This window comes from Tissierella pigra, assembly GCF_018917845.1.
Classification (GTDB): domain Bacteria; phylum Bacillota; class Clostridia; order Tissierellales; family Tissierellaceae; genus Tissierella; species Tissierella pigra.
Window position 1 is genome coordinate 3,226,919 of the sequence record NZ_JAHLPJ010000001.1, and the last position, 115,343, is coordinate 3,342,261.

Here is a 115,343-nt window from a genome sequence, read left to right on the forward strand (position 1 = left end):
TTAAAAGCTCCTACAGCATATCCTTTTTTCTGTGCATCTAACAATAATTCTTTTCCCGTAACTAACATTAATACAACCTCCATTTTCATTATAATAAATAGGTAAATTCCACCTCTTTATTACCTAAATTAAAAACTCTCCATAAACAAGTTTCCAGAAAAGCTTCCTCAATAAATATTTCAATGAACTTTTCTTATTATATACTATTATATCAAATTTCTAAAGTATTACAGCTACAAATTCAAACTATTTACTTAGATATTATGGTTCCGCTTTCTCCTTTTAATGACTGCCTAGCTTGGAATAGTGAGCATATATGGGATTTTCCACCAGTTTTCGCAAACTGTAGAGCGGCTTCTATCTTTGGACCCATGCTTCCCTTAGCAAAATGTCCTTCTTCTATATAGTTCATAAGTTCAGATACCTGAATTTTTTCTATGGATTTTTGTTCAGGTTTTCCATAATTAATATAAGCATTATCTACATCTGTTAAAATCATAAATATATCTGCGTTTATTTCCTCTGCTAATTTACAGCTGCTTAAATCCTTATCTATTACAGATTCTATTCCAGAATATGTTCCATTTTCTTCTCTAATTACTGGAATACCTCCTCCACCTCCTGCGATTACAATAACATCATCATCCACTAATTTTTTTATTACTTCCTTTTCTAAAATTCCTATAGGCTTAGGTGAAGCTACTACCCTTCTAAATCCTCTTCCTGAATCTTCTTTTAATAGCCATCCCTTTTCTTCTTTCAAAATTAAAGCCTCTTCCTCTGTATAAAATGCACCTATAGGTTTACTTGGGTCTTTAAACTTTTCATCATCCTTTGATACTTCCACTCTAGTGGCTAAAGTTATAACTTCTTTATTTATCCCCAATTTGTTTAGTTCATTTTTTAATGATTGTTGAATCATATATCCAATGAATCCTTGAGTTTCAGCAGTTAGTACATCTAATGGCATTTGAGGTACGACTTCCTTAGCCTCCTCATTTTGTCTAAGGAGATTACCTACCTGTGGTCCATTTCCATGACTGATTATTAGCTGATAACCTTCTTCTACGAGCTTTGCAAGTACTTCACAGCTTTTTCTTACATTTTCCAATTGAGTTTCATAGTTTGGTTCCTGCTTAGGTTGAAGTATAGCATTTCCTCCTAAGGCAATCACTACTCTTTTTTCCATAATATCCTTCCTCCTTATTCCAAAATAACTCCGATTTCCAGTATCACCAGAAATCGGAGTTATTTTTTATCTTTTGTTTAGACCTAGTATTTCTCTTGCTTCATCTGGAGTAGCTATTTCTCGTCCTAATTCTTTTGCAATTCTTACAACTCTTTCTACTAATTCTCCATTAGATTTAGCCAATACTCCCTTGTCTATAAATACATTATCTTCAAAACCTACTCTAACATGACCACCCATAGCTATTGCTATAGCTGCCATAGGGAATTCATGTCTGCCAATACCTGCTACTGTCCAAGTAGAGCCTTGTGGTATACTCTCTACCATAAATACTAAATCTCTTGCACTTGCTGCCATTTGTACTCCTAATACAAAGTCAAAGTGCATTGGTTCTTTTATAAATCCTTGTTTAGCATATTTAATGGCATAGTCAATCATACCCTTATCAAATACTTCAACCTCTGGTTTAACTCCTCTTTCAATCATAAGTCTACCAAAGTTTTTTATAGTGTTTTCAGTATTTACAAATATTTCATCTCCACCAAAGTTACAAGTACCACAGTCTAAGGTTGCCATTTCTGGCCCTAGTTCTGTTGGTTGAAGTCTTTCTTCATCAGTCATACCAACTGCTCCACCTGTGGAAGGTTGGATTATAACATCTGGGCATCTTCTTAATATTTCATCCATACAAGCCTTAAATCTATTTTTATCTTGAGTAGGTGTTCCATCATCTTCCCTAACATGAAGGTGAATTATACTAGCCCCTGCTTTATAAGCTGATTCTGCTTCTCTACCTATTTCTTCTACAGTATAAGGAACTGCTGGATTATTTTCCTTAGTTACCTCGGCACCACAAATAGCAGCTGTAATGATTAATTTTTCCATAAAAACGCCCCCCTTATTATTAGTGAATAGTTAATAGTGAATAGTGAATAACTAATATAAGCAGAGTACCAAAATTGTGGTTTTCAATTTTGTGTGCATCGCTTAGTTTGTTTATCTAGTGAATAGTTATGGGAGCTTCCAATAAATTGGAAGCAATTAATTAGACCCCAAAGCTTCGCTTTAAACTATTCACTTTTCACTTTTCATTATTCACTGTTTTCTTTATTTTCTTATTTTATCTTTAGGTACTACACAAGTTCCTTCTGCTCTGCATACTACCAATGGTTCCTCTAATAAATCACAAGCAGAGTCGCTTATATCTGTTCTTGGTACTATTACTTTTCTAGCTTCAAATACCATCTTTCTAGAAGTATTTCCTACTTTTACAATTTCTCCTACTGCTTCAATATAATCTCCTGCATATACTGGTGCTGTAAACTCTACTTTATCATAAGCTACAAACAGCCCCTCATCTCCATCATGTCTAATAAGTAACTCCGTAGCAACATCTCCAAATAATGCCAACATTCTAGCACCGTCTACTAAGTTTCCACCATAATGAGCATCCTGTGTACTCATTCTAAGTCTAATCATAGCTTTTTCCATAGTGAACCCCCTTGAGAAATTTTATTTAAGCTTATTATATCATATTGATAATCAGTTCACAATTCAGATTTAGAATTCTTAATAAATAGTAATATTCAACATTAAACTTTAATAATATTGTAACTATTTAATATTACATGTTATGATAAAATATAATTAATAGTATTTAATTGGAGGTGAATCTATTTTTGAATGATTTAATTATATTAAAAAATTTGAGAAAAGTCTATAAAATGGGAGACGAAAAAATTATTGCTTTAGATGACGTAAGTCTATCCATAAAAAAAGAGGAATTTATATGTCTTTTAGGTACATCTGGCTCAGGTAAATCTACATTATTAAATATGATGGCTGGACTAGAAAAACCTACTAAGGGTGAAATAACCATAGGGAAATATAAAATACACAAAATGAACGAAAGAGATATAACCAAGTTTCGTCAAAAATATGTAGGCTTCGTATTTCAGTCCTATAATTTAATTCCAACTTTATCAGCTTTAGAAAACGTAAGTTTAGGTCTTACATTTCAAGGAGTACCTAAATCGGAAAGAGAAAAATTAGCAGAAAAAATCTTAGTAGACGTTGGTTTAGAGAAAAGACTTCATCACAAGCCCTCTGAAATGAGTGGGGGACAACAGCAAAGAGTAAGTATTGCAAGAGCCTTTGTAGGCAAACCTGACATAGTATTTGCAGACGAGCCTACAGGAAATCTAGATACTAAAACTACACTGGAAATCATGGATTTAATCACTGGTATGGCCTATGACCTTAAACAAACCTTAATAATAGTAACCCATGATGTAGAGATCTCAGACTATGCCCATAGAGTAGTTAGTCTTAGGGATGGACATATAGAAAAAATCATAGAAAATGAAAACATAATAAAGGGGGCAGCAAATTAGATGAAAAGATTTTTAAGTATTTTTTTAGCAGCAATCTTGGTTATATTACAAGTTCCAAGTATGGGATTTGCCTATAGAGGTGACCCTAATATAATAATTTCCAATTCAACTACTTACCAAGGTAAGCCCGGTGAAAGTATATCCATATCTGTAGACCTTAAAAATACGGGCTATGGCTATGCCACAGATGTTACTGGTAACCTTAGTGGAGACTCTACTGGAATGGTATATGTAGATGGTTCTTCCTTTGATAGTATACGAAGTATGAGAGATCGTGAAAGTGGAACTTTATCATATAGAGTAAAAATAGACCCAGATGCAGAAGGAAAAAATTATTCTTTACCAATTGAAATCACTTACTATGGTGAATCTGATTATCGTGATGTGCCTTCTAAAGATAAGGAAGGCAATATCATAAAAGATGAAGAAACTGGCGAAATCATCTATGAAAAAGAAGAACTAGCACCAAAGCAATACACTACAAAAGGAACTATAAATATACGTGTTACTCAAGATAAAACTTCATCTCAGCTTATAGTAGACAAAGTAGATATAATGCCTTCATCGACTGTCCAAGCAGGGGAAGTTATTGCAGTAGGATTCAACTTAGCAAATAACGGTAATGCTACAGCAGAAGACATTAAAGTATCTTTAGGTGGACTATCTGGAGAAGGATTTGCCTTAGCCAATGGAGTTAATAGTAAAACTATACAATCTATAAATTCTGGAGGTAAAAAATATGTGTATTTTGAATTAAAATCATCAAAAAAAATATCCTCTGGAAATCATGAGCTAAAACTAATCTTATCTTATAAAGATAAAAAAGGTGAAACCATAACTGATGAAAGTAATTTCTTTATAACAGTTGCTGGAAATCAAGGTCAATCATCTAATTTAATAATTGAGAAACTAAATTATCCAACAGGTTCAATTGGACAAAACAAAGAAATAACTGTAGGCTTTAGTATTAGAAACCAAGGTCAATCAGATGCAAAAGATATAATCGTGGAAGCTAAAAGTACAGATCCATCAGGAGTAGTGCCTAAATCTGTAAGTATAGTAAAATTAAATTCACTGGCTCCACAGGATTCTCAAGACTTAGAGTTTAAATTTTTAAGTACAAAGGCAGCTGAAACTAAAAACTATCCTATAGAAATCACAGTTAGATATACAGACGATTTAGGAAAAGAAGATACTGTAAATCAATTTGTTGGAGTATTTGTAGTAGCTCCAGAAAAAGGTGATCCAACTAAAGGAAAACCAAAATTAATCATAGACAAATATAGTTTTGACCCACAGCTAGTTAAGGCAGGAGAAAACTTTGAAATGACTCTTTCCTTCTATAATACATCTAGTAAAAAAACTGTTAAAAATATAAAAATATTTTTAACAGCAGAAGCAGCTGGAAGTAATGATAATCAGAAAGCTGGCAGTTCTGCATTTACACCAGTAGATAGTTCCAATACATTCTATATTGACTCCATAGCCCCTAAAGGCAGAGTAGAAAAAACCATTACTATGTTTACAGTTCCCGATGCTGTGGCAAAAACTCATATTATAACAGCTAACTTTGAATATGAAGATAACGATGGTACAGAATTAAAAGATGTTGAGTTAATAGGAGTACCTGTAGTACAACAATCAAGACTTGAAACTGGCGAACTAGGTGTTTATCCTGAAGCATCAGTAGGTCAGCCTTTACCTGTGTCTTTAGAATTTTATAATACAGGTAAAGTTACATTATATAATATGATGGTTAAATTAGAAGGAGATTTCCAAACAGAAAATGGAAGCTATTATGTAGGTAATTTTGATAGTGGTGGCAGTGAATATTTTGAAGGAACGGTAATTCCAAATGCACCAGGAGAGTTAACTGGAGCAGTAGTTTTCACATATGAGGACTCCACAGGTCAACCTCAAGAATTAAGAAAAGAATTTACACTAAATGTAACGGATATGCCTCCAGCAGAGGAGTTTCCCGGAGAATTCCCACCAGAAGATAATATGAATCAAGGTGGAATTAAAGGAATCCTTACTTCAAAATGGCTATGGTCTATTTTAGCCATAGTGGCAGCATCTGTTGGCGGATATTTCTTTTATAAGAAAAAGAAAAAACAAAAGGAAGAAGCATTAGATGAGTAATATAGATTTATTCGTAATGGGATTTAAAAATCTGTGGAGAAGAAAACTAAGAACCTTTCTTACAGTCCTTGGAGTAATCATAGGTGCAAGTTCTATTATAGTAATGCTTAGTCTAGGATTTGGAATGAGTAAAGCCTTTGAAGAACAAATTGCCCAGTGGGGTAGTTTAACTACCGTCAATGTTCGTAAAAGTTGGGAGGCTCCCCAACCTGGGAAAAAAGAAATGCCTTTAGATGATAAAGCCGTAGCATCCTTTAAGACTTTGACTAATGTAGTAGCCGTAAGCCCTACACTTCAAGTTTATGGTTCTATTATAAATGGAAGATATGTTGCATCAGGTTCCATTAAAGGAATAGACCCTGATTCCATGGAAGACTTTGGATTCGAAGCTGCTGAAGGTAGACTTTTAAACAATAAGGATACCCTTACTGTAGTATTTGGAGGTCAAATGCAGAATAATTTCTACGAACCTAAGGCAAGAACCTATAGAGAACCAAAAATCAATCTTATGAAGGATAGAATGACTCTAACACTAGATCCTAACTATGGCTGGTCTACTCCAGGAGAGCAAAAGGTAAATTATAAGGAATATAAAATTAAAGTAGCCGGAGTTTTAACAGAGGGAAACTGGGAAACCAACTATGGAATATATATGCCTCTTAAAGATTTACAACAACTTATAAAAGAAAAAGAAAAATCAGAAAATCAAAAACCACAACCAGGTAAAAAGAATAGTGGATATGATCAAATAAACGTTAAAGTAAATGACATGAAAAATGTCCAAGAAGTGCAAACAACCATTAAGGACATGGGCTATGAGGCTTATAGTTTAAATGATGAACTAGAATCTATGAAAAAACAAGCCGCAGTAATTCAAGCAGTTCTAGGTGGAATTGGGGCAGTATCATTACTAGTTGCAGCCATAGGTATTACAAACACCATGGTAATGAGTATTTATGAAAGAACTAAGGAAATAGGTATAATGAAAGTAATAGGTGCCTCCTTAAAGGATATAAAGAGATTATTCTTATTTGAGTCAGCCTTAATTGGACTTACAGGCGGAGTATTTGGAGTAGGGTTTTCCTATTTAATATCCTTCGTTATAAATAAGCTTAGTGTGAAATTTGGTGCAGCCATTGGCTCTGGTTCCACTAAAATATCCATAATACCCCTATGGTTAATACTTGCATCTATGGTGTTTTCGGCTCTTATAGGAATAGTATCAGGATACTTCCCTGCAAGACGTGCCATGAATCTATCAGCATTAGAAGCGATCAGAACGGAATAAAAACAGTGAATAACTAAGAGTGAAAAGTGAATAGTTTAAAAGATAAAAAAACTAATAATTGGAATTGCCTTCCAATTATTAGTTTTTTAATTATTGGGGAACTTAAAGTTCCCCAAGGTTTATTATCTTAATTGTATAGTATCTGCTACAAAATAGAATCCATCATAAGTTCCTGCTATAAGAATCTTATCTCCTCTTCCCAAATGTGATAGAGAAATGGCTTTAAGTGATCTATCTGCTATAATAGCATCTTTTTTAACACGTACTGTTATTTCATCACCATATTTTGAATCATCTAAATCTGTGTTTTCTATAATCAAAATTATCTCCATATTTCTAGTGTTGATATAATCAATTTTACCTAGTAAAGTAGATTCCAGTCCTTTAGAGTCTGCTGATATTTCAATGATTTCATCACCTTCTGTAACAGCTTCTATATAATATCCTGTTTTTAAATCTATTGGACTTGTAACTGTCTTATCTACTCTAATATACACATCTTTACTTAAAGCATACTTTTCTTCTTTTTTAGTATCTTGGTTTAATACTGTTATTTCTATGCTTTGATGAAGCCTAGTACTTTGTTCTACAATTTGACCTTTTATATTTTTCTTAACTACTTCAGCATCTATATCTTTTACTATGTTGTATTCAGCTTCAACATAAGCATCGTCTTTTACTTTTAAATCCTCTGCTTTTGCTTTTCTATTGTTTCTAGTTATATAAGATTTATCGTTTATTATAAACTCATATACATTATCCTTATCATCCACTATGGTAATATCATATTCTCCATCTTTACTATCTTTTACCTTAGTTATTTCCTTTATAGTACCTTCTACTTTCTTGATTTTGCTTATAGCCTCAATATCGTAGATTACATTGTTGCTACTTTTTACTTCTATTAAATCTCCTTCATTTAAGTCCTTTAAACTTGCAGATTTATCATTTAAATATATTTGTGCATTTTTATCTACATTAAATTCCTTAGAAAGAGTCTTGCTTCCTTCTGTATATTCTAAAGTCATCCTTAGACCACTAGCATTTATGGATTTAATCTTACCAGATACACTTTCCTCTATGGATTTAGCTTTAAGACTTACTATTTGATTTGTATTTCTCTTTAATTCTAGTTCTACTTCTTGTCCTTCAGCTAAAGAAGCATAAGAAACACTTTTACCATCTACAGTTATTACAGATGTATTGGATAATCTATAAGTAGCCTGTCCCTTTACTTTATCTGTAATTGTTACAAGCTTCTCTGCTCCTCCTTCAGTAAGTAGCTTTATCTGTCCACTTACGCTGTCTGTTTCTGTTGAGTCTGGTGTCTCTGGTGAAGTAGGGTTAGTTGGAGTAGTTGATATTCCATTATTCTCCATATAATCATATGCAGTTGACATCATCTTTGCCATTACATCTCTTGTTAAAGAAGAATTTGGCTTGAAAGTACCATCTCCATTTCCCTTAGCATCATAAACTCCTGCATCAAGTAATACCTGTACATATTTAGCTTGACGTGCTTCAATACTAAGTACATCTTTAAATGGCAAAGCTACAATTAATTTACTTTGAGCTTCATCTTCTAAACCCATGGCTTTTACTAAATACTCACTTATATCTACTTTTTTAATAGGTTTTTTTACAAGACCTTTTTTACTTACATCTCTTAATTGCGATTCAGTAATTATACCTCTATGTAGACAAACAGCTAGTCCTTCTTTTGCCCATGATTCTATCTTCAATTCCTTTAATAAATCATCATAACCATCTAAAGCTTTAGTTCTTTCTGCTTCACTAGGATTAGAAAGTCTGGCAACTAAACTCATAGCTGCATCAAAGTTTAAACTTCCTTGAGGAGAAAATGTTGTACTGGTAGTTCCTGAAATATAGCCTAACTTTGCCATATTCTCCACATAACTATAAGCCCAATGGCTGGCAGGAACATCTTTAAATCTTGGTGCTGCACCATAACTTGGAATCCCTGATATTAATATTGCTGAAGCTAAAATAGTGGTCATGCCTTTTCTCAATTTTACACTTTTCATTTTCATAACCTCCTTTATTTACAGTAATTCCGATTTTTGATTTAGTAATTACTATTCACAGTGGATAATAATATTTAGATCAAAAATCGGAACTATTAGTTATTCATTATCTTTCATAGTTGCTTTAATAAACTCTCTAAATAATGGATGTGCCTTCGTTGGTCTTGATTTGAACTCTGGATGGAATTGAACTGCTACAAACCATGGATGATTTTTCAATTCTATTATCTCTACTAATCTTTCATCAGGAGATGTACCAGATATAACTAAACCATTTTCAATAAGCATATCTCTATATTCATTGTTGAATTCATATCTATGTCTATGTCTTTCATATATAATTTCATCATTATATATTTCAAAAACCTTGCTATCTTCCTTAATTTTACAAGGATATAATCCTAATCTAGATGTACCTCCTAATGTATCTATATCCTTTTGTTCTGGCATTAAATCAATAACTGGATAATCTGTTTGTGAATTTAATTCTGAACTATGTGCATCCTTTAGATTCGCCACATTCCTAGCAAATTCTACAACTGCCAACTGCATACCTAAACATATACCTAAATAAGGGACTTTGTTTTCTCTAGCATATCTTATAGCAGAAATCTTTCCATCTACTCCTCTATCTCCAAAACCACCAGGAACTAAAACTCCATCTACATCAGATAAAAGTTCTTCTACATTGTCATCATTTATTTCTTCTGCATGAATCCATCTTATACTTACACTTATATTGTTGGCAATAGCACCATGACATAAGGATTCTGATACAGATAAGTAAGCATCCTTCAGTTCAACATACTTACCCACTAGACCAATAGTCACATGACCTTGAGGATTATTTACTCTTTCAACGATTTTATTCCACTCTGTTAAATCTAGTTCATCACATTGTAAATTCAAATGATTTATAACTAATTGTGGAAGTCCTTCCTTTTCAAGCATTAAAGGAATTTCATATATAGTATCGGCATCACTATTCTCTATTACTTCTGATGGGTCTAGGTCACAGAATAAGGCTATTTTATCCCTTAAATCCTTAGCAATAGGAACTTCGGTTCTACAGATTAAAACATCAGGTTGAATTCCAAGACCTCTTAATTCCTTTACACTATGTTGTGTAGGCTTAGTCTTTAGTTCTCCAGCTTTAGATAAATATGGAACTAAAGTCACATGTAGATACATTACATTTTCCTTACCTACATCATATTTAATCTGTCTAATAGCCTCTAAGAAAGGTAAAGACTCTATATCTCCTACTGTACCACCTATTTCAGTGATCACAACATCTACATCTCTTTCCTTAGATGCTCTTATGATTCTTTCTTTGATTTCATTTGTTATATGGGGAATTACTTGAACTGTTCTTCCATCATACTCCCCTTTTCTTTCCTTATTAAGTACAGACCAATAAATTTTACCAGAAGTTACTGAACTATTTTTACTTAAATTTACATCAATAAATCTTTCATAGTGACCTAAATCTAAGTCTGTCTCCGCTCCGTCATCTGTAACAAATACTTCTCCATGTTGATATGGACTCATTGTTCCTGGATCCACATTTATATAAGGATCAAATTTTTGAATAGTAACTCTAAGTCCTCTGCTTTTTAAAAGTTGTCCCAAGCTAGCAGCAGTAATTCCCTTTCCTAAAGATGAAACTACACCACCAGTAACAAATATATATTTAGTTGGCACTTTACCAAAACCTCCTCAAAATATTTCATATAGTCAATTTAAAAATTTCGTTTACTATAGTCTATCCTAATAGTTTATCTTATATAAAAAAATAAGTCAATTATTTGGAAGGTTTTTTGAATAAAAAATAGAGAACCTTAGGTTCTCTATTTTATTGTTGAGGTATACAAATTACTTGACCTATTTGTAAATTATTAGGATTTATCCCTGGATTTACACGCATTATTGCATCAACTGTAGTACGGTATCTTTGTGCAAGGATATAAAGAGTATCCCCTGATCTAATAGTATAAGCAAAAGTTCCTGCTGGACAATGTCCCGGTGTCGGTCCTCCAGAACAATTTACTCCCAATGCAGTCCAAGTATTTATTCCTACTATTCCATCTGGTGTAAGTCCTCTACTTCTTTGGAAAGCCACAACAGCTGAATGAGTATTCGGACCAAATATACCATCTATAGCACCTGGATTAAATCCATGACCTAATAAAAGTTGTTGAAGTCTTACTACATCAGCCCCTCTGCTTCCTTGTCTTAAAGTAGGACAACTTCCTGGTGTCGGTGGTGGAGTAGGTCCTGATGTTGGTATACAAATTACTTGACCAATAAATAATCTATCTGGATTTACACCTGGGTTAGCTTGCATTAGAGCATCTACAGTTATACCGTAGGTTTGAGCTATTCTATAAAATGTATCTCCCGCCTTAATAGTATAAGGCATTCCATTTGGACAAAACATATTATTACCTCCCTTAATTGAATTATAACTCAATATAGTATATTCAAATAAAATCCATTGGTTCATCATAGATTTAATTTTATATAAGACAACATAAAAATACTCTATTTGGTAAAGCTAACAAATAAACTTATATAAGGTTGTGGATATTATGAAAAATTTACAAGATTATAATATATCTTACTCTTTAGATGAAAATATAAATTTAATGAAGGAAATATTTAAAGACGATAATACTTTAAAAATAAAAAAACTTCAAAACCAATTTAATCCCAATATGGTTTGCTGTATATTTTTTATTAATGGAATGGTTGATGAAAATATAATCAGTGAATATATAATAAAACCTATTATTACAAATAGGATTTCATCTAATTTAAACCAAATGGACACTTTCCAAGATCAAATTATTATGTCATGCTCCTCTGAAAAAACTAAAGATATATCTAAATTAGTTGATGCAGTTCTAATGGGACATACTGCTCTATTTTTAGAATGCGAGAACAATTGTCTTATTATAAAAAGTCAAGGTTGGCAAACCCGTAATATTGAAGAACCTACTGTAGAGAAATCTCTTCGTGGTCCAAGGGAAGGGTTTAATGAATGTTTAATGGTTAATTTGTCTATGATTAGAAGGAAAATCAAATCAAATAAATTAAAATTTAATTTTATGACCATTGGAGATATAACCAATACAGATATTTGTATAGCTTATATAGAGGGGTTAGCAGAGGAGAAAATTTTAGAGAACTTATACAGTCAATTAAATGCCATTAAAATTGATGGAATCCTTGATGTAAAATATATTCAAGAGTATATTGACAAAGAACCTTTTTCCATATTTGAAACCACTGGAAGTACGGAAAAACCAGATGTAGTAGCGTCAAGGCTTTTAGAAGGAAGAATTGCACTTTTAGTTGATGGTTCTCCTGTAGTAATGACTCTGCCTCACATTTTCATAGAGCTTTTCCAATCTGCTGATAATTATAGTTTAAATTATTATTTTGCATCTATAAATAGGATTCTTCGTATATTCGGGTTCCTTTCTACCATAAGTATTCCTCCTATATATCTAGCACTAGTAACCCAACATCAAGAGTTTATCCCTACTCCACTTATGATGAGTATTTATGCTTCTAGAATATCTACTCCATTGCCTACAATTTTAGAGCTTATTGGGCTGCTAATCGTATTTGAGGAACTTCGGGAGGCAGGAGCACGAATGCCCTCATTTATTGGGCAAGCATTATCTATAGTAGGGGCATTAGTTCTAGGAACTGCAGCTGTAGATGCTAGGTTTGTCAGTGCTCCAATAATTATTGTAGTTGGAATGTCTGGGATTGCTGGTTTAATAACTCCGAATCTAAACAGTGCTTCAAATGTTATAAAAATAGTCTTGATTTTTCTTTCTTCTATATTAGGCCTATATGGATATATTATAGGAATGACATTTCTCCTTATTCATTTGCTTAAACTTGACTCCTTTGGTATACCATATATGTCAAATTTAACTACATTTAATATGCAAAGTTTAAAAGATACAGCCGTAAGATCTCCTGCATGGTATATGAGGCTTAGACCTAGATATATGACAAATAACCATATTTGTAGTAATGGAGGTAAAAACCATGAATAAATCTTTTATTTTTATACTAATTATATTTATGATTTTAAGCTTTGTTACAGGTTGTGGAAATTATATAGAAATTGAACAGCTCTCTCCTGTGGCTGGAATAGCCATAGATAAAAGTCCTATTGGCTACAAATTAACCGCTGAAATCATAGATGTAGATGAATCTACTAAAGAGCCAAAGTTTGTTTCATTAAGATTAAGTACAGACGGAAAATCAATTTTTGATTGCGTTAGAAATATGATTAATCTTACGGCAAAGAAATTATACTTTGGACATACGTCAGTAATCATAGTGAGCAAAGATGTAGCTAAGGATAGTATTATACCTATCTTAGATTTTATATTTAGAGACTCAGAGACTAGAATCAATATGTATATGGTAGTTTCTGATGAATATACTGCCAATGAAATACTTCATCTCAAATCTGTCTCTACTGATATTCGTTCCTTTGAAATAGACACCATGATTGTTTCTAATGACCAACTATCTAAAGTTCCCAATACTTCTGTTTATCAATTAACTAATCATATAGGAACTCCAGGATTATATCCTGTAATTCCTACTGTTAGTATGGAAGTAAATGAAGGATTAGAAACCATCGTACTATCTGGTGGTGCTATTTTCAAACAAGATACATTAGAGGGATTTTTAGGACTAGATGATATTAAGTGTCTTCGTTTTATTAGAAATGAAATTAAAGGTGGACTTTTTATTTTTGATATTTCAAATACTACTATCTCCTTAGAGATATTTAAAAATAAAACAAAAGTTAGACCAAAGATAGTAAATAATCAACTGGTCATGGAAATTAAAATAAAAACCATAGTAAGCATAGGAGAAACAAATGGGCAAATAGATACTCTTCATGAAAATAGTATTAATAGAATTAAAACTATAGCTGAAACATCACTGGAAGATGATATTCTTCAATTTATTAAAACTATACAAACTGATTATGGGTTAGATATATTTGGATTTGGCAATATAGTAAAACAGAGAATGCCTGATTTATGGAAGGAAATTGAAACTAATTGGGATAGTATTTTTAAAGAATTAGATATAGATGTAGATGCAGATATTCATATTAGAGGTAGTGGAAACCTATTTAAAAATATAACAGAAAAACAGTAACCCTAAGAGGTGGTAAAATTGATGGAAAATAAAAAAATTAGTAGCTCACAGTATAAATCATTGATGGTTATATTTATATTTGGAACTTCTCTAATATTCGTTGGAAATATCCATGGAGAAGAAGATATTTGGATTTCTATTTTAATAGCAATAGCAATGTCTATGCCTCTTGCACTTATATATGGCAAAATAGCAAAGTTATTCCCTAAAATGGGGCTCTTTGATATTTTTATAAAGACATATGGTAAAGTTTTAGGTAAGTTTTTTATTTTGGCTTATAGCTTTCATTTTTTTCATCTAGCCACTATGATTTTAAGATCTATGACAGAATATATTCAAGTAGCCTCTTTACCTGATACTTCTCAATATACTACAGGGATTCTTATTGGGATTCTTATTATTTATACTATAAATGCTGGTCTTTCTGCTTTTTCTACATGGGCGAAACTAATTCTACCTATTGTTATACTTTTGATTATTACTACAATCATTTTAGGATTCAATCAATTTGATTATTCCTATCTTATGCCCATACTGTATAATGGATTAAAGCCAGTCATGGTTAATAGTTATTTATTTATTACTTTCCCCTTTGCTGAAACTATAGTATTCTTAGTATTTTCGGCCTATGCTGATGACAATAATGATTTTACTAAGGTATATATCCATAGTATTCTCATAGGTGGCTTTTTTCTATTAATTAATGTCTTTAGAAATATTTTATTATTAGGTTTTCCAAACGTAAATAATGTACTTTTTAGATCTGACTTTGCTACCTCCATAATAACGATTTCTAATTTTATTCAAAGAATCGAAATCATTGTTTCCTCAAATCTAACATTGACTAGCTTTGCAAAGGCTACAACTTATTTATATGCCGCATCCCTTGGGTTTATAAAGCTCTTTAACATAAAAAAACATAAAAGATTTCTCATTATCCTATGTATTATAATGGTAATCTTATCTAGATTTATTTTTAAAAGTACTATGGATATGGCAAGATTTATTAGCTTTTATCAGTACTATGTTATACCATTTCAATTCATAATTCCTTTACTTACTTTAACTATAGGTGTTATAAAAAAAAGAAATCTTAAAAACAACTCCGATTTTTAAAACTAACTTTAAAAATCGGAGTTGTTTTATTATTTCTTTAAAGTTCTATTCCTTTTGAAAAATAAATATAATTACTTAAGTATTACTTTAAATATTTAAAAGGGGGCTTTAATATGAAGAGAAGTTTTATAGTAATAATGAGCCTGTTACTTGTAATAGCCTTATTAATCACTGGCTGTGTACCTAAAGGTGGAGATGAAGTAAAGGAACCTACAGATACACCAAGTACAGATTCATCTGCTACACCACCTAGTGAAAGTAAAAAAGAAGCAAAGATTTTAAGGACAAACAATGGCAGTGAACCAGGTTCATTGGACCCTGCGTTGGCTCAAGGAACCCATGAATCTTGGGTATTAGACCATACATTTGAAGGGTTAATGAAAATTGATCCAGACTTAAAAGTTGTTCCTGGTATGGCAGAGGAATATATGATCTCAGATGACAGTTTGACTTATACCTTCACTCTCCGTGATGATATTAAATGGTCAAATGGTGACTCTGTTACTGCCCATGACTTTGAATTTGCATGGAAAAGAGCCTTAGACCCCGAATTAGCTTCAGACTATGCACATCAACTTTATTATATTAAAGGTGGCGAAGCTTACAATACTGGGGAAGGAACAGTTGATGATGTATTAGTTAAAGCTTTAGATGACAAAACACTTGAAGTAACTCTTGAAGCACCTACTGCATACTTCTTAGAATTAACAGCATTTTATACACTTTATCCTGTAAATAAAAAAGTTGTAGAGTCTGATCCTGATTGGGCAAAGAATGCCAGTACTCATGTGTCCAATGGACCATTTACTTTAACTGAATGGGAGCATAATGCTACTATTAAAATTAGAAAAAATGAAAACTATTATGATTCAGCCAGTGTCAAATTAGATGGAGTAGATTTTGATATTATTGATGATGAAAATACTACATGGCAAAAATACGAAGGCGGAGATTATGATTTCTTAACTCCATTGCCACAGGCTGTAGTAGCTCAAATGAAGGATAATAATAACCCTGAATTAATCATAGGTGCTGAGGTTGGTACTTATTACTATAATTTAAACTCTAAAGTCAAACCATTTAACAATATTAAGGTTCGAAGAGGGCTATCTATGACTTTAGATCGTCAAACTATAGTTAATAAAATTGCTCAAGGCGGTCAAATTGCTGCTGAAGGTGTTGTTCCTTTTGGACTACCTGATGAAAACGGTAAAGAATATCGTGATGCTGTAGGAAAACTAGTAGAATATAATGTGGAAGAAGGTAAAAAGTTATTCCTAGAAGGTTTAGCTGAAGAAGGTATGAAAATCGAAGACTTTAAAAATATAGTCATTCTATATAATACTTCTGAGGCTCATAAAAAAATTGCTCAAGCAGCACAGGAAATGTGGAGAGTTAATTTAGGCATTGAAATTCAGCTGGAAAACGTTGATTTCCAAGTTAAACTTGATAGAGAAAAAGCTGGAGACTACCATATATCACGTGCTGGTTGGATCGGAGACTATATGGACCCTATTACATTTATTGAACTATGGGAAAGCAACTCCTCTTTCAACGATGCAAAATATAATAGCCCTGAATACGACCAATTGGTGAAAATAGCCAAAACCAGCCCTGATCCTAACGAGCGTTTTGATGCAATGAGAAAAGCAGAACAGATTGTTATGGAAGATATGCCTATAGTGCCTGTTTATTTCTATACACAACCATATGCACAAAAATCCTATGTAACAGGTGTATATAAGCCATTGGTAAACTATCCAAAGCTGACTTATGCTGATATAAATAAATAAAGGTAGAGGCGAGCCTAGCTCGCCCTACTATATAAGGAGGGAAAATTTTGAAAAAGTACCTTTTCAAAAGAATTATTATGTCTGCCATTACTCTTTGGGCTATTATAACTATTACCTTTTTTTTAATGCACTCCATTCCTGGTAACCCTTTCAGAAAGGAAGGTAAAATGCCTCAGGTAGTTTATGAAAATCTACAGAAAAAATATGGTTTAGATAAACCACTTCCAGAACAATATATTATCTATCTAAAAAATCTTTTAAAAGGAGATTTTGGAGACTCTATGAAATCAAAGGTTGAAACTGTAAATGACATGATTCGTAGAGGCTTTCCAGTTTCAGCTTATTTAGGTTTAGAAGCCCTATTTATTGCATTAATATTTGGACCAGCTTTAGGCGCATTAGCTGCATTATATCAAAATAAGTTTCCAGACTATATCTCTATGATAATAGCCATTATAGGTATTTCTGTCCCTAGCTTTATAATGGGTACAATACTTATTCAATTTGTAGCTAAAAATGTTAGTTGGATTCCTATTGGAGGTTGGGGAGAATTTAAACATACTTTCCTTCCAGCAGTGGCTTTGTCTTTAATGCCTTTGGCTTATATGGCAAGGCTTATGCGTTCCAGTATGTTAGAAATTTTAGGTCAAGACTATATCAAAACTGCAAAATCTAAAGGATTATCTAAATCTATAGTTATATTGAAACATGCCATAAGAAATGCAGTTCTTCCAATAATATCTGTCCTTGGAACATTGATCTCTAACCTTTTAGTAGGTAGTTTTGTTATAGAAAAAATCTTTGGAATACCTGGCCTCGGAAAATTCTTCGTTCAATCAATTAATAACAGAGATTATACACTTATAATGGGGACAACTATTTTCTATGCAATTATATTGATAGTTTTGCTTCTCTTAGTAGATATAGCATATATATTTATTGACCCACGTATAAGGCTTACCAAGGAGGGACGCTAATGGATAATCAAATCAATTTATCAAAAGATATGTTTCGCCCTGTACCTCATGAAGATAGAAACCCAGAGAAAATCAGACGTCCCAGTATAAAATATTGGTCTGATGTTTGGCGTAGACTGAGACAAAATAAACTTTCCATGGTAGGTCTTACTATAATACTTCTTATGATTTTAATGTCCATTATAGGACCGCTTATTAACGGTTATAGTTATTTTGAACAAGATTATAGTAAAATCAATCTACATCCCAATGCCATTCATTGGTTCGGTACTGACGAACTTGGCAGGGATCAGTTTACAAGAATTTGGTTTGGAGCTAGATACTCCCTAATAATAGGAATCCTTGCTGCAACAATTGATTTTATCATTGGTATTTTATACGGAGGACTTTCTGGTATAGCAACAAGAAAAGTTGACAATATTATGATGAGAATTGCAGAAGTAATATATAGTATCCCTTATTTACTTATAGTAATTCTCTTATCAGTAGTCTTCTCCAGTGAAGGCTCTGGCACTTCCTTATTTGTATTAATACTTGCCATGACTCTTACAGACTGGGTACCTATGGCAATTTTAGTAAGGGGTCAAGTCCTTCAGCTTAAAGAGTCAGAATACTCCTTAGCTGCTGAATCCTTGGGAGCAACCAAGCCATGGATACTTAGAAAACATATAATTCCAAATACATTGGGACCTATTCTAGTAAATATTACCCTTACTATTCCTAGAGCCATATTTGCTGAAGCCACATTAAGCTTCTTAGGACTTGGGCTTCAAGCACCAAAATCAAGCCTTGGTTCTTTAGCGAATGATGGATTAGCAGGACTTGCCGTAGGTAACGGATACCAAATAATTATACCAGCCATATTTATTTCCCTTATTATGTTTGGATTTAATGTGCTTGGTGATGGGCTTCGTGATGCACTAGACCCAAGACTACGTAAATAGAGAGGTGGAGAAATGAAAACACTACTGGAAGTTAAAAACCTATCAGTATCCTTTAAAACTTTCTTTGGAGAAGTGGAAGCAGTCAGAAATATTAGTTTTGATGTAGGAAGCTCAGAAACTGTAGCCATAGTTGGAGAATCTGGATGTGGAAAATCTGTTACGGCAAATTCCATAATGCAACTGCTTCCTATGCCACCTGCTTTTTTTAAAAATGGACAAATAATATTCAATGGAAAAAACCTACTGGATAAATCTGATAAAGAAATGGAGGTTGTTCGTGGCAATGAAATATCCATGATATTTCAGGACCCTATGACTTCTTTAAATCCAACTATGAAAATAGGAAAACAAATTGTAGAAGGATTAATAAGACACCAAAGATTATCAAAATCAGAAGCAAAGAAAAAGGCAGTAGAAATGTTGAACTTAGTAGCAGTTCCTGAACCAGAAAAAAGAGTCAATCAATATCCTCATGAGTTTTCTGGTGGTATGAGGCAACGTGTAATGATAGCTTTAGCAATGGTATCTACTCCAAGGCTGCTTATAGCTGATGAACCAACTACAGCCCTTGATGTTACAGTACAGGCACAAATCTTAGAGCTTATGAAGGAAATTCAAAATAAATTGGAGATGGCAATTATTTTAATAACCCATGATTTGGGAGTCGTCGCAGATATGAGCGACAAGGTAATAGTCATGTATGCAGGACAAATCTTGGAAGAAGGTTTAACTGATGAAATATTTAAAGCTCCTTGTCATCCTTACACAATAAAACTGCTTGCATCTGTTCCAAGCTTAAATATGTCAAGAAACGAGCCACTTCACTCCATAGACGGAACACCTCCAGATCTTTATATACCACCTAAAGGTTGCTCCTTCTATGATAGATGTGAAAATGCCATGAAAATATGTAAAGATTATATGCCTGAGTTTCATAGTCGCAGTGCAACCCATAGAAGTCGTTGCTGGTTAAATCATCCTATGGCAAAAGACTCTGAAAGGGGTGAATCCTAATGACAGTACCTTTAATATCTGCAAAAAATATAAAAAAATATTTTGATGTAGGAGAAGGAAAGCTTAAAGCTGTAGATGGGCTTACTTTTGATATATACCCTGGTGAAACCTTTGGATTAGTTGGAGAATCTGGATGTGGAAAGTCTACTGCTGGTCGTACTATTATAAGGCTATATGACCCTACAGATGGAGAATTAATATTTAATGGAAGAAATATATATGACCTTTCCATAAACGAAATGAGGGAAGTAAGAAAGAACTTCCAAATGATATTTCAAGACCCTTATGCTTCCCTAAATCCTAGAATGACTGTGGAAGATATAGTAGCAGAACCTTTAGATATTCACAAATCATACACAAATAAAGAGGAACGTAGAGAAAGAGTAATAGAGTTACTTAAACTAGTAGGATTAAACGAAGAACATTCCATGCGTTTTCCCCATGAATTCTCTGGAGGACAAAGGCAAAGAATAGGAATTGCAAGAGCCTTAGCATTAAATCCAAAGTTTATCGTATGCGACGAGCCTATATCAGCCTTAGACGTATCTATTCAAGCACAGGTAGTTAATCTTTTGAAAGAATTACAGATAAAATTTGGTCTTACTTACCTTTTTATAGCCCACGATTTATCCATGGTAAGATATATTTCAGATAGAGTTGGAGTAATGTATTTAGGTCATATGATGGAATTGTCCCATTCAGAAGAACTATATAAAAATCCACTACATCCTTATACAAAAGCTCTACTATCAGCTATACCAATACCAGACCCTGATATACAAAGAAATAGAAAAAGAATAATGCTTCACGGAGACGTACCAAGTCCAATTAATATCAAAGAAGGCTGTAGATTTGTAGATAGGTGTACCTATTCTTTAGATATATGCAGAAAACAAACACCAAAGTTTGAAGAAAGAATAAAAGGACATTTTGTAGCCTGCCATAATTTATAGTGAATAACTAATAGTGAATAGTGAATAGTTTGGATGACCAAAGGTCATCCTTAGTTAAAGAGCTAATAGTGAAAAGATTAATCTTTTCACTATTAGCTCTTTTATTTTAAACTATTCACTATTCACTATCTTTTAAATATCATTCCCAATTCCTTTACCTTAAAGACTATACAAAGTCCAAAGTAAAGTGCTGCCCCCACTACTACAGAACCTAGTAACAATACCATTTGTATTAGTTTCGTAGTTCCTATAATTGCTCCTAGTTTATAGTATATTAAATATACTACTATTCCCATACATAAGGAGGCAGCTAGAGTTTTTGCAAAACATAGAAGGTATTTGAATAACCCAATAGGTCCTATTTTCTTTCTTAGGGATACAAATAGCATAATTGTAGTTATTGTAGCTGATATGCTAGTTGCTAAAGCTAATCCTGCATGACCCATAGGTTCTATTAAGACTAAGTTTAACACTAAGTTTATAATTACTGCTATGATTCCATTTATCATAGGTGTTTTTGTATCCTGTAATGAATAGTATACTCTATTTAACATCAATCTAAGGGATGCACCTATAAGCCCTATGGAGTAAAATATAAGAGCTTGACTTGTCATATAAGTTGCCAGTTCATCAAAGGCATTTCTTTGGAAAAATAAGTATACCATGGGCTCTGCTAATATAAGTAATCCAATAGTTGCAGGAACTGTTACAATTAGTATAATATTTACTCCCTGCCCCAATATTTCTTTTACCTTTTCATCATTATTTTGTGAAAAGGCTTGAGAAAGCATTGGAAATATTACTGTAGTTATTGCCATTATAAATACTGCTATAACCATATCATTAATCTTTGAGGCATAGTTTAAGGCAGATATACTTCCTTCTATTAATCCTGATGCCAAGGTCTTATCTATAATTACATTTATTTGCTGTACTGCTGAACCAATAAGAACTGGTCCTATAAGTACCATTGCTCTCTTCAAATATTTATCTCTCATATTCACGTTTGGACTATATCTATACCCCATATGATGAACTGCTGGTATTAAAATTAAAAGCTGTAAAAAAGCCGCTATTACAGAAACTATCATTAAGGTTATAATACTTCCTTCATTTGCAAAGAAAAATAAATAAATCAAAAATACAAAATTATATGGTAATCCAGATATGGCAGGAGGACCAAAAACTTGACTACTATTCAGCAACCCTGAAAATACATAGTTAATACCCAGAAATATAGCTATGGGAAGTCCTATTCTATTTAATTTTACAGCTAACTCAAATTGTTCTCCTTGAAATCCATTGGCTAATACTTTAATTATCCATGGAGAAAATATATATCCAAGTATTACTATAAATATGGTAAGTATAAATACTATATTTAATATATTATTCAAATATTTTAATTTACCTCTTCTCCCATACTTCTCGCCAATTTCGGAGAATATAGGTATTAAAGTAGTGTTTAAAGCTGCCCCTAAGGTTGTCATTATAATGACAGTGGCAGTAATGGCTACAAAATAAGTATCTGTTTCCATACCAGATCCAAACTTATTAGCAATCATAACTTCCCTAATAAAACCTAAGCCCTTAGATATTAGTGTAAATATAGAAATCATCAAAGCATTTCCAGCAATTTCTCGTTTTTTACTCATAGCCTGTCACCTTTTTATAATTTAATAATATTCCTTCAAAGGAACTTGCTTCTACTGGTTTGGATAAATAATGTCCTTGACCATAATCACATCGTCCCTCTAAAAGGATATTTTTTTGTTCTTCTGTTTCTATACCTTCTGCTGTTATTTTAAGACCTAATGTATGAGCCAACTCTATAATGGATTTGACTATTACTTCTTCTTCACTATGCCTTTTCATGGTTCTAATAAACTCCCTATCCATCTTTACATTGTGAACTGGCAGCCTTTTTAATTGAGCCAAAGATGAATATCCAGTTCCAAAATCATCTAAAGATATTCCTATCCCTGACTTTTCAAGTTTTGTCAATACATTTATGGAATTATCTATATTATCCATAAAAGAGGTTTCTGTAATTTCCAATATAATTTCATTAGGTTTTATATTGTATCTCTTTAAAAGTCCTTCTATTTCATCACTTATATTCCTATTTACTAAAGATTTACTTGAAATATTTAAGGATAACTTTAGATTAGAATATCCTTTTTCATTCCAAATCATCTTTTGTTTAAATCCAATTTGCAAAACTAAAGAAGTTATATCAAATATCTGTCCTGTTTCTTCTATTAATGGTATATAATCCATTGGAGGAATATATCCTCTTTCTGGATGAAACCACCTAATAAGAGCCTCTGCTCCATAAATAGTATTTCTTTCTATATCTATAATAGGCTGATAATGAAGACTAAACTGCTCCTTTTCTATGGCTTTTCTTATTTGATTTACCATAAAGGTATTTTCAAGTATTCTTTTGCCCATTTTATTTTCATAAAAAGTATATCCATTCTTTCCCTTATTCTTCATATGCTGCATTGCCATATTGGAGGATCTAGTCATCTGTGAGAAACTACTTCCATCTCTAGGATATATTGCTATACCTACACTGGCTGACACAATAAATTCTTCTCGATTAATACACCAAGGTTTTTGAATTTCCTTCAATATTCGCTCTGTCTTTAGCTGTACATCTTTATGGTCTTTTATATCATATAAAATAATGGCATATTCATCTTCACTTAATTTATACAGATAATTATCCACCCCTTTAAATTCTTCCAGTACAGATGATATATGTATTAATAGCTCATCACCTAAATCATGTCCCAATGCGTCGTTTATCTGTTTAAAATCGTCTATATCTATAGATAAAAGTGATAGCTTTATATCTTTTTCTTTTGCTTCTTCTATCAATCTTTCCCCTTCAATTTTAAACATACTTTTATTTGGAAGACCAGTCATACTATCAAAATATGCCAAGTGTTTTAGTTTTTTTACGAGATTTTTTTGTTCTGTTATATCTGTACCAAAGGAAATTATTTCAACTACATTCTTATTTTCATCATAGACAGGGCAATCTGTCCATATAAACTCAAGTATTCTGCCTTCCTTAGAAGTCCATATATCTCCTATACTGTTTTTAAGAGATTTACCTGTTTTTATGTATTTAATAAGATTTTCAACTTTAGGTTTTTCCTCTTCCTGTAGAAACAAATCTATCCAAGATTCTCCTATTAGCTCATCTTCTTTATATCCTGTTATCTCTTCTCCATAAGGATTAAAGCTTGTAATCCTTCCTTCTAAATCCCAAGTAAATATTACAAGAGTAGAATTTTTTAATATACTATCGGATAAGGTCTTTTCTTTATTTAATTTTCCTTCCATATCTGCAAGGTCTTTTTTAGCTACAGATAATTTGTCCATATTTTTATGTAAAACAAAGCTTATATCCTTTATCTTATTTAGTCTTTTATAAATTGAAAAATATATTATAATAGCAGTTATAATTATAAAGCCTAGGCTATTGTAAAACTGTACAGAGTTGTATGTTTCCAGATTATTATTCTTATATAAAAATAAATATGACAAATACATTCCTATGAAACTTAAGATTAAATAAATAATAGAAACTCTCAAAGATTCTTTTTTGGGTGATAAATATTTTAAATTCAATAAATCTTTTTCATCTATTTCCACCAATACCACCACCTATCTATTTTGCATTATACTAATTGTATCAAATTTTTTTCTTAGTGTCACTAATATTACCATTATATGTATGAAAAAAGCAATCTATATTCTAAATAGATTGCTTTCTAATCCAATTACATTAAAAATATATGGTGGCTTCATAGATTCTTCTTTTGGAATCTCTATAGTCATGGTTTTATAGGTTATAACTTGCATCTGCATCATTCCTTCTTTTGGAGGTTTAATATCCAAGTATATTTTGTAGTTCCCTCCTCCATTTACTACTTTCTCAACTCCAAGGGAATATCCTGGAGTAGGAAACTCTTTCGTAATAGTTACTAATACTTTGTCCTTATCTTCCTTTACTATTACTGATTCTTGATTGTTATAAGATTCAACTATACCTGAAACATTAAATGATACTTCTCTTATTCCTCTCATTTCTTCCAAGACTCCTTTCAGCCTTTGTAAGATTATTATGGATTCTATCTGAGTTAGATTACCATCTGGCATAAACTCTGTATTTGAAACACCATAAATAATCTTCAAATTAAATAGTACTACTAATAATTCTATGCTTTCTTCGTCCATTGTATTAATATCTTTGAAAGGAATTTCTTCTTTTTTGTCTATAATATTTTCTAATTCAACTAGTTTTTCCCCAATAAGCTCTACTGCTTCTCTCCTAGTTAAAATACTATCTACTACAATACTATTTGTAGGTTCTATGTCATAGTCTTTAAAAAGTGAAGCCAATGAAAGGGCAAAATCTTTCTTAGACATCTCTTTATTTGGCTCAAATTTACTGAAACTATCCTTAGCAAAATAAGGAAAATAATAGGATAGGAATTCCTTATCTACTAAATCTTTAGCCCAATGTTTACTTAGCTTATCTTCCATAGAGGCAAAAGACAAGGTACTTGTTAATAAAATAATTACCAATAACAATGAAGATACAATTTTTTTCATATAATCTCCCCCTTTTATTCACACTGACAATTTTAAATTTTTAGTTAATTATATTATACCCAAATAAGACAAGAAAGAAGTTACATTACTATTACAAATAAAATAACTCCGATTTTTTGTTAGTAGAAATCGGAGTTATTTTATTTACTATTGGCTGCCTAAATAGGCTTCTTTTACTTTGGAATTATTCAACAGTTCCTCTCCTTTTCCTTCTAATACTAAGGAGCCTGTTTCTAATACATAGGCATAGTCTGCTATTTCTAAGGCTTTCTTTGCATTTTGCTCTACTAATAGAATCGTATTTCCCTGACTGTGTATCTCCTTTATAATATCAAATATATCTTTAACCAATAGTGGTGCCAAACCTAAAGATGGTTCATCTAGCATCAGTACCTTTGGTCTTATCATCATGGCTCTTCCAACTGCAAGCATCTGCTGTTCTCCTCCAGATAGAGTGCCTGATTTTTGCCATGATCTTTCTTTAAGCCGTGGAAACAAGTTATATATCTTTTCTATATCTTCATTTATTCCAGATTTGTCTTTTCTGGTATAAGCTCCTAGAATAAGGTTTTCCTCTACAGTAAGGTTGGCAAATACTCTTCTTCCTTCCGGGGACAAGACTATGCCTTTCTTAACTATATCCATGGTTTTAAGATTAGTTAAATCATCACCATTATATTCAACCTTTCCATCTTCCTTCTTTACTAAGTTCATAATTGCCCTTAAAGTAGAAGATTTTCCTGCACCATTGGCACCTATTAAAGTAACTATTTTATTTTCTGCTATATCAATATTAATTCCTCTTAGGGCCTTGATTCCGCCATAACTAACATGAAGGTTCTTTATACTTAGCATTAGTCCACCCCCAGATATGCTTCTATAACTTTAGAGTCATTTTGGATTTCCTCTGGATTTCCTTCTGCTATTAGAGTTCCATGATCTAACACATATATCTTCTCACAAATTCCCATTACAACCTCCATATGATGCTCTATTAAAAATATAGTTAGATCAAACTCCTCCTTAATCACAGAAATAAATTCCATTAGCTCTCCTGTTTCTTGAGGATTCATTCCTGCTGCTGGCTCATCTAGAAGCAGCAGTTTAGGGTCTGTAGCCAAAGCTCTGGCTATTTCAAGCCGTCTTTGTTTCCCATAGGGCAGAGAAAATGCCTTTTCATTTCTTTCACCATATAGACCTACTTTTTCAAGGAGATAATTAGACTTCTCCAACATTTCCTTTTCTTCTCTGTTATAACTTGGAAGTCTTAGTATGGAAGAAAATACATTTGATTTTAGCCTTAAATGTCCTCCTATAAAAACATTATCTAAAACCGATAGTTCTTTAAACAATCTTATATTCTGAAAAGTTCTGCATACTCCTAAATATGCTATTTCATCTGGTCTCAATGCAGATATTACTTTTTCATCTCCTGAGTTAAACAAAACCTGCCCTTCTGTAGGTTTATATACTCCTGTAACCACATTAAATACAGTAGTTTTTCCTGCACCATTTGGTCCTATTAAACCTACAATTTCTCCTTTGTTGATATTTGCTGTAAAATTATTTACTGCAACTACTCCTCCAAATTTCATAGTTACATTGCTAATTTTTAGCATATTTACCCCTCACTTTCTCTAGGGTGTTTTTCACAAATCCATCTTTTTTAAATATAACTACTAGCATTAAAATTAAAGAAAACACTACCATTCTAAGTCCTGGTAATGCAGAAGTTACAGTAAACCCTAAATTAATAGGCTCATCTAAGAACCTTAAAGCCTCCATGGCTATAGTTATAACTATGGCAGATACCACATTTCCATTTATATTACCCATACCCCCTAAAACAACCATTAGAAGAATATTAAATGTAAGGGCAAATTTAAATTGTGTAGGGTCTATAGTTCCTAAAGATGTTGCCAGAAGCCCACCACCTATTCCTGCTAAAAATGAACCTATGGTAAAACTAAGGACTTTATGTTTAAATAAATTTATTCCCATGGACCTTGCAGCAATTTCATCTTCACGAATTGCCTTAAAAGCCTTACCATAACTTCCCTTCATAAGAACATTCATAAATACGATAATAAGGATGGCTATACCCCAAGACCATAAAAGGTTAGGTTTATTATTTATAGTAAGCTTTGGTATACCTTTAAGTCCCAATGAACCGTTGGTTATACTTTGAAGATTTACAATTACAATTCTAATAATCTCTGAAAACCCTAAAGTTGCAATTGCCAAATAATCGTCAGTTAATTTAAGCACTGGTGCACCAATTAAAAATCCAAATAGTGCAGCCATTAATCCACCTGATATTAAAGCAAATATAAAAGGCATATTAAGATTTAATAAAAATGGAACCATTGGTTTCATATAAAAATTCATTTCCTTAGTGGCTACAGGCATAGTAAGTATAGCTACAGTATAAGCACCTATGGCCATAAACCCTGCATGACCTAAAGAAAATAACCCTGTAAAACCATTGATTAAGTTCATACTTAAAGCAAGGATTATATAGATTCCACAAAGATTTATAACTGTTACCTTATAATTATCCAAAAATACATTCATCAATATTAATATACCAAGGACTAATGCAATTAATATTATATTAAAAACAGTGTTTTTCTTCATAGGCTACACCTTCTCCGCTATTTTTTCTCCCATTAAACCTGTTGGTTTTACTAGGAGTATAATAATTAATAATATAAAGGCAAACGCATCTCTATAGCCTGTTAAACTAGGCAAAAATGCTATAAGAAGTATTTCTCCAAGACCTAGAATAAATCCTCCAAGGACTGCTCCCGATATACTCCCTATGCCACCTATAACTGCTGCTATAAAACATTTAAGACCAGGTAATACACCCATATGAGGCATAAGCTGAGGATATTTTATTCCCCACATAATACCTCCTACAGCTGCTAAAAATGAACCTATAAAGAAAGTAATAGATATTGTATTATTAATATCTATACCCATAAGACTAGCAGCTTCATAGTCCTTCGATAATGCCCTCATAGCCATTCCCGTTCTTGTCTTTTGAATAAAAAAATTTAAAATAACTAAAAGAATCAGTGTAACAATTGGAATTATAAAATTAACTAAAGCCACAGAAATTTCTCCAATACTTATTACCTTATTGAATACTTCAGGAGTGGGGAAAGCCTTTGGCCTTCCCCCAAATACTAATACTCCTGCATTTTGTAATAAAAATGATGCACCTATGGCTGATATAAGAATAGTAATTCTAGGAGAACCCCTTAAAGGTTTATAAGCAAGTCTCTCTAAAGTCACTCCCAAAAATCCAGTAATAACTGAAGCAAGAATAAATACTATATACCAAGGTATGGAAGTATATGTTATGCCATAGAAAGTTAGATAAACACCAAGCATAAAAATATCTCCATGGGCAAAATTAATTAGCCTTAGTATTCCATAAACCATAGTATATCCAATGGCAATTAGAGCATAAAGACTCCCCAGTGAAATACCATTAGCCATATGTTGTAGGAACTCTTTATTCATAATAATTCCTCCAGTAAAGTTTTATTTTATTGGTTCTATTGTAGTCAAATAACTGAATTTACCGTTTTGTACCTTATTGATAACAGCAGATTTAACAGCGTCTCCATTTACATCTAGAGAAATATTTCCAGTAGCTCCTATAAAGCCTTCAGTAGCTGCAATATTATCTCTTATAAGAACTGGATCAGCCTCACCAGCTTTTTCAATGGCATCTATAATAATCATATAGGCATCATATCCTAAAGCAGCAAAAGCGTTTGCTTCCTTATTAAATTTATTTCTATAATCTTCAAGGAAAGTCTTAGATACTTCAGTAACTGGAGACTCTGATGTAAAGTGGGTACTATATACTGCCCCTTCTACTGCATCTCCACCTATTTCTAAGAATTCTTCAGCTTCCCAAGTATCCCCACCAAGAATTGGTACAGTAATACCTAATTCTCTTGCCTGTTTAATTAATAGTGCTGATTCACCATAGTTTCCAGGGGCAAATATTACATCTGGATTAAGAGACTTAATATTTGTAAGCTGAGCTGAGAAATCTTGATCTCCTGTATTATAAGATGATTCTCCTACTATTGAAGATTCTGAACCTGCTAATTCTACAAATGCCTTTTTAAAATATGAGGAAAGTCCAACTGAATAGTCTTGTTGTACGTCTTGGATTATGGCAGCCTTCTTTGCACCTAAGTCATTAAACGCATAGTTTGCCATAACTGTACCTTGGAATGGGTCTATAAAGCATACTCTAAAATAATAATCATTGTTTAAAGTTACTAGAGGATTGGTAGGTGAACAACCTACAGCTGGAACCTTTGCATTCTTAACTATATCTCCTGCTGCCATGGATAATGAACTACCATAACTACCTATAATGGCAACTACCTTATCCTTATCTACAAGACGAGAAGCTGCATTGGCTGCCTCCACCTTATCAGATTTATTGTCCACTATAACTAATTGCACTTTTTTTCCTAAAACTGTGCTTACCTTTTCATTGGCAAGTTTAATGCCTTCTACGGTCATCTCTCCGCCTGCTGCACTGGAACCTGTCATAGGCTCAAGTACACCTATTTTTATTACATCACTTGAATCATTACCAGATGTTTCCTTAGTTCCACAACCTGATAAAACCGATAATACTAAAACTACTGACAAAACAAATAACAATACCTTTTTCTTCATAAAAATTCCTCCCTTTTTTTAATTTAAACCAATCAAAATTTTGTAGGAGCAATACTGTCAAAGTTTCATGGTAATAGTATACTACTGTAACTCCATAAAGTCAATAAATTCCATATTTTCAAACAATTTACAGTATAGCTTTTTACCTAATAATTTGGATAACTATTATAAATATATTTAGAATTTTATGTTTTATGTGACTTTATGCTAAATTTGGTATATAATTGTTTTATCATAATTTTTATCTAGGGAGTGAGATATATGTTTAAAAAACGGGAAAAGAAATATCTGTTTAAAAAACGGAATGTAAAATATCTACCTAAAAAACAGAGTATGAAAAATTTGTTTAAAAAGCTAAGGATAAAACCTCTGCTTAAAAAAGACAGTATAAAAAATCTATTTAAAAAATCGCCTATAAAACCTATGTCTAAAAAACATAGTATGAAGAATCTAATTAAAGAAAAGGCAACACAAAGGAGTATAGGTACATCTTTGGTACTAACCATTAGTCTTTTAATCATTGCTCTTTCTATTGTTGTAAGTAGTACAGCTTATATGATTGGTCAAAAATCTTTAATGGCAAATGCCCACGAACTACTTCTTAATAAAGCAACGGATTCTGCAAATATTGTAAATGAACAGATTCAAAATTATACTCTTTCCATTGAACCTTTAGGAAGTTTAGAGTTTCTAGGAGACTCTGAAGTATCTTGGGAAGAAAAGCTTATTCTTTTAAGGACGGAAAAAGCTAGATTGAAACTTTCTGGTATAGGAATATCTGACACTAAAGGAAATCTAGTTTTAGATGATAACACAAAAATAAATATAAAGGATACTGACTATTTTAAATCCTCAAATGGTGGTACTTCATTTTTCTCTAAACCCTTCTACAGAGAAGAATCAGAAGCCATGGACATAGCCATATCCGTACCACTTAAACATAAAAAGATAATAGTAGGTTCAATCATAGCCTATAAAAATGCAAATGAATTATATAAAACTGTAAATGATATAAAGCTTGGAGAAAGTGGCTCTGCTTATATATTGGACGAGCAGGTAGATGTTATCTCTCATCCCACTATAATACCAAATGCCAGTACAAAAGCACCAAGTATAAATTTTCATTCTCTAATAGATAGAGTTGCTCCCAATTCTCAATCATCTATTGAAAATTTATTTGAATCCATATCAAATAAAGACTCTGGTATAACAAGTTATAAACTAGATAAAGAAATCATTCACGTGGGATATGCTCCTATTGGTTCTAAGGGATGGAGTCTTATTGTAAATATTACAGAAGAGGATATACTAAGCGGATTAAGTTCATTGAAACAAACACTATTATCTATTGGTGCAGTATCCTTAGTAATTGGAATTATTTTATCCTATCTTTCCAGTAAAAGAATAACTGATAGAATCATAGATATAAGTAAAAAAACTAGAGATTTGTCTAACCTTGATTTAAGTTTTACTATAGATGATAAAATACTTGAGCGAAAAGATGAACTGGGATTAATGGGACAATCTATTCAAAGAGTAATAGACAGTATTAAAACCTTCGCCTTAGAAACCCAAGAATCATCCGAATCTTTGGCTGCATCATCAGAAGAATTGGCAGCTATTACAGAGGAATCATCAGCTGCATCTATTTCCATATCAGAAGCTGCCAATGAAATCTCTGATAAATCTAAGTCCCAATTAGAAGAAATGCTTAATATCTCAAATATGATGAATAATGTAAGTCATGAATTTCAATTAGCATTAAATGAAAGTAAATTAGTTGAAGAATCTAATGAAAAAGCTTTAGTTGTTACAGAAGAAGGAAAAACAGTAGTAGATGAAGTAATTGCACAGATGGATAATATTAAATCCAGTACACATAAAGTAAAATCCTCCTTAGAAAACATTAATAGCAGTTCTAAGAAAATGGATGCAATCCTTGTGGTTATCCAAGGTATAGCAGATCAAACTAATTTACTTGCCTTAAATGCAGCCATAGAAGCAGCAAGAGCAGGAGAGGCTGGCCGTGGTTTCTCAGTAGTCGCAGATGAAATAAGAAAACTTGCAGAACAAACTAAAAATTCCACATCTGAAATAGGAAAAATCATTAAACAAAACCACGAATTAATTATAGATGCAAATGAGAATATGGAATTTAGCAATGAAGAAGTGGAAAAAGGTACTTATAAAGTAAATGATACTAAGAAAGCTTTTGATCATATAGCAGAAATCATAAGTACAATAAATTTAGGTATGTCAAATGCAATAGATGCTATTTCCAATGTCTCCGTTAGTGTAGAAGAAGCTGTAACTTCCATAGAAAGATCTGAATCCATATCAAAGGAAGTAACAGAACAAATTCACAATATATCTACTGCAACAACAGAGCAAATGGCATCTATGGAACAAATTACCACATCAACAGACGAATTAGCAAATCTAGCAGATTCTTTACAGGGAATACTGAAAAATATAAAACTTTAATAAAACAACTCCGATTTTTGGCTACCAAAAATCGGAGTTGTTTTATATATATACTATTTTTCCACCAAGAATGGTCATATGAATATCTACATTCTTTATATCTTCTTCATCTATATTGAATATATCTTCTGATAGTAAAACCATATCAGCCAACTTATCTACTTCCAACGACCCTTTTATATCTTCTTCAAAGGAAGCATAAGCCCCTCCCATGGTATATCCATACACTGCTTCATCAACTGTTAACTTTTGTTCTGGCAGCCATCCATCTTTAGGGTTTCCATCTAAATCTTTCCTTGTGACAGCTTCATATATTCCCTTCATTACATCAAACGTCTCCACAGGACTATCAGAACCACATGTTATAGCTACTCCTTTGTTTACCATGGTCTTCCAATTATATGAAGTCTTTTCTCTTGCCTCTCCTACCCTATCCCTTACTATTTTCCAGTCATAGTCCAAAAATATAGGCTGAATATATGCAATAGCATTTAATTCCTTAAACTTATCCAATAAATATTCATCAGTTATTTGACAATGAACTATTCCATGACGATGATTTTCTTTAGGACTATTTTTTAAAGACTTTTCTATTGCAGAAAACGCCATATACATAGCTTTGTCACCTATACCATGAATAGCCACTTGTATATTATTTCTATGGGCTAAATCTACCAAGTTATATAACTCCTTATCGGTGGCTGTAGTAATTCCTACAGTATTAGGATCATCTGAATAGGGTTTCATTAATGCAGCAGTTCTAGCACCTAAAGAACCATCTATTAATAATTTCAGTGGTCCTATTTTAAATAAATTATCTCCCATGGAGGTTCTATATCCTTTATCTATAAATCCTTGTAACTTATCTATATTTGATAATAAACATTGTTCATATATTCTAATGTTTAATTTATTTTCCTCTTTTAATTCCTTATAAGCTTTTAAAATGTTTTCATAATTCCTATCTGGTAATGCCTCAAAATCATCTGTTCCTACAGAAGTAATTCCCGCTTTATTCATATCTCTTATGGCGTTTCTCATCATATCTTTTATTTCTTCAATTGTAGGAGTTGGTAGATTATCATATACTAATCCAACAGCATTTTCTCTAAATACACCAGTAGGCTCTCCATTCTCATCTAAATCAAATTGTCCTCCTTCAATTTGCTCTGTCTCTTTGCCTATATTTAGTACCTCCAATGCCTTAGAGTTTACAACTACAACATGACCACATGCCCTTGTAACTACTATAGGGTTTGTAGCAGAAATTTTATCTAAATCATATCTACTTGGAAATCTTTTTTCTCCTGTAAAATAATCTTGATTCCATCCTCTTCCTCTTATCCATCTACCTTCTTCTATTTTATTTTCATCAATAAAATGGGATACTCTCTTGTTTAATTCCCCTATGGAGGATATACCAATTAAATTTACTTGAGTTAAAGAATATCCATAATTCACTAAGTGCATATGACTATCGTTAAATCCTGGTAACAGTGTCTTTCCTTCTAAATCATAGATTATTGTATTGTCTTTTTTAAGATTTAATATTTCTTCAGTACTGCCAACAGCTCTTATTATATGATCTTCTACTGCCATAGCTTCAGCTACAGTCCTATTTTTATCCATAGTATAGATTTTTCCATTGGTTAAAATTAAATCCATTTCTTCAACCTCCTTCTAAAGATATTATACTATAATAAAGAAAAAATAACTCCAATTTCTAATGCAAAGCACCAAAATTGGAGTTATCTTTAAAATTTATGGAACTAATATCACTTGATTTGTGAATATTAGGTGTGGATTTTTTAAATTGTTGATTTTTGCTAATTCTTCCCAAGTAGTATTAAACTGTCTAGCAATTTTCCAAAGAACATCTCCAGATTTTACTGTATATTTCTTTAGTTCTGGTTTAACTTCTGGAGCCTTTACTTCTTCTTTATCTTCTATAGGCTCTACTACTTCCTTAGTTTCTTCCACAGGTTCTGCTTCAGTAACTTCCAGTGGTAAGCCTATTACTCTGCCTTCTACTTCAGGTGCAACTTCTCCTAATTCAGTTATATATTCTGCTATAACTTCTGATAATAAACCGTATTGAGCTAATACTGGAGCACCTGCAAACATTGTATATCCATCTCCACCTACTGCCATAAAGTCGTTTGTAACTACTTTATATTTCTTATCTAAATCGATTTTTTCACCATTAACTAATAAATCTATTATTCTACTTCCTACTTCTTTATTTGGGTCTATTTTATAAGTCATTCCAGCAACATGAGGATATTTTCCTGCTACCTCTGGATATGAATCATTACCAAATTCTAAAGCTTCTACTAAAGCTTTTCCTGTTACTTCTATAACTACTGGATAGTTAGAAAATGGGAATACAGTGTGAATATGCTCAAGTTTAATATCTCCTTCTTCTATGGAAGCTCTAATTCCACCACCGTTGGTAATTGCCACATCTGCATCACTTACATGAAGCATTGCATCTGTTAAAAGGTTTCCTAAATTAGATTCATTTGCTCTAACTACTGTTCTTTCACCTTCTAACTTAACTGTTGTCTTTCCTACAACTGTTTCTAATATCTCTTTATTTGCTTCTTCTATTTTCTCAATTGCCGTTTTTACTTCTTCATTTTGTACTACTTCCTTAGTTCCTTCATAGTCTAATAATTTAGCCGTTGATTTAGCTATTTTACCGTCTGCTATTTCTAATTCTACTATTCCTATTCTCTTCATATGTTCATTAGCTTGAACTATTAGAGTATCTTCTACTAACTTACCTTCTGGTAATTCAGTATGGCTATGTCCATCAACTATAATATCTATTCCTTTTACTTTTTCTGCCACATCTGTAGATAAAGTAGCACCAGCTTTTTTAGATTCTTCGTCTAAGCCAAGGTGGGTTAAAGCAATGATTATATCCACCTTTTCATCTTGTAATTTTTGAACCATTTTTTCTGCTACTTCTATAGGGGATTCAAATTTAATGTCCTTAAAGAATGTTGGATTAGCTTTATATACTGTTTCTTCTGTAGCCAAACCAAAAATACCAATCTTTAATCCTTCTAATTCTTTAATTGTATATTCTTCAAAGTCTGATTTGCTTCCATCTTTTTTAACTATATTTGCTCCTAAGAATGGAAACTCAGCCTTTTCTTTTAACTCTAATAATCTTTCAGTATTATAATCAAACTCATGATTTCCTATGGCTGAAGCATCAAATTCTAAAGCATTCATTAAGTTTACCATAACCTCTCCTTTACTTAATGTTGCTAAGTTAGTTCCATGAATCATATCTCCGCCACTAAGTAAAAGAACATTTGGATTTTTAGCCTTTAATTCATCTACAATAGTTTTCAACTTTGCAAATCCGATTATATTCTCACCATCATCAGTTACATTACCATGTACGTCGTTAACATGTACTATAATTAGTTTCTGTGCCTCTTCAGCTGACGCTGGATTAGCTCCTATCAATATACCTATTACAAGGGTTATTGATAAGAAGAAGCTTAAAATTCTTTTGTTTTTAAAATTCATTTATAAACCCCCTTAAATTTATTAATTATTTAGATTATATCCATTATAAACCAAATTTAACAAATTTCCTACCCTTTTTCAAAAATAACTCCAGTTTTTGGTAAACTATACCAAAAACTGGAGTTAAGTCTAAAGTCTTACTTGTGAAACGATTTCTTCTAATCTATCTGATATATATTTATTTCTTTCTATTATTTTACTTATATCATTTACTGCATCTACAATATTCATATTCTTGTCTGCAATATTTGTAGTAGCCACAGTTGATTCTTCCACTGTAGTAGATACTTCTTTAATAGCTATGGAGATTTCATTTACAGTTGCTGAAAGTTCTTCTGCTGTAGCACTTAAATCTGCTATTATATTATTTAGATGTGATCCATCTTCCCTATATTGACTTACTGCCTCTACCATTAACTCATAATCAGTAGATACATCACTTTCCATAAAACCCATTACAAGAGATATGCTTTTTATTAAATCTCCAACTGATTTTGTAATTCCCTCAGTTACAGCCTGTATTTCTCCTACTGTCTTATTTGAATTTTCTGCCAGTTTTCCTATTTCATTTGCAACTACTGCAAAACCTCTGCCAGATTCTCCTGCCCTTGCTGCTTCTATGGCTGCATTTAAGGATAGTAAAGATGTTTGTTCTGATATTTCCAGTATTGCATTAGATAGTATATTTATTTTTTCTACTTCCTTAGATGAAGTAATAGCCTTATCTATTTCATTTTTTGCCTCAGAATATATATTCATAGTTTTGTCTCTAGCAGTAATGAATTGATGACTTAGTTTATCAGCCTTTATACTTATTTCATTAGATGTATTTGCACCATCTTCTACCTTCTCCGCAAAATCTGATAATGCCCTTTCTATTTCCTGTGCAGACTCATTTATAGATATAGTAGTAGCTGAAGTCTCCTCCATACCTGCAGATAATTCTTCCGTTGTAGCAGAAGTATCCTCTGCTTGACCTAATAAATAGTGAACCTTATTTAAAGTTTCCTCACTTACCTCATTGCTTATTTCTATGGATTTTTTCATATCTCCCATAAAGACCTTTAGCTTTTCTATAATAAGATTAAAAGAATTGTATATTTCACCTAACTCATCTTTTCTATTTAATCTCTTTGCATCTATAGATTTAGATAAGTCTAAATTAGATATATCTTCAGCAATATTCACAGAATCCTTAATAGGATTTGTTATACTGTTTGACAAATATAATACAAATATTAACGAAATAAAGGTTACACCTATTGTAGCAGCTAAAGTAAGGGTGTTTACTCTATTTATAGTACCCATTACACGATTGTTTTCCACAGCCACTCCTACTGTCCAATTGCTTTCTTCTATTGGAGCATAGAAAAACAATCTATTGACTCCATCAAAGTCCTGTGTCCTTCTATCTTTAAGTTTTAATCCTTCAGCTCTAATTATCTCTGTTACTTTTCCCAAGTCATCTATATTCTTAAAGTTTCCATCTTTATTAGGCTTATATTCATCATTTAAATGAGTCAATATATTACCTTTATCATCTATTAAAAATGCGTATGAACCTTCTCCATAATCAGCCTGAGCTATGAAATCTACTAAATAATTAATAGATATATCAGTACCTATTACACCATCAATACCACTTTGAGTTTTAAATTTCTTAGACATGGTGATTACCATTTCATCAGTAGCAGCATCTATATATGGCTCTGAAATAAAGAAATCTTCTGTTGCCATTGCCCCTATATACCACAATCTAGTTGTGGCATCATATCCTTCTCCTAAATTTATTCCTTCTCTAAAATAAACATTATCACCATAGGCTACATAATAGTTATTATCTCGGTGTTCATTAAATAATTTAGTCATTAATCCTTCCATATATTCCTTTTCATAATTATCATTATATATAATCATATCTAATATAGCCTTTAGGGATTCTTTCTGCTGAATTGCCCATTGATTTACTTTACCAGCAGTGTTATGTGCCTCCAGTATAGTGTTTTCATTAATCTTTTCCTCCAATTCCTTGATTGCTAAAGCATAGTTAATAATCGAGATAAATAAAATTGAAAAAATACATATAAAAGCAGTAAATATAAGTAACTTTGCCTTTAGTTTCATTTTTTCTCCCCCTTACTTTTTTTATATATACCCATATTTCGACAAATAACTCCATTTATCGAGTTATTGCTCAACAATTAATGGTTCTTATAGCTTTAGTTAAAATTGCTCTAGTAACTTTCACTTTTCAACCCTATATATTAACCAAGGAGGTGATATGATGGCTATAGAAACTGTTAAAGAGAAAATGTCCTTGAAACTTGAACTGGATGGTGGAATAATTGATGGCAAACAAAAAATCCATCCAAAATCCTTTACACAAATTAAAGCTACAGCAGAAGACCAAAACCTATATAATGCAGCTACAATTATTGCATCGTTGCAACAAAAGAATTTGTTAAAGGTACAAAAAGTAGAAATCACTACTCTTACTGAGTAGTAAAATTTCTTCATAGAAAGGTGGTGATATAATGGAAAAAACTAAATTAGAAATGGAGTTTATGGACGAAGCAAATAAAAAATTTGTCTTATCCATAGATGAACCAAAATCAGACCTAGATTCTGAAGAAGTAAAGGAAGCAATGGAAGCAATTCTTGCATCAAATATATTCGTATCCTCAAATAGTGATATAATAGGTCTTTCAGAAGCAAGAATAGTATATACAACAATCACTAAATTGGATATTTAGTAGGAAGGTGATATATAATGGAAGAAATATATTCTGGTATAGCCAATCTGGGTTTTCCCATAGTTCTGTCTATATACTTATTAGTAAGAATAGAAGGAAAACTAAATCAGCTATCGGAAAGCATTACAGAGTTATCTAAAACCATAGCTGATATATAATTATAATAACCCCGACTCTTGGTGACCCAAAGTCGGGGTTATTTATTTTAATATTTAAATCTAGATAAATTTTCTTCCATATCCTTTGCCAACTGAGACAATAACTCACTGGCATTGGCAATTTCAGTCATAGTTGCTGTTTGTTCCTCTATGGAAGCTGCTGCTTCCTCTGCTCCAGCAGCATTTTCCTGTGATATTGCTGATAATTCATAGATTATATCTACTATAGCCTCCTTTTTCTGAAGCATTTCTATACCTGATTGGTTGATTAATTCTATTATACTATTGGAACTTTCTATAGCTTTTTTAATACCATCAAACTTCTCATTAGTTTCTTCTACACTATTACTTTGGATTTTACTTACCTCTACCACATTATCCATAGTATTTACAGCTTCCTTAGTCTTATCTAATAGATCAGATACAACCAGTGTTATCTCCTTAGTAAACCCATTAGTCTGTTCTGCAAGTTTTCTTATTTCATCTGCAACTACTGCAAAGCCACGACCACTTTCTCCTGCTCTTGCTGCTTCTATAGCTGCATTTAAGGCAAGTATATTTGTCTGCTCAGTTATACTTCTTATCATATTACTAGCTTTTTCTATTTTCTCTGCACTTTCATTAGTATCATAAATTACATTTTGAATATCTGTAGTTGCTTTATTGCTGGTTTCAGTATTTCTTACTAGTTCCATAAGGATTTCAAGACCTTCGTCTTTAATCTTTTCAATTTCCAAGGTAGAATCATTAAGCTCCTTTAAAAACTCCTGATTTTTCTCCACTAATCTACCTAAATCATCTATATGGGCTACTCCATTTTCTATATCCATAGCTTGTTTACTAGCACCTTCTGCAATATCTTCAATAGCTCTGGCTATTTCCCCTATAGATGCAGAAGATTGTTCACTAGATAGACTAAGTTCCCGTGATGATAAGGCAAGGTCTTGGGAAGTATGGGATATATGGTCTACAAATCCCTTTAGGTTGTCAATTATCTTTTGGAATGCTCCTCCTAATATACCTACCTCATCTTTCCTCTTAGTCAACATATCTGAAACTTTATCACTTATATCTAAATTGGCAATATCATCAGCTCTAGATGTAATGGCCCTTAGAGAATTTCCTATTTTATGAGTCAATATATATACGATTACATCTCCCACTATAAGAAAGGCTATGGCTCTAAAAATAGTTGCTTTAAGTATTTTTGTAGCACCTTTATTAAAATCTTTCTCATAGCTACCAGCACAAATTATCCATCCCCACTCTGTATCTTTTTCATTATAAACTATCTTTCTTCCAACTCCATCACTATTTGGAAACTTCCAATCATAATAAATAAAACCTCCTCCATTTAAGGCAGTTTCTATACTTTCCTGAACAAATAAAACCTCTTTCTTAGACTCATCTTTAAAATCCCAAGTATTTTGTCCTTCTAAATATGGATGTCCTAGCAAATCCCCTTTTTCATTTAATATAAAGAAATAGCCATTTTCCCCTAAATCTATGGTTTGAGAAGTATCACGTGTTCCATCTGGATTTAACTTTCCAATTAAATTCTCCTTAACTAAATTCTCTGCTTCTTCTAAAGTAAGTCCTCCATCTTTTACAGAGTTCTGGGCAATATGTATCATATTGTTGGCGGCCTTTAGTCCATTTTTCAGAATATCTTCACCTTGTTTACTTAATTCTCTTTTAGCCGTATTATATCCTAATATACCAATGGAAATATTTGATATTATAAGTGCTAATGCTGTAATTATAAATATTTTGCCTGTAATAGAATGTCTTTTTTCTAACAATTGATTCTCCTCCTTTTCCTATTTTTTTACATATATACCCAATTACGATATAAATCTACAAATTCTATTTACAATTAATTTTTTTGTTGTTTTCCCGGGAAATATGTAAAAAAAAGTTGATATAAACTATGAATTTTAAATATTTTGTAAGATGACTTTCCTAAAGTCCTTGTAACTATATTTTCTATTGATTTAGAACTAACGTTCTGGTATTATATTCTTAAGCATGAACGTTAGTTCTGTTTATGGCAAAAGCTTTTGTTAAACTCATTTAGGTTGTGGAAAGTTCATTATTTATAAAAGATAAAAAAATAGAACTTTCCTATTGGTTATAAAAGGAGGTAATAACATATGGAGAGATTATTTGAAAATGAACTTATGGCATTGTTGCCAGAATATGTGAAAGCAAAGGGAAATTGTACCATAGTATATATAGAGAATATGGAACCCTTTGTAATTGAAAGATCTATTAAAACTGTAACTAAATCATTGGAAAAACACTACAAAATAAGTCCTACAGAAGTAAAAAGAAAATATAAGAATCTTATATCATCAACAAACCTAATACCTATGCCCTTTAATAAAGATAATATCTTTGTTCCTATTAAAACTAGAACTACTATTTGTAAAAATGATGGTGCCTTTAGTTATGTAAATATAAAACATATCTATATAGTAAGAGATGAAAAAAGCCATAGAGAAGTTTGTCTTAGTGATGGAAAAATAATTAAATCCATATCTAGCTTATCTACAGTGCAAAATCATATAAGAAATGGCTACATAATAAAGAACTTCCATAAGGATTACTATATAAATGTAGCGGAACATGAGGAAGATTATGTGGGATAAGTTAGTTAGTGAAGCTAAAAAAGGAGATAAAACTTCTATTGATGAAATTATAAGTAATCTAAGACCTTTATTAGTTAGTTCCATTAGAAGATACTATAATAAACCTAATGAATATGATGATTTAATGCAGGATGGAATAATCTGCATATTAGAGTCTATAAAGGAATTTGATGAATCTAAGGAAGTACATTTCCTAGGATATATAAAATCAAAACTCAAATATCTTTATCTAAATAAACATAAAGAAAAAATCCACCTATCTCTCAATGAACCTATTGGAGAAGATGATGGAGAAATAATAGATCTTTTAGTATCAGACCATAAAGATGCAATTGAAATCATTATAGAAGATGAAACCAGTACCTTAATCAAAAAATCTTTAGATAAACTAACAGAAAGGCAAAAACAAGTCATCCTTCTCTTTTATATGGAAAACATGAATATGTATGAAATAGGAAAGGAATTAGGTATAAGCTATAGAACTGTAGTAAATCTAAAAACTACAGCAGTAAATAATTTGAAAAAATGGATAAAACCATAGAAAGGGAACAGTTTTACCAACTGTTCCCTTTCTATTGAAAATACAAGGATTATAATATATAATATTAATGTTAAAATAAAGAGAAATTAGGTGAAATTATGCTTTTTAATTCTTTACAGTACTTAATATTTTTTCCCCTTGTAGTAGGGGCATATTTTCTGATTCCATATAGATTTAGGTGGATTTTGTTGCTTATGGCAAGTTATTATTTCTATATGGCATGGAAACCTGCTTATATTATACTTATTATAATCTCCACATTAATAGACTATTTTGCAGGAATAATGATGGGAAGAACAGATGACAAGAAAAAACGAAAAAAATACCTTATACTATCTCTAGTCTCTAATCTCTCTTTATTGTTCTTATTTAAATACTTTAATTTCTTTAATGACTCAGCTAAAACTGTGTTAGAGTATCTTAATATTCCATTTTACCTCCCACAGTTTAGATTACTGCTACCTATGGGTATTTCCTTTTATACATTCCAGACAATGAGTTATTCCATTGATGTGTACAAGGGTGTTATAAAGCCAGAAAAACATCTTGGAATTTTTTCCTTGTATGTAACATTTTTTCCACAGTTAGTAGCAGGCCCTATTGAAAGGTCAGAAAATCTCTTACCTCAATTTAGAGAAAAACATGACTTTGATTATGATTTAGCCACCAATGGTTTAAAGCTTATAGCATGGGGACTATTCAAGAAGGTAGTTATAGCTGATAGAGTAGCAATATTAGTCAATACAGTATATAATAATGTCCATGATTATACAGGATTTCCTCTTATACTTGCTACTATATTATTTGCATTTCAAATATACTGTGATTTCTCTGGATATTCAGATATAGCCATTGGTTCAGCTCAGTTCATGGGATATAGATTGATGGAAAACTTTAGAAGACCTTACTTTGCGAAGTCTATATCGGAATTTTGGAGAAGATGGCATATTTCCCTTAGTACTTGGTTTAAAGACTATATTTATATACCTTTAGGGGGAAATAGAGTATCTAAATGGAAATGGCAGCTAAATTTAGCCACCGTATTTTTAATATCAGGATTATGGCATGGAGCCAATTGGACCTTTGTAGTCTGGGGAGCAATCCATGGATTTTATCAAATATTTTCCATATGGACATCTAGTATAAGAAAGAGAATTGTTAAATTAATAGGATTAGATAAAATCCCAACATTACACAATATCCTTCAGATAACTATAACCTTTGCCTTAGTGTGCTTTGGGTGGATATTCTTTAGGGCAAATAATATATCAGATGCAATCTATGTTATAAAAAACATGTTTATAAATATAGGTAATGGAGTTCCAATAGATCAACTAGGATTAGATAGCTTCCAACTTAAAGTAGCCTTTTTATCCATAGGGGTAATGGAGTTAGTACATTTAATACAGGAATATAAGAAGAAGACTATACGAGAAATCATATCCACTAAGCCAATTTGGATAAGATGGAGTCTATATTATATATTAGTATTATGGATAATCCTTTTAGGCACTTTTGGTTCTCAAGAATTTATTTATTTCCAATTTTAGAGGTGATAATATGCTTCGATTTATAAAAAAGACCATAGTATTTTTACTAATCCTTTCATTAATGGTAGGATATGTAAATGCTAGATATAAAGAAACAAATATATATAAATCCATAAACGGAACAGACAAGTTTTATTATGTTCCACAAAATATAGACATAGCCAACCTTGGCACATCCCATGCCCAATATGCCTTTGTATATGAGGACTTGGATTTAGTAGGCTTCAACTTTGCCCTACCTGCCCAAAGGGTTTTCTATGATGAAAAGATTTTTGAAAAATATATTGAAAACTTTAAAGAAGGATCTACAGTTATTATTCCCATATCCTATATATCCTTTTATCTAGGATATGATAATGAAAACTTTGAAGATTTCAATAAAATGTATTACCCATTTCTAAGCTTAAAAGACATTAAAAAACCAAAGCTTAGTGAATACTTAAAGTACAAGGCGTTACCAGTAGTTACAGCAGAGTCAAATATTAAATATGCCTTTATAAAAGAAGAAAAGGCACATGAGCCAAAATCAGTCTATAAAACCTCCTCAATGCCTATAGATAAAATGAAAGAGGAAAGCAATGATACAGCAGGAAGACATTTGGAGTTTATAGAAGAAGGAAGAAAAGATAAAGATAAATTTGTAGCCATTGTAGATAATATAATTGCTACAGCTATAGAAAATAATATACGACCTGTAATTACAACTACACCTTTTACTAAATACTATAATGAACATTTTTCAGAGGACTTTTATAAGGAATTTCAAGATACCATAGATGGATTACTAGAAAAATATCCAGATATACAATACCTAGACTATTCCCATGACCCTAGATTTGAAAATAATGAAAAATTATTCTTTGATTCAAGTCACTTAAATATAGAAGGGGGCAAACTTTTTACAAAGATTATACTTGAAGAAATTAGGTAAATTATGTAATTTTCCTTCCTTTTATTGAATATAAAGTTAAAAAATGATATTATTATAGTAAGACACTATATTAAATTAGGAGGGGGATTAATGTTTAGAAGCAAGAAAACAAAAAAGGTTGTTGTGAGTTCGTTGTTAGGAGTTATGTTATTGAGTACAGTAGCTTTTGCAGCTAATGGAATATTTGATAAAAAGATTACTGCTACTCACGGTAGGATTAAGCTAAGTTACCAAGGTGAAGATATTACCAAATCAGTTGAAGATAAATATGGTGCTCCAGCTTTTACAGTAAAAGAATATGATGGCAGAGCTTATGTACCTGTTAGAGCTTTAGCTGATATTATGGGCGTAAGCGTTACTTATGATAGTTCAACTCATACTGCAAGCTTTGTAGATTCTGAAAAGCTAGTATTAAACAAACAACTTGAGCTAAAAGACCAAGAAATAGCAGCATTACAAGCAGAGATTAATCAACTAAAAAATAAAGTTAAAGAAGAAGAAAAGAAAGAAGAATCATCTAAAACTGATATTAAAGAATTAGAAAAGAAATTAAATAAAGATTACGGAGTAGTAGATGATGTTAGTTTTGATATAACTTTAAAAGAAACTAGTAGTAGAATTACAGCTACTATAACTATAGATACTAAAGATTACTATGAAAGCAATGCTTGGAGAAAAATGAGAGTAGCTGATAAAAAATCCTTAATGGAAGATATAGCTGAAGACATTAGCAAAGCATTTAAGAATCATAAGGTAGAAGGTAGTATTTACGATAATTACCAAAGATATACATTATACACATTTACTATGAATAACAATGGTAAAGTTACAGTTAGTGACAGAGACTATGGCTATGACTATGGTTATGGAGACTATAGAGATGTAGAAAGAGAGTTAGAAAGAGACTTGAAAAAATTAGGTACTATTGAGAGTATAAGAACTTATGAAGGGAATTCCAACAGAGTAGATGCAACTATTGTTTTTGAAGATAGAGGAAACAGTAATGAACCCGATATGTATGATGTAAGAGATGCGATTAAAGAAGTTGAAAGATATCTAGATGTCTATATTTATGCTAAAGTATATTATGGGAACCATCTTATATTAAATTATAATTAATTATGGTAGTGTAAAATAATCTGTGCTTTTACGAAATAAAATTCTCTTTTCTGGCAAGAATCAAAATATGATTTGAACCAGAAAGGAGAATTTTTTATGTCAACATTACCAAAAGAAGTTTTAAGAAATATGATTAGTGATGGAAATTTAACAACACCAGGAGATCTTCATTCATATCTAAAGGATATGTTTAAAGATGTACTTCAAGAAATGTTAGATGCAGAACTTGAGGCAGAATTAGGGTACTCTAAAGGAGATAAAAAGAATAAACAAACAGATAATAGGCGAAATGGCTATACCCAAAAGACTGTAAAAACTCAATTTGGTGAAATTCCACTAGAAGTACCAAGGGATAGAAATGGTGAGTTTGAGCCAATTGTAATACCTAAAAATAAAAGAGATATTTCTGGTATTGAAGAAAAGGTAATAGCTCTTTATGGAAGGGGTATGTCAACTAGAGATATACACGAACAGATAAAGGATATATATGGAATAGAAATATCAGCCGAAATGGTAAGTAAAATGACTGATGGAATAATTCCACATATAAAAGAATGGCAGAATAGACCCCTAAATCCAATATATCCATTTGTATTTATGGATGCAATACATTATAAAGTAAGAGAAGATGGACAGATAAAAAGCAAAGCAGCTTATGTAGTTTTATGTGTTAATTTAGACGGATTTAAAGATGTTTTAGGGATTTGGATAGGTGAAAATGAATCAGCTAAGTTCTGGCTTGGAGTTTTGAATGATTTGAAAAATAGAGGTCTACAAGATGTATTAATATTTAGCGTAGATGGATTAACAGGGCTTAAAGAGGCAATAAATGCAGCATATCCTAATGCAGAAATACAAAGATGTGTAATTCATCAGCTTAGAAATTCTTTTAAATATGTTAGTTACAAGCATTCAAAGGAGTTTGCTAATGATTTTAAATCAGTATATAAGGCGATAAATGAAGAAGAAGCTCTTGAAAACCTTGGGGAACTTGAAAAGAAATGGGGAGATAAATACCCACATGCAGTTAAGAGTTGGGAGTCAAATTGGGATGTACTATCTCCATTTTTCAAGTATCCTCAGGAGATTCGAACCATAATGTACACTACAAATATAATAGAAGGTTTTCATAGACAGCTAAGAAAAGTAACCAAGACTAAAACTATGTTCCCATCTGATCAAGCTCTAGAAAAGATACTTTACTTAGCTAGTCAAAATACCATAAAGAAATGGACCAAAAGATATAAAAGCTGGGATTTAATTATAAATCAACTATCCATCTTCTTTGAAGAACGAGTAAATGTCCATCTTTAATGTAATTATACTGAGTGGCATATAAAAACCTTCTAAATCTGGAATTATGGGCGTTTAAATAGCTTGTAATACTGATTTAAAGCCTATAACTCCTTAAAAAACAAAAGAGTTTTTTATAAAAGTAAAGCTAAAATCCATTTGTAAAAAGTCATAGCATCACTTATATAAAATTATTGCCAAAACTATTCATTTTAATGCATAAAATAAAATAGTCTTGGCAAAGATAAAATCAAGATATTTAGTTGTAAGTTTTATCCAGTTTAATATTTCTTGTCAGATTAGAGATGAACGATTCTCTCTAAAGCACAAAGTTATTTACATTCTCTTAATTATAAAACAGGTGCATCCCCTGTTTTATAGAAGACTAAGCAAACCCCAAAGGATTGATTCCTTTGGGGTTTCGTTCTTTCATCTTTTTTTAAATGATACTATTGTGTATAATTAACGTATATAACTAGTTATATTTCAGACTTAGCCAATCCTTTATCCTCATTATGGCTTTCCTCATTGTTTTCCTTATAATTAGGTACTATTGTTTTAACGTAATTTTTTATATCTTCATCTGTACCTATTTTTATGATTCTATTGGCTGATTCCAATGACCTTAAAAGTAATTTATAATCTGTAAAAGTCGGCTTTCCTATAAATATCTTATCATGCTTAGTATCAGATATACCTTCCTCATCAAGTAATAATTCTTCAAATAACTTCTCCCCAGGTCTAAGTCCCGTGATGACAATAGGTATATCTACATTTGGTTCAAATCCAGATAACCTAATAAGATCCTTAGCCAAATCTACTATCCTTACAGGCTCTCCCATATCTAATATAAAGACCTCACCACCATTAGCCATAGCTCCAGCTTGAATAACTAATTGTACTGCCTCTGGAATAGTCATAAAATATCTAATAACATCTTCATGAGTAACAGTAACAGGTCCCCCTTCAGCTATTTGTTTCTTAAATAAAGGAATTACACTCCCATTGCTACCTAGTACATTTCCAAACCTTACGGCTACAAACTCTGTCTGACTAACACTATTTATAGATTGAATAATCATTTCACATATTCTTTTACTAGCCCCCATAATATTAGTAGGATTGACAGCCTTATCCGTTGAAATCATAACAAACTTGTCCACACCAACTTTATCAGCAGCCTGAGCTAAATTCAATGTACCAAATACATTGTTTTTTATTGCTTCCTTTGGACTCTCTTCCATTAAAGGTACATGCTTGTGAGCTGCAGCATGAAATACAACCTGTGGCTTTTCATTGTTCATCAATTCCATTATTCTATCTTTATCTCTTATGGAAGCAATAACTGTCCTTAAATTTAAATTCTTATACTTTCTCAAAAGTTCATTTTGTATATCATAAACATTGTTTTCATATATATCTACAATAATTAATTTTTTTGGATTAAAATTTGCAATCTGTCTACAAAGTTCCGAACCAATAGAACCTCCACCACCTGTTACCAACACTATCTTATTAGTTATATATGAACTAATTTCTCTTAAATTTGTCTTTATTTCTTCTCTACCTAGAAGGTCCCCTATATCTACTTCTCTAATATTTTTGATACTGACTTTTCCATCTATTAACTCAAACATACCAGGTAAAATTTTCAGTTTGGCCTTTGTAGTCTTTGCAATTTCAACTATATCTCTTATTTCCGTCTTAGATGCAGAAGGCATGGCAATTATAATTTCATCGATTTTAAGCTTTTCAGCTACTGTTGGAATATCTACTCTTTTTCCAACTACTGGTACTCCGTTTATCATCTGACCCTGCTTCTTTTCATTATCATCAATAATGGCAACTGGCTTACTGTCTAGCTGAGTATGATTTTTATATTCTCTAATAACCATAGCTCCAGCATCTCCCCCACCAATTATCATTATTTTCTTTTGATTATCTTTCTTAAGAATTCCACTACCTATACTATTTACGGCTCTAGAACTAAATCTAATTCCCCCAATAAGGACCATATCAAGTAAAGTAGCTAATATGTAAATACTTCTAGGCAAATTAGATTGCATTATAAACATATAGCTAAGTATAGCAGCATTAGATACTATACTGGCCACTACAATATTTATCAACTCTTCAATACTAGCATATTTCCATACAGATTTATATAATTTGAAGTATAGAAATATAACTAGTTTGATTGCTGTAATATAGATAAAATTTTCCTTATATTTTGTAAAATACTCCAAGAACTGAGTTCCTAATATATCCCCTTCAAATCTAATATATAGAGATAGAAGATATGATATATTGATTAGAATAGTATCTAGAATAAGTAATATGAAAGACCTTCTTTTTCCCATGATAATTCCCCTCTTTTGTAGAATATATAGTTTCTTTTACTTCATTATAACAAAATTAGGATAGTATTTCTATAAGATATAGAAAAGAGATAGACTTTTTAGTCTATCTTTTTTAGTATGGTAATAGTAATTATAATAATAGAAACTATAGAACTTGGATATTTTATAGTTTCTTTATTATTTTATGCACTGCATCTCTTACTTCTTCTATTTTAAATAAATAACACGATACTCCGTATACTATAACTGCAAGTCCTACTGCAACTAATAATGACATTAAATTATATAATTTAGATACTCCTAAAATACCATATAATCCATTATAAGCTATATAAGCTACTAACCCCATGATAGACGAAGCTAATCCAGTTTTAAAAAAGGTTGTAATATACTGTTTAGTACCTAATGAACCTATCTTCTTTTTTAAACCGTATAATAACATAATAGTGGCTATTGTGATTGCTATGCTGGTTGCTAATGCTAGTCCTGCATGAGCCATAAATCTAACTAATATAAGGTTTAAAATTATATTAAATCCTACAGAAATAACTCCATTTATCATTGGAGTTTTAGTATCTTGTAATGAATAGTATACTCTAGTTATAAGTAATCTTAGTGATGAAGCCACTAGTCCCATAGAGTAAAACACAAGAGCCTGTGAAGTCATTAAAGTAGCTGTAGCATCAAATTCTCCTCTTTGAAAGGCTATTTCTACAATAGGTTTAGCTAATACAATCATTCCTACTGTGGCAGGTATGGTAATTAATAATATAAGATTGATTCCATAACTCATAGTACTTTTAACCCCATCTATATTTTCATTGTTAGCTTCTTTTGATAATACTGGAAATATTACAGTAGTGATGGCTGATATAAATACACCCAGTATAAGTCCACTTAACTTATTTGCATAGTTTAGAGCCGATATACTGCCTAAAACTAAATTAGAAGCCAGTGTTCTATCAACTACAGCATTTAAATCGTTGATAGCTACACCTATCAATACTGGTAAACTAAGATATAGAACTTTTCTTATATATTTATCCTTTATATCAAATATAAATTTATATCTAAATCCAGATGCTCTAGCCTCTGGAATCTGCACCAGTAGTTGTGAAAATGTAGCAACTACTCCTGCAACCATTAGTCCCTTTATTCCAAACATAGAAGATAAAAATAAAAGAAAAAATATATAAACAAAATTAAATGGAAACCCTATCATAGCAGTGGCATTAAATCTTTGTTCTGATTGAAGATATCCTGTCATTACTCCTATCACTCCACTGAATAATATCATGGATAAACCAATTCTAGTTAATTTAACAGCTAAATCAAATTGTTTACCTTCAAAGCCAGAAGCCAGTAATTTTACTAGCATTGGGGTTCCTAGTGAGACTATAACTAATAATATCAAAGATACAAAAAATATAACATTAATCATATTATTTGTATGTTCTATCTTACCTTTTTTTCCCTTTTTAGATTCTACCTCAGAAATAACTGGAATAAATGTTGTACTTATGGCATTGCTTAAAAAACCTGATATAAGTGCAGATGCTGATAAAGCAATAAAAAATGTATCTGTTTCTATACTAGAACCAAATTTTGCTGCTATAAGCACTTCCCTAATAAACCCTAGGAATTTACTTCCTAGGGAAAAGATTATTATTATTAATGCCGATTTGACTGTTTTGTTTGATTTGCTCATGATTTTCCCCCATATTTATATAGTATTTCTATTAATTCAACATCTATAACGTTCATCCTCACTATCTATCTAACAACTTCATATGATCAAACCTATGTAATTTAAATGTTGTATTCCCATTAATAGCACATACCTCTTAATATTGGACAAAGACTTTGGAAAAATATATCCTAAGAAGCCATGAATTTTAGGTTTATTATAGGATTTCATATATTCAGATATTACCTAATGAGACTCTATGTAAGTCTATTAATAATATTAAGAATAAGTATAGAATTTGTAACAAATTTCCTAGACTAACTAAATAGGAGTTTAGGTAAAATGAATATTCTTAAAAGAATCTAAGACCATTATCCGACAAGTCATTTATATTAAAGAATAGGGTTGTTTTTTAGCAAGTCTTTAAGAATAACTAATTCTAAGTTTTTTTCATCTAATATCTTTTTTTAACTGTTCATTTTCTTTTTCTGAAGAGAAATTAGTACTATAATCTATATTAAGATACTATTCTTATTAACTACCTTTGACTCACTGACACACCTTACCACTATACCTAAGACTGTTGTTTGCTTTCTTGATATTAAAGTTGAATTACTCATTTCTTATATTTCTTTAATAATTTAAATTTAAAGTTCTCCTGAATATCTTGTATTTTTGCTTCTGGTTTCAATAATCTCCTATTGATTATATTTTACTATAATCATGATGATTATCTAAAATGGTTATGGACTAAATAGTAATCTTTCAATCTTCCTATGTTAAAAAAATAGTTAATATCAAGGATTTACATATATGACTTTTCAATTTTAACATCTACGATTTTTATAGATTTATTAAGTTTTATTTTATCATTATTTATTATTTATTAATTTTATAACTAAATCTTGAAATATTTTCATATTCTTATTTCCATCAAACTTATTACTATAAAATTCCTTTGTTTTTAGTTCCATAACATTAATATATTCTGGACTTTGCAAGAGCCGTATCACAATATTGGCATAATCTTCAGGTTTATCACTGTTTACTAAGATTCCAGTTTCTCCATCTAAAATATATTCCTTCATAATGTCACTTTGTCTCGATATTAAAACCTTATGCCCCCATGGTATATCTATCATACCAGCAGAATCAGCAGTAACATAAACACCCAATGTAATTTGTTTTACAATGTTGGGTATGTCAGTTCTAAACCCTAAAAAATATACAGATTTCTCAATTCCATATTCTTCACACATCTTAATTAATTCTTCCTTTAAAGGCCCATCACCAACAATCAAAAATATAACATTTTTATAATCTTTAATTATAAAAGGTATCATCTTAATAAATGTTTCTAAACCTTTTCCTTCAACCAACCTACCAATGGAACAAATAATCTTTGTATCTTGTGCTATATTTATTTCCTGTCTTATATCTGAAAGATTCGTTACATTATTTAATTCATCGATTTTTGCATAACTATGTATAGTTTGTATTTTTTCTAAAGGAACACCTGCTAGGTTTAAATCCATTTTTGTACTATTATTGAAGGTAATATATTTATTAGTCCACTTTTCAAAAGGCAGAATTTTTAGTGTCTTAGCGTTGAGTTTCTCGTATTTTCTAATAAAATTAGGTTGTGATCTTATATGTTTAATCTTAGTAAAATGCGATGCAGTTGCTCCTATAAAGTATAATATAGGATCTATTGTATGTATAATGTCAATATTATTTACTTTAATGTATCTAAGAATTTTAAATAAATATTTTATATTTACAAAAGACTTTAATTCCAATTTATCTCCTAATTTTATAAATACAATCCTTTGATCTATAATTTCTTGCTTCATTATGCCATCTTTTACATAAAGTATGTGTACATTAAATTTATCCTTATCTATTAGATTTATCATTTGTACATTTACTTTCTGTACACCACCTATATCAAATTTATTTACTAAAAATAGTATATTGATTTTATCTCCCACAATCTTTCCTCCTGTCATTTATGGCATCAATTAATATCAGCTAGTATTAATCATAATTATCTATAAGCTTGTTTTTAGTAAATACCACTTTTAAACTTAATCCTAATAAAATCCAAAATTTAAAATCTATCAAATATGAACTACTTACAAATAAATGAACAAATCCAATACTTAACCAAACAATGACCATATTATACTTTTTGATATCTTTAATGAATAAAGACTTAACAACTATATACAATATTGTAATGATAATAATAGTTCCTATCACTAAACCAAAATTTGCTAATATTTCTATAAAAATATTATGAGCATAACCTCCATCTAGAATAAACCTATCACCAGTTAATCCTATCCCTAAAAATGGGTTGTTAAAGATTTCTTCAATGACATATTCATATAATTTATCTCTACCACTTAAATACATATCATCTCTTAAAAACAGCTCAATACTTCTACTTCTTATCCCAAAATTTAATAAAAAATTATATATATATTCAAGTATCTCATTTAAGAATACTAGTCCCATAATCATTATTGAAAGTATAATTAAATATATAAGTACTTTGGTGTAAGTTAATTTCTTTATCTTTCTTACAAGTTTTAATATAGCAAATACTCCAATACACATAATTGCTCCTCTAGAACCTAATGCGAGTATTACTAATAAGGATACTCCTAAGATAACTCCACCCTTAAGAGATACCTTATCAAGGAATTCATTCATATACATTATCGTTGGCAATAACATGTAATAAGATAGACTCATACTATATGCTCCTATTAATGCGTTGCCTGTAAATACCAATATTCCTATAAAAGTTCCCACAACAAAAACAATATTACTTGTTTTCTTCATAATTTTTATTAACATATCCCAGTCCTTTATGCTATAAGCATAAATAAAAGAAGGTAGACCAGTAAAAAATAACGGGAATATAATAGATTTTAAATATATCCAATTTTCATTGAAAAAGACATAGTTAAATGTAAATACAAATACAGCCAAAAAATATATCCCTATAAATTTAATTTTATTTCTTTTTAACACAGATGGTAAAGCTAATAAATAAAAAGAACCAACTAAACCTTTGGATATTAACTGAATCATTTGTCCAATACTAGTATCTATTAAATTAAAATATACTAATATTAGATATTGGATTGTAAGTATTGAAAATGATGACATTATAGCTATACAAATTTTTTTATCTTCTAACATATTTTGATCTATTGTTCTCTCCATTTTTTCTCCTCAGACCTTTAGATAATTTATAGATTACTTATCTCAATATAATCAATTTACTTTTTTATCTGTAAATATATTCAACCTTTACCTAATGACGATTGATAAACATAATAAATATTTTTTAGATATTATAGTACTCAATTATATAAGTATAAGCTTAGAAACAAGTTGACGCCTTTTTATATTTTTTTATAAAAAATATATGAGTCTAAAGTTTGTATACTCCATCAAAATCACAGATATTCTTTGTATCTAAGACAAACTTGTCCTTAATCAAATCTATATTTTCCTTAATATGATCATGAGCTACCATAATAACAATAATTTCAATTTCATTAATAAAATCACCAAAATTCATAAATTGATGATCAACTATCCTAGTTTTTACAAATGGATCATAAACTTTAACTCCAAAAGATAAATGTTCATCCATTCTTTCTAATAATTGTAAAGTTGGACTTTCTCTTGTATCATCAACATTTTCCTTATAGGCTAAACCATAAAGTCCTACTTTGGAAATATCATTTATATTATGTTCTCTCATGATTGTCCTAATTCTACTCAATACATGTTTTGGCATAGAATCATTGATTTTTCTTGCAGTTAATATTATATTAGCTAAACCTGGATAGTCACCTACTAAAAACCATGGGTCTACAGAGATGCAATGGCCACCTACACCTGGTCCAGGCTGTAATATATTTACTCTTGGATGTTTATTAGCAATTCTTATGATTTCATAAATGTCCATATTATCACTACGACAAATTTTAGCTAACTCGTTTGCAAAGGCAATATTAACATCTCTATAAGTGTTCTCTATAACCTTAGACATCTCAGCTGACCTAATATCAGTTACAGTTATCTCCCCTTTACAAAAACTCTTATATAGTTCTTTGACTTTTTCTCCAATATAAAGACTATCTGCACCTATTGTCCTTGAATTATGTTCTAATTCATAAACCATATTTCCTGGTATTATTCTCTCTGGAGCATGGGCTAAATGCACATCTTGTCCTATTACAAATCCTCTTTTTTCAATCTCAGGTCGAACATATCTATCAATTGAACCTGGCGTAATTGTAGATTCAATTATCAGTATTGCTCCCTTATCACAAGCATCCAAAGTACTATTTATCGCCGAAATTACATATTTAGGATCGAGTTTCTTGCTTTCTTTGATATATGGTGTTGGAACTGCAATTATATATGTATCTGTTTTTTGATATTCAGTTGTGAATCGAATTCCATTTTGAAAAGCATCTAAAAATAGTTTATCTAATCCTTTTTCTTCAAAAGTAAGCCTACCTTCTTCTAAAGAATTCACGAGTTTTTTATTTATATCTGTCCCTACCACTTCTATACCGTGTCTTGCGAACATAAGTGCTGTTGGTAAGCCAATATATCCAAGACCTATTATATTAATCATCATTCTCACCTTCTTTATATTTCTTATATTCTCTTTCTAGCACTTCAGTATATAGTCTAGCTATATACTTATAATCATAATTCTCTTTAATATAGTTATATGAATTACTTCTCAACATTTGATATTCATTACTATTCATGTCAATGCATTTTTTAATTTGTCCCTTAAGATCATTAATATCATCATCTTTGAAAGTAAATCCATTTCCATGGCTACATCTTTCAATGTTTATACTATTATCTTCTGCTACAACTGGTAATCCACATGCTTGTACATCATAAAAACTTAAACTGCATTGCTTTGGGAAAACTGCTAAATCTGCTGCTTGATAAAATTGAGGTAAATCTACATATCTTTGAGTTGGAAATCGAATAATCTTATTTTTAGATTGGTGAAATATTTCTTCTACTTCTTTTCCATATTCTCCGCTTGTATTTCCCACCACTAATAAAACAACACTATTATTCTCAGTAATATAGAACTTATCTTTAAATGCCTCAGCTAGGAATTTCCCATTTTTGGATTCATCAAGTTTACCAGTATAAACAATAACAAAATCATCTTCTAATATGTCATTTTCTTCTCTAAAAGTTTTTCTTACTTCATTATTTGGTTTAAATAAATCAGTATCTGTACCAAAAGAAATAAAAGGAGCTTGTGATAATGGTATCCCTAAACATTTTTCTACATATGGGTCGTCTTGTGTTCTTATTACGATCAAGTTGTTTTTTATTATTTTAGGAGTTAAAAACATACGATAAAAAAATCTGAAAGCTTTGTTCAGAGGATTCTTAGATGCCATTTCTAACATATGAGAATCAAAAACTACTGGATAATTTAGTCTGTTAGATATCCATGTATAATACATTCCCACAATGGTATCGTTAAAATGACAAAATAATATATCTGGATTTAATTTATCAATTATTTTTTTATATCCTCTTTTATATATGGCTCGACCTGAAATAAACTTCTTTACATCTATTCTTATTACTTTAACTCCCGTTTTTTCTTCATAACATTTGTCTTTTTCATCCATGTTTGAATTATCTGCAAAATTAATAAATCTTGGGTGAGAGACATCTGACTTTCCAGTTACAATATAAACTTCATGACCTTGTTTCACTTGATATTTAGGTAAAATATTTATTTGATCGCCAAATTCAGGATGAAACATTTGATCCAAATGTACTATCCGCATAATTCCTTCCCCTTTTTAGATATAATATATACTATTTATTTCCCCAAACCACTCTATTTACATAATCAGTATAAGACAATATAATCCTCAACACTTTCTCTGATACATTTAGCATACTATAATCTCCAACCAATCTCAAAGTATTTTTTTCTTGAGTTTCTAAAACTTCTAGTCCTTGAAGTATTCTTTCTTTTTTAAGTCCTACCATTATTACAGATGCTTCTTCCATTGCTTCTGGTCTCTCGTGAGCCTCTCTAATATTTAATGCTCTAAATCCAAGAATTGATGATTCTTCACTGATTGTTCCACTATCACTGAGTACCACTTTTGCTTTTGTTTGAAGTTTTATATAATCATTAAATCCTAATGGTTTTAGGGTTTGTATTAATGGATTAAATTCTATTACTTTACGCTCTATCATTTTTCTAGTTCTAGGATGGGTACTCACTATAATTGGTAGTTGATATTTTTCTGCTATTACATTCAAACTATCTACTAAATCTAAAAAATTCTTTTCTGAATTTATATTTTCCTCTCTATGGGCCGATATAACAAAGTATTTTCCTTCTTCTAAGTTTAATCTTTTTAGTATATCTGATTTCTCAATATCATCTTTTCTTGAATCAATAACTTCATACATAGGACTTCCTGTTTTAATGATTCTATCTGCCGATAGTCCTTCTCTTAATAAATATTCTCTTGCAATATCACTATAAGTTAAATTAATATCTGCTATATGATCTACTATTTTTCTATTAGTTTCTTCTGGTACTCTTTGATCAAAGCATCTATTTCCAGCTTCCATATGGAATATTGGTATATGTTTTCTCTTAGCTGCTATGGTACAAAGGCAGCTATTGGTATCTCCAAGTACTAAAAACGCATCTGGCTTTACTTCATCTAATATTGGATCTATTTTTACTAGGATATTCCCTATGGTTTCTACTGCTGTTCCTACAGCTGCATTAAGAAAGTAATCAGGTTTCTTTAATTTAAAGTCATTGAAGAATACTTCATTTAGTTCATAATCATAGTTTTGACCTGTATGTACTAATACATGGTCTATTGCTTCTGATTCTTCTAATTTATTTATTACAGCTGACAGTCTTATAATCTCTGGTCTAGTGCCTACTACCGTCATCACTTTTAGTCTTTTCATTATTAATTAAACCTCCAAGTAATAAGTATCTGGTTTTTCAGGATTATAGCACTCGTTAGCCCACATTATTGTTACCATATCTGTATCTCCTATATTAACTATTGAATGGGTATATCCTGTTGGTATATCTACTACTTCCAATTTTTCTCCACTAACTCTATACTCAATTATTTCTTTTGAATCTATTTTTCTAAATCTAATTAATCCTTCTCCACTAACCACTAAAAATTTCTCATTCTTTGTATGGTGCCAGTGATTGCCTTTTGTGATTCCAGGTTTAGATACATTTACTGATACTTGCCCTCTTTCAGTTGTTCTTATAAATTCTGTAAAAGACCCCCTATTATCCACATTCATTTTTAATGGATAGGAAAACTTATCTTCTGGTAAATAGCTTAGATATGTACTATATAGTTTTTTAGTAAAGGGTTCTTCCATACTAGGGATGCTCAAATCCTTTCTACTTTCCTTAAAGCTTTGAATTAATTCTGCTAATTTACCAAGTTTTACTTCGTGTACAGTAGGCACTGTACAAAATTCTCTATCTATTGTAGGATTTTGTACTAAGACGCTTATGAATTCATCTAATACATCATCTATATAACAAAGATTAAGTTCCACCTCTGGATCGTTTACTTGAATCTCTAAGTCTCTGGCGATATTATGACAAAAAGTAGATACTACAGAATTATAGTTTGGCTTGCTCCATTTTCCAAATAAATTTGGTAAACGATAGATATAAACTTTAGTTCCAGTTTCTTTACCATATTTAAATAATAATTCTTCTCCTGCTTTTTTACTTATTCCATAAGAATTCTCTATTTCAGCTTGAATAGAGGAAGTAATTAAAATAGATGACTTATTATTATTCTTTTTTAGTGATTCTAGCAGTTCGTAAGTAAATCTAAAATTACCTTCCATAAATTCTTTTTCATCTTTAGGTCTATTAACTCCTGCTAGATGAAATATGAAATCACATTCTTTAGTATATTCATCTAATTGAGCTTTAGTAGTTTCTCTAGTACACATGAATATTTCACTATATCCTCTATTTTTAAGTTCAGCTATTAAATTTTTACCTACGAATCCATTAGCACCTGTTACCAATATCTTCATTACTTACTCCAACCTTTCAGCTCTTCTTTTATGTATTCTAGGCTTAAAAGTTTTTCTTTTATTTGTTCTATATTTAAAATTTCTGTATTATTTGAGTTATATTCTTCCTGTAGCACTAGTTCTTTTTTACCTTCTGTAAAGTATTTATCATAGTTAAGATCTCTTTTATCAGATGGCACTCTATAAAACCCACCCATATCTTCTGCTACCATAGATTCCTCTTTTGTAAGTAGAGTTTCATATTGTTTTTCTCCGTGACGAGTTCCTATTATGTTGATTTCATTATCTACATTAAATAGTTCTTTTATTGCCTGAGCTAAATCTCCCACAGTAGATGCTGGAGATTTCTGCACCATAACATCTCCTGACTTTGCATTTTCAAAAGCAAATACAACTAATTCTACTGCTTCTTCTAAACTCATTAAAAATCTTGTCATACTGGGCTCTGTTATTGTTAATGGTTGTCCATTTTTTATTTGTTCTACAAATAGCGGTATTACTGAACCCCTAGATGCCATTACATTTCCATACCTAGTTCCACAAATCACTGTCCTATCAGAAGATATAGTTTTAGATTTTGCAACAAATACTTTCTCCATCATAGCTTTTGATATTCCCATAGCATTGATTGGATAAGCTGCTTTATCTGTAGAAAGGCAAATAACTTTTTTTACTCCACAGCTAATTGCCGCAGTAAGTACATTTTCCGTACCTAGTATATTGGTTTTAACTGCTTCAATAGGAAAAAATTCACATGACGGCACTTGTTTTAAAGCTGCTGCATGAAATACATAATCCACATCATACATTGCATTTTTAATACTTTGTATATTTCGTACATCACCAATATAAAACTTAACCTTATCATTTTTATATTGTTTTCTCATGTCATCTTGTTTCTTTTCATCACGAGAAAATATACGAATTTCTTTTATATCTGTATCTAGAAATCTATTTAGTACAGCATTTCCAAAGGAGCCTGTCCCTCCAGTTATTAGTAGTATTTTATTCTTAAACATTTTGAGCATCTCCTTCTAATAAATGATTCAGTAATATATCAACCGTTTTTCTTATATCATAATTATCTTCTAGATACTTTCTACCACTTAGCCCCATATTTTCTCTAAGTTCTTTTTCACTAGATAGCTTCTGGGCATGTTTAATAAATTTATTTTTATCTGTACTTTCACACCAAAGACCACTTTTTGATTCTAGCAATACATCCTTTATATCTGTATTTTTATCTGTAGCAGCTAATATAGGCAATGAATTTTCCATATAAGAAGTAAGCCTCGAAGGAAAGTTTGGTATTGTAAATCTATAATCTAAAAAAATCAGCCCAACATCTGCACAACCTATTAATTTATCGTATTCTTCTTTTGGCAGTCTTTCAAAAATACTTACTCCCAAAGGTTTGCTATTTTCTATATGTGTGTTTATCTTATTAAACTCGGTTCCACTACCTACTATTAGTAAATGTCCGTTTTCAACTTTATAAAATTCATCAACTATCTTAATCAGAAAATCAATACCTTGTGGTTTACCTAAATTTCCACCATATACAAATAAAGTTGTATCTTCTGGAATCTTATATTTGTCTAGAATTTGTTTGTCTTTACTTGTTTTTTGTTTTTTTTCTATTGGTTCTATAGCGTTTGGAAATATCTCCAACTTATTTTTAGTTACATAGTTATTGTGTTGTAAAATATAATCTAAATTTCCATAAGACATACACCCTATAAAATCCGAATTGTTATATAAACTTATTTCCTTCTTTCTAAACATGTTGTATAGAATTCCATCCTTTTTCATTAAGCCTATATCCACTGCATTTTGTGGAAATATATCTTTAAGAATTAGATATGTCTTACTATTATGATGTTTCTTATAATATTTTATAATTTTATTAAATGTTATAGGTGGGGTTGAATACATTATCATGTCAAATTTAATATCTTTAAAATTGTCTTTTATAGCTTTGAGGTACTGATATTCAATCATAAGAGTTGAAATACCTTTCTCTATAAATGATTTTGTTGCTGTTATATTTCCTGTTTTAACTTTCAATACCTTTATATTGCCTTCTTTAGATAGTTCTGTTGGAAGGTTTTCTCTTTTTTGTCTTGGAGATACTATATATACATTAACCCCTCTTGAACTTAGTTCTCTTACTAAATCTGTATATATACCTCTTTGCCTTATATCTTCCATTTTTGATAATGTTAGAAATAATATATTCATATCTTCATCTACTTTCTTAAATGTCAATCACTGGTTTTTCCAAAATAATTCTAATATAAACAACCATAATACCTGAAAGTTTTTAATCGAAAATATATTTTCCAATATAGATTTCTTAGAAAACAAATTATTACTAAGTATACAATTCTAACCTCTATAAATAGGGAAAAATTGTCCATCTTCGTCAAAACCTTCTTCATTCTTCCGCATCTCAACTAATTTTTTATACTTTTCAACATCAAAAATCTTTCTTCCAATATCAAAATCATTTTCTAAATCTTTATTAAAAGCCTTTTTAAACTTATATAAACTATCTTCTTTACTCCCAAGACCCCCACCTAAATGTAAAGTATCATATCCATTATTTGCACCCCAACAAGCAGCTTCGTATAATAATAGATTGGTAGGTGCATAGGTTAAATACTCTCTAATAGAAGCTGATAAATGATAATGCATTTGATTATTGGAGAATAAAATCATTGACATAGCAATAATCTTTTTTTCATGCACAGCATAAAACATAAGAAAATTATATTTCAAATCATTTAAAATGCTATTATAGAAGTCTTCTTTAAAATAATAATATTCATCAGCATTGTCCTTGTACATGGTGGCATTATACATATCAATAAATTCATCTATTAATTCCCGGTTGCGTCCCCAATATATTTCAATTCCAGATTTTTTAGCTTTTCTAATTACATTTCTATTTTTACTAGTTAAATTATCCCAAATATATTCCTTCGATTTTAGCTTTATTGATACTGTCTTTCCTAATGCTTTTATATCATATGTGAACTCCATCCCTTTACTATTGTTTAAGATAGGATGAAATCGAACAAATTCACTAATTATACCATTATTTTTACAATATGAATTATATTCAAGAAAGATATTTTTAAGGGTATCTTCCTGTACCTTCCCTTCTATCAAAAATCCTCCATAACCATAAGGCGTAGTTAAATCAAAATGAGTATTTAAGGGTATCTTGCCTTCAAATTTTGGATTATTACCAATATCTCTTTTCATTACAACATTTATAGCTCTTACATATTCATCTTCATAGTAAAAAAGTGTTGGTTCACCATCTCCATGAATCTTAAATGCCCGTGTATAGTTAGAAAGATAGTATACATCATATTCTTTGAAACTTCTAACTATTTCATCCCATTTGTTTGATTCATCTATTGAAACAACCGATAACATTTATCCACTTCCTTAATATTCATTAATTTCTTCCTCGTATTGTAAGTTTTCCAATACTGATAGGATTCTTTTCATATCATCATCTTCATATCTTTGATCACATGGTATTGATAGAATCTTATTATATATACCTAGGCTCTTATTATTTATTTGTCTTGGCATAGGCCAGTGTATAGGACAATAAATTTTATTTTTAATAAGCTCTTGTCGCACATGCTCCCTATTAGCATTAACGTATATTGGATAATACATTGGACATATATCTTCTACTAATTCATGAAAAAGTGGTTCTACATAGTTTATATTCTTAATTCCATCAGACAATATTTGAAAATTACTTCTCCTTTTATAAATTAATTTACCTGCATCTATAGTATTTATAAGGCCTCTAGATAAATCATCTATACAATATGGTGATAAATCTTTATCTAAAATCTCCTCTGCTTCAGCAAATAGATTAAGAAAGAAGTGCTTTAAACCCTGTTCATTAGTTTTTATATATTCATTTTTCTTAAGTAATGCTTCTAATCTTAATTTCGAAAATTCCTCACAAATTAAATTAGTACCTTCCACTTTCACTTTAGATGAGGCTAAGAGACCACCACTTGGCAATCCAAACCATTTTCTTATGCTACCTATATAAAAATCATTGTCTAAATTTCTTTGATAGCTAGAAAACATTGTATGTGTTATATCTTCAACTATTACTGTTGAATTTAATTTGAGTTGTTTTACCAAATCTACTAAGTTAGAGTTTGTTGCAAAACCATAATATCCAATATGAACAAATACTCCAATATCTTTATATAGATTTATACTTTCAATTTCTACTGATAAATCATCGTTAATATTATAAAAGTAACAATCATATCCTTGTTCAATAAATGGTAATGTTACTGATTCACAAATATATGATGGCAAAAGAGCTGTTTTAAATCTTGGATTAATTTGCTTTAATAACAAAGTAATAGCTCCTCTACCCGATGAAGTTAACGCTATATCTCCAAATTTTGACAACCATTCATTTCTTTCGTTTATATTTTCTAGGAGGATGTCTTCAATCCAAAATTCACTTCCTATATCAGTAATCATATTAATTACTCCAATAATTATTTAATTTAATTAACTCTTCATATTCTTCTTTTAAAATACCAACAATTAATTCATCATGATAATCATTTTGTTTGAAAACAGATTTTCTTTTTATCCCTTCTACCTTCCAACCACATTTATCACAATATAATTTTCTTGAAGGTTCATTGTATTTGATAATTGTTCCATCTAAACGATTCAGCTGTAATTCTTCAAAAGCATATCTCATAACTGCCATTACTGTATCAGTTCCTATTCCTCTCGATCCAAACTTTTTATTTGCAATCTTTATACCATGAAATGCAGATCTATTTTTCCAATCGATGTTTACGATATTAGCAAATCCCACTGCTCCATCTTCTTCAGTTTCGATTATTAATCGTATATTATTCTGATTATTGACATTATTATTAAACCAATTGTTTTGTTGAGACTTTGAAATGGGAAAAGAATACCCACCTACCATTTTTTCTATATCAGGATCATTCACCATTTCTCTTAACAATTCTTGATCTTCTTCTTCCATTGCTCTCAATGTAACAAATTTTCCCCTAATATTCATTTGAATACCCCTCAATTCATTATATATTCTGCCTATATTTATCAAAATCTTGTGGAGAGTCTAATCCACGTTCACCTATGTTTTCCCTTTTAACAGTTTTATTGATAGTCTTAAAAATAATTTCTAAATCTCCTAAAAAAGAAATACTATTTACATATTCTATGTCATAACGAAATCTCTGTTCCCATGTTGCTAAATTCCTTCCATTTATTTGGGCAAGTCCAGACAATCCAGGTCTTACAGAGTGTCTAATTCTTTCAATTTCAGTATAATAAGGTAAGTACTGAACTGCTAGAGGTCTAGGCCCAACAATACTCATATCACCTTTCAGTATATTAAATAATTCTGGTAATTCATCTAAAGATGTACTTCTCAAAATTCTACCAAATTTAGTCAACCTAACACCGTCAGGCATCAACTCACCATTTTTATCTTCCTCATCTGTCATTGTCCTAAACTTATACATAGTGAATATTTTTTCATTTAAACCTGGCCTTTCTTGTTTAAAGATTACAGGACTACCAAGCTTAATTCTCACAAGTATAGCTACTATAAGCATCACAGGTGATAATACAATAAGTGCAATTAATGATAATACAATATCCACTAGTCTTTTAAAGTATTTTTTATACATTTCTACTTACTCCCACAATCCTTTTATTATATTTACTACATTACTCAAATCCTCATCGCTCATCTTAGTATCACTAGGCAAGCAAACTCCATTCTCAAACAAACTTTCTGCCACATATCCACCAACAAAATCATATTTTTCAAAGAAAGGCTGCATATGCATAGGCTTCCATATAGGTCTGCTCTCAATATTTTCCTTTTCTAAAGCTTCCATTACATCTAATGGTCTAACTTTCCCACTTAGTATTATACAAGATAACCAACAATTAGGATTATTCCATTCATTTATAGGCATAAACTCTATTCCTTCAAGGTCACCTAATTCTCTTTTATAATACTCAAATATATATCTTTTCTTAGCTACTCTTTTATCCAGTACTTTAAGCTGTCCCCTGCCAATTCCAGCAACAACATTACTCATTCTATAGTTATATCCTAGTTCACTATGCTGATAGTGTCTTGCTTGGTCTCTAGCTTGAGTTGACCAAAATCTAATCTTGGCTATTTTTTCTTCATTGTTAGAAACTAACATTCCTCCACCAGAAGTAGTGATTATCTTGTTACCATTGAAGGAGAATATTCCATAGTCTCCAAAGGCTCCAGTGTGCTTTCCCTTATATGTAGTACCTAGGCTTTCAGCTGCATCTTCTATTAAAGTTACATTATATTTCTCACATAGTTCTACTATTCTATCCATATCAGCAGATAGCCCATATAGATGAACTACTATTACTGCTTTTACATTGGGATATTTTGTAAATGCTTTCTCTAGTGCATTTGAACATATATTCCAAGTTTCATAGTCACTATCTATAAATACTGGTATAGCTTTTTCATAGATAATTGGATTCGCCGTTGCCGAAAAGGTTAAGGATTGACAGAACACTATATCCCCTTCTCCAACTCCTGCTGCCTTTAAAGCCATATGTATTGCAGATGTTCCAGATGATAATGCAGCAGCATATCCACTGCCTACCTTACTTGCTAGCTCCTTTTCAAATTCATTTACATTTGTGCCAAGTGGTGCAATCCAATTAGTATTAAACGCTTCTTGTATATATTCCATTTCATATCCTTCATCACTCATATGTGGTGAAGATAAAAATATATGCTTATCCATTCTTATCAACCTCCATATATCAAGATTTATAATAGTTTATTATCCTTGAAAAAATCTAATCACTTTAGTACTATCATATCCTACCTCTTCAAGTCTCTTTCTTATACTGTCTTCATATGTATAGCTAGTTATAACTATGGCATCATGGCTGTATTTTTCTACTTCTTTTAAGGAAATAATCTTATACTCCATTAGTATCTTATTTTGTAGAGATAAATCGTCATCTATTAGTCCTACTATATTTATTCCTAGTGTTTCTTTGTCTCTTATTACACTAAGTATAGTCTCCGCTACTTCTCCTGCTCCATATAGTAGTATGTTTTTATATCCGTTTTTCTCTAAGTTGCCAAGAAATTTTTCAATATTTTCCTTAGCTAATTTATATAATTTCATTAATTCATGAAGGTAAGTAATCAATAAAAAATTTTTTCTTCTAATTCCATCTGATGTTATTTTATACTTCACTATCTTTGAGGATATATATTCTCGTATAATATATCCTTTCTCTTCATAATCATTGATATATACATTTATCATAGAAGGTGCTGCATTTACAATTTCAGCTAATTCTTTTTGTGTAGTGTCTTCATTATTTTCTATATGCTGAAGAATGGTAAGTTCTTTTAGTTCTGTCGTTGGTGTAAAAAATTTTATATCTTTTAGTAATTTGATTGTTTTCACCTTCTTTTTATTTGTTCGTTCGTTGATTGAATAATTTAATTATACCATAGATAATTATTTTAAACAACAAAAATGGTATAATAATAAAAAATTTTATTATTATACCATTTATCTTACTTAGCTAATTCATTGTCATTAGATTTTAAATTATAATTAATTGCTATTCCTGTTCCAATCAAAATCCAAAATACTGGTGCTACTGCAACAGCACTGTCATTAAAAATACCTGCTACTAAATAACTAAGCACCGCTACAAATATTCCAAGACCTACTATTTCTATTTCATCTTCTAAGTTATTTTTGAAATATGTTCTAATACTTTGAACTAAATACATAATAACTATTGATAAAAAACCTATTAAAGATATAACACCTGTATTTATTCCTATTTGTATATATAGATTGTGAGGTTTATCTACTACTGTTCCATATGGAATTGATCTAGTATTAAGTCTACCTATAAAATCCTCCTGAGGAAAATATATTGCATAGGTATCTGGCCCATTTCCAAGAATCATATTTTCCTTTAATATAGGTAAAGATCTTGACCAAATATATCCTCTGCCCGACCCTAAAGTTTCCTTTCCTTTAAATCCATAGGATATTGCTTCTTTTATTTCTTTTGTGAAACCATTTCCTTGATAGTACTTGAACAAATTATCTTCTACCGTAAATCTAGTTTTATATATACCTAGAGATAGTTCTAAGTAGCTTACTATACCATCAGATAATAGCCTCATAGCATATTGAGTATATCTTTCGTCTAGTATTTTGATTACACCATCTTCACTATTAAATTCTATATCCAAATAATTATCTCCATCATAAAATAGATAATGATCATCTTCCACTACTACTTTCAAACTTTCAGCTGTTGTAACTATATTTAGTACATTATCTTCAGCGAATATTTCCTTTATTTTATATTCATTTGGATCTTCCACTATTTCTTCCTTAGATACTAGCTTTACTATATCAACTTTCAGCTTAGTTATCTGTCTTGTAAGCCTTCCCTCACTTATCTTATCTATATATTTTCCTCCTAATATCAATATGATTAAACCTATAATTATTATCTTATAGTGCTTTAATATTTCTTTTCTAATCATAACCATCAGTACCAATATTCCCATTGCTGTACCTAACATTCCACCACGAGAATTACTTCCCACTAGATTTAGAAACGTTAATAATGTAATAGGTGCTAAAATAAGTTTTTTCCTTCTATCTTTTATAAGTATCAACATGGTGAGTGTTATTGAAAATATTATTGCCATATAGCTTCCTACATAGTTTGTATTGTAGAGTGTAGAGTATATTGTATTCTTACCAAAGTTAAACTTTAGCTGCTCTACCATGCTTTTATATTTACTTGGTAATATAAGTGATTTACCAAAACTAGTTTGAAAAAAGTCATATCCCAAATATTGGAATGCTCCTATAGCTCCTAGAATTATTGCAGATATTAATAAGGGGTATAGTATAAATTTCAATGATTTTTTATCTTTTATTAAATTTATAGTTATAAACATTATGGTTAGATATGAAAGAAGTGAAAGCATACCTTCATATCGATCTACAAATCCCCAGAAAGCTACTTTTTTATATTCTGCTGTTAGAGTAGATAATATTATAAAAATTGCATATATACCCATTGGTATGTAAAAATATGATTTTATTATTTTAATATTTTCTTTTTTAAGATACAAATATGTGGAAACCATACTTAATACAGTAAATACAATTAATATGACCATTTTATAATATGCAAAGAAATCAGCATTTGTATCAGTACCTTTCCAGTATGCAATCTCTATAGGTGTTAACTCTTTAACTTTTAATAATACTATAAGTGGTACTAAAAATAGTATTATAGATATTGGGAAAAAATAAACCCAATCTTTTGATTTTTGTTTGTTAACTAATTTATTCAAATTCTTTCCGTTATTGAAAACTGATAGAAATCAACATTTATACGCTACTCCTTATTTATCATATTTAAGTAACTAAATGTTTCATTTTCCATTTTACAATATTATTTGTTTTCTTATAACGGTTTCCCTCCTTTCCTTTGTACACTTATTTCGATATTGTTTCTAATCTTTTTATCTCTTATTTCATTATACTATACTTATTATTTATAGTAAAATATAATTGACAGTAGATTGTTTTTTTATGAATATGTGGTATAAAAACAATCTTGAAATTAAAATGCTTCTACTCTTGATTTTAACACTATATTAGTATAAAATTATTCATGTGACCAATAATATAAATCGGAGGAATAATGAATGGAAGAAATAAGCCTTAGAGAACTAATAGAGATACTTATTAAAAGAAAGAATATAATCGTTTACATAACATTATTTGCAGTGTTAGTCTCTGGAATTGTTAGTTTTTTTGTTTTAGACTCTGTGTATGAAGCAAGTGTATTACTTATGGCATCAAATGAGATCGAACAAGTACCAGTAGCAGTAGACAATGGAAATGTTGAGAAAATGTTAGATAACATATCTAAATATCCAAATATGGATATTGAAACATATCGACAACAGATTAAAAGACCAGGTGTTATGAATAAGACAATAGAGGACTTGAATCTACAAGATAAATATACTATAGAATCATTGGCGGATAAAATAATTTTAGAAACAACTAAGGATACAAAGCTTATTACAATAAAAATGGAGTCTAAAGATCCAGAAGAAGCTGCAAATATAGTAAATAAAGTTGGGGAAAACTTTGTTTCTATAGCTACAGCTAAGGAAAAGGAAAGAATTACAAAAACTTCAGAGTATGTAAAATCACAGATGCAAATAGAAAAAGACAAATATGATGAATATCTATTAGAACAAAAAAAGATGTTGTCAGAACCAAGAGGAGCGGCCGAATTAGAGTTAGAACTGGAGGCTAAGTTGGAACAGATAACTAGTTTTAAAACTCAATTAAATGAGTTAGAGGTCAAAAAGAAATCTTTGGAAGAAGCAATATCTATGCTGTCTACTATAGGTACTACAAATACCACTAGGGTTAAAGCTAATTCTACTAACTCTAGTAAAGATGGGGAAACTTCCTCATATTTTAACTCTATGAATATAGTTTCAGGAGATTCAGGTAAACTATTAAAGGTAGAATTAGCCGAAGTTGAAGGAATGGCAAATAGTATTAAAGATAAAGTAAAAGAAATGCAAACTAATATAGAAGAATTACAGGTAGAACTTCAAGAAAAAAGCTATAAGGAATCTATAGTAAATCAAAAAGTAGATATAGCAAAACAAACTTATGAAGCTTTTGTTAAAAAATATGAAGAACTAAGAGTTACAGAATCTTCTAAAATAGGAGAAGCAAGTATTACAATAATCTCTAAAGCTCATCCTTCCTCAAGGCCTGTCGGCCCGAGAAAGGCATTAAATGTAGCTATATCTTTAGTATTAGGTGTAATGATAGGAGTATTCCTTGCATTCTTTATAGAATACTGGGAAGCTTCTGAGAAGGAAAAGTTTAAAGATGCAATATTAGATAAATAAATGTAATTTTCTATAAGAAAAGGTGCTGATAATTAAAATCCGCACCTCTTTTTATATTCCTAAATCTTAAACACCACATAACTAACACTGCTAAAGAAAAGGCCAGCAGATAAAGTAATAAGCAGTAAAAATTAACAAGTCTAATAGAAATTGCTCTTAGACTTGTTTTTATGCTTCTATGTTTGTATTATGCAGCAGTTTCTTCCATCATTTCATCTAAGTTTAGTGTTTCTATAGCACTATTAATCTTTTGAACAACTTCCCTTACTTCTTTTAATGTAGCATTAGATTTTTCATTTAATTTTTTTGCCTCTTCTATAGCTTCTTCTAATGCTTGTGTAAGCTCCACTGATTTATCAGTTGAATCTATTTTTTCACCTTCCGCTATAGCTTCAACTAAAATTAAATATTCAAGTTTTATATTAGGGTTTCCATCAAAAGCATTATTTACAATAGTTTCAATGTCTACAGGAATAATTACTAAATTAAGGTTATTATTCTCAAATGTACTTGCACCTATGTCTTTTATTTTAGATGGAATATTAATTGTTTCAAGTTTATTATCCATAAAAGCTTGTTTAGCTATGCTTGTAACACTTTCAGGGATTTCTATGGACGTTAATTGATTATCCCAGAAGGAAGCAGTAGATATTACTGTCAGACCATCGTTTATCTTTACAAATGTTAATTTGTTTTGATAGAATGCCATATTTCTCATTTCAGCCAATTCTTTAGGAAGCTCTACACTTGTAAGTTCATTTTGTGCAAATGCAGCCATCCCTATAGTCTTTACAGTATCAGGTATTTGTACAGACGTTATTCCCTTACCTTTAAATGCGTTATTTCCAATAGTAACTACCGTTTCTCCATTAATCGTTTCTGGAATTATTATATCTGTTTCAGTTCCTATATATTTATTAATCGTACCATCAGAAAACTCAAATTCAGTTTTTTCTTCTAATGTCTCCCTCACTATAACCTTAGCTGTAATTTCTGGTTTTTCTCCTGTCATTCCTTCTGGCAAATCATATGAACCTATGAAAGTGTATTCTCCAGCCTTTTCCTCATCATAGTCATTAATTACCCATTCTATATTTACTTCTTTTGTTTCTCCATTGTTTAATTTTAATGTTATCGCTTTGGGTAAGTCTATATTTTCTTTTGTAGTTCCATAATCAACTTCTACTGTTTGTATTTCTTTTATAGATTCTACAGATAACATAATTATTCTATGATAGTTTGAGTTTTCAAATAGACCATTATTTTCTGGATCCACTTTAGCTAAAAATACATGAACCTTATTGTTATCATTTTCATACCCTTCATTAGATTTGAAAACTTCCTCGTGAATCTTATTTACTTCCATTAGTATAGTTATCGATGTCAATTTATTATTATAAAATGCTAGACTATCTAAACATAGTTTTTCACTACCTTCTGGAAATGTAAGGGATATTAATTCATTCTGAGCAAACCCTTGGTTTCCTACTTTTTGCAAAGTTCCTGGAAAATCTACATATCTTAAGTTATTTTTGTAAAATGCGAAAGTCAATATTTCTCTTACACCTTCGGGAATTATTACCTTATTTAGTTGGTTTTCTTTAAATGCACTTGCTTCGATTACTAGACCATTTAAACCTTCTGGAATTATAAGACTAGTTAATCCTTTTTTGGCAAATGCTCCATCTCCAATATGAGTTAAATCCTCCCCTTGTAAATTTGTCTTAGGTAAGATTAAATCTTTATTGGTTTCTAATTTTTCTATTCCACTTTCAGAAAATCCCGTTATAGTTGTTGCTTCATAAGTAAAATCTTCTACCACCCAAATACTATCTTGTATATCTTCAGACTTTTCTTTCACTATTATGTTTGTTGTGACTTCAAGCTTTATTTCAGGATTTGATTGAACTACTCCCTGTGGTAATTCAAATGTAGCTACTGCTGTATAACTACCTGATATTTCACCATTATAATTGTCAAGTGCCCAGTTTAATTCTACTTCATGTTCCTTGTTATTAGAATCAATTATAAAGGTTTTTCTAGCCAGTCTATCAATCACCAAATCTTTTGATGTTCCAATATTTACTGCAATTGAACCTACTTTTCCTATAGATTTAATAGTCACTTCTTCTACTATATCTTTCATCTTACATTGAATAGTTAATATATTCTCTTTATGATCTAAATCTATAGATATTGGATTTTTATCACTCGGTTCATATTGATTATCTCTATATTTAGGAATTATTTCTACACCTTTATCTCCTATGTGTAAATATTCACCTGTTGATGGATTTTTAAACATAGATTCTTCTTTCAAAATATTATCCTCAAATACATATTTTATAGTCAAGTTTGCAGGATTAATTACATGATGTTTAGATTCTTGTAATTCATTGGTATTCTTATAGTTTTGTGTAAATAAGTGAACTAAACCATCATATCCTAAGTTTTTGAAAAAACCATTATCATGAAGTTCTTTTAGACTGCTTGGAATTTCTACATCTTTTAATTGATTATTTGCAAAGGCATATTCATCAATTTTTTCAACACCTTCTTCAATAATTACTGAATTTAGATATTGATCATGCCATGTATTATTAAATGCTCTTTTTCCTATAATTTTAACATTTCCTGGTATTGTTACTGACTTTAACTTATTACTAGCAAAGGCATTAGATCCTAATTCCTCTACACTTACAGGAATCGTTATGTTTCTAAACTCATTGTTATTAAATCCAGATAAATACTTTAATGTACTAGGTAGCTTAACTTCAACTAATTCGTTATCACTAAAAGCCTTATCATCTATTCTAGTTACTCCCTCTGGAATTTCTATATATTTTAGCTTATTAAAAGCAAAAGCTGGAGATATAACTGTTAATCCACTAGAAAGCTTTAGCTCCGATATTTCATTAAGAGTAAAGGCTCCCCCTTCTACTTCCGTTACACTTTCTGGTAAAGTTAGGGATTGTAGTCGATTTCCATTGAAAGCTGACATTTTAATAGAAATTACACTATTTGGAATATCTATAGATGTTAAAGCATTGTAGCGAAATGCTTCTTTTCCTATGATTCTTATAGTATCTGGCAATTTTACAAAGTTTATACCTACTTTTGGGTTTGCTTTATTGCTATAATCTGTTATTGAAAATGCACCATCTCCAATTTCTGTTATTGCTTCTCCTAATTCGTTTAATGAAGGTAATATTAGATTTTTATTAGTTTTAAATTTTTCTTTTCCAACTTCAGAAAAACCACTTATAGATGTTCCTGAATAGGTAAAATCTTTTATTTCCCATGCAGAATCTTCTTCACCATTCCTTACCTATCCTAAAGGATTTCGGTAGGTCTACACCGTACGTGCAACTTTCATTGCATACGGCGTTCCATCGATAATATATATGTTTAGTTGTCCCCAAACAACTAGCCTTGCTCCTATATACGATAACATAAGTATGCTTTTTTGTTAAATTAAATTAATCTATCTATAGGAATGGTAGTATTTGTTAATCCTATAATAAATTCAAACACAAAAACCACCATGTCTGGGGGGACATGGTGGTTACAATTTATCTATTTATTCAATTATTCATATATATTACCGACTAGGTTCCTTCGCTTCCATATGTTTTATCCTTTTCATATGTTACCATATAAATACAAACGGCATATGATCCACACTACTACGAACCTGCTGACTTCCTATATAGATCAATGGAGTTACCCCTCCTACTTATATAGGACCTCAAACGTTCCATACATACCATCCCTATTTTTGATAACCTTAGGTCTCCACTAGCCAATTATGAAAATCAGATTTAATAGCCAATTGTATCTGATTCTAATATATCATTTCAAATATATAGGTCTATAATAAGCTGAAGGTATTTTGATATTATATACTAACATAATCCACATCATCATGGATTCATCGACTTAACCATAGTCATCTTTTAAGGAACCCCGCATAGGACTTTCACCTATTACGACTTCACCTGGCTTCATATTGTCAAGAGAGTAACCTAGACAATATGCAGGAGGATTAGGCTCTATGTTTATAAAGCTATTACATAGATTAGGAATTCCACCTAATAACTGGTGTAATGTACAGTTAGGAAAATGCCCTATACCTTACGGCACAGGGCATGATTCCCACTCTTTTCACTTATATTTCTATAAGCTTATAGGGTAACGTTTCGCACTTTTATTTTTCAGCTTTAGCAGCAGTGATTGTTACAATAATTGTTTCTTTTATTAACTTATCTGATTCTGTACCTTTAGCTTCTTTTACTACAAGTACCGCTGATACCACATTTTCACCAACAGCTAATTCTTTGCTAACTAGTTTGAAATCTTCAGCAGTTACTTTATAATCTTCACCAGCTTCTACAGTAAGTTTTTCCTCTAATTTTGCTTTTACATCTTTTAATTCAATTGCTACACCAGTAGTAACTTTTAATTCAACTGATACACCAACTTCAACTGCATCTTTTACATTAGCTACCGCCTTTGCTAAATTTGCTTTTGCATCTACTTTGTCTACTTTTCCATCTTCGCTTACTACTACCACTAATACATCTTTATTAAGTTTTGACTCTTCACCATTAATTTTCACTGTAAGATCTTTGTTTGGAGTGATTTTCATACCTGTTACAGTTCCTTTTATAGTTACTAGTTTATCTGTTGATAAAACTAATTGTTTTACTGTACCTTCAATGAATAGAGTCTCACTCTTGATAGCTTCTATTACTACTTCTTCTACATCTACACCTTGTTTTATTTCTACATCAGCATTTGGAGCGTTTATAGTTAATTTGTTAAGGTCTTTCATTATTATAAACTTTCCTTTTGCATCTGTTTTTAATGTTATTTCTTTTACGTCAGTTTTTGGAGTTATTTCAAATTCTCCATTATCGTTTTTAACCATAGTATAATTTGCATTGTTGCTAATAGTTCCAGCTACAAAATTATATACTGTTTCTGTATTTAATCTATTTCCGTCTATATCTTTTAATACATCTAAGATTCTTAATTCTTTATAGTCTGCTACTTTAAAGTCTGGTATTATTATAGTAACCTCATAACCATTTTTCTCAGTTACTATTCTACCTTTTAAGTCTTTAACATCTTTTCTAGCATTTTTTGTATTTGTGAAGATATAGTTTGTTTCATCTTCTGCTATATTTCTATCTACTTTTTTCGTGAATTCCATAGTTACATGAGTTTCATATTTTCTTTCATCTACAGTTACTTCTTTAACGCTGAATCCTGTTGATTGTCTAAATTTAAACTCATAATAATCTCTGTACATTTCATTTCTTCCTGATGCGAATCTTTCTACTTCTAATACATAATCCATTTCATTTTCATAGTAGTTGTCACGATCAGTATTTCTAGTTTTCCACTCTTTTAGACCTCTAAGTTCAACAACTATAGTATCTTTTACAATGTCACCATTGTCTTTCACTAAATATTTAACTGCATCTACATGGTCTTTTGATACATCATTTCTTCTTAATACATCTCTTTCATATAAACCAACATGTTTTGTGTAGTCAAACTTAACATCACTATCTTTTTCTAGAATACCTGTAACATCTTTGTCAAATCTTAATGTTATTTTAGCTTTTCCAGCAGCAAAGTCTGTTACTTCTATTTTCTTTTCAATTATTTCTGGCTCTACGTTATCCAGAATTTCTCTAGCTACCATAGTAGTTTTTTCCATTGCAACTTTTGAATGGTTTGTAACATCTACTATAGTGAAATCTGTTCTTGTTCTTAGGAATTCTTCTTTGAATTCATAACGAACTTTATTTGTATCTATTTTTGTAGCTTCATCTGCAAAAATTGTATGTCTTCCAGATAAATAAGAAATGTTTCCTACATTACTTCTGTCGTAGTATGCTTCTACTGAGTCAACATAAACATCTTTATCAAATACAACTTCTACTATTTTGTCGCCTCTTAATATAACATCTTCTACTTTTGGAGCAACTTCATCTTTAACTACTTCAAGATCAAAGTTTTCTTTTCCTGTTTTGAACCCTGCAAAGTCAGTTAAACCTGTAATAGTTAATGTTTTCGCATCTTTGAAAGTTTCTTTAGAATATGGTGTTAAAACTGTTTCTCTACCATATGACTCAACATTCATAGCTACATTTTTACCATCTACTACGAAGTTTCTACCTCTATCTGTACCTTCATATATGTCTATTGGTTCATTTGTTATAACTTTGATACCATATTCACCTAGAACTACTACTTCTTCTACTTTTGGAATAGTATTGTCTCTAGCTATGAATTTGTATTCTTTGTTTATAGCTTTGTCTATACTTCTTACTCTTAATTTGTACTCTCTACCATCTAATAAAGCTTTTTCTAATAAGATGATAACATTGTCACCTTCTACTGTAGCTTTTACAACATTGTTGTCCACTACTTTGTAGTTGTTAGTATTTACTAATTTATCTTCGTCTACTAATTTAGCGTTTGATAATTCTAATACTACTTCTTTTAAGTTTTCTGTATCATTTACTTCTGCTGTTAATTCTTTAGCTGCTGGTGCTTCTGGCATTTCAATACCTAATGTTTCAGCTAAAGTTTTTTTAGAATCTTTCATTGTAACTCCTAGAGCGTTAAATGTCATTAATGCCATTTGTCCTCTAGTGATTTCTGTAGTTTGTGTTAATTCTAAGCCTTTTAAGATTCCTTCTTCGTTAGCTTTATCAAATACTACTGAATATTTAATGTCTGATGCGTCTGTAGTATCTACTTTGTATCCTAAAGCTTCGAAAAGAACTCTTGAATATTGTTGAGCTGTTAAGTTCTCACCAAATCCAAATACTTTGTCACTATGTCCTACGAAAAGACCATTGTCTTGTGCCCATGCTAATGGTGCATTGTAGAACTTAATTTTAACGTCTTCATAAGTAGGTAATTTTGAGAAGTTTTTAGCTGCCTCAATTTCACCTCTTAATTGTGCTACTAATATTACTGCGTCTTGTCTTGACAGATTGTTGCCAAGATTTAAGTTTCCGTTTTCGTCACCGTTTAATACTCCAGCAGCTTTTAGGAATGCTCCTGCTTCTGCTTCAGTAGTTACAGTATTAGCTGCGAAAACTGTACCGAATGTTCCTAGTACCATAACCATTGCAAGTACTAAGGATAAAATTCTTTTACTCATAGTCTATTGACCTCCTTTAAAATTATAAATATTCTGCAAAATTGTTTAATTTTGCATTCTATCCTAGATTATAGCATTTATGGATTATAAAATCAATCCCCAAATACTAATGTAACAAACTTGTAATATTACTATCAAATTCGTTACTTAAAATCTTTATGGTATTAGTATATACTAATATTCTCTGTAATACAATTACAGTTATGTTACAGTTGTGTTACAAAGGGAGACCCCTTAGAATTCTATTATATTGTCTCTATAGTCTCTCTGTAAGTCTTTTTCTAGGAATTCTAGGAATCTTACTATTAGGTCTGAGGCTTCTGCCCTTGTTAGTATCCCATTTGGATTTATTCTATTTGCTTTATCCCCTTCTAGGAGGTTTAGTTCCTTTGCCATATATATACTATCCTTTGCCCAGTTAGGTATATCCTTATCATCGGAGAAGGATGTCATATATCCAGGGTTTGGTGCTCTATTCTCAAAGCCCAAAGCACGTACTAATATTACTATGGCTTCTGATCTTTTTAGCGATTTCTTTGGGCCAAATAAATCCTTTGATATTCCTGCGATTATATTACTGTCTACTGCTGATTTTACATATTTATAGTCTTCATTTGAAATAGCTATATCTTTAAAGTATGATACTTCCTCTGGTTGATTTCTTCTTCTACGGGTTTTCTTTGTTTCTTCCATAGATGTTCGTATATCTGAGGCTTTCATAATCGCCTTTGTAAAATCTAATCTTGTAATTGGTGTATCTGGTGAGAAGGTAGTGTTACCTCCTTCAAATACATCTAGAGAATATAGTTTCTTTATATCTTCTTCTGCCCAATGACCATTTACATCTCTAAACTTTGGTACGATTAGTCTTTCTAATCTTGGTACCATGTCTTGGCTTAAAGATATACTGCCATGACTCTTTGATAGTCTATAGTCGTATTTAGATACTACATTTTTTTCTGTAACTCTAATATGTCCTCCATGGAAGCTTGAAAAGCTTGCATCGTTTTCAGAGTACCTTAAACTCTTTGTCATACTATCTGATACTTGGTGGGTATATGAACCCTGGAATGAATTTTGCCCTATATCAGCTGTGATTATATGGTCTATGATTTGAGTTTCTGTACTGCCCCAGAAGTTTTCATATCCTACATTTCCACCTGTTATATCTATGATTACATTCCCTTGACTTTTATTGTAATCATAATACTTTCTTCCTTTTATATTACCTGAGTAAAAATCAGAAGCTGGTCTTTGATCTATTATATCTGATTTTGAAAATTGGTAGTCTGTAAGGTTGTAGGTATCACTACCTATCTTTATGGTCTCTTTATATTTAGATACTGAAGTCTGTCCTATGGTTTGTCCTACTCCTGCGTGTTTTGACAGACTAGTTACATATGTTACTGTCCTGTCTAACTTTCCTAAAACTTTAGGTTCTTCTGATTGTAGTTTGAATTTATATGTTACAGATTCTTCCTCATTCTTTACTTTTTGTGATGCACTATAGCTTCCTACAAATTTTATAGGTTGTCCTGTAATAAATACTATTTCCTCATACTGATGCTCGTTTTGTACTCCTCCTACGAATTCTAAAGGTGTTGCCATAGATGTAGTTGGTATTAGTAAACAGATAATCAATAGTGTTAAAATTATTTTTGTTTTCATATTGCACCTCATTTTACGATAATTACCTTTGCCATATTGTCGTCTCTTACCATGTAAAGGCTATCTCCTGATTTTATATCATTTACTGTAACTCTTTGTCCATTTTTTATAATCATAGCTTCCCTTAGATATATATTGAGAGTTGAGTTCTTTTCCATCCACTGTTCATTAATGGTACTCCAATCCTTACTATTTCTCAATTTTAGAAACCAGCCCATATTATTATCTTCCACTGGACTAGACTCCACTATACCTATGGTAGTTCTTTGGTTTAAAAGAGAGTCCATGGATTTTTTTATAAAAGCTGCTGAAATTCTATCTCCCTCTGTATATAAATATCCATACCAGTCTCTAGTTCTATTTCTCCTATTGTTTTCATCTACCGAATAATCTCTTGAGAAAAATTCTTTAGGTGAAACTTCTTTATTGTTTTCTAAATCATATATAAATGTATCATCATCATAGAAAAATTCTTTTTCATCATTGAAGGATTCCCAGTTGTTTTTATCCAATAGGAAGAAATCCTTTAGGTACAATATATCTTCTAAGATTGTATTTAGTCTTCCTACATATAATTGATCTCCACCTATATTGGAATTATTTATATCTTCATTATATATATAGACTAAATCTGCTGTTAAATCACTTCCTCTTCCATCTGCTATAATTAACCCATCAGAACCTGAATTTAGATTATATACATCTACTAATCTATTGTTTTTAACTACTATGGTTCCATCATGGAAGTTAATATTTCTATTGTTGCCTAGTTCCATCTGGCTACTCAACCAGTTTATTTCTCTTATTTTTTCAGAGAAGTTATTTTCATATTGTGCTTTTACTACCATTCTTTCTACTTTTTCCTTGCCAAAATAGTCTTTCATTGCCATATAAACAGTTTTACCTTTATAATGTTTTAGGTTTTTTATATCTATCTTTTGACCCCCTATATATATAGGAAGGTTTCCGTTATATGGGACCTTTATATTTTTACCTAAGGATGTCCATTTACCATTTCTAAAGACATCTACCTTTTCTAAGGCTATTATATCCTGTAGAGAATCTGCTACTGTCAGCTGTCCTCTATAAATATCCTTTATTAAAATAGAATCCCCTTGAATATTTACTCTGCTTATATAGGATGTATCTATGTCATCAAAGTAAAACTTGACTCTATCTCCTATATATAGTTCTTTTAGATTAATATTTTCTTTATTTTTTGTGACTACAGTGGCAGGGGAAGTAAAATATACTTCCCTTTTTCCTGTTGGTAGTTTGATTTCTATTTGATCTCTATCTATTCCTAAAACAGTTCCTATTCTTACTTTTTCTCCCGGTTGAATATAGGCTGGATTATCTACTGAGTAGGCATCCATGTATTTTATATTTCTGCCTTGCAATGTTATATATACTTCCATTCCTCTTTTAAAGTCTGTAATCTTTACAGGTCTTCCGTCTATTTCCAACACTACGTTTTTAATCATGGGAATGGTATATATTGTGCCACTATATTCTTCTACTTTTATTTTGTTATCTATGGCTTCTATAAAATATCCCTCTAGAACTCCTTCTTTATAAATATTGGTTCCTTGTGCATTGGCTATAGAAAAGTTCATAAATAACAATGCTGCCAATAAGATAATGCTTATTTTTTTCATATTATCGCCTACTTCCTATTACAGTATATATCCCTAGCCTATTGACTCCTTGGGTGCTTATCCATGACTTACTTCCATTATCGTATCTTACCATTTGAATATTGTTTAACCTACGGCTTTGTGCCTTTAACATATCGTGTTCCAGCGAAAATATAATATTTCCATTAAGGTACTCTATATTTTCTGTATCTTTTCCTATATATATATTACTTTCTAATAAATAAGCAGTTCCTAAAACTGTATTTCCAGCTTTAGCATCTATAGCTCCTTTGTAGGTTAGTATTTTAAATACTACACCTGCATTTGAATTATCTTTGTTGCTTATAATTGTTGTATTTTTAAACATACTTGGATTAAAGTTCATATTATAATCTTTTCCAATAACGGTTATTTTTGCAGTGGAATTCACTATAATATTAGCTGGAATCCTAATGGATATATCATTTACTCCTTGGAGACTTCCTCTAGTCAAGTCTATTGTCATACCTTTAGATGTAAAGTCTTTAGAACCTATGATTATACTAGCTTCATTGCCATTTCTGTTTATTACAGTATTTTCTCCTAGTTTACCATCTGTATCCTTTGGTCCTACATCTCTACCTGTAGTAACTATATTACTTTGTGATTCTTTAATTGGTTTTGATGTACCATATTTTCCTATGGCTCTTACTAAAAATTGATATTTAGTATTTGGACTTATTTTCTGAACTGAATAGGATGTCAACTCTGTTGAGCCTATGAATTCAAATTTTCCTCCATCTTCACTCATATAAATTTCATATTCAAAGGCTTCTTTTACTCCTGTCCAAAATACTCTAATAAATTGGTCAAATACTACTTCTGCTCGTACATCAAGAGGTGCTGATGTCTCTGGTATACCATAGGTTATATTATATATATTAGTAGCACTTTTATCTGGATTTACAACTATAACCCCTTTATCTCCAAGTTTTCCAGCAGGGGTTGTCACCAATATGGTTTGTCCGTCTACTACTTCTATTTCTGTACCATCTACTCCACCTTCTATTACATATCTATCTGCACCTATGGTAATATAATCTGTTGCTTCTTCTGAATCCATTAGCTTTCTTAAATTTGGTACAAATATTACTTTTGCTCCTTCCATGAAGTCGCTTCCTAAAATCTTTATTTTTTCTCCACCTTCTATGGATATGGTCTCTATAATTCTTCTATCATCTTCTGGACTTACTACGGAGTTTATCTTTGGATTACTTACATAGGTGAAGGCATCCTTTAATTCTGCTATTCCTCCATCGGGGTTTTCCACTTTTATTCCTACTTTTCCTGCTTCATAAGCTGGAGTTCTTAGAACTATTTTATCTATACTTATGGAAATTATATCTTCTTGTGGTACTCTTATTTGTGTATTTCCCTTAGTTATATATACTTTTAGTTCTCCCCTGCCATCTATCTTTTCTCTGAAGTCTTTACCTTCTATGGTAATTACTGTCCCTCCTGAAGTTGGTCCAAAGTTTGGAGTTACTTTTGTTATTTGTAGCCCTGTAACCTCTGGCATAATAAATCTAATTTCTATTTTGTCAGAATCACAAGTTCCTCCATCTTCATTTATTACTTTTAATTTATGATAGGTATTTATATATTTACTGTCTACTGCTGGCATAGTAAATCTTAATGTATTTGATATGGTTTCATCAGGACTATATTCTATAGGAACATTTATTTTTATATCTCCTATTTCTATTTTTACAGGTTTTCTAAAATCCCTTCCCTGAACTTCTATGACATTTCCACCCAAATAGTTTACTTCTATTATGGTTCTTCCATCATCTGTAGTGTATCCAGGCTCTCCATCTTTTAGGATATTTGTAATCTGAGGGTTACTGTCTGGATTCTTGTATTCAAATTCACCCTTAGCCTCCCCACCATCTGGATTTATAACTGTTACTGGAACTTTACCTACAGTATAGTAATTTGGAGTGATTATATCTATATGTCCACTATTTTTTAGTGTCGCATTTGGAGAAAATCCTCTATCTATTCTAAGTCTAGATGTGGTACTTGCTCCTGGTAATCTTTCTACTTTTATCCGTACTAGTTCGTTTCCATTATATGAGTTATCATCTTTATCTTTTAGTAGATTTATTGGAAGGAATATTTCTTCCATATCATAGTCAAATGTATTTTCATATTCTACCTTTGTATCTCCTACTCCTTCTATAAGGCTAACCATTAACTTTCCATTTTCATATTTTACTGTAAGATTTCCTATTTCAATGTCTTTTGTTCTATTTTCTGAAAAGTTTCCTGTGTTTTTATCACCTGTACTAGTTACACTTTTATTGGATACAGATTTATTGTTGCTATCTCCAAATTGTACTAGCTGTATGGTTTTTCTTCCAGTAGGTATATTAGTTGAATTATATACTCTAATATTACTTGTAGTAAATCCTCCCCCTAATATCTCTACCTTGTCTCCACCTTGTTTTTTACCTATACTTGGGCTTACATTTGTTATCTTTGGTGAAGAAGCCTTGTAGGTATAGTTGACTTTATTTGATATACCTTGGTCATTATTTATTAAGTATACATCTACTGTTCCTGCTTGTCCCTTTGGGGTTTTTACTTCTATCATTGTGGAAGTAAAGCTTACAATAGTTGCTAATTGTCCACCAAAATATATTCTAGGAAGGATTTTTTTATCGTCTTCAGATAAGTCCTCCATTTTTTTACCTCTTAGATCTGTCCATTTCTTATCCTTATTTAGATCTGTAAAAGGTTCTCCATCATCATACTGCAAGTTGTTGTTTAAATCCCTATATGGCTCATAGAATCTAAACTCCGAACCTTCTACATATACTGTTATATCTCCTGCTGCACTTCCTTCTTTTTCTATTACATTGCTTATTTTAGGATAGCTTATGGGAAGTATATAAGAGAATCCATCTTCTTTTTTTCCACTACCTCCATCTGGATTTACTACTACTACTGGAACTGTTTTTCTATCCATTTCAGTTTCCGTAGACAAGTCTCCAGAGTATTTTGGTACTTTTACTATTATACTTTTACGATCTATGGATATTTCCACATCTTTTGGATCTACTTTTACTCCACCTATAAATACAGATGTTTTATTGTCTCCTCCATTGTCTATAAACTTTTTGCTTTCACTTCCAGTTATTGTTATATAATATCCTCCATCAACTGAACCTTCATTTGGCTGTATACTTACAATATCCAAGTTATACTCTGGATGGAAAGCATAGTAAAATCCATTGTTTCCAGTTTTAGAGTCTCTAGTTGTATCTGGGTTGACAATAGTTACATCATAATATCCCTCTCTGGCCATTGGTGGTACTGTAAATTGTAATTCACTGTTGTTGATTACCTTTACCTTGTTTCCTGTGATTTTACCACCTGTTACAGCATAAGGAGTCATTATGTTTAAGGTTTTTCCATCTATTTCAATGAAATCTTTTTCAGTAATAGGATCTTTTCCTACTGTTAAATCGTATTCTTTTCCATCTTTAAATCCTACTATTCCACTGCCTTTTCCTCTTAAAATATATATTCCTCTATCTCCATCTGTTAATTTTACTTCTCCTGTTTTAGTATCAAAATAGATTGTATAGTATATAGGATCTGTAGTACCTTGTTGTAAGATTACACTATAATAGTAATCTGATAATACTATATTTCCACTTTCATTTTTGATTATATGGTCTGATGAACTGTAATCTTGTAATTCTATTGCTCCTGTTACTGGGTTTCTATTGTATTCATTTATATCTTTCCCACCTAATAAAACTTTAGTTCCTATGAGTTTATCTATTCCATTTCCACTTAAATCTTTAACCAATGGATTTGGTAATACCAGATTTTCTCCTTTTATAGTTACTAAAGTATCTGCTGTACCTTTCTTAGGGTTAAAATCTATGAATCTAGGTCTTGTATATGTTTTTACATAGGTAAATGGATAGAATACAGCTGCTCCACCTTCTTCATTTTGAACTATTATTTGCACAAAACTTTCTGGTTTTGCTGGTGCATCAAATATTATTTCTGTACCTAATTCATTTCTTTTTATATTTTTAACTTCTTCTCCATCTATATATACTTTTACTCCAGGGAAGAATTTTTGTCCTGTTATAACTATTCCTTTTTCTCCTGCTGTGGTTACTACATTTGGTGTAACTGAGGTTATAGTTGGAGTTTTATCTTCTCTTACTTGAACAAAACTTATTTTTCCAAGGGCATTGGAACCTTCATCATCTTCAGTATTTATTTTTAGAGGGTTAGTGACTTTTAAGTCTACTGGATTTCCCCATATTCCTTGTGGAATATAAGAACCCTTTTTTACCGTTACAGTAATCCTAGTACCTAGTTCTCTGCCATCTGTTCCTTCTATTTCATTTCCATTACTATCATATACCTTTACATCCTTAAACCAATCTCCAGAGTTTGTTTGATTCAATATATCAACTTTTGGCAATTTAAATTTAATTGTATTTCCATCCATATATCTATATTTTAAGAAATTCTTTCCCATTATAGATATAATAAAATCCTCTGTGACTCTTCCTCCAGCGTCTACAGGTATTTTATCTGGTACTATACTTGTTATTTCTGGTACATAGTCTATTGGAAGATAGGTAAAACCATTTTTTAATGTATCTGTTTCTGTTATTTCATATATTTGAGGATCATCTTTGTATTTTATATTGGTTTTGATTTCCACATATACATCTTGAACTGACTTTTCTAAATCATTGTTTTCAGGTACTCTTATTTTAAAATAGTCAAATACATCCTTTTCAATATCTGGTATATCAATGAATCTTGCTATTCCTCCTACAAATACTTGGATTGTCCTAGTTAAATGTTCCACTTCTTTGCCATTAAATTTTCCACCGTTATATTTAATGACCACCTTTTCACTATCGCTTATATCCAAATTTCCATTTATAGTTCCGCCATTATAAATATCTTTACTTATTCTTCCCATGTTCATACCCTTTAGTTCTGCATCTATACCCTTTATAGGTCCTTGGTTTGGTGTTATACTATCTATTTTTACACCACTTCTCCCATCTACAAGTATGAATTGAGGACTTTCTATTATTTTATAACTATTTATTTGGGATTTAATACTGCTTTTAGGGTCTACTCTATTTGTAAGAACTACATAGTAATTTCCAAGATTATCTAGAGTAGATGGTACTCTGAATTTAATTGTATCCTTAGTCTCATCTCCACCCTTAGGAGTGTAGGTTATGGTTTCATTTTGTACCATGTTTTTAGTTGCAAATTCTTCATCCTTTGTTTTTAGGAAAAAGATACTAACACCAGGTATTAGGTTATCTGCCTTTAGTGTAACTTCTGTTCCCCTAGGTCCTTGGTTCGGAAACATGGTAATATCGTCAGATACACCTAACTTCTTTCTCAAGGAAAATATATCTGTATACTGACCTTCCACTTCTACTCTTGTGGTGCTACCCACAGGACCGCTTAATCCACCATCTAATGCTTGATCTTTTGCACCTTTAGTAAAGGATACGTTCCATGATCCTGATTTATCCTTTATTAAGGTACTATCTACATTATACTTTCCTCCACCATATGTTAATGGAATAGAGTTACTTCCTTGATAAAGCTTTGCGGATATTCCAACTGTATCTCCAGATACTCCCATTTTGATTCCTTGGTTTGTAGTATCTTCACTGGTGTCCACTATACCACTGGCAGGATCTATATTATCTATGGCTGGAAGCTGTACATCAATAGATGCTCTTAAATAACCATTATAAGTTATATAAATTTCGCTTTCATAATCATCTGAAGCTGGTGCTATAAATTCATTTTTTATAACAGGGTTCTGTTTAGCAGGTTCTATTTGATTTCCACCACCTTTGTTCCTAACTCCTATACCTACTCCGTCAAGATTATCTCCATAAATCAATATACTGTAGTATGCTTCACTTCTATTGTTGAAGTCTTTAATATATTTAGTTACTTTAATTCTTGAAATCCTTATTTGTCCTTCCTCAGCAGCAAAGACAATGTTATCTATGGGAATTACCCCTAATATTATTGCAAGTGCCAAAACAAAACTTAATATTCTTTTCAAACTTCTCCCCCCTATTCTACTACTACAAAGATGCCTGGTCGATTGGTTATTCCTTTTACTTTTCCATCTATGAATTCCGTTGTAGATACTATTTCTTCAAATATCCTTAGTTCTTCATCGTATCTTAATATTTTTAGTCTTCTTCCATCTGATTCAAAATATGGTATTTCTATGGTTAAACCAGCAAAATCAAAGTTATTGCCTGATACTTCTATGAAATTGGATTTTATATTTTTATCTATTAATTTTTTCTTTAAAATATCTGCTATACTTTGTTCTACTCTGCCTACTCTAAAGTTTATATTTTTTTCATCTGTACTTCCATAGAGCTTTGGACTTTTTATGGATACATTTGTCCATTTGGACTTTAGTACCAATTCTCCTAAATTACTACTCCATGAAGTGGGATATTCTATGTTCCTTACCCATGTATTGTTCCCCATTAGTTCATCTAGGTTTATTTCTAAATAATATTTATCTAATTCCCTAGATTTAAGCTCCAATGTATCCTTACTTGAGTTTAAATCTCCCTTTACTATACCATAGCTACTATTTTGGATTATTTTATATTCTTGATTTGGTATGTAGTCTCCTTCTTCTACTACTGAAAGTACTCCATATACCATAAAGGTATCATAATCTCTCCCATTGCTTATTATTATATCGTACAATCCTACTGGTAATCCTCTCCTTGGCAAGTATATATATAGTTGTTCATCATATACAGATACTCTGTCTGGACTATATATTCTACCTGTAGAGGCTCTGAACTCTACATAAGTATTTTCATGAAACATAGAACCATCTATAACCATTGGGTAACGCCAATCATATGATTCCACTATTGAGCCTTCATATAGCCTCTCAGCCTTTGGAAAATAATTTGTACTAAAGGACCATCTGTATTCTGTGTTTCCAGTTTTCTCTATATCAGTACTATCTCCAATTATACTTTCTGGAATATATCCGTTATATATCTGATTATCTTTTAACTTTTCTCTTAAAGGTATATAGATTGTCAGCTCTTTTTTATCTTTATTTTCTTTAATATTCATTTCTTTATTGCTATCCACCATATTTTCACTTTCGCCCTTTATGCTTAAGGTAACCCCTTGTGGATATTTATTTAGAGGTTTTATCCCACTTTCTATATTATTAAATACTACTGTAAGATAATATCCTTCTATATATTCTCCAGCTGTTTCCGTGGGAAATCTTTCAAATAAATTCTCTGGATTAAGATATTTTTGTTCATATCCTGGTGTAGTGCTTATAACTTTTGGTCTAGGCTTTTCTGTATTATTTGCACTTCCATGTACATCTAATGAAAATCCTCCTATTATTAAAATCATTGCTACAATTACACTAAATATCTTTCTCATTCCGATTCCCCCTAATCATGATAATTCCTCATATATATATATCGACAAAATCTGTTAAATCTTAAATAGAAAAAAGCCATAACTCTTATGGCTTAAATCATTGTATTTCAATTATTCCAAGTTGGATAAATGCTACTGACAGTAGGCTAACCAGCTTATATTTTGCATGAGATTCGAAATACTTTTCTTGTTTTAAAAAAATCTTGGAATTTACTTCTCCAAAATAATCAATATCTGTTTGAACTCTTTCCTCCTCTAAATACTTCATCAGTTCACGTGCTGCTTTTTCTATAGTACTTTCACTTACCATATTAAATTGTATCTGTTTATTAGCAGTTATATAATCTTTCACATCCTTCCCCAAAGAAAACTCCATATTATGAGAGTCTTCAATGAAGTTTGAAACTGTATAAGCTTCAATTGAAGGATAGCTTAACAATAATAATCCACCCATTAATTCATCATTTTCATATGGATTTTTTAGGCTATTTAATAGCCCTACGATTAAATTAGTATCTACATTAGACTTTGGATCTCTATCAAATAAATAATAAACGGCAGATCTATCTACTGGAAAACTATATTTAGTTACTAATTCTGCAATAACGTCATCTAAATAATCATTTTCATCAAGTATATCGGATATATTTGACTGTTCTGTATTAATCACTGCTATTTTAGAGGAGTGTTTATTTTTATTTTGGAAGAATTTAGCCCTACTTCTTCGTTTTTCAATATACTCATATCCCAAAACATCACAAAAAATTCTTCTTAATAAAGAGAATTCTGTCCTTGCTCCTTCAACTATAAATAGTACTCTACCAATACTTTTATCTTTATTAATCTTCATTATATCCAGGCAACCCTTCGAATACTCCACTTAAATACATTTTTTCCATGTTTTGGGCCATTCTAGGCTGTTCATCGGAAAATCTTTTTACCCAACTTCCTTCTGAGCCATTAAAGTTTACTGAATATATCTGGTCAGGTCTCATAATTGAAGTTGAAAGTAAATTAGTTGAGTGTGAAACAAATAAAATCTGCGAGGAATTCGATTCCCTCATAAAATATCGAATTAATAATTCTTCCAGCTCATTATGAAATCCACTGGAAAACTCATCAACAAGAAGCATACCTTCTTTATTAACTAAGGTCAGAAATGCAGGAAGAATATTTAAAAGTGTTCTATTCCCCAAAGACTCTTCATTAAATGGAATTGGAGCATCAATACCTTTCCTCCTAAAGAAAATCATCTTTTCTTCATCTTTTCCTATTTGGATCGTAATCTTATGATTTTTGTCTTCTTTTGAATAGTTAATATTTTGGTTGAATTTATATTTATCAAAGAAACGATTAATATCTTTTGTTCCATTGGATTTTAGATAGTTGCTTAGCCCTATATCTTCTTTCCCATATGAAATTACATTTTTTTCAAAAGCATCAATATATATGGAATTCTGCAAGAAATCAAACCAGGCTTTTAGAATATTATTTCCAGCAAACTTGGTGTTAAAATATAATGTCCTAAGAAATAACGTATCTTTGCTTAAGTCATTTTCATCATAAATCATTTCTTTTTCTCCATTTATATAAGACTTTGCATTAGTACCAATTCTTTCTAAAATTATTTTATCGTCTAAATAAAGGGTTTCACAAATAAGTCCCCTTGATGGATTGTGTTTTATAAAGTATCTAATTTTACTTTCCTCTACTGAAAAATAATAATCAATTGAGAAATCATTTTCCTTAGAAAAAAGGCATAGAAACAATCCTGAATTAATTTCTCTTTCCTTAAATAATAAATCCAATAATAGTTTAATAGCCAGTATAATATTGGATTTTCCCGATGCATTAGCTCCAACAAACAAACATCCTTTTATAATCCCATTATCTGAAACATTCGTATCCGTAAGAAATCTATAGTTTGTCTTTGTAAAATCTATCTCTGTTTTATTTTTAAATGATTTGAAATTATTCAAAATTATTTTTGATAACATACATATCATCTCCTTAAGCTTATTATATCATTATATATTTATTATGTGTAATTTTTTTACGAGTTATGATATATTTGTTGTATTTTTTTTATATTCAGTTTATTTAATTATTTTTTCTATCATCTTAATTATGGACAAAAAAATACGAGAGGGTGCAGGCACCTTCTCTATTTTAATATTTCTATTGCTTTATTTAATTGTAAGTCCTTATCTGTATTCTCTACTTTTATATCTGGCTCTATTCCTTTGCCGTGGATAGATATTTTATTTGGTGTTAGATATTCTGCTGTAGTCATTTTTATAATACTGCCATCATCTACAGGCATTAGAGTTTGAACTATTCCTTTGCCAAAGGTTTTTGTACCTATTAATGTTCCTGCTTTTCTATCCTTGATTGCTCCTGCTACAATTTCTGAGGCTGATGCTGAATTTTCATTTACTAGTACTGCCAATTTATATTTAGATTTTTCCAAGGTAGATACATGGGTTAATAGTGCTTTGTTTTTTTCTTTTATATGAACCACATCTCCTTTTGGTACAAATAAGTTAGATATGGTTACTGCTTCACTAAGCTGTCCACCTGGATTATCCCTAAGGTCTAAGATTACCTTTGTGATTTTCTTATTATCAAATTCATTTAGTGCTTTCTTTGTTTCTACAGTGGTTTGAGAATTAAATTCCTCTATTTTTATATATCCTATTTTCTCCTTTAGAATTTCCGATTTTACAGGACTTATTTCTATAATATCTCTTTTTATATTAAAGGTTAAAACTTCACTGCCTCTTTTAATTCCAAGTTTTACTGCTGTACCTTTTTCTCCTTGAATCATAGAGGATACTTTTTCTAGTGGTAAATTTTTTATATCCATATTATCTACAGATACAATAAGATCGTTTTCCTTTATACCTGCCTTTTGTGCTGGTTGATCCTTTAATGTGTTTTTTATATTTATATATCCTTCTTTTTCTTCTATGGTTACACCTATACCTCCAAAGGTGCCAAATAAATTCTTATATATAATTTCTGCTTCTTCTGAATTATAATAGTCACTATAAGGGTCTAAAGAACCTAACATTCCCTTTAGTGCTCCTTCAATTAATTTATCCTCATCTATTTCAAAGGGGTACTTTTCCTGTATATAATCCAATACGTCTACAAAGAAAAGTAAATTTGCTTCTTTTTCTTCATATGTGCTTTGTGATTCTCCCCATACAGTACTTGGTATTAACAAGGTTAAGATTAGTAGAAATGCTATTGTCTTTTTCATATATACCTCCCAAAATTAGTATTCTATTTATTTTATAAAGCCTCCAAAAATTCCCTTTCTTTGTAATTTTTTAAGTTCCCTTTCATTGGTTATGCTGTCTAAGTAAGGATTGACTCCCAGCTCCCTAATTTTCTTTACTAAATCTGATTGTAATTGTGGTTCAGACATTGTCACCCCAAAGTTAGGGTATCTCCTTAGGAAATCTATAATTTCATTTTCATTATAGTCCCCACTACTTATATCCAATATTACATTTCTAAAGCCCATATATGATACAGGTATATAGTGGTCAAAATATTTTATTTCTGGTATAAATCTATATCTAAATTCCTCATATTCTTCTTTTAATTTTACAAATATATCTTCATTTTCTTCCATAGTTCTTAGGACTATATATACATCTTCTTTTTTTCTCACCCATTTTGCCAAATCAGCCATTGTTATTTTGGATGTATTGTTTTTTATGATTATTGTGTCTTCATCTTCCCATTCTAAGGTAAGAGCCAAAAGCCTATACCCCTTATTGTAATCTTCCTCTAAGTCCTCAATTGAACCGTAATCACCTGCTTTTATCAACTCCTTATTTTCTATCTGAATATCCTCCAGTTGCTCCAGATTTATCTGTCCGTTGTTTTCCATATAGATTTTTAATATATCCTTCTTTAAAATAAATTCTGACTTGTTTATTTCTTCTATTGCTTTTTCATATTGTTCTCTAAACTGTTCTACTTCTACTTCTTTTCCAGTTTTCTTGTTTACGGCTCTGCTATGTTCAAATATACCATCTCTAGATACGACAAATAGTGTATCTTTATCTATAAAGGACCCTTTTAACATATATGTCTGTGGAGCTACAAAATTATTGCCTGTGTAATTTGTCAAATCTCTGCCGAATACTAAGCCCTTTTCATTTTTATACCCCATAATATTCATAATAGTCGGGTAAAAATCCAAGGGACTGCCTACTGTGGATATGGTCTCTTTAATTGTTTCTCCTGGTATATTGATAATCAATGGTATATTCATCATAGTATCAAAATCATAGTGCTGTCCTAGAAATTCTGACATCATATCTTGTACTTCTTTTTGAGTACTGGATATAGCAAAATGGTCGCCATATAGTGCTATTACACTTTCTTCATATATTCCAGTTTCTTTCAAGTTCTCAATAAATTCTCCTATATATTTATCTGTATAATGTATAGATTGCAAATAATTACCTAATAAAGTATCTTTATGCTTCTCGTTTAAATTTAGTCCATGATATTCTTCAGACATTTTATATGGAGCATGGGAGGTTAAAGTTATCAAAAAGGCATAAAAAGGGTTTTCATCCATATTATCCATTTCTTTTATATATTCTATTGATTGTTTTAAAAAATCTTCATCTCTTAGTCCAAAACCTATTGTTTCTTCAAATTCATAGTCCTCTTCAGATATAAATCTTTGAAACCCCTGTGCAATATATGCCTTTTCTCTATTCCAAAACTCCTTCTTATAACCGTGCATTGCCCAGGCAGTATATCCATTGTCTCGAAGAAGCCAAGGCAATCCATAGAATTTATTGTTTTCATACTGTACATAACTTGGCTCTTCCATGGAAGGATACATGGAGTTATGTGATACAAACTCTGCATCAGATGTGTTTCCTCTTCCTATTAATTGATAATATTTGTCATAGTATACTGAAGAACTATCCTTTATAAGTTTGTTTAGATTTGGCGTAACTTCTTGTCCTTCATATTCCATATTAATTACAAAATTTTGTAAGGACTCAACTTGCAATACTATTAGATTCCTATCTTTGCCTAAACTAGATAATTTCCCTTCTTGTATTTCTGTTCTATTTTTCAACTCATTTATATCTTCTTCTGTTAATCTAGTATTTACCTCTTTGGAAAAGACTTTACTCATGTTATTTACCACATCTATAGCATGAAAAGAATAAAATTCTTGTGCCTTTATAGATTGATTTTGGTCTGTAATATTTACATATATTACAGCTAATGCTAAAATTCCTAATATTATATAGGTTCTTACCTTTTTCAATACAGGGCACTTTACTTTATCTATTTTATATAAAAATATAAGTATCAATATAGGTATATCTAATATCAATAGTAAGTTTTTTATATCTACTAAGTACTTTATACTATCTCCCACTGCGGTCAATTGCTTAGTTTGACTTAGCATAGCCACTGATGGTAAAGATGCAAACTGCATATAATAAATTACATCAACAAACATTATAAAAGATATTAAACTATAAAATATTATTATAATTCCATTTTTATACTTGAGTTTAGTTTGGTCTATTAAAGATATAATTAACAATGTAATCATATATGTAATTAAAAATATTGATAATTGATTGAATTCCACTGTAGTAATGTTCATATACAAAATTGTTTTTAATATAAATAAAATTGATAATGTCATTTTTACCTCCTGATAAGCAAGATGTTAAAAGGGAAAATCCCTTTTAACACCTTATTTCTTAAAATCATGACTATAGTAATACTCTTTGTTTTTAAAGTCTTCCCAAAGCTTTTTATTTTCTTCTGATAACTCTTTTTTATATTCTCCATTTTCCTTGAAGAAAAGTTGGTGAACTACATCTATATTTTCTTTTAGTTTTACTATTTCCTGCATATATTCATTTCCTTCCCAGTCTAGATACTGAAATAGTTCTGCCATTAGGAAGTTTGGACTTATGTCATTTCCTCTGCCTTGAAAATCCTTTTGCAAAACCTCCTTTGCACTATTATTTCCCCATATCAAATAAGGAGTCTCATAGTAATTTTCAAATCCTTCTACAGTGGATAAATCTAAGTTTATATCCATCATGGTATATCCTGAGTTTTCTTTTCCAAGCCAAGGGTTATGGTCTCCAAATAAAATGATTATAGTTGGTTCTTCTTCTTTTCTAAAGTAATCAACTAAATCCTTCAAAGCCTTGTCCGTTTTATTTATTCCTGTAAAATAATTGTTTATTATATTATATAGTTTTTCATCATACTTATCTTTTTTCTTTAAATATTCCTTATCTGTATTTGCCTCTTCCGAATAAGGTCCATGGTTTTGATATGTTACTGAGAAATTGAAATAAGGTGATTTACCTTTATTTTTTTCGTATCCTTCTATTATATATTTAAAGAAATCTTCATCCCTTAGATAATCTGGGGATATATCCTTATATCTATTATCCATATGTTCAAAGTAGTCAAATCCCAAATACTCATTTGCATTTTGTCGATTATAAAATTGTCCTGTAATTGGGTGCATGGCTTCTGTCCTATAGCCTTGTTCCTTTAGATACCACACAAAGGAATTGGTTTGTTTATAATATTTAGGCTGGTTGTGAAACCCAGTTAAAAACCCTCTTTCAGTTTTTATTGTATCTCCTGCAAATATATTGGTTACTAAATTCCCATGAATAGATTCCTTTTGAATGTCATGAAAGTTTTTATATATATCTATATTTAAATCTACACCTGGAAATTTAGAGAAGTCATTATAGGCTTCTAACATAATGGCTATTATATTTACTTTTTCTTCTTCTCTTATGTCCATAGGATCAATGGAATTAAAAGCAGTTACTGCCTCTGCCTTATTGTATCCTTCAGGCTTTTGCTCTACTGCATCAAGGGAACTATAAATAAAGGGATATACGAAACCCCTTACTTGAAACTGTTGGGTCTTTATCCATATATTTATATTGGACTTATCTCCTACTTGTGCATATACTTTAGGATTAAAGTAAAATTCCTTAGATATTATTGTAGTCCCAATTATGAATATAGCCAAAAGCACTACTCTCATCTTAGAAGAATTAATCTTATAATTACAGAGAAATTTAAGAGCAATGGCAATGCCTATAAATAAAAGTATCATAATTATTATTTCTTTACTTAAACCAACATCATATTTTTTAGCCATGGTCAAGGATTCACCAAATAGTTTTAAGTCTATAAATGTAAATGGATCATCTCTATAGCTTAACTTTAACTTATTTATTATGGATAAAGTAATAAATAATAAGCTAGTAAGTGAAAAACTTGCCCAAAGCCTATTAAATATTAAATAGGCAAATACCATAAATAAAAATATAGGTAAAAAGTTCATCAGTATTAGCAGCTTGTCTGCAAAATAGGTATTCAGTAAATTAACGTCTGCCACAGCCCTTGAAAATAATAGAGTTACTGTCATTATGGATAAACTCAATATAATCATAAGAAATATGGCCATTATAGTTTGTAGTATTTTATTTTTCATTTTGTCATCTCCCATAAATATTATTTTATAATATTCAAGGTCTTAGGTCAACCAAAGCAATAACTCCGATTTTTAGTTTTAGTCACCAAAAATCGGAGTTATTGAAAAATATTGGATTTATTCTATACTAATCCTCTATTTACCATTTCTGTAACTACAAAGGTTGCCACATCTTCTGCAAAACTTCCTGTGCCAAATCCCGCATCGTAGCCTAATTCTTTTGCCAATTCGTGGCTAATTCTCGGACCTCCACAGCATAGTATTATTTTGTCTCTCATTCCTTCGGCTTCAAGTAGCTCTACTAGTTCTGTCATATTTGGTATGTGTACATCCTTTTGTGTAACTACTTGTGATACTAGGATTCCATCTGCTTTTAATTCTATTGCCTTTGCCACTAATTCTTCATTCGGAACTTGAGAACCTAGATTGTATGCGTCTACTCCTTCATATCTTTCTAGACCAAAATGTCCTGCATAGCCTTTCATGTTCATTATGGCATCTATTCCTACTGTATGGGCATCTGTACCTGTACAAGCTCCTACTATTACTACATTTCTTTTTATATTATCTTTTATATATATTTCCACTTCTTCTTTAGATAATATATCTACATCTACCTTTGGCACTTCTATTTTTGTAAAATCTACTGTATGAGTAGTTTTACCATATACTACAAAGTAAGTATATCCTACACCTAAATCCTTTGAATATACTACAGATGGTTCTTCAAAACCCATTTTTCTTGCTAATTGTCTCGCTGCTTCTGAGGCTTCGTCACCTTGAGGCACTGGAAGGGTAAATCCCATTTGTACCATTCCATCATTTAATGTATCTCCATAGGGTTTTATTTTTGTTAGATCTACTTTTTGAACTTCAGCCATTATTCTCTACCTCCTAGCATTAGCTCTACAAATGGATTAAAATAACCAGAGTCTTTCTTTGCTACTCCATCTAATCCTTTTCCGCCTGTAGGAGTTCTTTTTACTCCACCAAATTTTCCTTCTTCTATGGTTTTAAACAATCCCTCTTTCTCTATTTGAGTTAAGAGTTTTTCTGCATTTTGCAGAACTTCTTGTGCTCTGTTTTGGATTATACCATCTTTTTTAAATTCTATTTCTTCTCCAAGACTTCTTGCATTGTTGAATACATATTTTGCATTTTCTATGGACAAATATCTATCTTGTAAATGTGGTGTGTGTATGGCTTCTGTCAGCATACCTAATAGTTGAATACCTTGATTTGTCATAATGGACACCATATTAAACATAGCATTTTGTACATGACCTTTAAGTATATTTCCTGTCATAAACTTTGTAGGCGGCATATATTTCAGTGGTGCATTGGGAAATATTTCTCTAGCCATTTGTGCTTGAGCCAATTCCAATAAAAATCCGTTTTCCACATCAGGATCCATTTCAAAAGCATGGCCTAGTCCCATTTGCTCCTCTGGTATTCCTGCTTTAAGTGCAAATTGTTCATTTATAAATTGTGATGCCAATACTGTATGTGCTGCTTCTACTGCATCATCTGTAGTTAAGTAATTGTCTTCACCTGTATTTATAATAATACCTGCGAAACCATTTATCATTCTGGAGAAATATTGGTCTATTAAGGTTCTCTGCATATTTATATCTCTAAATAAGATTCCATACAGGGCATCATTTAGCATCATATCTAGTCTTTCAATGGCTCCCATAGCTGCAATTTCTGGCATACAAAGTCCTGAACAGTAGTTACATAGTCTTATATATCTTCCTACTTCTTCTCCTACTTCATCTAATGCCTCTCTCATTAGTCTAAAGTTTTCTTGAGTTGCATAAGTTCCTCCAAATCCTTCTGTAGTAGGTCCATAAGGTACATAGTCTAGAAGTGATTGTCCTGTGGTTCTAATAACTGCTACTACATCTGCTCCTTGACGAGCAGCTGCTTTAGCTTGGACTATATCTTCATATATATTTCCTGTGGCTACAATTACATACAGATATGGTTTTTCTCCTTCTCCTATGGTGTTTAAGTAATGTTGTCTTTTATTTCTATTTTCTTTAATCTTAAATACGGTTTCTTCTGCAATTTTATATATGGTTTCTTTTATCTTTCCTTCATCACTTGCCGGAAGTCTTGTTATATCGATTTCTCCTAGAGCCACTTTTTCTGCTACTTCTTGAGGTGTCAAGCCTGTTTGCACCATTGCATTTCCTATCCAATAAGCTGCCCCTCTTTCTAAGCCTCCACCTTCTTTTATATTATCTACTATAACATTTGGCAATGGTTTCTCTATTTCATCTACTCCATCTACTCCAAGAAGTCTGGTAATGGTTCTTTCTGTTGCTGTTGTAGTGTGTTCATCGATAAATTTTTGTGTCTCACTTGCAATATTTTTAGCAGCATTTCGACAACTTTCTATTAAACTTTGATCGAGATTAAGTTTGCTCATTTAATTCACTCCCTCTTTTTTTAGTTCAACTACTGATATATCTTTCTGCTATTTTAAGTATTTTTTCATCTAATCCCATTATTCTAGCTATATTTAGTGCATCTTTGGGAACTGGTGCATTTTTTGCTACTACTCTTAAACGATAATCCATATATTTGTTGATTATCTGCATTTTTTTATCTGCATCTAGTTCTTCTGCTAAGTCAAATATATTTATTTTTGATAAGCCTATTACTTGAAGATGAACTACTCTTTCTAAATTGGCTATATTATCATAGTGTGTAGTCAAAAGGCTTATGAGTCTCTTATCTTTTAAGTAACTAACTATTGCCTTTGATATGGCATAGCCTTCTTCTGGATTAGTTCCCCTTGCTAATTCGTCTATTAAAATGATTCCTCTTTCATTGGCTAAATTTATAGCTTCGCTGACAGTTTTTATTTCTCCCCCAAAGGTAGATAATCCTGAATCCGCAGACTGCATATCTCCTATGGAGGTTTTTATAAATTTATTTAGTCCATATTTCATCTTTTTGGCTGGTACAAATAATCCATATTGTGCCATTGCAGATAATAGTCCTACAAGTTTTAAACTAATGGTTTTTCCACCCATATTAGCACCTGTTATACAGGTTGCTCCTTCTTTCAACTCTATAGATATAGGGGTAAATTCTAAATCCTTTTCTTTTAAAGCGTAACAAACTTTGGGATGGATTCCATCTTCAATTACTATTTTATGTTCTTGTATTATTTCTGGTTTTACTCCATTTATATCTAAAGCATATTTGGCTTTTCCTAAAATCAAATCTAGCATCCCAATACTTCTCATATTTCTAAATATTTCTTTTTTTCTTTTATTTATTTCTTGTGACAGGAATTCTCTAATTCTTAATTCTTCTTTTTCTTCCTTCCCTTTTAAAATAAGTACTTCCTGTTCTAGATTTATCATATATTCTGTTGGTTTTATGGCGAATTTTATATTTATATAGGTTTCTGATGTATAAATAAGGTAAGGATAATTTTCAACTTTTTCTATTAATTCTCTATTACTCTTTGGTATAGATAGTGATAAATCTGGTTGAAGCCTTAGTTTAAACTCCTCTTCTATTTTTTCCCTAATCTTCTTTTTCTCTATTTTGATTTCCTTATCTAGATTTCTTTTTTTCTCTCTAATAGACTTTAGCTCTTCGGAATAGTTGTCGTAGATATAAAATGTGGAAACTCCTGTTTCTTCAGGGTCTAAAAGTCTTTCTAAAGACTTTATTGGTATGATCTCTGTATTTTCATATACTTTAATATTATATTTTTTTATTATTTCATTTAAGTCTTTGACTATAAAAAGAAAGGTCTTTATTTCAAACAACTCTACTTCTGTAAGAATAAAGTCCTCCATAGTACGTTTAATGGAAGCTCTTAAATCTTTTACATGGGAAAAGATACTATCTATGGGGCTTATAATTTCTCTGTTTTCTACAACAGGAAGATAGGATTCTATTCTACCTAGTTCCTCTATTAATTTCTTTTCTTCTCCTATTTCAAAGGCTTTTAGTCTATTTTTATACATTTTCCCGTAAGGTGTAAGGGTTTTTATATTGTTTAGAATATATCTAAATTCTAAGGTTTCTATGGTTTTTTCATCCATGAATTCCATTTACTCACCACCTAATACTAAATCCATTACTGGTATTTTAGTTATGTAAGATTTCATTTTAGATAGAAATTCCCTTGGCTCAAAATAGTAACCTGCTGGAGCATAAGGGTTTAGTGTAATACATATTAAGTTTACAGGATCCAATACCTTTACTCTTACACCTGCATGTAGAAACACCAGCCAATCCTTTGGATTTATAAATATTTTAGTTCCATCACGAATTACTATATCTATATTTTTATATCGTCTCGTAGTTCTTCTCAAATCCTCTATGGTCTTTTTCACTAAAGAACCTGGAATCACTAAATATCTTGAGTTATCTCTTAGATAATCTCCTATGATATGCCCTCCATTTAAAGCAGTTTTTAAAGGAATATTTGTTACTTTTTTATTTTCATCTATGACTGCTATTTCATTGTTGTCCATTAATTTTCTTATGATATTTCTGACTTTCATATCTTCTACTACGGGAAGGCTCAAAGTGTTTACTGTATGGATTGTTTCTTCTATGACTTTATTTATATCACGAGATAATACTGCTCCTGTAGCTAATATGGTAGCTTCTGATATAGCCGGGGCTGCTTGAGATAACCTATCTAAAGCTCCGTCTATAATGACAAATTTTGCACCTAAGTTTAACATAATATCTGATACATTTTTTATTTCAGAAAGAAGCTGAGGGCCTGCTACTTCAACATAACCCTCATCTTTTACTCTACCTATGACTATTTCACCTAAAGGCGTTCTATATTCTGTTACTGTAAGTATTTCAATAGTAGCATCTCCTAAACCAATCATTCCTGTAGATGTAGCAATCAGTGTACCTGCTTCTACATAGATACGAGGCTTCTCAGTTTCTGTAACGATGTCTAAAGATTCTCCATCTCTACCTATGGAGGTAATTCCTATGGTCACTCCCTGTTCGACAGCCTCTCCTATTAAATGATTAAGTGTAACAGTCTTTCCACTATTTTTAGCCATACCCACTATAGATATTGTTTTATATTTACCATTTATAAACTCTAACATAAGATGCTCCTTTCAGTGGCAAATTTTGAATTGTTTATGGTTTTAATTCAAAATTCACAAGTGGAAACATCCTAGTGTTTCCTATTATGTCTCTCCAAATCACTTGGTTCCATGGATTTTACTTCGTTACCTTGTAAAAGTTCTGCTACTCCTGTGATTTTTCCTTGTCTTTCCCCTTTACATACAGGACAATCGCATGGTTCTTCTATGATTTGTGGTTCTGTATATGTTGTAATAATTCCTTCGTAGTTTCTTAGCACTACTTTAGTTGGTGATTGGGAGATAATATATTGAGGCATTACTGGAGTCTTTCCTCCACCACCTGGTGCATCTACTACAAATGTAGGTACTGCATAGCCTGATGTATGACCTCTTAGGGCTTCTATTATTTCAATACCTTTAGATACTTTGGTTCTAAAGTGTTCAATTCCCATGGAAAGGTCACATTGATAGATATAATAAGGTCTTACTCTCATTTTAACTAATCCATGTACCAAATCCTTCATTATATGTGGACAATCATTGATTCCTCTAAGTAATACAGATTGATTTCCTAAAGGGATACCTGCATTTGCTAATCTCTCACAGGCAGCTTTTGATTCAGCAGTTATTTCTTTTGGATGATTAAAGTGGGTATTTAACCATATTGGATGGTATTTTTTCAACATATTTACTAGATCATCTGTAATTCTTTGTGGAAGTACTACTGGCGTACGACTTCCTAGTCTTACTATTTCCACATGTGGAATTTCTCTTAATTTTGAGATAATATATTCTAAAACATCATCAGATACTAATAAACAGTCTCCCCCTGACAATAACACATCTCTTACTTCAGGTGTATTTCTTATATATTCTATACAGGCATCTATTCTGTCTCTTGGTACTCCTGTGTCTTTCTGTCCTGCAAATCTTCTTCTAGTACAATGTCTGCAATACATTGAACATTGATCTGTAATTAAAAACAATACTCTATCTGGGTATCTATGAGTTAATCCTGGTACTGGTGAATCTTCATCTTCATGTAGTGGGTCTTCTAGGTCTGAATCGCTAATATGAGTTTCCATTATTGTTGGTACTGCCTGCATTCTCACTGGACAATGAGGATCATCTGGGTCCATTAGTGAAGCATAATATGGTGTAATTCCTACTCTAAATTTTTCAAGTACAGCACCTATATTCTTTTCTTCTTCTTCTGTTATATTGATTATTTTTTTTAAAGTATCTACATCAGAAATTCTATTTCTAACTTGCCAACGCCAGTCATTCCATTCTTCCTCGCTAACATCTTTCCAAAGTTCAATTTCATTATACCTTCTCAAGATAAGTCCCCCTTATTTTTAGTTAATAACTAATAGTGAATGGTGAAAAGTGAACAGCAACTATTCACTTTTCACTATTAACTGTTTTTTAGGCATAAAGTTCTGTAAATATTTTTCTTAATTCTTCTGATTCTCTCATTAGTTCTAATGATATTGCTGCATGGTCTTTTGTATATCCGTTTCCTACTATCATAGTTACGTCTTTACCTACTCCTTCTGCTCCTAAAGCAGCCTTTGTAAAGCTTGTTGCCATACTGAAGAAGTAAACTATTCCCCTATCCTTGCAAATTAAAATACTTGACATTTCTGTATTTGGGATATTTACTGTATTGATTACTATATCTGCCATTTCTCCATTAGTAGCTTCTTTTACTTTTTCTAAGATTTCTACTGCATCTGTTGCATTGGCTTTTATATATACATCTGCTAAGTTTGAATCTTTACATCTTTGTAAAGTAGTGTCCCTTGAGCCAATACAAATAACTTTTCCTGTAACTCCTGCTCTCTTTTTCGCTTCGTATAGGCAAAGCATACCTGATTTTCCTGTTCCTCCTATAACTACTACAGTATCTCCTGGTTTAACTAGTTTCGCTGTTTGTGCTGGTGCTCCTGCTACGTCTAATACTGATAGTGCTAAGTTTTCTGGCATATCTGATGGAATAACTGCATAAATTCCTGATTCAAATAATATTGCCTTACCTACTATATCAACTTGGTCTACATCTTTTCTTATTTCTTTAAATTCATCTATTCTAAGAGGTGTTAAAGATAAAGAAACTAAAGTAGCTATTTTATCTCCTACTTTAAGGTCAGTTTTTCCTTCTAAAGCTGGTCCTATTTTTTCCACTGTACCTATTAACATTCCACCTGATCCTGTAACTGGATTTTGGTGCTTTCCTCTTTCTGCCACTATGCCTTTCATTATTTTCTTGATTTCTTCTATATCTCCATTAGCCTGTTCTTTTATTTGTGTAAAACTTGCTGAATCTACATTAAGTGTTTGAACATCTATAAGTATTTCGTTGTCATAAATCTCCATATCATTGTCAATTTTTAATGCTGGTTGTGGTAAAACTCCCTTTGGTTCAATAACTCTATGCGTTCCGTATGGACATCCTTTTTTCATTTTACATTCCTCCCAGTATATTGTTAAAAATTTATTTATAATTATATAATGCAAAAGATATGCCAACTATTTGTTGACAAATTTTGAATTGTGAATTTTGAATTGTAAATTAAGTATTTTGGTGAATTTAACTAGATTTGAGAGATTCAGTATAAATTTTTTATAAAGAAAATAAAGTATTTTCTGCCAAAGAAGTGTTTATCATATAAAAATCTGCCCATTTTTCGGCAAAGCTAACTCATAATTATATAAAATACAAAGGTTGAAGTTAAAGCTTCAACCTTTGTATTTTATACTGCAAAGTTTGCCTTGGTATTCCTAGTATTTCTGCTGTTTTAGTTATATTATTATCTGTTTTTCCTAAGGCTTCTTTTATTATTTCTTTTTCCGTTGTTTCTAAAATCTCTGTAAGGGATAGATTTTGTATGGTTTCTTTTTTATATTTCTTGAATTTATATGGTAGGTCTTCTACTTCTAATATTTTTTTATCTGATATGCCAATTATTCCTTCTAGTAAATGTTCCAGTTCTCGTACATTTCCACTCCAGTCATAATTATTGAATATGTTCAAGACTTCATTAGATATATTCTCTACTTTTTTATCAAATTTTTTATTGAACTTATTTATAAAGTAATTTACTAAAATTGGAATATCTCCTTTTCTTTCCCTCAATGGTGGGATTTCAAGAGACAATACATTTAGTCTATAGTATAGATCTTTTCTTATTTGTCTTTTTTCTATTGCTTCCTCTGGAGGAATATTAGTTGCTGCTATTATTCTAACGTCAACTTTTATAGTATTTGTAGCTCCAACTCTTCTTATATTCCCATCCTGCAATACTCTTAAAAGCTTTGACTGAAGTTCTAAGGGCATGGAGTTAATTTCATCTAAAAAAAGAGTTCCACCATGGGCCAATTCAAATAATCCTGGTCTATCTTCTGCTCCTGTAAATCCTCCTTTTATGGTTCCAAATAGAATTCCTTCAAGAAGATTTGCAGGTAATGCCGCACAGTTTTGTGTAATAAAAGGCTTAGAGCTTCTATGGCTTACATTGTGAATAGAATGGACAAACAATTCCTTTCCTGTACCTGTATCTCCAGATACTAATACTGATATATCTGATTCCCCTGCCTTCAACACAATGGATTTTAGCCTCAAAATTTCTTTATCTTCTCCTATAATATCCAATAATGTGTATTCTGCTGATTCATTTGTTTTCTTTGTAGAAGGTTTCTGCTTCTTATTATATAATTTATCTTGAAGCTCAACTATTTTTTCTGACATCTGTCTAACTGTGGTTATATCCTTGGATATTTCTAAGGCTCCTACTATTCGTCCTTTAGATTTAATTGGAATAGATGTATTTATAGTTGTGATCTTTTCTCCTTTATAGTTGATAAAAGTTTGCTCTTTCTTATATAGAGGCTCTCCAGTACGGATTACTGTTAAAAGGGTACTGGTTTCATCAGTCAAAGATGGGTATACTTCCAGTAAGTGTCTGCCTATGACTTTTTCTCTGTCTATTCCATCTATTCCTTGTGCAAACTTATTATAATACACTATTATACCGTTTTTATCTATGATATGTAGTCCTTCCTCTAGGTAATCTAAAATATCCAATACATTTTCCCTAAAAAATAAGTCTTTCATAGAATCCTCCTTAGCGCTTAATATTTGGCATCTATTGCCTAAAATTAGGCGGTTCTCCGCCTAATTTAGTGAATAGGAAATAACTATTCACTATTAATTGCCTAATACTACTTTTTCAACTACATCTATTTCTCTTCTAATAATATTTCCGCCTATTCTTTGGAATTTACTTGGAGCATCACTTACATAGTATCTATAAGTTCCACCATCTATTTTCTCATTTAGTAATCCTTCTTCTTTTAATATATTTTTAGTAAGCTTTGCAGTTTCGTAAGCTGGATTTACTAGAGTTACTTTTTCTCCTAATATTTTCCCTATGGTATATCTTAAGGTAGGATAGTGAGTACATCCCAATACTAAAGTATCTATATTGTGTTCTTTTAAATCCAATAAATATTTTCTCGCAGCCAATTCAGCTACATCTGAATTTTCCCAGCCTTCTTCTACTATAGGCACGAATAATGGGCAGGACACCCCTATGATTTCTGCTGTAGGTAATATCTTCCTTACTTTTTTTTGATATGCACCAGAATTTATAGTTCCTTCTGTACCTATTATACCTATGGTATTGTTCTTACTGCACCCTGCAGCAGCCTTAGCTCCAGGCTCTACTACTCCTATAATTGGAACACTAAACTTAGCTTGTGCTTCTTCCATTGCCAAAGCTGAAGCTGTATTACATGCTATGACAATTGCTTTTATATCCTTAGTCATTAAAAAATCAAATGACTCTATTACATATTTTATTACAGTTTCCTTTGATCTAGAGCCATAGGGTATCCTTGCTGTATCACCAAAATATACTATATCTTCACCTGGTAATTGTTCCATTATTTCTTTAAGTACAGTAAGTCCACCAATTCCAGAATCAAATACTCCTATTGGTCTGTTGTCCATGAAAACACTCCTTTAACTATCTTCTATCTCTATTATACTTATTTATTAGCAAAAAGAGAACATATTAAATATGTTCTCTTATTTTTTATGGTAATTGTGGTTGTGGAGAATGGATTTGATTCATTTGGCTTTCCATTAATTCCATAAAGCTAATGGAGTTATCTTTATTTAAAGTTGGCATTTCTATTTTAATATCTTGGTTTATATTATAGCTCTTTGAGTTATAGTTGATTCCCAAGTTTATTATACCTTTTACTTCTTCACCCATAACTTTTGATATATTGGCTAAATCAATTCTTAAATCAATATTTCCTTTTTCATGAACTATATATCCTTTGTTATCGATTCCATATTCAATCTTTATTCCATTTTGTCCTAGTATCTTAACATCTTTGTAATCTTCCATAAACTTATTAAACTGTGTTTTAAATTCTGGCAATTTCTTCTCTAATTCTTCCGTTACTGCCTTTATTTCTTTTTCTCCATCTGCTCTTTCATTTTCTGGCATATTTGCCAATGCCACTTTTGTCACTTGATTCATATACTCTTTTATAAAATTCATAACTACTTCTGAATCTAGACTATAGTTTACTGCATATTTTACTAATTCTTTTAGAGTATCATCATTTAATTTTAATTCATATATATCTAATTTCTTTCCATCAATTTCTCTTTTTCCTTTTTCTTTAACTAGTTCTATACTAGGCTTGAAATCTTTTTCCATTGATTTCATAAATTCAGTTAATTTAGGTTGAAATTCTTTCATAAAGTTTGCTAATTCAGTGAAGTTTAAAGCATCTTCTTGATTTAGAATATCACCTATATCATATACTACATATTCCTTTGGTGTTCCATCTGCAGCCATAGATGCCATTAACATTTGAGGCATTTTTATTATTTCTACAATTTTAGGTTTATCCTTTGACATATCTACATCAACCCAAACTTTAGTATTCATACCCATTCCGCCAAAGTTCATATCTGTATTCATTTCTGCTTTAGCAACTGTCTTTTCTTTATTTTGAGTTGATTTTTGGTGAATTTTAATACTTGAATCATTGAACATAGCAGATATTTGGTCAAATACTACTTGTTCTTCCTCTGCAAAACCTTCACCTTTGAAAGTGAAATTCACTTCTGTTTCAGTCTCTACTGACGTTATATTCTGCATTTTGTTAAATCCATTATAAAGCTTCAATTCTCCGCCTGTACAAGCTGTAAGTGATATTGTAAGTGCAAGTAACAATGATAATAATGATAATTTTTTCACGACTATACCTCCTAAATTTATATTTATCTATATATATGTATATATATTTAGACTATATCCTAATTATATGGTTTTTAAACAAAAATTGCAAGAAAATACAAGAAACAAGGTTTCGGAAAACTATCCGAAACCTTGTTTTTATTAAAATGTTAGAGTACCATTTTCATCTTTTATTATTTGTAGAATTTGTTCTTCTCTGCCATCTAAGGCATTTATATATACTATAAAATCTGATTTATTATATTTTCCTTTAAATTCATAACATAAAACTTCATTTGCACCACTTGGTATTATGGCTAATCGAGCAGAATCTATATTAAAATTAGTCTTTATTTTAGCTCTTGCCTCTTCCTCAGTTAAATGCGGAGATGTTATATTTCTTTCTTGGTTGTTCATATAATATGCAGATGCATTAAATCCTACTATTTCCCCTGTATCTAATGCTACTTTCACTTTAATTAAATCAGGATAAATGGTTATATCATCTTGAGTGTTGGCAAAGTTAAATAATATACTTCCATTATATTTTAGCGAGTAGTTTGCCTCCATATTTTCAAAACCCTTTTCCTTTAAATACTTTAATGCCTTTTCTTCTGCATTTTTTATAGATAGTTTTGCATTAGATACTGGCCTTGGATTTTCCATCCAAACTACTTTACCGCCTTTTCTAGATACTCCCATATATACTGCTAAGTCTTTTGATTGGCTGTTAGGATATAAATGAAATGTATATGCTGGAAGTCTTGCTTCATTTATATGCTCACCTTCTTCAAATGCCTCAATACCCTTTACCCTATCTCTTCCGAAAAAATCCTGTGCTGCTTTTTGGGCGTCATTTAAAGATACATCATTCTTCGGTAGTCCTATAGCCTTTTTATTTACTATTTGATCTGAGAAAGGACCATCATATATTAATTCTGGCATCTTTCCCATTTGTTTATCCATTGTCACTAAAGATGTCTGGAATACTTGGTTATTACCTTCTTCCACATTCTTTTTCTGCTGATTACTCATAGCACCTAATGTAAAATTGGAATCCATCAGACTATCATGTAATTTTGATAATTCTTGGTTAAATGCTTGAGAATTCGATTGAAGGCTGTTTAATGTTTCTCTTTGATCTTGGGTTATATCTTCTCCCTGCATATGCTTCTTTATTAAATAAGAAGCGTAATCTGCTGTTTGTGTTAAAAACTTTTCTGTCTTTGCAGTTTCTGCATGAGTTATTGGCATTTGACTCAATTTTTCTTTAGCAAAAAATGCCTCATTCATAATTTGTGAAAACAATACTACATTTTGCTCTTTGGAACTGGCTACTAGTGCCTTAGACAAGTTTACCTGAACATTTTCTACGTGTTTCTTAATATCGAAGAATAATCTCTGATAGGTATTTTCTAAGGCAGTTTCATAATTAATCCTACTTTGATTTTGATTATATCCCCATACTAATGATGCAATAAGTAGAAGACTTAGTAAGGCTGGGGCAATTATATGTCGTCGCTTATCCATTTTTACCTCCCTTTCTATTCTAGTGAATAGTGAATGGTTAATAACTAATAGTTGAAAAGATTAAAAGACCTGAAAACCTTACTAAAAATTATTCACTATTCACTATTAGTTATTAGCTGTATTTATACTCCAAACCAGTGTTTACCTATTTTTAACATTACTTTTCTTGACCATATCCACTTAGATGTTGCTGTAACTGGGTTCCAATAATACAGACATCCATAGGTTGGATCCCATCCATTTAAGGCATCTCTTGCGGCATTTATGGAATCTTTGTTTGGAGTTAGATTTATTTGTCCATCAGCAACTGCCGTAAATGCAAGGGGCTGGTATATTACACTGGCTACTGTATTTGGGAAAGAAGAGCTTCTAGTTCGATTGAGTATAACTGCTGCTACTGCTACCTTTCCTACATAAGGTTCTCCTCTGGCTTCACCATGTATAGCCCTTGCTAATAGATATTCATCGGTTTTTCTATCTACTCCTCCTGTTGAAGCAGTAGTAGTTGCTGCTGTTGCCATACCCAATGCCTTAGCTGTAGATGTTCCTACTACGCCATCAACTGTAAGCCCATTTTTAGCTTGAAACTTTCTTACAGCTCTGTAAGTTCTTGCACCATATACTCCATCTACTTTACCATCATAGTATCCCCACCTAAGTAGTTTATCTTGAACTGTCCTTACATCTTGACCTTGAGATCCCCAGTAAAGAATTCTTGGAGCATAAAAGCCACTCTGCTTACTTGCATGAGGTTCATAGAACGAAAATACTGATAACAAAACCATTGATAAAACAGTGGTAATTATAATAAATTTTTTCAAGATTATTTACTCCTTTCATAGTTTTACTTATTTTAAGTAATATTCCAGATTTTATTCATAAAAATTCCACTAAAAAATAACTCCATATCTTAATTGGAGTTATTTATCTATTTCTTTTTTATATTTTTTACTATATCTGCTACTTTCCATTTTAATTTTAGTTTTGGTTCTTCTTCTTTTTCAGTTTCTACTTCTTTTTCTAGATTATATGCAACTGAATGTTCTATATCTACAAAACACAAAGGTGGAAACATGACACACCACCAATTTTGACCTTTACCTTCTCCTAAAGTAATAAGTAAAGTTTCATATTCCCCTGCTGGTAATACTAAATTCCCATACTTTCTTGTAGGAAAATTATCTTGTCCTAAGCTTATATTTACTTCATAGTCCTTACCTTCTCTTTTAATTACATTTTCTGTAATGGATTTCATATCCATCATATTAGCTTCTATTACTTCCCTACTTTCATCTATTGTTTCAGTATCTTTAAATTTCATTTTCATTTCTTTTAATATCTCATCTCTTATTTTCAGCTTCAATGCTTGATCTTCTTCCATATCGCTATTTGCCCTTATATGAAATCTTATGAGTTCATTTTTAAACCCTTCCTTAGCCTTATTTTCCATATAAGGATATATTATATAAGAAAAACTAATTATAAATAAGGATAATACCAAAATAATTTTTTTATATTTCATAGACTTGTCCCCCTTCTTACTATCATTGTTGCCAGGGGTTTATTTTTTATACATAATTTTTTTAAATAGTTAATAACTAATAGTGAATAGTGAATAGCTTTGGAAGTTTCCAATGGATTGGAAACCAATTAAACTAAAAAACACTTCGCAAAGCGAAGTATTTTTTCACTATTCACTACTGAACTAGTCCCCTTCTTCTAATCTTAACATCTATGTCTACTTCTATATCCATATCAGCAAAAACTTCATCCCAATCGTTCCCCACCTCTTTCCATACTTTAGGATGGAATTTTGATATATATTCACCTATTCCTATGGCATCTGATTTATATTCTTTTTGCAGCATTTCCAACACCTGATTAGTTTCTTTAGTAAGCTCTTTTTCTATTGCTTTTTCCATATCTTCTATTAATTCTGTATTATTAAGTGTTGGGTTTTCTCTATGGATATATTCTTGCAATGCACCTTCTACTCGAATTTCCAGTCTTACTTTTAACTCCTCATTATTTTTTATAAACTTTCTTTTCATCTTAGAACCAGTAGTTATATAAGAAATAGTCATATCCTGAAATGAAGCTACTACTAAATCACTTTTCCATTTTCCTTTTAAAATAGTCAATGCCCTATTCTGTACTTCGTCTAAATATCCTATTAGCTCATAGTCTTTAAATATAGCACCTCCAAAGAACTTTATATCTTCCACACCTGTTGCAGCTCTAGGAGCAATGGCTACTCCACTTAAATCTATTTCTCTAATAAAATCTGTAAGTGTTATTGGTGTATACCTAGAAGTACTTCTTTTACCGCTTAACATACTAAAAAGTGTTCCTTCTATTACTTCCTGCCTCTTTGCATTTGGTATAGAAAGCAGCAAATCCTCAGCACTATCTTCTGCTTGTAAAATCCTTACTTTTTTACTGATACTAAAATCCCTGCTCATTCCATCTATAATTTCCTTAACGGTCCCTGCATCATTTGTTATATTTTTACCTAACACTAAAACCCTCAACATCTTAAAATTAAAAGGATATTGTAATCTGGTGGACAGTTGTGTTGCCCCTTCAAATACCGATGATGCAACAGTAGATACTATATGTATTCTTTCTTCTTGAGTTGCATTTTTTCCTATGGCATTTATATTGGGATATGTGATGGTAATGACATATCTTTCGCCTTCTCCTTCATTTAAGTCTATTCCTATGGAATAGGGAAATAGGATTTGATTAATTTCCTGCATATCCCAGCAGCCTGTCATAAATGGGATTAATATAATTATAATCGACAGATATATTATTTTTTTATTCATCTGCTCGCCTCCTTACTTTAAAGAGACCTATAAGATAAATTAAAGTCGGAAGAATAACCACACTTATTATTCCAAGGTAATTAATCATTGTTCCTAGTATAGTTTCTATTTGTAATACATCTTGAGGAATCAATGAAAAAATATATATAATTGGTATCATTGAAATTATAAAAAAACCATGTTCTCTTACTGCAAGTAAATTTGATAATATTTTTCCTGCTGAATAGTAAGTTGGAGCCATTGTTGCAAATATAACCAGTGTCCAAATAGCCATGGCTACGCCATCTAGATTTTCAATAAAAAATCCTGGCAAATCTATTTCCTTAATAAGGGATATTGTAGGGAATGCTTGCCTTTGTAAACTGTGTAATCCATACTGTGATAGTGTAAGGAAAAATACTACTAAATATATAATAGTTACTATAATTATTGCCGAAATACTGGTTCTTACAATTTTAGAATTATTATTCCTATCTTCAGCAAAGGGGATTGCAAATAAAAGTATTTCAAATCCTACAAAGCTGAAATAGGAATCTAGCACAGCCTTTGGTAGTTTGCTTATATCAAACTGAAATACTGGTAGTGCATTTGTATAATCTATACTTGGCAAAGAAAATATAATTAAGATTATTATACTTACTATTATAATTGGATATATATGGTATCCTAATCTTCCAATTATTTGTATTTCTGATCTTGCAATATATGTTGTAGCAAGTATAAAGGTGATTATCAAAACTTCTGGAGGAGTGGTTTCTAATAAAAATGCTTTTACTAACTCTGCAAGATTCCTAGATAGAGAAGCCATAACTGTCATATTATATATAAAAAAAATAAAAATAAAAAAATTAAATATCCATTTTCCTAAAGCTTCTCTTCCTATTTCAAAAAAATCTTTGTTTGGATAAATCTGAAATATTTTATTTATAATAAGTACAGTTATAATCGAAAATATTCCTCCAAGTATTATGGGTATCCATCCGTCATTTCCTATGGCTATTGCCATTTTATTGGGCAGAGATAATATTCCTACACCAATTACTGTAGAAACAATTAATCCTCTTATTTGAACACTTGATATTTCATTAGTCTCTCTCATCTTTCCAAGTTCTCCTCATTCTTACTTTATTTCTTGGTTTAGTAAAAGTTGGTCTTTCTTCTAAATATTGAATCGGTGATTTGAATAATGTATCCTTTAACTCTCCTTGACTTATACCTAAACCAGAATATGGGGATGTAAATGGTACTCCAAAGCTATTTAGTTTAATTAAATGAGTAATAAGCACTATAAGTCCTAGCATTACTCCATATAACCCTAAAAATGCAGCAAATATAATAAGTAAAAATCTCCAAACCCTAAGTCCTGATGCAAATTCATAACTTGGTATAGCAAATGAAGATATAGTAGTTACAGCTACTATAATTATTAAAATAGAGCTGACTATTCCTGCCTCTACTGCTGCCTGACCTATTATAAGACCTCCAACTATTCCTATGGTAGTACCTATGGGACCTGAAATCCTTGTACCTGATTCCCTTATGAGTTCTATTGTTATTTCCATTAGAAATGTTTCTACTACTGATGGGAAAGGTACATTTATCCTACTGGCAGCTAAATAGTATGTAAGCTTTGTAGGCAATATTCCTGGATGATATGAAATAATGGATATATAAAGTGCAGGAGACAATACACATAGAAAAAATGCCACTAGTCTTAAACTTCTTAGAATCTGAGACTCTGTCCATCTGTTATAATAGTCTTCCGATGACTGAAAAAGTGTACCTATTGTGGCAGGTACTATTAATGCAAAAGGTGAATTATCTACTATAATGGCTATTCTGCCCTCACATAATGCTGCTGCTACTGAATCGGGTCTTTCTGTATTCTCTATTTGTGGAAATGCAGATAAATAATTATCTTCTATTAAATTTTCCAACATGGAACTATCTTGTATGGCATCTATGTCTATAGACCTTATTCTTTCATTGACTTCTTGCAATACTCCCTTATCCACTATATCATCCATATATATTACAGCTACATCAGTCTTTGATCTTCTGCCTACTTTCTGCATAGTTATTTTAAGGTTGGTATCCCTTATTCTTCTTCTAATCAAAGTTGTATTTATCTTCAATACTTCAGTAAAACCTTCCCTAGGTCCTCTAACTACAGTTTCTGTTTCTGGTTCACTAATTCCCCTTGTTGCCCACCCTTTTGAGCCTATTATAATGGCTTGTTCCATACCATCTATAAAGAGTACAGTATCTCCTGATAAAATAATATCTATTATTTTATCCATATGATGTTCTTCTGAAAGTTCAGAACTATATAAGACTTCTTTGTATATAATATCTGTTAATTTAGACTTAAACCCTTGAAGTGAAAAATTTTTCACCTCTTCTTCCGATAGTAAAGCACCAATAGTATATTCTGATATATGGTCCTTATTTACCAATCCATCTATGTATACTATTGCCATTTTGACCCTATAGACATCTCCTACTTCAATCCGTCTGATTACAATATCATAGCAATCCTTAAACAGTTCCTCTATTACTTTTAAATTGTTTTCTATATCTTTAAGAATTATCTTTTGCATAATTATCTCCTCACATTACCAATAATAAAATATACATTAGTCCGCCAATGGCTATATAGGAGTAGGATATGATTTTCAATATCTTTAGTTCTCTTATATATCCCTTTTGTTTGAATTTTCTATCGTCTAATAATAAGGTAAATATCCCTACTATTATTACCATTAAAATAGTGGTGTAATTGTTTAATCCTCTTAAAATTCTCAGTAACTCAGAATACAAAAAACCCACCTCCTGTAACTAATATAGTTTACAAAAGATGGGTATTATATACATTATTAAATTGTCTTTCCTTCAACAACTATTCCCTTAGTATATTTTTTTTCTAATTTATCTTTACAATAGTGCAACTTATCTAAATCATCAAAGAATCCAAATACTGTAGGACCACTTCCACTCATTAATGGCTTTAATGAACCATATTTTATAAGGTCATTCTTAATTTCTTCTATTATAGGATTGTTTTCTAGGACTACTTCTTCCATTACATTTATCATATTATCTGATAATGTTTTTATATCATTATTTTCTATGGAAGAAATTATTTTGTTAGTATCTAAAGTTCTTTTTCCTTTAAGTCTTAGGTTTTTATATACTTCCACAGTGGAAACTCCCATACCAGGGTTTATTAAAAGTAATTGATGGTTTTTAAATGACTTTAACTTAGTCAATTTCTCACCTATCCCTTCTGCCAAGGCTGTTCCCCCCATAGTACAAAAAGGTACGTCTGCTCCTATTTCTACTGCAATATTTCTTAGTTCTTCTTCATTTAATTTTAAATCCCAAAGTTCATTTAGACCCTTT

86 protein-coding genes (2 of these 86 running past the window's edge) are annotated in these 115,343 nt (G+C 31.0%); 22 read left to right on the forward strand and 64 right to left on the reverse strand.

Going from position 1 to position 115,343, the window contains the following annotated elements; all coding sequences use genetic code 11:
* From KQI41_RS15865 to kal, 4 genes are all read right to left on the reverse strand, one after another.
* Positions 1 to 68, reverse strand: the start of a protein-coding gene (locus tag KQI41_RS15865; protein ID WP_154438490.1) for a class II fructose-1,6-bisphosphate aldolase. Its footprint begins 784 nt before the window's first position; only the first 68 of its 852 coding nucleotides appear in the window; the start codon lies at positions 66 to 68; its stop codon lies off the left edge, out of view.
* Between the two features lie 182 nt (positions 69 to 250).
* Entirely contained in the window at positions 251 to 1,189 is a 939-nt protein-coding gene (gene arcC, locus KQI41_RS15870) for a carbamate kinase (RefSeq protein WP_154438492.1), read from the reverse strand.
* A gap of 66 nt (positions 1,190 to 1,255) precedes the next feature.
* A complete protein-coding gene (kce, locus tag KQI41_RS15875; RefSeq protein ID WP_216585663.1) occupies positions 1,256 to 2,074 on the reverse strand; it encodes a 3-keto-5-aminohexanoate cleavage enzyme in 819 nt (272 codons plus the stop codon).
* 222 nt (positions 2,075 to 2,296) lie between these two features.
* Positions 2,297 to 2,680 carry a 3-aminobutyryl-CoA ammonia lyase gene (kal, locus tag KQI41_RS15880; RefSeq protein WP_216585664.1) on the reverse strand — a complete coding sequence of 128 codons (384 nt, stop codon included), beginning with the start codon at positions 2,678 to 2,680 and terminating at the stop codon, positions 2,297 to 2,299.
* Positions 2,681 to 2,868: 188 nt separating this feature from the next.
* Between kal and KQI41_RS15885 the strand changes: the two genes are divergently transcribed.
* From KQI41_RS15885 to KQI41_RS15895, 3 genes are read left to right on the forward strand one after another with little or no spacing between them, the layout of a single operon-like run.
* The gene (locus KQI41_RS15885; RefSeq protein WP_425335892.1) at positions 2,869 to 3,582 is read left to right on the forward strand and encodes an ABC transporter ATP-binding protein; all 714 of its coding nucleotides are present in this window, start codon (positions 2,869 to 2,871) and stop codon (positions 3,580 to 3,582) included.
* On the forward strand, positions 3,583 to 5,724 hold the full coding sequence (locus tag KQI41_RS15890; protein ID WP_216585665.1) for a COG1361 S-layer family protein: 2,142 nt from the start codon (positions 3,583 to 3,585) through the stop codon (positions 5,722 to 5,724).
* A complete protein-coding gene (locus tag KQI41_RS15895) occupies positions 5,717 to 7,012 on the forward strand; it encodes an ABC transporter permease (RefSeq protein WP_154438499.1) in 1,296 nt (431 codons plus the stop codon). The genes KQI41_RS15890 and KQI41_RS15895 overlap by 8 nt, the downstream gene beginning before the upstream one ends.
* A 122-nt stretch (positions 7,013 to 7,134) precedes the next feature.
* Here KQI41_RS15895 and KQI41_RS15900 read toward each other — a convergent pair whose 3' ends face one another.
* The 3 genes from KQI41_RS15900 to KQI41_RS15910 form a co-directional block, all read right to left on the reverse strand.
* Complete coding sequence (locus KQI41_RS15900) at positions 7,135 to 9,057, reverse strand: S-layer homology domain-containing protein (RefSeq protein WP_216585666.1); 1,923 nt, start codon at positions 9,055 to 9,057, stop codon at positions 7,135 to 7,137.
* Positions 9,058 to 9,156: 99 nt separating this feature from the next.
* Entirely contained in the window at positions 9,157 to 10,761 is a 1,605-nt protein-coding gene (locus KQI41_RS15905; RefSeq protein ID WP_216585667.1) for a CTP synthase, read from the reverse strand.
* A 151-nt stretch (positions 10,762 to 10,912) separates the two neighbouring features.
* Positions 10,913 to 11,497, reverse strand: coding sequence for a LysM peptidoglycan-binding domain-containing protein (locus KQI41_RS15910; RefSeq protein ID WP_216585668.1), 585 nt, complete (start codon positions 11,495 to 11,497; stop codon positions 10,913 to 10,915).
* A 151-nt stretch (positions 11,498 to 11,648) separates the two neighbouring features.
* Here KQI41_RS15910 and KQI41_RS15915 point away from each other — a divergent pair, with 151 nt between their 5' ends.
* The 8 genes from KQI41_RS15915 (at position 11,649) to KQI41_RS15950 (ending at position 21,059) form a co-directional block, all read left to right on the forward strand.
* On the forward strand, positions 11,649 to 13,133 hold the full coding sequence (locus KQI41_RS15915; protein WP_216585669.1) for a spore germination protein: 1,485 nt from the start codon (positions 11,649 to 11,651) through the stop codon (positions 13,131 to 13,133).
* Entirely contained in the window at positions 13,126 to 14,262 is a 1,137-nt protein-coding gene (locus KQI41_RS15920) for a Ger(x)C family spore germination protein (protein ID WP_216585670.1), read from the forward strand. The genes KQI41_RS15915 and KQI41_RS15920 overlap by 8 nt, the downstream gene beginning before the upstream one ends.
* Before the next feature lie 21 nt (positions 14,263 to 14,283).
* On the forward strand, positions 14,284 to 15,378 hold the full coding sequence (locus tag KQI41_RS15925; protein ID WP_216585671.1) for a GerAB/ArcD/ProY family transporter: 1,095 nt from the start codon (positions 14,284 to 14,286) through the stop codon (positions 15,376 to 15,378).
* Positions 15,379 to 15,491: 113 nt separating this feature from the next.
* Entirely contained in the window at positions 15,492 to 17,171 is a 1,680-nt protein-coding gene (locus KQI41_RS15930) for a peptide ABC transporter substrate-binding protein (protein WP_216585672.1), read from the forward strand.
* A 47-nt stretch (positions 17,172 to 17,218) separates the two neighbouring features.
* A complete protein-coding gene (locus KQI41_RS15935; protein WP_154438511.1) occupies positions 17,219 to 18,148 on the forward strand; it encodes an ABC transporter permease in 930 nt (309 codons plus the stop codon).
* Positions 18,148 to 19,092: an ABC transporter permease gene (locus KQI41_RS15940; protein WP_280634062.1), complete on the forward strand. Its 945-nt coding sequence runs from the start codon at positions 18,148 to 18,150 to the stop codon at positions 19,090 to 19,092. Before KQI41_RS15935 ends, KQI41_RS15940 begins: the two co-directional genes overlap by 1 nt.
* A gap of 12 nt (positions 19,093 to 19,104) precedes the next feature.
* Positions 19,105 to 20,106 carry an ABC transporter ATP-binding protein gene (locus KQI41_RS15945; protein ID WP_154438513.1) on the forward strand — a complete coding sequence of 334 codons (1,002 nt, stop codon included), beginning with the start codon at positions 19,105 to 19,107 and terminating at the stop codon, positions 20,104 to 20,106.
* Entirely contained in the window at positions 20,106 to 21,059 is a 954-nt protein-coding gene (locus KQI41_RS15950; protein WP_216585673.1) for an ABC transporter ATP-binding protein, read from the forward strand. The genes KQI41_RS15945 and KQI41_RS15950 overlap by 1 nt, the downstream gene beginning before the upstream one ends.
* Before the next feature lie 125 nt (positions 21,060 to 21,184).
* Here KQI41_RS15950 and murJ (KQI41_RS15955) read toward each other — a convergent pair whose 3' ends face one another.
* The 8 genes from murJ (KQI41_RS15955) to KQI41_RS15990 form a co-directional block, all read right to left on the reverse strand.
* On the reverse strand, positions 21,185 to 22,714 hold the full coding sequence (gene murJ / locus KQI41_RS15955) for a murein biosynthesis integral membrane protein MurJ (protein ID WP_216585674.1): 1,530 nt from the start codon (positions 22,712 to 22,714) through the stop codon (positions 21,185 to 21,187).
* Entirely contained in the window at positions 22,707 to 24,728 is a 2,022-nt protein-coding gene (locus tag KQI41_RS15960; protein ID WP_216585675.1) for a sensor domain-containing protein, read from the reverse strand. The genes murJ (KQI41_RS15955) and KQI41_RS15960 overlap by 8 nt, the downstream gene beginning before the upstream one ends.
* Positions 24,729 to 24,824: 96 nt before the next feature.
* Positions 24,825 to 25,691: a protease complex subunit PrcB family protein gene (locus tag KQI41_RS15965; protein ID WP_216585676.1), complete on the reverse strand. Its 867-nt coding sequence runs from the start codon at positions 25,689 to 25,691 to the stop codon at positions 24,825 to 24,827.
* A gap of 147 nt (positions 25,692 to 25,838) precedes the next feature.
* Positions 25,839 to 26,546, reverse strand: a complete 708-nt coding sequence (locus tag KQI41_RS15970) for an ABC transporter ATP-binding protein (RefSeq protein ID WP_216585677.1) — start codon at positions 26,544 to 26,546, stop codon at positions 25,839 to 25,841.
* A complete protein-coding gene (locus KQI41_RS15975) occupies positions 26,546 to 27,310 on the reverse strand; it encodes an ABC transporter ATP-binding protein (protein WP_216585678.1) in 765 nt (254 codons plus the stop codon). The genes KQI41_RS15970 and KQI41_RS15975 overlap by 1 nt, the downstream gene beginning before the upstream one ends.
* Positions 27,297 to 28,328 carry a branched-chain amino acid ABC transporter permease gene (locus tag KQI41_RS15980; RefSeq protein ID WP_154438526.1) on the reverse strand — a complete coding sequence of 344 codons (1,032 nt, stop codon included), beginning with the start codon at positions 28,326 to 28,328 and terminating at the stop codon, positions 27,297 to 27,299. Before KQI41_RS15980 ends, KQI41_RS15975 begins: the two co-directional genes overlap by 14 nt.
* A gap of 3 nt (positions 28,329 to 28,331) precedes the next feature.
* Positions 28,332 to 29,222 carry a branched-chain amino acid ABC transporter permease gene (locus KQI41_RS15985; protein WP_154438528.1) on the reverse strand — a complete coding sequence of 297 codons (891 nt, stop codon included), beginning with the start codon at positions 29,220 to 29,222 and terminating at the stop codon, positions 28,332 to 28,334.
* A gap of 21 nt (positions 29,223 to 29,243) precedes the next feature.
* The gene (locus KQI41_RS15990; protein ID WP_216585679.1) at positions 29,244 to 30,407 is read right to left on the reverse strand and encodes an ABC transporter substrate-binding protein; all 1,164 of its coding nucleotides are present in this window, start codon (positions 30,405 to 30,407) and stop codon (positions 29,244 to 29,246) included.
* Positions 30,408 to 30,668: 261 nt separating this feature from the next.
* Between KQI41_RS15990 and KQI41_RS15995 the strand changes: the two genes are divergently transcribed.
* On the forward strand, positions 30,669 to 32,891 hold the full coding sequence (locus tag KQI41_RS15995) for a methyl-accepting chemotaxis protein (protein WP_216585680.1): 2,223 nt from the start codon (positions 30,669 to 30,671) through the stop codon (positions 32,889 to 32,891).
* Between the two features lie 42 nt (positions 32,892 to 32,933).
* Here KQI41_RS15995 and KQI41_RS16000 read toward each other — a convergent pair whose 3' ends face one another.
* The 3 genes from KQI41_RS16000 to KQI41_RS16010 form a co-directional block, all read right to left on the reverse strand.
* Positions 32,934 to 34,556 (reverse strand): amidohydrolase, encoded by a 1,623-nt coding sequence (locus KQI41_RS16000; RefSeq protein ID WP_216585681.1) that lies wholly within the window; start codon positions 34,554 to 34,556, stop codon positions 32,934 to 32,936.
* A 96-nt stretch (positions 34,557 to 34,652) separates the two neighbouring features.
* Positions 34,653 to 36,437, reverse strand: a complete 1,785-nt coding sequence (locus KQI41_RS16005; protein WP_216585682.1) for a 5'-nucleotidase C-terminal domain-containing protein — start codon at positions 36,435 to 36,437, stop codon at positions 34,653 to 34,655.
* 129 nt (positions 36,438 to 36,566) lie between these two features.
* On the reverse strand, positions 36,567 to 38,561 hold the full coding sequence (locus KQI41_RS16010; protein ID WP_216585683.1) for a methyl-accepting chemotaxis protein: 1,995 nt from the start codon (positions 38,559 to 38,561) through the stop codon (positions 36,567 to 36,569).
* Between the two features lie 160 nt (positions 38,562 to 38,721).
* Between KQI41_RS16010 and KQI41_RS16015 the strand changes: the two genes are divergently transcribed.
* From KQI41_RS16015 to KQI41_RS16025, 3 genes are read left to right on the forward strand one after another with little or no spacing between them, the layout of a single operon-like run.
* Positions 38,722 to 38,940 (forward strand): DUF1659 domain-containing protein, encoded by a 219-nt coding sequence (locus tag KQI41_RS16015; RefSeq protein ID WP_195837887.1) that lies wholly within the window; start codon positions 38,722 to 38,724, stop codon positions 38,938 to 38,940.
* Positions 38,941 to 38,971: 31 nt separating this feature from the next.
* Positions 38,972 to 39,190, forward strand: coding sequence for a DUF2922 domain-containing protein (locus KQI41_RS16020; protein ID WP_154438542.1), 219 nt, complete (start codon positions 38,972 to 38,974; stop codon positions 39,188 to 39,190).
* A 17-nt stretch (positions 39,191 to 39,207) separates the two neighbouring features.
* Positions 39,208 to 39,348, forward strand: coding sequence for a YvrJ family protein (locus KQI41_RS16025; RefSeq protein WP_154438544.1), 141 nt, complete (start codon positions 39,208 to 39,210; stop codon positions 39,346 to 39,348).
* A gap of 47 nt (positions 39,349 to 39,395) precedes the next feature.
* On the opposite strand, the gene KQI41_RS16030 is transcribed toward KQI41_RS16025, so the two are convergent.
* Positions 39,396 to 41,150 carry a methyl-accepting chemotaxis protein gene (locus KQI41_RS16030; RefSeq protein WP_216585684.1) on the reverse strand — a complete coding sequence of 585 codons (1,755 nt, stop codon included), beginning with the start codon at positions 41,148 to 41,150 and terminating at the stop codon, positions 39,396 to 39,398.
* Positions 41,151 to 41,501: 351 nt separating this feature from the next.
* Here KQI41_RS16030 and KQI41_RS16035 point away from each other — a divergent pair, with 351 nt between their 5' ends.
* From KQI41_RS16035 to KQI41_RS16060, 6 genes are all read left to right on the forward strand, one after another.
* The gene (locus KQI41_RS16035; RefSeq protein WP_154438548.1) at positions 41,502 to 41,999 is read left to right on the forward strand and encodes a hypothetical protein; all 498 of its coding nucleotides are present in this window, start codon (positions 41,502 to 41,504) and stop codon (positions 41,997 to 41,999) included.
* A complete protein-coding gene (locus KQI41_RS16040) occupies positions 41,989 to 42,540 on the forward strand; it encodes an RNA polymerase sigma factor (RefSeq protein ID WP_195837888.1) in 552 nt (183 codons plus the stop codon). The genes KQI41_RS16035 and KQI41_RS16040 overlap by 11 nt, the downstream gene beginning before the upstream one ends.
* Before the next feature lie 194 nt (positions 42,541 to 42,734).
* Positions 42,735 to 44,090: an MBOAT family O-acyltransferase gene (locus KQI41_RS16045; protein WP_216585685.1), complete on the forward strand. Its 1,356-nt coding sequence runs from the start codon at positions 42,735 to 42,737 to the stop codon at positions 44,088 to 44,090.
* A gap of 10 nt (positions 44,091 to 44,100) precedes the next feature.
* The gene (locus KQI41_RS16050) at positions 44,101 to 45,021 is read left to right on the forward strand and encodes an SGNH/GDSL hydrolase family protein (protein WP_216585686.1); all 921 of its coding nucleotides are present in this window, start codon (positions 44,101 to 44,103) and stop codon (positions 45,019 to 45,021) included.
* Positions 45,022 to 45,111: 90 nt separating this feature from the next.
* Positions 45,112 to 46,140, forward strand: coding sequence for a stalk domain-containing protein (locus KQI41_RS16055; RefSeq protein WP_216585687.1), 1,029 nt, complete (start codon positions 45,112 to 45,114; stop codon positions 46,138 to 46,140).
* A 96-nt stretch (positions 46,141 to 46,236) separates the two neighbouring features.
* Positions 46,237 to 47,454: an IS256 family transposase gene (locus KQI41_RS16060; RefSeq protein WP_216585688.1), complete on the forward strand. Its 1,218-nt coding sequence runs from the start codon at positions 46,237 to 46,239 to the stop codon at positions 47,452 to 47,454.
* Between the two features lie 458 nt (positions 47,455 to 47,912).
* On the opposite strand, the gene KQI41_RS16065 is transcribed toward KQI41_RS16060, so the two are convergent.
* The 17 genes from KQI41_RS16065 to KQI41_RS16145 all read right to left on the reverse strand — a co-directional run bounded on the left by KQI41_RS16065 (position 47,913) and on the right by KQI41_RS16145 (position 69,094).
* Entirely contained in the window at positions 47,913 to 49,793 is a 1,881-nt protein-coding gene (locus KQI41_RS16065) for a polysaccharide biosynthesis protein (RefSeq protein WP_216585689.1), read from the reverse strand.
* A gap of 163 nt (positions 49,794 to 49,956) precedes the next feature.
* Positions 49,957 to 51,501, reverse strand: coding sequence for a murein biosynthesis integral membrane protein MurJ (gene murJ, locus KQI41_RS16070; protein ID WP_216585690.1), 1,545 nt, complete (start codon positions 51,499 to 51,501; stop codon positions 49,957 to 49,959).
* 851 nt (positions 51,502 to 52,352) lie between these two features.
* On the reverse strand, positions 52,353 to 53,471 hold the full coding sequence (locus KQI41_RS16075) for a glycosyltransferase (RefSeq protein ID WP_216585691.1): 1,119 nt from the start codon (positions 53,469 to 53,471) through the stop codon (positions 52,353 to 52,355).
* A 46-nt stretch (positions 53,472 to 53,517) separates the two neighbouring features.
* Complete coding sequence (locus tag KQI41_RS16080; protein ID WP_216585692.1) at positions 53,518 to 54,717, reverse strand: O-antigen ligase family protein; 1,200 nt, start codon at positions 54,715 to 54,717, stop codon at positions 53,518 to 53,520.
* Between the two features lie 211 nt (positions 54,718 to 54,928).
* Positions 54,929 to 56,152, reverse strand: coding sequence for a nucleotide sugar dehydrogenase (locus tag KQI41_RS16085; RefSeq protein WP_244971113.1), 1,224 nt, complete (start codon positions 56,150 to 56,152; stop codon positions 54,929 to 54,931).
* Positions 56,142 to 57,350, reverse strand: coding sequence for a glycosyltransferase (locus KQI41_RS16090; RefSeq protein WP_216585693.1), 1,209 nt, complete (start codon positions 57,348 to 57,350; stop codon positions 56,142 to 56,144). The genes KQI41_RS16085 and KQI41_RS16090 overlap by 11 nt, the downstream gene beginning before the upstream one ends.
* A gap of 31 nt (positions 57,351 to 57,381) precedes the next feature.
* Positions 57,382 to 58,509 (reverse strand): non-hydrolyzing UDP-N-acetylglucosamine 2-epimerase, encoded by a 1,128-nt coding sequence (gene wecB, locus KQI41_RS16095; RefSeq protein ID WP_216585694.1) that lies wholly within the window; start codon positions 58,507 to 58,509, stop codon positions 57,382 to 57,384.
* A gap of 6 nt (positions 58,510 to 58,515) precedes the next feature.
* Positions 58,516 to 59,625 carry a capsular polysaccharide biosynthesis protein CapF gene (locus KQI41_RS16100; RefSeq protein WP_216585695.1) on the reverse strand — a complete coding sequence of 370 codons (1,110 nt, stop codon included), beginning with the start codon at positions 59,623 to 59,625 and terminating at the stop codon, positions 58,516 to 58,518.
* Positions 59,625 to 60,644 (reverse strand): polysaccharide biosynthesis protein, encoded by a 1,020-nt coding sequence (locus KQI41_RS16105; RefSeq protein WP_216585696.1) that lies wholly within the window; start codon positions 60,642 to 60,644, stop codon positions 59,625 to 59,627. Before KQI41_RS16105 ends, KQI41_RS16100 begins: the two co-directional genes overlap by 1 nt.
* Positions 60,637 to 61,893, reverse strand: coding sequence for a glycosyltransferase family 4 protein (locus tag KQI41_RS16110; RefSeq protein ID WP_216585697.1), 1,257 nt, complete (start codon positions 61,891 to 61,893; stop codon positions 60,637 to 60,639). The genes KQI41_RS16105 and KQI41_RS16110 overlap by 8 nt, the downstream gene beginning before the upstream one ends.
* Before the next feature lie 120 nt (positions 61,894 to 62,013).
* Entirely contained in the window at positions 62,014 to 63,072 is a 1,059-nt protein-coding gene (locus tag KQI41_RS16115) for a lipid II:glycine glycyltransferase FemX (protein ID WP_216585698.1), read from the reverse strand.
* Between the two features lie 12 nt (positions 63,073 to 63,084).
* Positions 63,085 to 64,164: an aspartate aminotransferase family protein gene (locus tag KQI41_RS16120; protein WP_216585699.1), complete on the reverse strand. Its 1,080-nt coding sequence runs from the start codon at positions 64,162 to 64,164 to the stop codon at positions 63,085 to 63,087.
* A 1-nt stretch (position 64,165) separates the two neighbouring features.
* A complete protein-coding gene (locus tag KQI41_RS16125) occupies positions 64,166 to 64,726 on the reverse strand; it encodes a GNAT family N-acetyltransferase (RefSeq protein WP_216585700.1) in 561 nt (186 codons plus the stop codon).
* Between the two features lie 19 nt (positions 64,727 to 64,745).
* A complete protein-coding gene (locus KQI41_RS16130) occupies positions 64,746 to 65,360 on the reverse strand; it encodes a sugar transferase (protein WP_216585701.1) in 615 nt (204 codons plus the stop codon).
* A gap of 6 nt (positions 65,361 to 65,366) precedes the next feature.
* Positions 65,367 to 66,479, reverse strand: coding sequence for a DegT/DnrJ/EryC1/StrS family aminotransferase (locus KQI41_RS16135; RefSeq protein WP_216585702.1), 1,113 nt, complete (start codon positions 66,477 to 66,479; stop codon positions 65,367 to 65,369).
* A 39-nt stretch (positions 66,480 to 66,518) separates the two neighbouring features.
* Positions 66,519 to 67,160, reverse strand: coding sequence for a winged helix-turn-helix transcriptional regulator (locus KQI41_RS16140; RefSeq protein ID WP_216585703.1), 642 nt, complete (start codon positions 67,158 to 67,160; stop codon positions 66,519 to 66,521).
* A 113-nt stretch (positions 67,161 to 67,273) separates the two neighbouring features.
* Positions 67,274 to 69,094: an O-antigen ligase family protein gene (locus KQI41_RS16145; protein WP_216585704.1), complete on the reverse strand. Its 1,821-nt coding sequence runs from the start codon at positions 69,092 to 69,094 to the stop codon at positions 67,274 to 67,276.
* A gap of 357 nt (positions 69,095 to 69,451) precedes the next feature.
* Here KQI41_RS16145 and KQI41_RS16150 point away from each other — a divergent pair, with 357 nt between their 5' ends.
* A complete protein-coding gene (locus KQI41_RS16150) occupies positions 69,452 to 70,687 on the forward strand; it encodes a GumC family protein (protein WP_216585705.1) in 1,236 nt (411 codons plus the stop codon).
* 187 nt (positions 70,688 to 70,874) lie between these two features.
* Here the strand turns inward: KQI41_RS16150 and KQI41_RS19330 are convergent, their stop codons facing one another.
* The 28 genes from KQI41_RS19330 to ispE all read right to left on the reverse strand — a co-directional run.
* Positions 70,875 to 73,982 (reverse strand): leucine-rich repeat protein, encoded by a 3,108-nt coding sequence (locus tag KQI41_RS19330; protein ID WP_342366216.1) that lies wholly within the window; start codon positions 73,980 to 73,982, stop codon positions 70,875 to 70,877.
* A 912-nt stretch (positions 73,983 to 74,894) separates the two neighbouring features.
* Positions 74,895 to 77,873 carry a hypothetical protein gene (locus tag KQI41_RS16160; RefSeq protein ID WP_216585707.1) on the reverse strand — a complete coding sequence of 993 codons (2,979 nt, stop codon included), beginning with the start codon at positions 77,871 to 77,873 and terminating at the stop codon, positions 74,895 to 74,897.
* Positions 77,874 to 78,107: 234 nt separating this feature from the next.
* Positions 78,108 to 79,541, reverse strand: a complete 1,434-nt coding sequence (locus tag KQI41_RS16165) for an S-layer homology domain-containing protein (protein WP_216585708.1) — start codon at positions 79,539 to 79,541, stop codon at positions 78,108 to 78,110.
* 8 nt (positions 79,542 to 79,549) lie between these two features.
* Positions 79,550 to 81,199, reverse strand: coding sequence for a hypothetical protein (locus KQI41_RS16170; RefSeq protein ID WP_216585709.1), 1,650 nt, complete (start codon positions 81,197 to 81,199; stop codon positions 79,550 to 79,552).
* 1 nt (position 81,200) lies between these two features.
* Positions 81,201 to 87,305, reverse strand: coding sequence for an IPT/TIG domain-containing protein (locus KQI41_RS16175; protein ID WP_216585710.1), 6,105 nt, complete (start codon positions 87,303 to 87,305; stop codon positions 81,201 to 81,203).
* A gap of 11 nt (positions 87,306 to 87,316) precedes the next feature.
* Entirely contained in the window at positions 87,317 to 88,687 is a 1,371-nt protein-coding gene (locus KQI41_RS16180; RefSeq protein ID WP_216585711.1) for a hypothetical protein, read from the reverse strand.
* Between the two features lie 97 nt (positions 88,688 to 88,784).
* Positions 88,785 to 89,537 (reverse strand): hypothetical protein, encoded by a 753-nt coding sequence (locus KQI41_RS16185; RefSeq protein WP_216585712.1) that lies wholly within the window; start codon positions 89,535 to 89,537, stop codon positions 88,785 to 88,787.
* Positions 89,527 to 90,684 carry an AAA family ATPase gene (locus KQI41_RS16190; protein WP_216585713.1) on the reverse strand — a complete coding sequence of 386 codons (1,158 nt, stop codon included), beginning with the start codon at positions 90,682 to 90,684 and terminating at the stop codon, positions 89,527 to 89,529. Before KQI41_RS16190 ends, KQI41_RS16185 begins: the two co-directional genes overlap by 11 nt.
* Positions 90,685 to 90,851: 167 nt before the next feature.
* Positions 90,852 to 91,952 carry a S41 family peptidase gene (locus KQI41_RS16195; RefSeq protein ID WP_216585714.1) on the reverse strand — a complete coding sequence of 367 codons (1,101 nt, stop codon included), beginning with the start codon at positions 91,950 to 91,952 and terminating at the stop codon, positions 90,852 to 90,854.
* Positions 91,953 to 91,979: 27 nt separating this feature from the next.
* Entirely contained in the window at positions 91,980 to 94,391 is a 2,412-nt protein-coding gene (locus tag KQI41_RS16200) for a sulfatase-like hydrolase/transferase (RefSeq protein WP_216585715.1), read from the reverse strand.
* Positions 94,392 to 94,442: 51 nt separating this feature from the next.
* A complete protein-coding gene (locus KQI41_RS16205) occupies positions 94,443 to 96,227 on the reverse strand; it encodes an LTA synthase family protein (RefSeq protein WP_216585716.1) in 1,785 nt (594 codons plus the stop codon).
* Between the two features lie 122 nt (positions 96,228 to 96,349).
* On the reverse strand, positions 96,350 to 97,108 hold the full coding sequence (kamE, locus tag KQI41_RS16210) for a lysine 5,6-aminomutase subunit beta (RefSeq protein ID WP_216585717.1): 759 nt from the start codon (positions 97,106 to 97,108) through the stop codon (positions 96,350 to 96,352).
* Positions 97,108 to 98,661 carry a lysine 5,6-aminomutase subunit alpha gene (gene kamD, locus KQI41_RS16215; protein WP_154439033.1) on the reverse strand — a complete coding sequence of 518 codons (1,554 nt, stop codon included), beginning with the start codon at positions 98,659 to 98,661 and terminating at the stop codon, positions 97,108 to 97,110. Before kamD ends, kamE begins: the two co-directional genes overlap by 1 nt.
* A gap of 25 nt (positions 98,662 to 98,686) precedes the next feature.
* Entirely contained in the window at positions 98,687 to 100,309 is a 1,623-nt protein-coding gene (gene kamC, locus KQI41_RS16220) for a lysine 5,6-aminomutase reactivase ATPase KamC (RefSeq protein ID WP_216585718.1), read from the reverse strand.
* A complete protein-coding gene (kamB, locus tag KQI41_RS16225; RefSeq protein ID WP_216585719.1) occupies positions 100,310 to 101,338 on the reverse strand; it encodes a lysine 5,6-aminomutase reactivase subunit KamB in 1,029 nt (342 codons plus the stop codon).
* A 71-nt stretch (positions 101,339 to 101,409) separates the two neighbouring features.
* Positions 101,410 to 102,660 (reverse strand): lysine 2,3-aminomutase, encoded by a 1,251-nt coding sequence (gene kamA, locus KQI41_RS16230; RefSeq protein WP_216585720.1) that lies wholly within the window; start codon positions 102,658 to 102,660, stop codon positions 101,410 to 101,412.
* 88 nt (positions 102,661 to 102,748) lie between these two features.
* Positions 102,749 to 103,786, reverse strand: a complete 1,038-nt coding sequence (kdd, locus tag KQI41_RS16235; RefSeq protein WP_154439029.1) for an L-erythro-3,5-diaminohexanoate dehydrogenase — start codon at positions 103,784 to 103,786, stop codon at positions 102,749 to 102,751.
* A gap of 268 nt (positions 103,787 to 104,054) precedes the next feature.
* Positions 104,055 to 105,437, reverse strand: coding sequence for a sigma-54 interaction domain-containing protein (locus tag KQI41_RS16240; protein WP_216585721.1), 1,383 nt, complete (start codon positions 105,435 to 105,437; stop codon positions 104,055 to 104,057).
* 93 nt (positions 105,438 to 105,530) lie between these two features.
* Positions 105,531 to 106,334, reverse strand: a complete 804-nt coding sequence (gene murI / locus KQI41_RS16245) for a glutamate racemase (protein ID WP_216585722.1) — start codon at positions 106,332 to 106,334, stop codon at positions 105,531 to 105,533.
* An 85-nt stretch (positions 106,335 to 106,419) separates the two neighbouring features.
* Positions 106,420 to 107,604, reverse strand: a complete 1,185-nt coding sequence (locus KQI41_RS16250) for a hypothetical protein (protein ID WP_216585723.1) — start codon at positions 107,602 to 107,604, stop codon at positions 106,420 to 106,422.
* A gap of 141 nt (positions 107,605 to 107,745) precedes the next feature.
* Complete coding sequence (ypeB, locus tag KQI41_RS16255) at positions 107,746 to 109,113, reverse strand: germination protein YpeB (RefSeq protein ID WP_216585724.1); 1,368 nt, start codon at positions 109,111 to 109,113, stop codon at positions 107,746 to 107,748.
* A 122-nt stretch (positions 109,114 to 109,235) separates the two neighbouring features.
* Positions 109,236 to 109,934 (reverse strand): spore cortex-lytic enzyme, encoded by a 699-nt coding sequence (gene sleB / locus KQI41_RS16260; RefSeq protein WP_229768479.1) that lies wholly within the window; start codon positions 109,932 to 109,934, stop codon positions 109,236 to 109,238.
* Positions 109,935 to 110,041: 107 nt separating this feature from the next.
* Positions 110,042 to 110,635 (reverse strand): stage II sporulation protein R, encoded by a 594-nt coding sequence (gene spoIIR / locus KQI41_RS16265; RefSeq protein WP_216585725.1) that lies wholly within the window; start codon positions 110,633 to 110,635, stop codon positions 110,042 to 110,044.
* Between the two features lie 175 nt (positions 110,636 to 110,810).
* Positions 110,811 to 111,941 carry a Ger(x)C family spore germination protein gene (locus KQI41_RS16270; RefSeq protein WP_216585726.1) on the reverse strand — a complete coding sequence of 377 codons (1,131 nt, stop codon included), beginning with the start codon at positions 111,939 to 111,941 and terminating at the stop codon, positions 110,811 to 110,813.
* A complete protein-coding gene (locus tag KQI41_RS16275) occupies positions 111,934 to 113,040 on the reverse strand; it encodes a GerAB/ArcD/ProY family transporter (protein ID WP_216585727.1) in 1,107 nt (368 codons plus the stop codon). The genes KQI41_RS16270 and KQI41_RS16275 overlap by 8 nt, the downstream gene beginning before the upstream one ends.
* Positions 113,027 to 114,541 carry a spore germination protein gene (locus KQI41_RS16280; RefSeq protein WP_216585728.1) on the reverse strand — a complete coding sequence of 505 codons (1,515 nt, stop codon included), beginning with the start codon at positions 114,539 to 114,541 and terminating at the stop codon, positions 113,027 to 113,029. Before KQI41_RS16280 ends, KQI41_RS16275 begins: the two co-directional genes overlap by 14 nt.
* Positions 114,542 to 114,551: 10 nt before the next feature.
* Positions 114,552 to 114,761: a CLC_0170 family protein gene (locus KQI41_RS16285; RefSeq protein WP_154439021.1), complete on the reverse strand. Its 210-nt coding sequence runs from the start codon at positions 114,759 to 114,761 to the stop codon at positions 114,552 to 114,554.
* 56 nt (positions 114,762 to 114,817) lie between these two features.
* On the reverse strand, positions 114,818 to 115,343 hold the 3' portion of the coding sequence (gene ispE, locus KQI41_RS16290) for a 4-(cytidine 5'-diphospho)-2-C-methyl-D-erythritol kinase (protein WP_216585729.1). 329 nt of this gene lie beyond the right edge of the window; the window shows 526 of its 855 coding nt (coding positions 330-855); the start codon falls outside the window, past its right edge; it ends in the stop codon at positions 114,818 to 114,820.

Bases quoted from the DNA above. Each gene is read 5' to 3' on its own strand.
- KQI41_RS16025 (WP_154438544.1), top strand. From the start codon at position 39,208: ATGGAAGAAATATATTCTGGTATAGCCAATCTGGGTTTTCCCATAGTT.
- KQI41_RS16135 (WP_216585702.1), bottom strand. From the start codon at position 66,479: ATGGATAAGCATATATTTTTATCTTCACCACATATGAGTGATGAAGGA.
- KQI41_RS16170 (WP_216585709.1), bottom strand. From the start codon at position 81,199: ATGAAAAAAATAAGCATTATCTTATTGGCAGCATTGTTATTTATGAAC.
- kal (WP_216585664.1), bottom strand. From the start codon at position 2,680: ATGGAAAAAGCTATGATTAGACTTAGAATGAGTACACAGGATGCTCAT.
- ypeB (WP_216585724.1), bottom strand. From the start codon at position 109,113: ATGGATAAGCGACGACATATAATTGCCCCAGCCTTACTAAGTCTTCTA.
- KQI41_RS16280 (WP_216585728.1), bottom strand. From the start codon at position 114,541: ATGCAAAAGATAATTCTTAAAGATATAGAAAACAATTTAAAAGTAATA.
- KQI41_RS16100 (WP_216585695.1), bottom strand. From the start codon at position 59,625: ATGAAGATATTGGTAACAGGTGCTAATGGATTCGTAGGTAAAAATTTA.
- KQI41_RS16180 (WP_216585711.1), bottom strand. From the start codon at position 88,687: ATGAGAAAGATATTTAGTGTAATTGTAGCAATGATTTTAATAATAGGA.
- KQI41_RS15930 (WP_216585672.1), top strand. From the start codon at position 15,492: ATGAAGAGAAGTTTTATAGTAATAATGAGCCTGTTACTTGTAATAGCC.
- KQI41_RS16015 (WP_195837887.1), top strand. From the start codon at position 38,722: ATGGCTATAGAAACTGTTAAAGAGAAAATGTCCTTGAAACTTGAACTG.
- murJ (WP_216585674.1), bottom strand. From the start codon at position 22,714: ATGAGTAAAAAACGAGAAATTGCTGGAAATGCTTTGATGATTTCTATA.
- KQI41_RS16055 (WP_216585687.1), top strand. From the start codon at position 45,112: ATGTTTAGAAGCAAGAAAACAAAAAAGGTTGTTGTGAGTTCGTTGTTA.
- KQI41_RS16060 (WP_216585688.1), top strand. From the start codon at position 46,237: ATGTCAACATTACCAAAAGAAGTTTTAAGAAATATGATTAGTGATGGA.
- KQI41_RS16130 (WP_216585701.1), bottom strand. From the start codon at position 65,360: ATGTATAAAAAATACTTTAAAAGACTAGTGGATATTGTATTATCATTA.
- KQI41_RS16065 (WP_216585689.1), bottom strand. From the start codon at position 49,793: ATGGGAAAAAGAAGGTCTTTCATATTACTTATTCTAGATACTATTCTA.
- spoIIR (WP_216585725.1), bottom strand. From the start codon at position 110,635: ATGAAATATAAAAAAATTATTTTGGTATTATCCTTATTTATAATTAGT.
- KQI41_RS16020 (WP_154438542.1), top strand. From the start codon at position 38,972: ATGGAAAAAACTAAATTAGAAATGGAGTTTATGGACGAAGCAAATAAA.
- KQI41_RS16105 (WP_216585696.1), bottom strand. From the start codon at position 60,644: ATGTTTAAGAATAAAATACTACTAATAACTGGAGGGACAGGCTCCTTT.
- KQI41_RS16115 (WP_216585698.1), bottom strand. From the start codon at position 63,072: ATGTTATCGGTTGTTTCAATAGATGAATCAAACAAATGGGATGAAATA.
- KQI41_RS16120 (WP_216585699.1), bottom strand. From the start codon at position 64,164: ATGATTACTGATATAGGAAGTGAATTTTGGATTGAAGACATCCTCCTA.
- KQI41_RS16125 (WP_216585700.1), bottom strand. From the start codon at position 64,726: ATGAATATTAGGGGAAAATTTGTTACATTGAGAGCAATGGAAGAAGAA.
- KQI41_RS15900 (WP_216585666.1), bottom strand. From the start codon at position 9,057: ATGAAAAGTGTAAAATTGAGAAAAGGCATGACCACTATTTTAGCTTCA.
- KQI41_RS15915 (WP_216585669.1), top strand. From the start codon at position 11,649: ATGAAAAATTTACAAGATTATAATATATCTTACTCTTTAGATGAAAAT.
- KQI41_RS16050 (WP_216585686.1), top strand. From the start codon at position 44,101: ATGCTTCGATTTATAAAAAAGACCATAGTATTTTTACTAATCCTTTCA.
- kamE (WP_216585717.1), bottom strand. From the start codon at position 97,108: ATGGCTGAAGTTCAAAAAGTAGATCTAACAAAAATAAAACCCTATGGA.
- KQI41_RS15945 (WP_154438513.1), top strand. From the start codon at position 19,105: ATGAAAACACTACTGGAAGTTAAAAACCTATCAGTATCCTTTAAAACT.
- KQI41_RS16190 (WP_216585713.1), bottom strand. From the start codon at position 90,684: ATGTTATCAAAAATAATTTTGAATAATTTCAAATCATTTAAAAATAAA.
- KQI41_RS16185 (WP_216585712.1), bottom strand. From the start codon at position 89,537: ATGAAGATTAATAAAGATAAAAGTATTGGTAGAGTACTATTTATAGTT.
- KQI41_RS15980 (WP_154438526.1), bottom strand. From the start codon at position 28,328: ATGAAGAAAAACACTGTTTTTAATATAATATTAATTGCATTAGTCCTT.
- KQI41_RS15965 (WP_216585676.1), bottom strand. From the start codon at position 25,691: ATGAAAAAAATTGTATCTTCATTGTTATTGGTAATTATTTTATTAACA.
- KQI41_RS16000 (WP_216585681.1), bottom strand. From the start codon at position 34,556: ATGGATTTAATTTTAACCAATGGAAAAATCTATACTATGGATAAAAAT.
- KQI41_RS15995 (WP_216585680.1), top strand. From the start codon at position 30,669: ATGTTTAAAAAACGGGAAAAGAAATATCTGTTTAAAAAACGGAATGTA.
- wecB (WP_216585694.1), bottom strand. From the start codon at position 58,509: ATGAAAAGACTAAAAGTGATGACGGTAGTAGGCACTAGACCAGAGATT.
- KQI41_RS16165 (WP_216585708.1), bottom strand. From the start codon at position 79,541: ATGAAAACAAAAATAATTTTAACACTATTGATTATCTGTTTACTAATA.
- KQI41_RS16085 (WP_244971113.1), bottom strand. From the start codon at position 56,152: ATGATGATTAATATAATAGGTCTTGGATATATTGGCTTACCAACAGCA.
- KQI41_RS15940 (WP_280634062.1), top strand. From the start codon at position 18,148: ATGGATAATCAAATCAATTTATCAAAAGATATGTTTCGCCCTGTACCT.
- KQI41_RS16150 (WP_216585705.1), top strand. From the start codon at position 69,452: ATGGAAGAAATAAGCCTTAGAGAACTAATAGAGATACTTATTAAAAGA.
- KQI41_RS15990 (WP_216585679.1), bottom strand. From the start codon at position 30,407: ATGAAGAAAAAGGTATTGTTATTTGTTTTGTCAGTAGTTTTAGTATTA.
- KQI41_RS15920 (WP_216585670.1), top strand. From the start codon at position 13,126: ATGAATAAATCTTTTATTTTTATACTAATTATATTTATGATTTTAAGC.
- KQI41_RS15910 (WP_216585668.1), bottom strand. From the start codon at position 11,497: ATGTTTTGTCCAAATGGAATGCCTTATACTATTAAGGCGGGAGATACA.
- KQI41_RS16010 (WP_216585683.1), bottom strand. From the start codon at position 38,561: ATGAAACTAAAGGCAAAGTTACTTATATTTACTGCTTTTATATGTATT.
- KQI41_RS16160 (WP_216585707.1), bottom strand. From the start codon at position 77,873: ATGAGTAAAAGAATTTTATCCTTAGTACTTGCAATGGTTATGGTACTA.
- KQI41_RS16090 (WP_216585693.1), bottom strand. From the start codon at position 57,350: ATGCGGATAGTACATTTGGATCAAATGTTTCATCCTGAATTTGGCGAT.
- KQI41_RS16080 (WP_216585692.1), bottom strand. From the start codon at position 54,717: ATGGAGAGAACAATAGATCAAAATATGTTAGAAGATAAAAAAATTTGT.
- KQI41_RS16200 (WP_216585715.1), bottom strand. From the start codon at position 94,391: ATGACATTATCAATTTTATTTATATTAAAAACAATTTTGTATATGAAC.
- KQI41_RS15890 (WP_216585665.1), top strand. From the start codon at position 3,583: ATGAAAAGATTTTTAAGTATTTTTTTAGCAGCAATCTTGGTTATATTA.
- KQI41_RS16195 (WP_216585714.1), bottom strand. From the start codon at position 91,952: ATGAAAAAGACAATAGCATTTCTACTAATCTTAACCTTGTTAATACCA.
- KQI41_RS16205 (WP_216585716.1), bottom strand. From the start codon at position 96,227: ATGAAAAATAAAATACTACAAACTATAATGGCCATATTTCTTATGATT.
- KQI41_RS16240 (WP_216585721.1), bottom strand. From the start codon at position 105,437: ATGAAAGACTTATTTTTTAGGGAAAATGTATTGGATATTTTAGATTAC.
- arcC (WP_154438492.1), bottom strand. From the start codon at position 1,189: ATGGAAAAAAGAGTAGTGATTGCCTTAGGAGGAAATGCTATACTTCAA.
- KQI41_RS15975 (WP_216585678.1), bottom strand. From the start codon at position 27,310: ATGCTAAAAATTAGCAATGTAACTATGAAATTTGGAGGAGTAGTTGCA.
- kamB (WP_216585719.1), bottom strand. From the start codon at position 101,338: ATGTTAGAGTTTATAAATGGTAAATATAAAACAATATCTATAGTGGGT.
- KQI41_RS16270 (WP_216585726.1), bottom strand. From the start codon at position 111,941: ATGAATAAAAAAATAATATATCTGTCGATTATAATTATATTAATCCCA.
- KQI41_RS15985 (WP_154438528.1), bottom strand. From the start codon at position 29,222: ATGAATAAAGAGTTCCTACAACATATGGCTAATGGTATTTCACTGGGG.
- murJ (WP_216585690.1), bottom strand. From the start codon at position 51,501: ATGAGCAAATCAAACAAAACAGTCAAATCGGCATTAATAATAATAATC.
- kce (WP_216585663.1), bottom strand. From the start codon at position 2,074: ATGGAAAAATTAATCATTACAGCTGCTATTTGTGGTGCCGAGGTAACT.
- kamD (WP_154439033.1), bottom strand. From the start codon at position 98,661: ATGAGCAAACTTAATCTCGATCAAAGTTTAATAGAAAGTTGTCGAAAT.
- KQI41_RS16040 (WP_195837888.1), top strand. From the start codon at position 41,989: ATGTGGGATAAGTTAGTTAGTGAAGCTAAAAAAGGAGATAAAACTTCT.
- KQI41_RS15950 (WP_216585673.1), top strand. From the start codon at position 20,106: ATGACAGTACCTTTAATATCTGCAAAAAATATAAAAAAATATTTTGAT.
- KQI41_RS16005 (WP_216585682.1), bottom strand. From the start codon at position 36,437: ATGAATTTTAAAAACAAAAGAATTTTAAGCTTCTTCTTATCAATAACC.
- KQI41_RS16045 (WP_216585685.1), top strand. From the start codon at position 42,735: ATGGCAAGTTATTATTTCTATATGGCATGGAAACCTGCTTATATTATA.
- KQI41_RS15895 (WP_154438499.1), top strand. From the start codon at position 5,717: ATGAGTAATATAGATTTATTCGTAATGGGATTTAAAAATCTGTGGAGA.
- KQI41_RS15970 (WP_216585677.1), bottom strand. From the start codon at position 26,546: ATGCTAAGTATAAAGAACCTTCATGTTAGTTATGGCGGAATCAAGGCC.
- KQI41_RS16275 (WP_216585727.1), bottom strand. From the start codon at position 113,040: ATGAGAGAGACTAATGAAATATCAAGTGTTCAAATAAGAGGATTAATT.
- murI (WP_216585722.1), bottom strand. From the start codon at position 106,334: ATGGACAACAGACCAATAGGAGTATTTGATTCTGGAATTGGTGGACTT.
- kamC (WP_216585718.1), bottom strand. From the start codon at position 100,309: ATGGAATTCATGGATGAAAAAACCATAGAAACCTTAGAATTTAGATAT.
- KQI41_RS16035 (WP_154438548.1), top strand. From the start codon at position 41,502: ATGGAGAGATTATTTGAAAATGAACTTATGGCATTGTTGCCAGAATAT.
- KQI41_RS15925 (WP_216585671.1), top strand. From the start codon at position 14,284: ATGGAAAATAAAAAAATTAGTAGCTCACAGTATAAATCATTGATGGTT.
- kdd (WP_154439029.1), bottom strand. From the start codon at position 103,786: ATGAAAAAAGGATGTCCATACGGAACGCATAGAGTTATTGAACCAAAG.